General features: G+C 37.3%; 101 protein-coding genes, 2 tRNA genes, 1 pseudogene and 1 riboswitch (1 of these 105 only partly in view). Of the genes and pseudogenes, 30 read left to right on the forward strand and 74 right to left on the reverse strand.

The window, feature by feature from the left end; genetic code table 11:
• Positions 1 to 4633, forward strand: partial view of an SLAP domain-containing protein gene (locus H3T47_RS03695; RefSeq protein ID WP_199282594.1) — the end only. 6269 nt of this gene lie to the left of the window's left edge; only the last 4633 of its 10902 coding nucleotides appear in the window; the start codon falls outside the window, past its left edge; it ends in the stop codon at positions 4631 to 4633.
• A gap of 159 nt (positions 4634 to 4792) precedes the next feature.
• Here the strand turns inward: H3T47_RS03695 and glmU are convergent, their stop codons facing one another.
• The 11 genes from glmU to trpS form a co-directional block, all read right to left on the reverse strand.
• The gene (gene glmU, locus H3T47_RS03700) at positions 4793 to 6178 is read right to left on the reverse strand and encodes a bifunctional UDP-N-acetylglucosamine diphosphorylase/glucosamine-1-phosphate N-acetyltransferase GlmU (RefSeq protein WP_199282595.1); all 1386 of its coding nucleotides are present in this window, start codon (positions 6176 to 6178) and stop codon (positions 4793 to 4795) included.
• 61 nt (positions 6179 to 6239) lie between these two features.
• Entirely contained in the window at positions 6240 to 7070 is an 831-nt protein-coding gene (gene purR / locus H3T47_RS03705) for a pur operon repressor (RefSeq protein ID WP_038524010.1), read from the reverse strand.
• Positions 7071 to 7200: 130 nt separating this feature from the next.
• A complete protein-coding gene (locus H3T47_RS03710; protein ID WP_038524013.1) occupies positions 7201 to 7434 on the reverse strand; it encodes a Veg family protein in 234 nt (77 codons plus the stop codon).
• An 84-nt stretch (positions 7435 to 7518) separates the two neighbouring features.
• Positions 7519 to 8412 (reverse strand): 16S rRNA (adenine(1518)-N(6)/adenine(1519)-N(6))-dimethyltransferase RsmA, encoded by an 894-nt coding sequence (gene rsmA / locus H3T47_RS03715; protein WP_199282596.1) that lies wholly within the window; start codon positions 8410 to 8412, stop codon positions 7519 to 7521.
• Entirely contained in the window at positions 8402 to 8971 is a 570-nt protein-coding gene (gene rnmV / locus H3T47_RS03720) for a ribonuclease M5 (RefSeq protein ID WP_046327566.1), read from the reverse strand. Before rnmV ends, rsmA begins: the two co-directional genes overlap by 11 nt.
• Entirely contained in the window at positions 8958 to 9725 is a 768-nt protein-coding gene (locus H3T47_RS03725) for a TatD family hydrolase (RefSeq protein WP_199282597.1), read from the reverse strand. The genes rnmV and H3T47_RS03725 overlap by 14 nt, the downstream gene beginning before the upstream one ends.
• On the reverse strand, positions 9725 to 11701 hold the full coding sequence (gene metG / locus H3T47_RS03730; RefSeq protein ID WP_199282598.1) for a methionine--tRNA ligase: 1977 nt from the start codon (positions 11699 to 11701) through the stop codon (positions 9725 to 9727). Before metG ends, H3T47_RS03725 begins: the two co-directional genes overlap by 1 nt.
• A gap of 116 nt (positions 11702 to 11817) precedes the next feature.
• Complete coding sequence (gene mgtA / locus H3T47_RS03735; RefSeq protein WP_199282599.1) at positions 11818 to 14508, reverse strand: magnesium-translocating P-type ATPase; 2691 nt, start codon at positions 14506 to 14508, stop codon at positions 11818 to 11820.
• Positions 14509 to 14600: 92 nt separating this feature from the next.
• Positions 14601 to 14766: riboswitch (M-box (ykoK) riboswitch) on the reverse strand.
• A 58-nt stretch (positions 14767 to 14824) separates the two neighbouring features.
• A complete protein-coding gene (locus tag H3T47_RS03740; protein ID WP_046327571.1) occupies positions 14825 to 15424 on the reverse strand; it encodes a hypothetical protein in 600 nt (199 codons plus the stop codon).
• Positions 15411 to 15890 (reverse strand): deaminase, encoded by a 480-nt coding sequence (locus H3T47_RS03745; protein WP_038524032.1) that lies wholly within the window; start codon positions 15888 to 15890, stop codon positions 15411 to 15413. The genes H3T47_RS03740 and H3T47_RS03745 overlap by 14 nt, the downstream gene beginning before the upstream one ends.
• A gap of 5 nt (positions 15891 to 15895) precedes the next feature.
• The gene (trpS, locus tag H3T47_RS03750) at positions 15896 to 16915 is read right to left on the reverse strand and encodes a tryptophan--tRNA ligase (RefSeq protein WP_038525044.1); all 1020 of its coding nucleotides are present in this window, start codon (positions 16913 to 16915) and stop codon (positions 15896 to 15898) included.
• A gap of 96 nt (positions 16916 to 17011) precedes the next feature.
• On the opposite strand from trpS, the gene H3T47_RS03755 reads away from it, so the two are divergent.
• The gene (locus tag H3T47_RS03755; RefSeq protein WP_199282600.1) at positions 17012 to 17617 is read left to right on the forward strand and encodes an SOS response-associated peptidase family protein; all 606 of its coding nucleotides are present in this window, start codon (positions 17012 to 17014) and stop codon (positions 17615 to 17617) included.
• Positions 17618 to 17804: 187 nt separating this feature from the next.
• Positions 17805 to 17875, forward strand: a tRNA-Gly gene (locus H3T47_RS03760).
• A gap of 316 nt (positions 17876 to 18191) precedes the next feature.
• On the opposite strand, the gene H3T47_RS03765 is transcribed toward H3T47_RS03760, so the two are convergent.
• The 4 genes from H3T47_RS03765 to greA form a co-directional block, all read right to left on the reverse strand.
• Entirely contained in the window at positions 18192 to 18854 is a 663-nt protein-coding gene (locus H3T47_RS03765; RefSeq protein ID WP_109918744.1) for a CPBP family intramembrane glutamic endopeptidase, read from the reverse strand.
• An 87-nt stretch (positions 18855 to 18941) separates the two neighbouring features.
• Positions 18942 to 19298, reverse strand: a complete 357-nt coding sequence (locus H3T47_RS03770) for a hypothetical protein (protein ID WP_046327574.1) — start codon at positions 19296 to 19298, stop codon at positions 18942 to 18944.
• Positions 19291 to 20604, reverse strand: a complete 1314-nt coding sequence (locus H3T47_RS03775; RefSeq protein WP_199282601.1) for a Y-family DNA polymerase — start codon at positions 20602 to 20604, stop codon at positions 19291 to 19293. Before H3T47_RS03775 ends, H3T47_RS03770 begins: the two co-directional genes overlap by 8 nt.
• Before the next feature lie 78 nt (positions 20605 to 20682).
• The gene (greA, locus tag H3T47_RS03780; protein WP_199282602.1) at positions 20683 to 21144 is read right to left on the reverse strand and encodes a transcription elongation factor GreA; all 462 of its coding nucleotides are present in this window, start codon (positions 21142 to 21144) and stop codon (positions 20683 to 20685) included.
• Positions 21145 to 21353: 209 nt separating this feature from the next.
• On the opposite strand from greA, the gene H3T47_RS03785 reads away from it, so the two are divergent.
• From H3T47_RS03785 to H3T47_RS03795, 3 genes and pseudogenes are all read left to right on the forward strand, one after another.
• Positions 21354 to 21776: an Hsp20/alpha crystallin family protein gene (locus tag H3T47_RS03785; RefSeq protein WP_034978036.1), complete on the forward strand. Its 423-nt coding sequence runs from the start codon at positions 21354 to 21356 to the stop codon at positions 21774 to 21776.
• Between the two features lie 447 nt (positions 21777 to 22223).
• Positions 22224 to 22325, forward strand: a pseudogene (locus H3T47_RS09410) (SHOCT domain-containing protein); the annotation flags it as partial.
• Positions 22326 to 22417: 92 nt separating this feature from the next.
• A complete protein-coding gene (locus tag H3T47_RS03795) occupies positions 22418 to 23734 on the forward strand; it encodes a C1 family peptidase (protein ID WP_046327577.1) in 1317 nt (438 codons plus the stop codon).
• 68 nt (positions 23735 to 23802) lie between these two features.
• Here H3T47_RS03795 and H3T47_RS03800 read toward each other — a convergent pair whose 3' ends face one another.
• The 7 genes from H3T47_RS03800 to H3T47_RS03830 all read right to left on the reverse strand — a co-directional run bounded on the left by H3T47_RS03800 (position 23803) and on the right by H3T47_RS03830 (position 31613).
• Positions 23803 to 24741 (reverse strand): nucleoside hydrolase, encoded by a 939-nt coding sequence (locus tag H3T47_RS03800; RefSeq protein WP_109918750.1) that lies wholly within the window; start codon positions 24739 to 24741, stop codon positions 23803 to 23805.
• Positions 24742 to 24749: 8 nt separating this feature from the next.
• Complete coding sequence (locus tag H3T47_RS03805) at positions 24750 to 25706, reverse strand: ABC transporter permease (protein WP_199282604.1); 957 nt, start codon at positions 25704 to 25706, stop codon at positions 24750 to 24752.
• Complete coding sequence (locus H3T47_RS03810) at positions 25706 to 26851, reverse strand: ABC transporter permease (RefSeq protein WP_052059678.1); 1146 nt, start codon at positions 26849 to 26851, stop codon at positions 25706 to 25708. The genes H3T47_RS03805 and H3T47_RS03810 overlap by 1 nt, the downstream gene beginning before the upstream one ends.
• Entirely contained in the window at positions 26844 to 28379 is a 1536-nt protein-coding gene (locus tag H3T47_RS03815) for an ABC transporter ATP-binding protein (RefSeq protein WP_305067076.1), read from the reverse strand. The genes H3T47_RS03810 and H3T47_RS03815 overlap by 8 nt, the downstream gene beginning before the upstream one ends.
• Positions 28380 to 28453: 74 nt before the next feature.
• Positions 28454 to 29524, reverse strand: coding sequence for a BMP family protein (locus H3T47_RS03820; RefSeq protein WP_038524069.1), 1071 nt, complete (start codon positions 29522 to 29524; stop codon positions 28454 to 28456).
• Positions 29525 to 29642: 118 nt separating this feature from the next.
• Positions 29643 to 30734, reverse strand: a complete 1092-nt coding sequence (locus tag H3T47_RS03825) for a BMP family protein (protein ID WP_199282605.1) — start codon at positions 30732 to 30734, stop codon at positions 29643 to 29645.
• A 198-nt stretch (positions 30735 to 30932) separates the two neighbouring features.
• Positions 30933 to 31613, reverse strand: a complete 681-nt coding sequence (locus H3T47_RS03830; protein ID WP_199282606.1) for a TIR domain-containing protein — start codon at positions 31611 to 31613, stop codon at positions 30933 to 30935.
• A 184-nt stretch (positions 31614 to 31797) separates the two neighbouring features.
• Between H3T47_RS03830 and H3T47_RS03835 the strand changes: the two genes are divergently transcribed.
• Positions 31798 to 32331 (forward strand): methylated-DNA--[protein]-cysteine S-methyltransferase, encoded by a 534-nt coding sequence (locus tag H3T47_RS03835; protein ID WP_199282607.1) that lies wholly within the window; start codon positions 31798 to 31800, stop codon positions 32329 to 32331.
• A 34-nt stretch (positions 32332 to 32365) separates the two neighbouring features.
• On the opposite strand, the gene H3T47_RS03840 is transcribed toward H3T47_RS03835, so the two are convergent.
• The 13 genes from H3T47_RS03840 to H3T47_RS03900 all read right to left on the reverse strand — a co-directional run bounded on the left by H3T47_RS03840 (position 32366) and on the right by H3T47_RS03900 (position 45309).
• A complete protein-coding gene (locus H3T47_RS03840) occupies positions 32366 to 33019 on the reverse strand; it encodes an HD domain-containing protein (protein WP_109918756.1) in 654 nt (217 codons plus the stop codon).
• Between the two features lie 325 nt (positions 33020 to 33344).
• On the reverse strand, positions 33345 to 33935 hold the full coding sequence (locus H3T47_RS03845) for an RNase H family protein (protein WP_199282608.1): 591 nt from the start codon (positions 33933 to 33935) through the stop codon (positions 33345 to 33347).
• 43 nt (positions 33936 to 33978) lie between these two features.
• Positions 33979 to 34824, reverse strand: coding sequence for a hypothetical protein (locus tag H3T47_RS03850; RefSeq protein ID WP_199282609.1), 846 nt, complete (start codon positions 34822 to 34824; stop codon positions 33979 to 33981).
• Between the two features lie 303 nt (positions 34825 to 35127).
• Positions 35128 to 35200, reverse strand: a tRNA-Thr gene (locus tag H3T47_RS03855).
• A 63-nt stretch (positions 35201 to 35263) separates the two neighbouring features.
• Positions 35264 to 35602: a heavy metal-binding domain-containing protein gene (locus H3T47_RS03860; protein ID WP_038524086.1), complete on the reverse strand. Its 339-nt coding sequence runs from the start codon at positions 35600 to 35602 to the stop codon at positions 35264 to 35266.
• A gap of 72 nt (positions 35603 to 35674) precedes the next feature.
• Positions 35675 to 36064: an NUDIX domain-containing protein gene (locus H3T47_RS03865; RefSeq protein WP_199282610.1), complete on the reverse strand. Its 390-nt coding sequence runs from the start codon at positions 36062 to 36064 to the stop codon at positions 35675 to 35677.
• Positions 36065 to 36164: 100 nt separating this feature from the next.
• The gene (gene tyrS, locus H3T47_RS03870) at positions 36165 to 37430 is read right to left on the reverse strand and encodes a tyrosine--tRNA ligase (protein WP_199282611.1); all 1266 of its coding nucleotides are present in this window, start codon (positions 37428 to 37430) and stop codon (positions 36165 to 36167) included.
• Between the two features lie 267 nt (positions 37431 to 37697).
• A complete protein-coding gene (locus tag H3T47_RS03875) occupies positions 37698 to 40670 on the reverse strand; it encodes an LTA synthase family protein (protein ID WP_199282612.1) in 2973 nt (990 codons plus the stop codon).
• Between the two features lie 35 nt (positions 40671 to 40705).
• Positions 40706 to 41326: a glycerol-3-phosphate acyltransferase gene (locus H3T47_RS03880; RefSeq protein WP_109918763.1), complete on the reverse strand. Its 621-nt coding sequence runs from the start codon at positions 41324 to 41326 to the stop codon at positions 40706 to 40708.
• The gene (locus H3T47_RS03885; RefSeq protein WP_199282613.1) at positions 41326 to 42447 is read right to left on the reverse strand and encodes an LCP family protein; all 1122 of its coding nucleotides are present in this window, start codon (positions 42445 to 42447) and stop codon (positions 41326 to 41328) included. The genes H3T47_RS03880 and H3T47_RS03885 overlap by 1 nt, the downstream gene beginning before the upstream one ends.
• A 101-nt stretch (positions 42448 to 42548) precedes the next feature.
• Positions 42549 to 43115, reverse strand: a complete 567-nt coding sequence (locus H3T47_RS03890) for an aldose epimerase (protein ID WP_199282614.1) — start codon at positions 43113 to 43115, stop codon at positions 42549 to 42551.
• Positions 43116 to 43450: 335 nt separating this feature from the next.
• On the reverse strand, positions 43451 to 43738 hold the full coding sequence (locus H3T47_RS03895; protein WP_046327593.1) for a type II toxin-antitoxin system HicB family antitoxin: 288 nt from the start codon (positions 43736 to 43738) through the stop codon (positions 43451 to 43453).
• A gap of 134 nt (positions 43739 to 43872) precedes the next feature.
• Positions 43873 to 45309 carry an MFS transporter gene (locus H3T47_RS03900; protein WP_199282615.1) on the reverse strand — a complete coding sequence of 479 codons (1437 nt, stop codon included), beginning with the start codon at positions 45307 to 45309 and terminating at the stop codon, positions 43873 to 43875.
• Between the two features lie 467 nt (positions 45310 to 45776).
• Between H3T47_RS03900 and H3T47_RS03905 the strand changes: the two genes are divergently transcribed.
• The 4 genes from H3T47_RS03905 (at position 45777) to hflX (ending at position 51335) form a co-directional block, all read left to right on the forward strand.
• Entirely contained in the window at positions 45777 to 47126 is a 1350-nt protein-coding gene (locus H3T47_RS03905) for a cytosine permease (protein ID WP_109918767.1), read from the forward strand.
• A 3-nt stretch (positions 47127 to 47129) separates the two neighbouring features.
• Entirely contained in the window at positions 47130 to 48230 is a 1101-nt protein-coding gene (locus H3T47_RS03910) for a DUF917 domain-containing protein (RefSeq protein WP_199282616.1), read from the forward strand.
• A 15-nt stretch (positions 48231 to 48245) separates the two neighbouring features.
• Complete coding sequence (locus tag H3T47_RS03915) at positions 48246 to 49814, forward strand: hydantoinase/oxoprolinase family protein (protein ID WP_046327596.1); 1569 nt, start codon at positions 48246 to 48248, stop codon at positions 49812 to 49814.
• A 240-nt stretch (positions 49815 to 50054) separates the two neighbouring features.
• Positions 50055 to 51335, forward strand: coding sequence for a GTPase HflX (gene hflX / locus H3T47_RS03920; protein ID WP_199282617.1), 1281 nt, complete (start codon positions 50055 to 50057; stop codon positions 51333 to 51335).
• A gap of 90 nt (positions 51336 to 51425) precedes the next feature.
• On the opposite strand, the gene H3T47_RS03925 is transcribed toward hflX, so the two are convergent.
• From H3T47_RS03925 to H3T47_RS03940, 4 genes are all read right to left on the reverse strand, one after another.
• The gene (locus H3T47_RS03925) at positions 51426 to 52346 is read right to left on the reverse strand and encodes a C40 family peptidase (RefSeq protein ID WP_199282618.1); all 921 of its coding nucleotides are present in this window, start codon (positions 52344 to 52346) and stop codon (positions 51426 to 51428) included.
• Positions 52347 to 52499: 153 nt separating this feature from the next.
• Entirely contained in the window at positions 52500 to 53222 is a 723-nt protein-coding gene (locus tag H3T47_RS03930; protein ID WP_046327599.1) for a C40 family peptidase, read from the reverse strand.
• A 231-nt stretch (positions 53223 to 53453) separates the two neighbouring features.
• A complete protein-coding gene (locus H3T47_RS03935; protein ID WP_046327600.1) occupies positions 53454 to 53945 on the reverse strand; it encodes a C40 family peptidase in 492 nt (163 codons plus the stop codon).
• Between the two features lie 192 nt (positions 53946 to 54137).
• Positions 54138 to 54683, reverse strand: coding sequence for a guanylate kinase (locus tag H3T47_RS03940; RefSeq protein WP_109918772.1), 546 nt, complete (start codon positions 54681 to 54683; stop codon positions 54138 to 54140).
• Between the two features lie 94 nt (positions 54684 to 54777).
• On the opposite strand from H3T47_RS03940, the gene H3T47_RS03945 reads away from it, so the two are divergent.
• Together H3T47_RS03945 and H3T47_RS03950 are read left to right on the forward strand one after the other, a co-directional pair.
• On the forward strand, positions 54778 to 55092 hold the full coding sequence (locus H3T47_RS03945) for a DUF2187 domain-containing protein (RefSeq protein ID WP_199282619.1): 315 nt from the start codon (positions 54778 to 54780) through the stop codon (positions 55090 to 55092).
• 107 nt (positions 55093 to 55199) lie between these two features.
• Positions 55200 to 56705 (forward strand): O-antigen ligase family protein, encoded by a 1506-nt coding sequence (locus tag H3T47_RS03950; protein WP_199282620.1) that lies wholly within the window; start codon positions 55200 to 55202, stop codon positions 56703 to 56705.
• A gap of 99 nt (positions 56706 to 56804) precedes the next feature.
• Here the strand turns inward: H3T47_RS03950 and H3T47_RS03955 are convergent, their stop codons facing one another.
• Both H3T47_RS03955 and H3T47_RS03960 read right to left on the reverse strand, forming a co-directional pair.
• On the reverse strand, positions 56805 to 57425 hold the full coding sequence (locus H3T47_RS03955) for an LVIS_2131 family protein (RefSeq protein WP_038524142.1): 621 nt from the start codon (positions 57423 to 57425) through the stop codon (positions 56805 to 56807).
• Between the two features lie 130 nt (positions 57426 to 57555).
• Complete coding sequence (locus H3T47_RS03960) at positions 57556 to 58122, reverse strand: hypothetical protein (RefSeq protein ID WP_199282621.1); 567 nt, start codon at positions 58120 to 58122, stop codon at positions 57556 to 57558.
• 360 nt (positions 58123 to 58482) lie between these two features.
• Between H3T47_RS03960 and H3T47_RS03965 the strand changes: the two genes are divergently transcribed.
• The gene (locus H3T47_RS03965) at positions 58483 to 60060 is read left to right on the forward strand and encodes a multicopper oxidase family protein (protein WP_046327606.1); all 1578 of its coding nucleotides are present in this window, start codon (positions 58483 to 58485) and stop codon (positions 60058 to 60060) included.
• Positions 60061 to 60160: 100 nt separating this feature from the next.
• Positions 60161 to 60871: a C39 family peptidase gene (locus tag H3T47_RS03970; protein ID WP_046327607.1), complete on the forward strand. Its 711-nt coding sequence runs from the start codon at positions 60161 to 60163 to the stop codon at positions 60869 to 60871.
• Between the two features lie 174 nt (positions 60872 to 61045).
• On the opposite strand, the gene H3T47_RS03975 is transcribed toward H3T47_RS03970, so the two are convergent.
• From H3T47_RS03975 to H3T47_RS03995, 5 genes are all read right to left on the reverse strand, one after another.
• Entirely contained in the window at positions 61046 to 61522 is a 477-nt protein-coding gene (locus tag H3T47_RS03975) for a threonine/serine exporter family protein (RefSeq protein WP_199282622.1), read from the reverse strand.
• A 2-nt stretch (positions 61523 to 61524) separates the two neighbouring features.
• A complete protein-coding gene (locus H3T47_RS03980; RefSeq protein ID WP_046327609.1) occupies positions 61525 to 62304 on the reverse strand; it encodes a threonine/serine exporter family protein in 780 nt (259 codons plus the stop codon).
• A 9-nt stretch (positions 62305 to 62313) separates the two neighbouring features.
• Complete coding sequence (locus tag H3T47_RS03985; protein WP_199282623.1) at positions 62314 to 63861, reverse strand: ABC-F family ATP-binding cassette domain-containing protein; 1548 nt, start codon at positions 63859 to 63861, stop codon at positions 62314 to 62316.
• A 106-nt stretch (positions 63862 to 63967) separates the two neighbouring features.
• Positions 63968 to 64327 (reverse strand): hypothetical protein, encoded by a 360-nt coding sequence (locus tag H3T47_RS03990; RefSeq protein WP_199282624.1) that lies wholly within the window; start codon positions 64325 to 64327, stop codon positions 63968 to 63970.
• Positions 64328 to 64356: 29 nt separating this feature from the next.
• Positions 64357 to 65538, reverse strand: coding sequence for an LCP family protein (locus H3T47_RS03995; protein WP_109918778.1), 1182 nt, complete (start codon positions 65536 to 65538; stop codon positions 64357 to 64359).
• Positions 65539 to 65687: 149 nt separating this feature from the next.
• Here H3T47_RS03995 and pepF point away from each other — a divergent pair, with 149 nt between their 5' ends.
• Positions 65688 to 67493 carry an oligoendopeptidase F gene (gene pepF, locus H3T47_RS04000; RefSeq protein ID WP_199282625.1) on the forward strand — a complete coding sequence of 602 codons (1806 nt, stop codon included), beginning with the start codon at positions 65688 to 65690 and terminating at the stop codon, positions 67491 to 67493.
• A gap of 108 nt (positions 67494 to 67601) precedes the next feature.
• Here the strand turns inward: pepF and H3T47_RS04005 are convergent, their stop codons facing one another.
• The 17 genes from H3T47_RS04005 to H3T47_RS04085 all read right to left on the reverse strand — a co-directional run bounded on the left by H3T47_RS04005 (position 67602) and on the right by H3T47_RS04085 (position 86174).
• Positions 67602 to 68744 (reverse strand): ArgE/DapE family deacylase, encoded by a 1143-nt coding sequence (locus H3T47_RS04005; RefSeq protein ID WP_199282626.1) that lies wholly within the window; start codon positions 68742 to 68744, stop codon positions 67602 to 67604.
• Between the two features lie 13 nt (positions 68745 to 68757).
• Positions 68758 to 69507 (reverse strand): amino acid ABC transporter ATP-binding protein, encoded by a 750-nt coding sequence (locus tag H3T47_RS04010; RefSeq protein WP_199282627.1) that lies wholly within the window; start codon positions 69505 to 69507, stop codon positions 68758 to 68760.
• Positions 69500 to 70990 carry an ABC transporter substrate-binding protein/permease gene (locus H3T47_RS04015; protein WP_199282628.1) on the reverse strand — a complete coding sequence of 497 codons (1491 nt, stop codon included), beginning with the start codon at positions 70988 to 70990 and terminating at the stop codon, positions 69500 to 69502. Before H3T47_RS04015 ends, H3T47_RS04010 begins: the two co-directional genes overlap by 8 nt.
• Positions 70991 to 71150: 160 nt before the next feature.
• Entirely contained in the window at positions 71151 to 72380 is a 1230-nt protein-coding gene (locus H3T47_RS04020) for a lactate oxidase (protein ID WP_046327617.1), read from the reverse strand.
• Between the two features lie 168 nt (positions 72381 to 72548).
• On the reverse strand, positions 72549 to 73346 hold the full coding sequence (locus H3T47_RS04025) for a metal ABC transporter permease (protein WP_109918782.1): 798 nt from the start codon (positions 73344 to 73346) through the stop codon (positions 72549 to 72551).
• Complete coding sequence (locus tag H3T47_RS04030; RefSeq protein ID WP_199282660.1) at positions 73346 to 73966, reverse strand: metal ABC transporter ATP-binding protein; 621 nt, start codon at positions 73964 to 73966, stop codon at positions 73346 to 73348. Before H3T47_RS04030 ends, H3T47_RS04025 begins: the two co-directional genes overlap by 1 nt.
• A 50-nt stretch (positions 73967 to 74016) precedes the next feature.
• A complete protein-coding gene (locus tag H3T47_RS04035) occupies positions 74017 to 75159 on the reverse strand; it encodes an SLAP domain-containing protein (protein WP_199282629.1) in 1143 nt (380 codons plus the stop codon).
• 20 nt (positions 75160 to 75179) lie between these two features.
• Positions 75180 to 76067: a metal ABC transporter solute-binding protein, Zn/Mn family gene (locus H3T47_RS04040; RefSeq protein ID WP_199282630.1), complete on the reverse strand. Its 888-nt coding sequence runs from the start codon at positions 76065 to 76067 to the stop codon at positions 75180 to 75182.
• A gap of 297 nt (positions 76068 to 76364) precedes the next feature.
• The gene (locus H3T47_RS04045) at positions 76365 to 77090 is read right to left on the reverse strand and encodes an LrgB family protein (protein WP_038524191.1); all 726 of its coding nucleotides are present in this window, start codon (positions 77088 to 77090) and stop codon (positions 76365 to 76367) included.
• A complete protein-coding gene (locus H3T47_RS04050) occupies positions 77090 to 77524 on the reverse strand; it encodes a CidA/LrgA family protein (RefSeq protein WP_038525050.1) in 435 nt (144 codons plus the stop codon). The genes H3T47_RS04045 and H3T47_RS04050 overlap by 1 nt, the downstream gene beginning before the upstream one ends.
• Before the next feature lie 149 nt (positions 77525 to 77673).
• Positions 77674 to 78411 carry a LytTR family transcriptional regulator DNA-binding domain-containing protein gene (locus tag H3T47_RS04055; RefSeq protein ID WP_199282631.1) on the reverse strand — a complete coding sequence of 246 codons (738 nt, stop codon included), beginning with the start codon at positions 78409 to 78411 and terminating at the stop codon, positions 77674 to 77676.
• Between the two features lie 11 nt (positions 78412 to 78422).
• Positions 78423 to 80123, reverse strand: coding sequence for a LytS/YhcK type 5TM receptor domain-containing protein (locus tag H3T47_RS04060; protein WP_233335839.1), 1701 nt, complete (start codon positions 80121 to 80123; stop codon positions 78423 to 78425).
• Positions 80124 to 80404: 281 nt separating this feature from the next.
• Complete coding sequence (locus H3T47_RS04065; RefSeq protein ID WP_199282633.1) at positions 80405 to 82375, reverse strand: fructose-specific PTS transporter subunit EIIC; 1971 nt, start codon at positions 82373 to 82375, stop codon at positions 80405 to 80407.
• 17 nt (positions 82376 to 82392) lie between these two features.
• Positions 82393 to 83307: a 1-phosphofructokinase gene (pfkB, locus tag H3T47_RS04070; RefSeq protein WP_199282634.1), complete on the reverse strand. Its 915-nt coding sequence runs from the start codon at positions 83305 to 83307 to the stop codon at positions 82393 to 82395.
• Positions 83307 to 84062 (reverse strand): DeoR/GlpR family DNA-binding transcription regulator, encoded by a 756-nt coding sequence (locus H3T47_RS04075; protein ID WP_199282635.1) that lies wholly within the window; start codon positions 84060 to 84062, stop codon positions 83307 to 83309. Before H3T47_RS04075 ends, pfkB begins: the two co-directional genes overlap by 1 nt.
• A gap of 220 nt (positions 84063 to 84282) precedes the next feature.
• A complete protein-coding gene (locus tag H3T47_RS04080) occupies positions 84283 to 85677 on the reverse strand; it encodes an MDR family MFS transporter (RefSeq protein ID WP_199282636.1) in 1395 nt (464 codons plus the stop codon).
• 47 nt (positions 85678 to 85724) lie between these two features.
• Positions 85725 to 86174 carry a MarR family winged helix-turn-helix transcriptional regulator gene (locus tag H3T47_RS04085; protein ID WP_199282637.1) on the reverse strand — a complete coding sequence of 150 codons (450 nt, stop codon included), beginning with the start codon at positions 86172 to 86174 and terminating at the stop codon, positions 85725 to 85727.
• Positions 86175 to 86340: 166 nt separating this feature from the next.
• Here H3T47_RS04085 and H3T47_RS04090 point away from each other — a divergent pair, with 166 nt between their 5' ends.
• Entirely contained in the window at positions 86341 to 87696 is a 1356-nt protein-coding gene (locus tag H3T47_RS04090; protein WP_199282638.1) for a threonine/serine exporter ThrE family protein, read from the forward strand.
• 188 nt (positions 87697 to 87884) lie between these two features.
• Positions 87885 to 88904 carry an adenosine deaminase gene (gene add, locus H3T47_RS04095; RefSeq protein ID WP_199282639.1) on the forward strand — a complete coding sequence of 340 codons (1020 nt, stop codon included), beginning with the start codon at positions 87885 to 87887 and terminating at the stop codon, positions 88902 to 88904.
• Positions 88905 to 88997: 93 nt separating this feature from the next.
• Here the strand turns inward: add and H3T47_RS04100 are convergent, their stop codons facing one another.
• From H3T47_RS04100 to H3T47_RS04125, 6 genes are all read right to left on the reverse strand, one after another.
• Positions 88998 to 90443: an FAD-dependent oxidoreductase gene (locus H3T47_RS04100; RefSeq protein ID WP_199282640.1), complete on the reverse strand. Its 1446-nt coding sequence runs from the start codon at positions 90441 to 90443 to the stop codon at positions 88998 to 89000.
• A gap of 63 nt (positions 90444 to 90506) precedes the next feature.
• Positions 90507 to 92372 (reverse strand): FAD-dependent oxidoreductase, encoded by a 1866-nt coding sequence (locus H3T47_RS04105; protein ID WP_199282641.1) that lies wholly within the window; start codon positions 92370 to 92372, stop codon positions 90507 to 90509.
• A gap of 19 nt (positions 92373 to 92391) precedes the next feature.
• Positions 92392 to 93609, reverse strand: a complete 1218-nt coding sequence (locus tag H3T47_RS04110; RefSeq protein ID WP_046327634.1) for a nitrate/nitrite transporter — start codon at positions 93607 to 93609, stop codon at positions 92392 to 92394.
• Positions 93610 to 93638: 29 nt separating this feature from the next.
• Entirely contained in the window at positions 93639 to 95123 is a 1485-nt protein-coding gene (locus H3T47_RS04115) for an FAD-dependent oxidoreductase (protein WP_199282642.1), read from the reverse strand.
• 212 nt (positions 95124 to 95335) lie between these two features.
• Positions 95336 to 96241 (reverse strand): LysR family transcriptional regulator, encoded by a 906-nt coding sequence (locus H3T47_RS04120; RefSeq protein ID WP_199282643.1) that lies wholly within the window; start codon positions 96239 to 96241, stop codon positions 95336 to 95338.
• Between the two features lie 150 nt (positions 96242 to 96391).
• Complete coding sequence (locus H3T47_RS04125) at positions 96392 to 98197, reverse strand: FAD-binding protein (RefSeq protein WP_199282644.1); 1806 nt, start codon at positions 98195 to 98197, stop codon at positions 96392 to 96394.
• Positions 98198 to 98400: 203 nt separating this feature from the next.
• On the opposite strand from H3T47_RS04125, the gene H3T47_RS04130 reads away from it, so the two are divergent.
• From H3T47_RS04130 to lepA, 5 genes are all read left to right on the forward strand, one after another.
• Positions 98401 to 98814 (forward strand): cupin domain-containing protein, encoded by a 414-nt coding sequence (locus tag H3T47_RS04130; protein WP_199282645.1) that lies wholly within the window; start codon positions 98401 to 98403, stop codon positions 98812 to 98814.
• Between the two features lie 2 nt (positions 98815 to 98816).
• Entirely contained in the window at positions 98817 to 99134 is a 318-nt protein-coding gene (locus H3T47_RS04135) for a carboxymuconolactone decarboxylase family protein (RefSeq protein WP_199282646.1), read from the forward strand.
• A gap of 140 nt (positions 99135 to 99274) precedes the next feature.
• Positions 99275 to 100243 (forward strand): asparaginase, encoded by a 969-nt coding sequence (locus H3T47_RS04140; protein ID WP_199282647.1) that lies wholly within the window; start codon positions 99275 to 99277, stop codon positions 100241 to 100243.
• A 109-nt stretch (positions 100244 to 100352) separates the two neighbouring features.
• On the forward strand, positions 100353 to 101015 hold the full coding sequence (locus tag H3T47_RS04145) for a TetR/AcrR family transcriptional regulator (protein ID WP_233335832.1): 663 nt from the start codon (positions 100353 to 100355) through the stop codon (positions 101013 to 101015).
• 1 nt (position 101016) lies between these two features.
• A complete protein-coding gene (gene lepA / locus H3T47_RS04150; RefSeq protein ID WP_199282648.1) occupies positions 101017 to 102831 on the forward strand; it encodes a translation elongation factor 4 in 1815 nt (604 codons plus the stop codon).
• 67 nt (positions 102832 to 102898) lie between these two features.
• Here lepA and H3T47_RS04155 read toward each other — a convergent pair whose 3' ends face one another.
• From H3T47_RS04155 to H3T47_RS04170, 4 genes are all read right to left on the reverse strand, one after another.
• Positions 102899 to 104095, reverse strand: coding sequence for a nitrate/nitrite transporter (locus H3T47_RS04155; protein WP_199282649.1), 1197 nt, complete (start codon positions 104093 to 104095; stop codon positions 102899 to 102901).
• A gap of 26 nt (positions 104096 to 104121) precedes the next feature.
• On the reverse strand, positions 104122 to 105609 hold the full coding sequence (locus H3T47_RS04160; RefSeq protein ID WP_199282650.1) for an FAD-binding protein: 1488 nt from the start codon (positions 105607 to 105609) through the stop codon (positions 104122 to 104124).
• 201 nt (positions 105610 to 105810) lie between these two features.
• Positions 105811 to 106698, reverse strand: coding sequence for a LysR family transcriptional regulator (locus tag H3T47_RS04165; RefSeq protein ID WP_199282651.1), 888 nt, complete (start codon positions 106696 to 106698; stop codon positions 105811 to 105813).
• A 376-nt stretch (positions 106699 to 107074) separates the two neighbouring features.
• Positions 107075 to 107767, reverse strand: coding sequence for a 2,3-diphosphoglycerate-dependent phosphoglycerate mutase (locus tag H3T47_RS04170; protein ID WP_046327646.1), 693 nt, complete (start codon positions 107765 to 107767; stop codon positions 107075 to 107077).
• 158 nt (positions 107768 to 107925) lie between these two features.
• Here H3T47_RS04170 and H3T47_RS04175 point away from each other — a divergent pair, with 158 nt between their 5' ends.
• Positions 107926 to 108723: a hypothetical protein gene (locus tag H3T47_RS04175; protein ID WP_199282652.1), complete on the forward strand. Its 798-nt coding sequence runs from the start codon at positions 107926 to 107928 to the stop codon at positions 108721 to 108723.
• 241 nt (positions 108724 to 108964) lie between these two features.
• On the opposite strand, the gene H3T47_RS04180 is transcribed toward H3T47_RS04175, so the two are convergent.
• Entirely contained in the window at positions 108965 to 109711 is a 747-nt protein-coding gene (locus tag H3T47_RS04180; protein ID WP_046327648.1) for a MurR/RpiR family transcriptional regulator, read from the reverse strand.
• Positions 109712 to 109951: 240 nt separating this feature from the next.
• Between H3T47_RS04180 and H3T47_RS04185 the strand changes: the two genes are divergently transcribed.
• Genes H3T47_RS04185 through H3T47_RS04210 form a run of 6 tightly spaced genes read left to right on the forward strand, consistent with a single transcriptional unit; the run spans position 109952 to position 115173 of the window.
• Positions 109952 to 110800 (forward strand): class II fructose-bisphosphate aldolase, encoded by an 849-nt coding sequence (locus H3T47_RS04185; protein WP_046327649.1) that lies wholly within the window; start codon positions 109952 to 109954, stop codon positions 110798 to 110800.
• An 11-nt stretch (positions 110801 to 110811) separates the two neighbouring features.
• Positions 110812 to 111816, forward strand: a complete 1005-nt coding sequence (locus H3T47_RS04190) for a zinc-dependent alcohol dehydrogenase family protein (protein WP_199282662.1) — start codon at positions 110812 to 110814, stop codon at positions 111814 to 111816.
• Between the two features lie 12 nt (positions 111817 to 111828).
• Positions 111829 to 113490, forward strand: coding sequence for a PTS system mannose/fructose/sorbose family transporter subunit IID (locus H3T47_RS04195; RefSeq protein WP_199282653.1), 1662 nt, complete (start codon positions 111829 to 111831; stop codon positions 113488 to 113490).
• 19 nt (positions 113491 to 113509) lie between these two features.
• A complete protein-coding gene (locus H3T47_RS04200; protein WP_199282654.1) occupies positions 113510 to 113953 on the forward strand; it encodes a PTS sugar transporter subunit IIA in 444 nt (147 codons plus the stop codon).
• Positions 113922 to 114392 carry a PTS sugar transporter subunit IIB gene (locus H3T47_RS04205; RefSeq protein ID WP_046327653.1) on the forward strand — a complete coding sequence of 157 codons (471 nt, stop codon included), beginning with the start codon at positions 113922 to 113924 and terminating at the stop codon, positions 114390 to 114392. The genes H3T47_RS04200 and H3T47_RS04205 overlap by 32 nt, the downstream gene beginning before the upstream one ends.
• A 19-nt stretch (positions 114393 to 114411) precedes the next feature.
• Entirely contained in the window at positions 114412 to 115173 is a 762-nt protein-coding gene (locus tag H3T47_RS04210) for an SDR family NAD(P)-dependent oxidoreductase (protein ID WP_046327654.1), read from the forward strand.
• Positions 115174 to 115343 lie beyond the last annotated feature (170 nt).

A 115343-nucleotide genomic window follows, 5' to 3' on the forward strand; every position in this document is an offset into this window, starting at 1 on the left:
TATTACTGTCATTAATAAAGCTGAAGCCAGCGGCAACTTGGCAATTACTAAAGCGCAAGCTAGAAAAACTATTAAAGATGCTGCTAACGAAATCAAGAATAGCCTGAAAGATAAGGCAGATCAAGATAGCGTTGATTCAATCATTGATACTGCTAATTCAGCCATTGATGCGGCCGAAGAAAGCAATTCAGTCTTGGACATTAAAGATACTGCTATTAAGCAGATAAAAGCTATTAAGTCTACTGCAGATGATAAATATGCTCAGGAAATTAAACAGGCTAAAGCCGGTGCTATTAAAAAGCTTACTGAAGAACTCAACGGCCAAACTAATAATCCTGCTGTCCTGGGAATCTTATCTCAAATTGACCAAATTGCGGGTTTAAGCGACCAAGAAAAGGACAAATATAAGAGTCAGGCAGCGGATGCTAAAAATTTAGCTGTTAACCAAGTTAATGGTCAACAAACTGAAACCGATATAGATTCTGCTAAGAATACTGGAATTATTAACATTGACAAAGCTTTGAGTGCTGCCCAATTACAAGCTGCTAAGAATAATGCCAATAAATATTTAGAAGATATTGCCGAAACAGCTAAGAATGCTATCAATAGCATTGACCAGTCAGCCTTAAGTGACGAAGAAAAAGCCAAATTGATTGAACAAATCAATTCAAATAAAGAAACGGCTATCCAAAATATTAATCAAGCACAAACTTCAACTGAAGTTGAAAAAGCTAAAGCAGCAGGCGAAGGTGCAATTAATGGTATGGTGCAAAATGCCAAGAATAATGCTGCTTTACTGGAAGAACAAAATGTCGCATACAATAAACTTGTCGAACAAGCGCAGAAATTAAGCGAACGCTTAAAGAATGACCTGTTGCAAAATAAACTTGATCAAAGTCAGGTTGACGAATTAAGCAATGCTATTAGCGCAGCTTTAAGCACTGCTAAAACCAAGATTTCTGCTGCAACTGCTCAAGATAAAATCAATGATGCCAGAAGTAAAAGTGAGACTGCTCTTAACAACATTGGCAGTGATATTGATAAAGAAGAAGCTCTAGCTCAAGCTCTAAACGATCTACAAACTGCTGCCAATAGCGCTAAAGCTAAAGCTGCTAAAACTGAAGACAGCGCTGTCGCTGACAAAATGAAAGCCCAAATAGACCAAGAGCAAAAGAAAGCTGCTGCTAATATTATTGCCGCTAGAAATAATAAGCAAAACACTATTACGCAAATTCAAACAGCTGCAAGTGAAGGCATTACCACAATTAGCAAATTAGGTGATGACTTTGATAATAAAAATCAAATAGTTAAAGGCCTGAAAGAATATGCTGCAAGTGCCAAAACTGATATTGATGGTTTAGACTTAGCCGGTAATGATGTCGCTAGCGGATATAATGATATTGAACGAGTTTTAAATAACTTTATTAGTTTAATTTATGCCGGTACAAGTGATAAGCTGTCACAGTTAGAACAAGATGCCAAAACAAATATTGATCAGGCCAAGTTGCCAAGTCAACTGACTGCGGAAAAAAATAATCTGATTAACAAGTTTAAGGAATACCTTAAAAATAAAGGGGAAATTGCCAGTGCGGCAACTAATCTAGAGCAAGACCAAATTGAAGAACTGCAAAAGCAACTTGATGAAGCCGTCAATAGAACCATAGATAAGATTGCGGGAGTTAAACTTGAGAATACTTACGAAAATGCACTAGCACAAGCTCAAAATGCCCAACAAGGTAAAGCTCAACAGGATGAAATTCCTAATTTCGGTAAAAAAGAAATCGACCGTATTTTCCAAGTTGCGCAAGAAAAAGCCGAAATAGTCAAAGCTAAACAAGAGGCAATCTCTCAAGTCGAACAAGCTCAAAAAGAAGCAAATGCTGCTATAGAAAAATCAGGTTTGTCGCCAGCAGACCAGCAAAAGCAGAAGGAACAAATTCAAAAACTTGTGGAAAAAGCGAAAACTGACATTAATTCTGTTCAACAATCTGAAACAGAGCCTAAAGACCAAATAAATGGCAAACGAGATCAAGCAGTTGACAAGTTCAGTGCCATTAAAGATCAAGCCGCCCTAGCTGGTCAAAAGACAAAAGCTGAAGGTATTCTAAAGGATAAACAAACTAAGGCCCATAATATAATTGATCAGTCTCAATTAACTGCCAAGCAGAAGAAGGCAGCTAAAGCTGCAATTGATGATGCTTATCAACAGAGTTTCCAGAATATAGAAAAGGCTACAGCAATTAGCGACATAGATGAAACAAACATTGGTCAAAACATTGATCGTCTGTTAACTAAACCTGAAACCGGCACTGAACCAGAATGGTTTAATGATGAGCAAAAAAATGCTTTTGCAGGTGCTGATGGCGTGACTGGCATCAAAAACGCCTACAAGACATTAAAAGACAGATTAAAAGATAAACTGGCTCAAGAAGTGCAAGATCGTATTGATGAACAAATAAAAGCTATTGATGAAGCTCAAAATATCCAGACTGTCAGTGCTGCTTATGATGAGACTATGACTATTATCAATAAGGAAAATGCTAAAGCTGACATTGACGAAGAAGCTGATAAGGTTACTAAAGAAATTGACGGTAATGATAAATTATCTACTGAATCAAAAGACAGGCTGAAAGAGCAAATTAAAGCTGATAGCCAAAAGGCCAAGGATAAAATTGATGCAGTTAATGCTCCTATAGGCGATACAACTGACAAAAAGAACCAAATTGATAAAATCACAGAAACTGCCAAAGCTGATATTAACAGCGCCGGTAATGCTGCCAAAAATGAATCCATTAGTTTACTTAAAGCAGAGGCAAATAACGATTTGGCTGATAAACACCAAAAAGCAGTTGCTGAACTAAAAGACAAGTTTGGTGAAAATGCCGATACCACCAGCGTTGATCAAGCCTACCAGGATCATTCACGTGTCAATGGTGATTCACCTGCAGATATTGCAGCTGATAAGATTGCAGCTGAAAAAGAAATAGCTAAAGGTTCGGTAATTGACACTGCTACTAACGCTAAAAACCATGTTGATAAATTAAAACATCAGGATGGTAACGATTATACTGATACTGAAAAACAGGCAATAAAAGACCGCATTGACCAAGAAGCAGCTAAAGCCAACTCGGATCAAACGGGCACTATTGCTCAAGCTCAAGATTCTACTGGAATAGAAACTGCCAGAAAGGATGCAGTTGACAAGATAAGCAGTATTATTGTAAGTGATAGTAAAGAACTTGAAGATGTTTTAAACAACAATAGCAAAGTACAAGAAGAAAGACTGAAAGCCGCCTATGATTCCGCTGTTAAGGCTCTTACAGACAGGTTTAAGGATAAAGCCAACACCACTAGTGTTGATCAAGCTTACGAAAATGCTAAAGATGCGCTCAATGATCCTGTCAACGCGGATAAACTCGCTGCAACAGAATTAGCTGGTGAAAAGGCAATTGCTGCTGGGGCTCTAGCGGAGGTACAAAAAGCAGCTACAAGTGAAATTCAGTCCACTGGCAAATACACTGAGCAAGAAAAGAAAGCTATTATTAACCAAATTAATACTGATCTGAATACTGCAAATAATGCGCTTAATCAGCCTGAGGTTAATGACAGTCAGACAATTACTAAACTGCGTGATGATGCTATTAACCAAATTTATCTTGATGCTACAGATTCTACTACTATTGACCATATTCTTCATGATAATAGTCAGCACGAAAATAATCATAGCTCTACCACTCAATCTGTCCCTGCCCCAGTTGACAATAAACCTGTTGATAATACTGGCGAGGAAGAAAAAGAAGAACCAGAACTTGATTTAAGCCATGGCGAAGAATTGGCTTTAATGCACAATGCCTACCTATATGACAAAAATGGTGAGCGTGCTAATAAGGTTGTCCTTGGTGCCGGTTCAGTCATTACTTCATATGGCACCAAAGAAATTAACGGGAAACACTATTACATTCTGGTTGATCGAGGCAATAAGAACCAAGTCTACTATGTTGCTATTGGCAATGTAGTTTCAACCAGTCGAAAATTAAAACATAATGCTTATGTTTACAATAAACATGGCAAACGAATTAAGAAAGCGGGTGTGTTAAGAAAAGGCAATAATATTAATACGTACGGTAGTGCAGTAACCATTCGGGGCAAGAAGTACTTCATTATTGCTAAAAACCGTTATGTTAAGGCTACAAATATTGCAATTCAAAAAACTGCAGTTACAGCTGTTACAGCAATCCCGGTCAACGAACCTGTGACTGAAAAGCAGCAACCGGTGGTCGAAAAGACTATTATGCATAGTTCATATCTGTATGATCAAAACGGCAAACGTGCTAATAAACTGATTATTCTTGCAGGATCAACTGTTAATACGGTTAATTTCCAAATGATTAATAATAAAGGCTACTACATGTTAGACGATGGCTTATTCATTGCCGCTGCAAATATTGACGCTAAGAAACTTAAGCTGAAACATAATGCTTACGTTTACAGTCAACACGGTATTCGGATAAGTAAAAAAGTTTTGCATAAACATAAAGTTGTCAAAACATACGGCAGCGCAGTCAGAATCAACAATAAGAAATATTATATTATTGCTAAAAACAAATATGTTGAGCAAGCTAACTTTAAATAGTTAACTTAGTTTAAATAAAATAGCCCTTGAGTTATTGAAACTCTAGGGCTATTTATTTTCTTAACAAAATTAAAAAGAGTTGGCAGATTTCATTAGCGTGATTAATTTTTCAGATTAACACATTTATTCCAACTCTTTTTATTTTAAATTATAGCTAACCTATTTCCATTCAGGATCATTTGCAAGTGGCAATTTATGCCAATAATCTGGCTTATTCACTTGCCGGCCACGCGCAATCGCCATATCATATTTAGCTACATCTTTAGTAATTGTTGAGTCTGCTGCTACAAAAGCATGATCAGCAATATTAACCGGTGCCACTAAGGTAGCACCTGAACCAATAAACGCATGATCTCCAACGTTAGTGTGTTCTTTTTTAACGCCATCATAATTAGCAAAAATAGTGCCGCAACCAACATTAACGTCACGACCTAAAGTTGCATCCCCAACATAAGTTAAATGACCAACTTTAGAATTCTCACCAATTTCAGCATTTTTAATTTCTACAAAATTGCCGATATGTGCGCCCTTGCGAATAATAGCTTTAGGACGCAAATGTGAATTTGGACCAATATCGGAAAAATCAGCCATTTCTGCTTCTTCAATAGTAGATGAGGTGACAGTAACATGATTGCCTATTTTCGAATCAACTATGCGTGAGCCTGAAGCGATTATAGATCCTGACCCAATCTCTGTATTGCCTTTAATAACCACATTTCCTTCAATTTGAGTATCACAACCAATTTTAACATCTGCATCAATATAAGCTGTGGCAGGATCAATAAAGGTAACTCCATTTGCCATGTGCTTTTCGTTAATTCGTTTTTGCATCAGCTGATTAGCTTGAGCTAAAGCGGAGCGATCATTGACACCAATGCTTTCGGTAAAGTCACGCATTTTGTAAGCACCAATTCTTTGTCCTTGACGGCGTAAAATTTCCAAAACATCTGTTAAATAATATTCACCTTGGGCATTATGGTTATTGACCTGTTTCAGGGCTTTGAAAAGCTGTTTATTGTCAAAGCAAAAAACACCAGTATTAATTTCGTTTACTTTTAATTCATCAGGTGTCCCGTCTTTTTGCTCTACAATTCTTAAGACATTATCCTGTTCATCACGGATAATACGGCCATAGCCATAAGGATTAGGAGCCTGAGCAGTTAATACTGTAGCTGCATTGTCCTTACTTTGGTGATAGTCAAATAATTTTTGAAAAGTTTGACTTGTAAATAATGGCGTATCACCAGTTATTACTAAGGTCGCACCATCTTGATCTGCCAGTTTATCTGCAGCAGTTAAGACAGCATCTCCTGTACCTAATTGTTTTTTTTGCAAAGCAAATTCAGACTTGCCAGCAAGAACTTTTTTTACTTCTTCCGCACCATTACCAACAATCGTAACTATCTTATCTGGTTTAATTGCCTTAGCTGCATCCACCACATATTCGACCATAGCCTTGCCGCACACTTGGTGTAAAACCTTATATAGTTTTGACTTCATGCGGGTTCCCTTGCCAGCCGCCAGAACAACTACGAATTTTTTCATTAACTTCAGCCTCTTTTATATTCTTGAATAATAATTATCATTTAGTATATCATTTCTTAAACTAAAAGCGGTCAAAATCCGTGTGTGCAACTAATGAACCAGGTTCTGCCATAATGACTTTTTTCTTATCATCTACTCGTTTAATTTTAACTAAAGAAAGGTGCCCTTCAATTAATTTAACATCATCAAAATCTGCTTCGCATAATACACAAACTCCAGCAATGTTGCTATTAAATTCTTTGACTAATTGTTGCATACCAGTCAAGGTACCACCTGCCATCATAAAATCATCTACTAGCAGAACATTGGAATTTTCTTTTAATACCCTAGTCGGTAATTCCATTTTGGAAACACGATCAAGCGAAGAAGAAATATAATTTACAGATACAGTTGCCCCCTCAGTCACCTTTGAACGCTTGCGCGCAATTATAAAAGGAACATTTAAGTAACGAGCAACTGCTTGAGCTAGTGCAATTCCTTTAGTTTCGATAGTCATCACAATATCAATATTTGAATAAGCATAACGTGTTGCAATTAATTTGCCAATCTTATCCAAGTCTTCCGGATTACCTAAAATATCTGAAAGGTAAACGAACCCTCCAGCCAAAATACGATCTGGATCTTCAATCCGTGTTGCCAACTCATTTAAATAATTCTGAGCGTGCTTTTTGCCCCAAAAGGGAATGTAACGCACACCTCCTGCTGCTCCTGCTACAGTTTCCAATATGCCGTCTTGATTATTTGCTAATGTATGTTTTAAAATTGCAAGATCCTCTGAAATTGATGATTTTGCTGCACCATACCTTTTTGCAAAAAATGGCAGCGGAATTAAGTCATGTGGTCGTTCCATTAAATATTTAGTCATATCTACTAATCTCTCTGAACGTTTCATAGAATCTCCTTTCTATTGTTTGTCTTTTGCCAGTTACTACTATACACTCAACCGCAAAAAAAGGCACTAACATTTTACCAAATGTTAATGCCAAAAGATATAAATTTTAGACGGTCAGCTTTTAAGCTGATTAATCGAACTTTAAAGTAATGTTTTTGGTTAACAAATCCGTGTAACTGTATGAAACATGTTTAAAATTATTTGAATCTTGATCTAGGTCAACCACAAAAACTGCGGGAAAGGTCTCCTTTAAAACTCCTCGTCTTTTGGTAACCTTCTTACGTCCTGCTCTTGCAACTACAGTTAACGAATCACCTAAATGTGAATCCAGCTTACTCTTAATGGTCATAATAGATGTTGGCAATGAAAACAACTCCTTTGAGTTGTATTTTACCACTTTATTATTATTTTTTCAATTCTTTTTAAAAACAACCCCAGAATATTTTCGTCATTTTTTAACCGGCACATTGCGGGCAATTTCCACAAACTGCTTCAGTGTCAACTGTTCTGGTCGAACCCGCTCATCAACTCCTAAGGAGCTAATTAGGCGCAACCGTTTTGTACTGTCAGGCAGAAGTGTTTTTAAATTATTATTTAATGTTTTGCGTCTTTGTGCAAAACACATTTTAACCACCCAGTTAAAATGTGCGGGATTATCAATTTTTATTTTACTTTCTTCCGGCAGCGGCTTTAATACCACTACGCTTGAATCAACCTTGGGTCTAGGAATAAAAGAGCTGCTTTTAACCGTCAAAAATGACTTTACGCTCATTTCCGCTTGAACCGCAATTGTCAACGGACCATAGTTTTTTGTTCCAGCATGTGCGCTTAAGCGCTCTGCTACTTCTTTTTGCATCATTAAAGTTAAGTTTGTAAACTGCAACGAAGAATTACTAAGGAAGAAAATAATAGGTGTCGTAATGTAATACGGTAAATTTGCGACTACTTTAATTGGTTTAGCCAGGTCAAAAAATCCTGCTAAATCTTCTGTAAAGTCAGCTTTTAAAATGTCTTTCATTTTTAATTTAAAAAGCTGGTCAAGAGGCTGCCCGTTTACTTTAGCCGGTAATTCGTTATACAAAATCTCTTTTAGATTCTCATCCACTTCATAGGCAAAAACTTTGGCCCCTGCAATTAGTAGTTGCTCAGTTAAAGAACCAATTCCTGGTCCTATTTCAATTACCTGATCATCAGGTTGAATTGCTGCTGCTTCGACTATGCCTTGCAGTGCAGCCAAATCTACTAAAAAATTTTGACCCAAATTCTTTTTAGCACGCATGAAATAGCGGTTAATAATTGCCTGCGTTCTAATTGGAGAGCCAATAGGAATTTCATTGCTCATTTTTAGCCTCCTCAACTGCTTGTTCTAATGTAGAAAGCGAAATACCGAACGTTTGTAATCGTTGGTAAAACTGCTTAGCATTGCCGTAACCAATTCGCAGTTTAATCCCCACTTGCTCACGCAATTTACGAGAATTAGCTCCACTAGTTAAACCAAGTTTTTGATATTTTTCTTTTGTCAAATCACTACTCGGCTGCTTGTTTTCGTGCAAATCCGATAAGGCTTTGGCAAGAGCTTCTTTAGAGGCATGTTCAACGCCTAAAGAGTTGCCCTTCTTCTGAGGCTCCCCTTCTTTGCGAGAAATAAACGCTTGTTTAGCAGTCGGCACTGCAGCAGTCACCAATCGTCTTATCCGTTCACCATTTAAATCAGGATCAGTCAAAACAATTATTTCTCTTTTGGTTGCTAATTCCCGTAATTGCGTTAGTACTGTTTCTGGCACATCCGACCCGTTTGTCTCAATTGTTTCAATTCCCGGAAAAAATTGCTTAAGACGAATGGTATCATCTTTCCCTTCAACTACAACCACGGCGTTAAAATGTTTTTTAGTTAAGACCATAGACCCTCATCGTATTTTCGTATGTTGCCTGCGCAACTTCATTTAGTGAAATTCCCTTTAATTCTGCTATTGCTTTTGCCACGTAATAGACATTTCCCGGTTCATTTTGTTTGCCGCGATAGGGCTTTGGTGTTAAATATGGCGCATCAGTTTCAACCAGCAAACGATCTAAAGGAGTTTTACGCGCTGCTTCATGAACTTCTACCGCCTTAGTAAAGGATACGACACCAGAATATGAAAAGTAGACATTTAGAGCTAAAAATTTATTCAACCAGGAAACGTCCCCATTGAAACTGTGTAAAATGGCACCGTATTCTAAGTTGCTATTTTTTAAAATAGCATAACAGTCTCCAAAAGCATCTCTGGTATGAATATCTACCGGCTTTTTTAGTTCATGAGCCACTTCAACCTGTCGGGCAAAAACTTCTTTTTGGAAAGCGCGAGGTGACTCGTCCCAATAGTAATCTAAACCTACTTCGCCCAGAGCCACTACACCGGGCATTTGCAGCTGCTCAATTAAAAGATCTTCTGCTTTTTGATCATAATTTTTAGCCACATCAGGGCAGTAGCCAACCATAGCATAGACTTGGTCAAAGCGCTGACTTAAATCAATTGCTCTGTGATTAAAATCTGGATCTTGTCCTGCACAAATTACCTTGGTCACACCAAGCTTTTGAGCACGATCTAAATAAAATTCTTCTTTGCCACGAAACGGTTCATCTTGTAAATGAGTATGGTTATCAATTAATTCCATTAACTTAGTTGGGCCCCAATTTCATGTTCGTCACCGACCAAAGCCAGTTTTACTTCACCATGTTTTTCACTGGAAAGCAGCATGCCTTGGCTCAGATGACCTAACATTTTACGCGGCTTAAGATTAGTGACAGCCAGAACCTTTCTGCTCAGCAGCTCACTGGCATTCGGATAATATTGTCTGATACCACTTAAAATCTGTCTTTCATCGCCGTTGCCAAAATCAAGCTGGAACTGCAGCAACTTTTTAGAGCCTTGAACTGGTTCAACAGATAAGATCTTACCAACTTGGATCTTAACTTTATCAAAATCAGAAATGCTGATTTCTTTATCCTCACCTTGTTCACTGCGGCTTTGTTTCTTAGGCTTTGCCTTAGCCATTTCATCCTTAATGTATTTAATTTCTTCTTCCGGTTTTACTCGTGGGAAGATTGGCTTGGGATCAGCAACCACTTTTGTGTTCCATGTGCAAGCGCCAAACTCAAGTTGTTTCAGTTCGTCATTGTGCCAATCAAGTCCTAACTGACGGTACATTTCAACCGGTGTTCTCGTCATTATTGGAGCAATTAATAGGGCAATAATGCGCAGACTTTCTGCCAAGTTTGACATTACCCGCGCTAATTCGGTAGTCTTGCCTTCTTTATTTAGTATCCACGGTGTTGTTTCATCAATATATTTATTTGCACGGTTAATAAACTTCCAGATATCTTCAATCGCCTGGGTAAAGTGCAGGGTATCCATTTCTTTCTTGTAATTAGCAATCACTTTTTGGGCAGTCTGCATCAAGTCTTTACCAAAATCATCCTGATCTTGTGCTACTGGTTTTACTAAGCCATCTTGATATTGATTAATCATTGAAGCGGTTCTATTAAGTAAATTACCCAAGTCATTAGCCAAGTCATAATTTACCCGTTCTACAAAATCTTCTGGTGTAAAGACACCATCGGAGCCAAATGGTAAGGCACGCATTAAGTAATAGCGCAAAGCGTCAACACCATAGCGGCTGATTATTGATTCAGGGTAGACCGCGTTACCCTTGGACTTAGACATTTTACCGTCTTTCATTAATACCCAGCCGTGACCAATAACATGCTTAGGTAATGGTAGTCCCAAAGCCATCAACATAATAGGCCAATAAATAGTGTGGAAACGAACAATTTCCTTACCGACTAAATGAATATCAGCAGGCCAATACTTTTTAAATAAAGAGTCGTCATCTGACCCATAACCAAGCGCTGTAATATAGTTAGATAACGCGTCTATCCAAACATAAACAACGTGTTTAGGATCACTAGGAACTGGAATACCCCAAGAAACTGTTGTTCTAGTAACAGACAAGTCTTCCAAACCAGGCTTAATAAAATTATTAACCATTTCTTTCTCACGGGTGTGGGGCAAGATAAAGTCAGGGTGTTCTTGATAATATTGGTAAAGCCGGTCAGCGTACTTACTCATTTTGAAAAAGTATGATGGTTCTTTAACTAGTTGGACGTCGTGACCTGAGGGCGCCTTACCGCCAATCACATTACCATCATCATCTTTATAAACTTCAGCCAGCTGGGATTCGGTAAAGTATTCCTCATCTTCTACTGAATACCACCCAGTATATTCGCCAAGATAGATATCGCCCTGCTTTAAAAGTTGTTCAAATATTTTTTGTACGCCTTTAACGTGTTCTTGATCAGTGGTACGAATAAATTTGTCATAAGAAATATCAAGGCTTTTCCACAACTTTTTATAAGTAACAACCATCTTATCTACAAATTCTTGCGGTTTAATCCCCTGCTTTTCCGCTTTTTGCTCAATTTTTAATCCGTGCTCATCAGTACCAGTTAAAAAGAAGGTATCGTAGCCTTGGCTGCGTTTATAGCGTGCCATCACATCAGCTGCGATTGTGGTATACGCATTACCGATAGTTAATCGGCCGGATGGATAGTAGATTGGTGTTGTGATATAAAAAGTTTTTTTATCAGCCATATTCATTTTCTCCTTAATTCTCGCTTAATTATACTATATTATACTACATCACTAAAAAAGGGAATTCCTCTCGGAGTCCTCTTTTTTGTAGTTATTTAGCAATCAAATTCAATTTTCTAAATTAAAAATCTTTCGCCCTTGAGGTAGAAATGCTTAACCAGCGTTGTCAATAAAATATACATTACGAGTATAGCAAAAACTACCCACATAAATGAGATTGGCATTTTGCCAAAGCCCAACTTTTGTGCCAAAAATGAAAATGGGATTAAGCTACCAATAACACCTGCGCCAAATGTTGCCAGCGTGACTCCCGGTGCAGCGTGTTGCTTAATAAACGGCAGACGTGGACCACGTAAAGCATGAATGACCATTTCTTGTGTCCACAGTGATTCAATAAACCAACCTGTGTGAAATAGAGCTACGAAAGCAACCTTTTGTGTTTCACTGATTGCACTGTAATTTCCACCTACAAGTTGTGGACAAATTACAAAGAAAAGCAAAGCAAAGGTTAAGATATCAAATACCGATGATGTCGGACCAAAATAAAACATAAATTTAGGTAATTTTTTAGTAGACCATGTTCTTGGCTCTTTCAAAAACCTATCAGACATATCGTCAAACGGTAGTGCCAAGCAACTGGTTCCGTAAAGTAGGTCTAAGACTAAGAGCTGCAAAGGCAGCATCGGTAAAAACGGCAAGAAGGACGAAGCCACCATGATTGATAGGATATTACCAAAATTAGATGACAGGGTAATTTTAATATACTTCATGGTATTACCAAATACCTTACGGCCAATTCTTACGCCTTCTTCTAAGACGTTTAAATCTTTATGAAGCAGAATAATATCAGCAGATTCTTTGGCAATATCGACAGCCGTGTCAACAGAAATTGAAACATCGGCTGCTTTCATCGCCGGAGCATCATTAATGCCATCACCCATATAGCCTACAGTATGACCATTTTGCTTTAGTAAGTTAATAATTTTAGTTTTATCTTCTGGCGATAATTTAACAAAAATATTGCATTCTTCAACCATTTTTGCTAGTTCTTCAGGCTTTTTACCTTCAAGATCTGCGCCTGAATAGACTGTGTCAACATTTAGTCCGACTTGTAAGCCAACAGTTCTAGTAACAGCTTCATTGTCTCCAGTTAAAATTTTAACGTTGATGCCATCATATTTAAGCCGTGCCAAAGCATCCTTCGCACTCTCTTTTGGTGGATCAAGAAAAGCCAGATAACCGCATAAGATCAGATCATTTTCATCTTTGACTGAAAATTCACCAACTGGAGCAGGATTGCGCTTGTATCCCAACATAATAACGCGCAAGCCGTCATCGTTCATATCGTTGACTTTAGCCATTACCCTCTGTTTACGCTCAGGAGTCAGCGGTAAAATTTGTCCGTCAACTTCCAGTTTAGTAGCAACGGCCATCATTTCTTCTGAAGCACCCTTAGTTACTAACAAGTGTTTTCCGTGCTGTTCATCGGAATTTTCTACCACTACGCTCATTCGTCTTCTGGAAAAATCGAAGGGAATCTCGTCAATCTTATTGTAATCACGTTGGATCTCGCTGATGTCCAGTTCATCCCCCGCAGCCTCAATAATAGCTTTATCTATCAAGTTCTTCATCCCTGTTTGATAGTAAGAGTTAAGGTAGCCTAATTCCAAAATGCGCGGGTTTTCTTGTAAATTCAAATCATAATGACGCTCTAGAACTACTTTGTCTTGTGTTAACGTACCAGTTTTATCAGTACACAAGATATCGGCAGACCCAAAATTTTGAATGGAATTCATCTTTTTAACAATGGTGCCTTTTTTCGACATCTCAATCGAACCCTTAACCAGATTGGTTGTTACAATCACAGGCAACATTTCCGGCGTAAGTCCCACAGCAGTAGCAATTGAGAATATTAGCGCATTAATCCAATCGCCTTTAGTTATCCCGTTAATAATAAAAACTAAGGGAGCAATAATCGCGGTCATGATGATCAATAATTTCGAAACATTTTTGATACCAATGTCGAATGTTGTATTTTTCACATCATTATGTGAAATATCATGGGCCAATTTGCCAAACATTGTTCTTTCGCCGGTGGCAAAAACAATTCCGAGCCCAGAACCTGAAACGATAGTCGTGCCTTCGTATAAAATGTTGGGATAATCTAAATAATCTCTATCAGACCCTAACTTGGGTTTTCTGGTAGCAATTTTTTCTACCGGATTAGACTCACCATTTAAGGAACTTGACGAGCAGAAAAGGTCCTTGCTCGTCAAAAGCCGCATGTCAGCCGGCACCATATCACCAGCGGCTAGGCGAATCACATCACCTACAACTACTTTACTGGTGTCAATTTCTTGATCTTTGCCATCACGAATAATATCCGTAGTTACAGAAACCATCTTAAGTAAAGAATCTACTGCATTTGACGATCTGATGTTTTGGACAAAACTGGTAATACCCGAAATAAGCACCATTGTCACCATAATAGCAACAGTAGTTAAATCCTTTTCTCCCGCTGGTACAAAAATATAATCAGTAAACAAAGAAAGAGTAGCTAAAACAAGTAACACTAAAGTGAAAGGAGTAATAAAAGCCTCCGCTAAAAAGCGTAACTTAGAATTATGTTTACTGGTGGCGATAGTATTTGAGCCATATTCTGCCCTATTTTTTTCAGCCTGTTCGCTAGACAAGCCGTTACTGCTTGCATGCAACCGCGCTAAAGTTTCCGACCTGCTTTCTTTGGCAATTGCCTTGACCAGGGCCAGATCTTTGTTAGCAGCTGTACCATTTGGTTTTCTCAGCATTTCCCCCACTCCTTTTCCTCACAAAACAAAATCAAACAAACTAAAAAAGGACCGCCCATGCTAACCGCTTGGCGACCCTTTTTCAACAGGTATTATTATACTCATCGTTCAGTTTTAACACTACGTGACGTAAGCCTTGCTGCTAGCCATCTGGTTTTCGCCTTATATCGACGATAACTATTTGACCCGTTGGCATCTCTGGATGTTTCCGGGCGATAGCATTTGTTCACGTAGGAGTCTCACCTAACAGTTTATTTTGTTTTTATTCAATTTGCATTGTGAGTTTAATACATTAATCAGTAAAAAGTCAACTATTTTACCTTTTTCGGTAAAGATTATTTTTAAAGAAATAAATTAAACCTCCAACTACTAGGCCTAGAGCTAATGCAATCGGCAATGCCACCTTGTGCGGATGAGTAAGCTGGGCTCTTTCATTGCTGGACAAATCATACTTGTCTAATGAATACTGGTAACGCTGGTCAATTGTAGTTGCACAAGCCCTAAAAACGAAACGCAAACCTTCATTAAATTCTTTTTTATTAGTACTGCGCAACTTGTCGGATTGAGAACGAATTATATTTCCTCTAACATCAGCACTAAAAGCGCTGTGTAAGTCTTTACTGGAATAAATCTGCACATTGCGTTTTTTATTTTTGGTTCCTACTACAATAAAAACAGTGCGTTTATACTTATTCAATTTAGCAGGCGTTAGGTGATCGACGCGATTTACCGTTTTAACAATTATTTGTGGCTGTTCACTGGTCTGAAAATAACGATCATTTTTTGCTAAAATTAACTTGCTGGTTTCACGTTCAAGCAAATTGCTATTATCTTTAATGTTGGGACTAGTAAAACCAGTCGTTGTTAGAAAAACACCAATTAATGCTGTAAAAAAAACTAGTTTAGTTTTCAGCATCTTCCAGCTTATGTGCCAATTGCTCCACATATTCGCGATCGATGTTAATTTGTTCATAAGGAACCCCACAGTCTTTAAAAAGTTTGATTGCCAGCGGATTGTCATTATAATCAAAATAATAATTGATTTTTTTAATTCCAGCTTGCACTAATGCCTTAGCACAATTATAACAGGGAAAGTGTGTGACATAAATTTCTGTGTCATCTGTTGAAACACCATTGCGCGCACATTGAATAAGTGAGTTCATTTCAGAATGAATGGTGCGCACACAATGCCCGTCAACTAATTGATGACCCACATCATCACAATGCGGCTGACCAGTAACAGAACCATTATAACCGGTTCCGATTATACGATTCTTTTTCACTAAAACACTGCCGACTAAAGCCCGATCACAAGTTGACCTTTGGGCAATGACCAAAGCCTGCATCATAAAGTACTGTTTCCAAGGAATTCGCTTACGCATTTTAGTTACCTCTTAAAATAATTCAAACCGATGGCGTCCCGCACCTCTTGTAAGGTTTGGTTGGCCACCTCGTTTGCCTTTTTAGAGCCCTCAATCAACATATCATAGACAACAGATGTATCCTGTTCATATTGAGCACGACGCTCACGTATCGGTGCCAATTCTTTCTCCAACACCGTATTTAAGTAACGCTTAATTTTGACGTCACCCAAACCGCCTTTTTGGTAATCTTCCTTTAATTGCGCTACCTTATCCTTGTCAGGATCAAAAATATCAAGGTAGGTAAAGACAGTATTGCCTTCCACTTTGCCTGGATCTTCAACATGAATGTGCTGCGGATCAGTATACATTGACATTACTTTTTGTTCAACGGTCTTGGCATCGTCAGACAGATAAATAGCATTATTTAAGGATTTGGACATTTTGGCGTTACCATCTAAGCCGGGTAAGCGTCCTTCGCCCTTTTCAGGGAAATAGCCTTTAGGTTCAACTAAAACATTGCGGTTATAAACACGGTTAAAAGTCCGCACAATTTCACGTGCTTGTTCTAGCATTGGCTCCTGATCGTCTCCAACTGGTACCAAAGTTGCTTTAAAGGCTGTGATATCGGCTGCTTGCGACACTGGATAATTTAAAAACCCAACGGGAATAGAATCATTAAAACCTTTCTGCTTGATCTCAGCCTTGACAGTCGGATTACGCTCCAAACGGCTCACCGTAACTAAGTCCATATAATAGGCTGTCAGTTCAAACAAAGCTGGTATTTGTGATTGAATGAAAACTGTAGAAATTTCAGGATCTATACCTACTGCCAAGTAGTCCAGTGCTACTTGGATTAAACTTTTGCGAATTTTTTCAGGATTACGCGCATTATCAGTTAAAGCTTGCGTGTCGGCAATCATGATAAATGGGTGATATTCACCTGAGTTTTGCAATTTAACCCTGTTTTTTAACGAGCCAATATAGTGTCCCACGTGCAATTTTCCTGTTGGTCGGTCACCTGTAAGGATAACTTTCTTTTTCATCATAATTTACCTTCCTTAAATAATTAAAATCTTTTTAATGTAATAATTATATTAATTCTACCAAAAATCATGCAATGATTAAATACGGAGGAAAAAATGTGCAATCAATTTCAACTGCCAAGTTTAGCAGAAATTAAAAAATACTTAGTAAATGACTTAAATTTGCCTTTAGTAGAACCGGCAAGCAATTTGCCTCAAAACCAGAACATTTTTCCTAAAGGTTTTGCTCCCGTTTTGGTTTATGCTGATAACCAGTTGCAGCTACTGCCCAAATCATGGGGTTATCCTAGTCCGTATGATCAAAACAAAGTCATATTTAATGCACGAATTGAACGCTTTTTTGCAGAAAAACGGTCAATGTGGGATTCTTCTTTTGCCAAATCTCGTTGTATTATTGTTGCCAGCCAATTTTTTGAATCAGGACATAATACTTATTCTGCCGCAAATGGTCATACATACCATGAGCGCTTCAGTTTCAAAAATACAAACAGTGCATTAACACTAATTGCTGGAATTTATCAAAAGGATCATTTTTCAATGGTTACTACTCAGCCAAATAAGACTTACGCTGAAATTCATAACCGGATGCCTTTAGTTCTCGAGGCTGCTGAACTGCGCCAGTGGCTATTTCAGAACTTTTCATCTTTAGTTGATCGCAGCCAGTTAAGTCTTGATTCTGTTATGTTACCACCTAAAAAGTAATAACAATAGCTCCAAATTAATTCAAACAGCTTCTCGCTCCTATTTATTATTACGCAAATTGAGACTAGAGCTCTTAAAAAAATGATATTACTTTAGGAAATTTTTCTTCTCTTAGCTGCTTACTTGCAAAATTTTAAAAAACAAAACTTGGTTTCGAAAACGAAACATGGTAAACTGTTTGAGTAATGCGGGTATAGTTTAATGGTAAAATGTTAGCTTCCCAAGCTGAAGATGCGGGTTCGATTCACGCTATCCGCTTAATTAAAAAGCAATGACCATCAAAGTCATTGCTTTTTAGCTGCCGAATTATTAGTTACCAGCAATAAATTTAACTTTTAATTATAAGTTATTACAGCTATCTTTTTAAAAGGTAGTTGCACCTTTTCTTGTTAACTGGGTATAAAATGTGCAAGTAAATAGTCAAGATCTACGCTGCAGTCATTAGGATGCAATAACAGTTAACTTGTATTGCAAAAAACAATTTGTAGAACCTAACAGTGTGATAACAACTTTTGAATCGAAATTAGAAAAAGCCAGGAAACATTATTTCCTGACTTTTTCTAATTTCGATTACTTAAGTCATAATCATTAGGAGAACGCCATTTAATACTGCTAAATAAATTGGCATCCATAAAGTTTGCGTATAAAGGTATGACCAAGCAAAAAGGGCTCCAAAAATCACATTAATAAGTAGTAAAGGTAATGAATGCTGCCAATTAAGAAGACTGAATAAGATACCTGAAGTTAGTATCCCTAAAATTGCAGTTGAAACAGTGTTGCTTCTAAAAGCATAGTTAAATAAAAAACCAGTGATTAAAAATTGCTGCAATATCGGCAAAACTACACCAATGGCCACTACTAAAAACCAGTAAGTCGCTACTCCTTCATGGTGTAAATAGACAATTTGAAAATTATATAGTTTAAGCCTGCCATATGATTGGAGCCATGAAACACTAATTCGCAATGCAGTTACCACAACAGTCAGGCTAATAATTAAGCCAAAGTTGCTAAGCCAAGAACCCGCAAAGCTACGGTCAAAAAAACGTTGTTCCCTATTAAAGCGATAAATAAAAAACAATGAAACCATTAATGAGATAGTTGCAAATAAGATTAGATCCCAAATATGAATTGGTGAATTAGCAGTAACTAGCTTAATCACTCCGGCAACCATTAAATAGCTAATAAAATAAATAAGATAGCGTATTAAGTTGCCTTGCCTTGATGCTGGTGTATTCACAAAAATTACCTCTATAATATTATTTACTCTACAAGTTCCATATTATAGCAAAAAAAGTAGCCTAGATAAAATATCAAGGCAGATTTATTAATCTACACTAATATTATTTATATCCTCCAAAGCAATTTTTTGACCAGCAACAATAATGCCGTCTTCACTATAACCACTGACAAAGCCAACAATATCTGCCGGCAACTGATTGTCGTCATTCATAACCTTAAGCTGCAGGTGGACCATGCGGTGATTACCGTACGCCTTGAGTAGCTGCAAACTTATATCTTCTATACTCATAGTATCTTTAGCAGGATGCTTTACGCTGCGCTCTTGCTTATCTTTATTAATTGCCATAGTATGATCACTTAAAAAGAAGCCTTGCCACTTTTTCATTTTACGATCTTGGTAGTTTTTAAAAAAATCTTGGACAATTTTATCAAAATCATTCATAAGCATTTCCACCATTATGTCCGCCAACAAGACTGCTGCGTCTTATCGCCGTTGCCCCTTTAGACAGACTTGAGGCTTTGACTAAACTGGTAAAACCGTATTTTTTCCTGATTTTGTCAACAGTTATATTTATTGTGTGCTTTTTAATTTGCTGCGTCGCGGGAACAAAAAAGGTTAATTGCTGACAATTATCTGGTGCCAAGCGGCTACAATTAACCCCTAAAGCACGTACTGTTTCACCACGCCAGTTTTTACGAAAAAGTGCCAGTATTTCTTCAACCAACAAATCATTATCGTTAGTGGGACAAATTTTTTGCTGCACGTTAAAGCCCTTGCGACTACCATCTTGTTCATACTTAGAAAAGCCAACAAATAAGCTAAGACAGCCAGCTTGTAAACGATGAGCACGTATTCTGGCACCAACCTGTTCGCCAATTTCACGCAAAACTATTTCAATTTCTCGTTGATTTGTGTAATCACGGTTTAAAATCTGCGAATTGCCGTAATTCTTCATTATGGGATAATATTTTTCGCTAATAATGCTGCGATCAACTCCCCAGCTAATCGCAAATAGCTGTTCACCAATTACGCCAAACTCTTTTTTCAAAATTGCCGGATTAGTATGTGCCAGTTCATACATATTATTAATATGTAGGTGATGCAAGCGCCGAGCTATTCTTTTGCCAATCCCCCAAACTTCTTCCAAATCTTTAATTTGCCAAATAGTATCCGGCACATCAATATAATGCCAATAATCAATCATTGAACAGCGGTGCTTGGCTGATATGTCCATTGCCAGTTTAGCTAGCAGGGGATTCTCTCCAATGCCGCAAGTAGTATAAAGGCCTATCTTGTTTTTAATTTCTACTTGCATTTTACGCGCAACCAGATAAGGGTCATCTCCAAACAAACGCCAGGATTTAGTCATATCAATCATGCTTTCATCAATTGAGTAAACATGGATATCTTCATCAGCAGCATACTTTTGAAAAATTGCCAATACCTGCATGCTGCGCTTGATGTATAAATTCATATGTGGCTCTACCAAAATTAAATCTGGTGCTTCTTTTTTCGTAGGTAGATCCCGGACTCTCATGACGTTAGTCAACCCATACTTTTTCTTCGCTAAAGGTGAGGCCGCCATAATTAGACCTGAGCCATAATTTGTATGCGGCTGATGCGAAACAACCGCTAATACAGCTTTCATCGGATTTAATCCTAATTGCAGGGCCTCACAGCTAGCAAAGAATGACTTGTTATCAATCATGAAAATCAAACGGTGCGGCTCATAACGATAATCATACATTGCTTTCACTTCCTATTGCAAACCTGTGTTCGCTAAAATAAATTATACAAACACAAGTTCGAATAATCAAGCGGAAAATTAGTCAATTTTTTCAATAGTAACTTGATATTCACCAGCCGGTGCAGCAACACTGACGGTTTTACCAACTTCTTTTTTCATGATTGCCTGCCCTAACGGCGAATCAAACGCAACTTTTCCAGCAGCAATATCAGCTTCCATACGACCGACAATTTGATATGTTTCAGTTTCTGGGTCATCAGCAAATTTTAGTGTGACTGTCTTGCCCAAATCTACTTTGCCATCAGCCTTTTTTTCAATGATTTCGGCATATTTCAATTGCTTTTCCAAATAACGCAGGCGACTTTGAAGGTGACCTAAATCACGTTTTGCTTCCGTATACTCAGTATTTTCCGATAAGTCACCTAGTGAGCGTGCTTCCTGCAAAATTTTAATTCTTCGCGGTCGGTCCTTTTTCAAATCAGCAATTTCATCTTTAATTTTTTGATAGCCCTGTGGTGTCATTTTTTGATAATAAGCCAAAATATTTTTCTCCTATATTTTTGCTGCTAAAATTATCCACATGCTTAAAGCACTGTAATATTAGCTTTCTTATTTAATTTTTAGCACTCATAAAATAAGAGTGCTAATTATTTCCATTTTAAAAATCTGCATACTATAATAATAAGTGTCAGGAAGAAATGAAAGTCTTCTGATACAAATATATAAATTTTGAAAGGAAGTTTTTTACTATGGCAAATGATATGATGAATCGGCACAATGATTTATTCGATGCGATGAACGATTGGTTTGATCTTCCAAGAAAATTTTTTGACGATAACGAAGTAGCAAAATTAATGCAATCAGATGTTGTTGAAAACGACAAAGAATATGTAATTAAAGTTGATATGCCGGGAATGGATAAAGACAAGATCCACCTTAATTATAATAATGGTATTTTGAGTGTATCAGGCTCAAGAAAGTCTTTCAAAGATATGTCTAAGGACAATAGCATAATTCACCGTGAGAGAAGTGAAGGTCACATTTCACGCAGCTTCAGATTGCCAAATGTGGTTGCAAGTGACATTCACGCCAAATACGATAACGGTGTATTGACTATTACCCTGCCAAAGCAACAAGCTGGTGCAAGTGATAACTCAATTCAAATTGACTAATTGCTTTCAGTCATCAAAATATATTAACTCATTGATATAAGAGAAAGTCTATTTAAATTTATCTGAACTGTTTTTAAAATAAAACTTTTCAGAAACAATAAAATAAGCCAACCAGATTAAGTTCCGGTTGGCTTATTTTGTTTTTACCTGCTTTAAATAGTTTTAATCTAAGAATATCAATAATAATTTAACATAGTTATTCTTGCAGTTCGATTATTACTAATACGCAGTCCACTAGAGCAGAGACCACCTCACCTTTTAATCTTTTTCATTCTCAAGATTATTAACTGCTAAATTCAAATAGCCAATGGCGCAACAAATATTTTTCTTAACGATTTAGATAAAACTGCCGCACCAATTTTAGCAGATGCTATTAAAAGCATGTCGCAGAATTACCAACAAAGTATTCAAAACGATCCAGTACAAAATGCACCAGAAAATACTCAAGATATGATTGCAGCGTTAAAGCAATTAAAAGAGTTAGTTGATGAAGGAATATTAACTGAAGAAGAATTTTCGGCTAAGAAGAAACAAGTTTTAGGATTATAAAGTCAAAGTGGGTTCAGCTATTGAACTCGCTTTTCTTTTAGCTTAAAATATAAAGTAATTTAAAAATAGATTAAAAAAGGAGAATATATTTTATGGCTCATAAACTAACTGTCCAAGAACTGGAAAAGTTTGCGGAAAACTTTAATAAAAATCCGCAAAATCAAGTTGTTGCTCGAGCTGCTCAAAAAAGTGGTGTTTTAACAGCTGCTTACAATGATCGCGTTCAAAGTGAATTGACCCGTGTATTTTCAACCGAACTTGACACAGAAAATGTTACTAATCAACGCCAATCAGGTCGTTGCTGGGAATTTGCTACTTTAAACATTTTACGCCACAATTTTGGCAAAAAATATCACTGTAAGAACTTTACTTTCTCACAAAGCTACAACTTTTTCTGGGATAAAATCGAGCGCGCAAATATTTTTTATGACAATATTTTGGCTACTGCCGATGAGCCGCTTGATTCACGCACCGTTAAAGCTCATTTAGATGGTGCCGGTGAAGATGGTGGTCAATTCCACATGGGAGCTGCTTTGATTGAAAAATATGGCGTTGTGCCTTCTTATGCTATGCCTGAAAGCTTTAACGCCAATAATACTATGGGCTTTGCCAAGGCTTTGGGTGATAAGCTCAAAAAAGATGCGCTAGTCCTACGTAAATTAAAGCAAGACGGTAAAGACGATGAAGTCGAGAAAGCCCGTAAACAATTCCTAAGTGAAGTTTACCAAATGACGGCAATTGCAGTCGGTGAACCACCTAAGAAATTTGATTTGGAATACCGTGATGATGACAAGAAATATCATTTGGACAAAGATTTAACCCCACTAGAATTTTTGCATAAATACATGGGCGATGTTGACTTCAATGATTACGTTGTATTGTCTAATGCACCAGATCATGAATATGATAAGTTATATGGTCTGCCATTTGAAGATAACGTTGAAGGTTCTTATCGCATTAAATTCTTGAATGTGCCGATGGAATACTTGGAAACTGCAGCTGTTAACCAATTAAAAGATGGTGAGGCTGTTTGGTTTGGTAATGATGTTGGTGAACAAAGCGATCGTAAGAAGGGTTATCTTGACAGTGACCTCTATCAATTAAGCGATCTCTTTGGCGTAGACCTTAAGATGTCTAAGGCTGACCGCTTAAGAACTGGTGCTGGTGCCTCAACTCATGCTATGACTTTAGTCGGCGTGGATGAGGACGGCGGTCATGTTCGCCAATGGAAAGTTGAAAACTCTTGGGGTGAAAAGAACGGTGACAAAGGTTTCTTCGTCATGAACAACGACTGGTTTAAAGATTATGTTTACGAAGTTGTTGTTCACAAGAAGTACCTGACTCCAGAACAAGTAGCTATTGCCGAAGGTCCTATTACAGACTTACCAGCTTGGGACTCACTTGCTTAAGCTAAGCTATAACTAATAAAAAGACGAAATTCAAACACGAATTTCGTCTTTTTTGTTACAAATATTAATTACTTACTTCGTAGTAATAATTCATCAAATTTCTTAAAGAATAGCTTTTTATCAGCTTTAGTAACTAAAGTGATTTCCCGACCATTAGGATCATCTTCCATACGGCCAGCAGCTAATCCTTCCGTAATTACTTTTATTTGGTGCTTTTTACTTTCTAAAATCACTTCAGGATAAAGGACACTAATTATAGTTAAAACGTCCCAGAAGTATAACTGGACACTCTTAGTTGGAGGATTAACTAAAAGGCAATAGCCTTGCGCAACTAAATCAGCAGCTGGATATTCACGTAAGCTGGCCCAATGCATTCTTATCTCATCTGTTAGTGGCAGTTCTTCACTGCTTTCAAGACCTACAATTTGTATTGGAATATTAGATTGCAATACTCTTTCAAGTGCAAATGGATCCCAAAAGGTATTCCAGTCTTGTGTACCATCAGCGTTAACTTGAATAACATTACCATGTCCATCAAGCGCTCCACCCATCCAATACAGTTTTTCAATGTTATCTGCAATTTTAGGATTAGTTTCTAAAGCGCGCGCCAAATCTGTTAACGGCCCAGTCATAACTAAAGTTACAGGTTGACTTGCCGCCATAATTTTTTCGACCATATCTAAATGGGCAGGCTTTTCTGCCATTTTAGTAATCATTTTGCCAGATTGATTTAATAATGGTAAAAAATCAAATGAATAAGCAGCTTTACGCCATTCTTCTGGAAATTGGTTTACAGCCCGTGAATTTGACTTGGCAATTTCTATTTGGTCACCGCGTAAGTTAAATCTGTCCGTCATTTTACGGCATACTTCAACAGCAGGATCAACATAACCGTCAGCATCAATTGCACTGACCCCAATTAATTTAATGTCTGGAGCCAATAAAAGTAACAAATATGACACTAAATCATCAATATTACCGTCATGATTAAAATATATTTCTTTCATTTTTCTACCTATTTCGACTTAATATAATTTTGACCATCCGCTGCTGGAGCAACAGATTTTCCAAAGAACAGGACTAAAACTAAAATGGTAATTACGTATGGGGCAATTTGCATATAAACAGCAGGAATGTGGCTAAAGAATGGTAATTGATTGCCAATAATGCTGATACTTTGAGCAAAACCAAAGAATAGTGACGCTAGCATTGCACCTAATGGATTCCACTTACCAAAAATCATAGCGGCTAGCGCCATAAAACCTTGCCCTACGATAGTAGAAACTGAAAAGTTGCCTGAAATTGCTTCTGCAAATACTGCACCGCCTATTCCACCTAAAAAGCCGGATATTAACACGCCGGCATAGCGCATTCCATAAACATTAATTCCTAAAGTATCTGCGGCTTGCGGATTTTCACCACAAGAGCGCAGGCGTAACCCAAAGCGGGTTTTATATAAAATCCACCATAACAAAATTGACACAATTATTGCCAACCACGCAGGCGCTGAAGTATTTTGAAAGAAGATTGGACCAATGACAGGGATATTAGCCAAGCCAGGAAAGCTAAAGTAACCGAAACTTTGAGTAATATTTTCAGTTTGCCCCTTATCATAAATTGCTTTGATTAAAAACACTCCTAGTGGTGGTGCCATGAGGTTAAGCACGGTTCCGCTGATAATGTGATCAGCATGAAAATTAATGGTAGCAACCGCGTGCAGCAATGAAAAGAGCAAACCTACAATACCGCCGACCAAAAGACCAAGCCAAGGAGTTGCCTTACCAAAAGTAGAAGCAAAAGTCAGGTTAAACACAATAGCAGAAAAAGCACCCATTGTCATTATTCCTTCAAGACCAATGTTGGTAATCCCCGAGTTTTCGCTATAAACTCCACCTAAAGCTGTAAAGATCAGTGGTGCTGAATACACAAAAGTTGATGACACAATTAGCGCTAAAATTGAAACTAAATTCATTAATTTTGTCCTCCTTGAGCCTTAGTGGAACTCACCACCACATTTTCCGACTTTTTTTCTGTGCCCTCAGTTTGTTCTTGAATTGCCTTAGCCTTTTTGGTTTTAAATAAAAGACCAATGACATACTGAATTGCAACGAAGAAAATAATAGCAGCAATTACTATTGAAACAATCTCATAAGGAATACCGGCAATGGTCTGCATCCCTAAGCCACCAATTTTTAAAATAGAAAATAGTAATGATGCTAGAAGAATACCAATAGCCGTGCCCCCGCCAAGAAGAGCTACAGACAAACCGTCCCAACCAATATCCAGACTAGTTGTTTGGGTAAAGTAGTTTTGATAAGTACCAAGACCTTGCACAACACCACCTAGACCGGCAAAGCCGCCAGATAGTAACATAGACAGCATAATATTCTTTTTAGCAGACATACCAGCATAGCGACTGGCTGCAGCGTTCGTACCAACCGAACGGATTTCAAAACCAGTAGTAGTTTTTCTCATTAAATACCAGTATAAAAAGACGGCAACCAGAGCAATAAAAATTCCCGCATTAATCCGCGAATCACCAAACATTGAACTGAGCCAATCAATTTTTAAGCTGCCATTAGCAGCAATTGTTTTTGTAGTATCAGTGTCAACCCTTAATTGACCCGGCATAACTTGTTGCATTAAGTACTGGCAAGAATACAGCACAATATAATTGATCATTATTGTTGTAATCACTTCGTTGGTACCAAACTGAGCGCGCAACCAGCCGGCTACACCGGCAACAAGCGCACCGGCAAGAATACCAGTAAGCACAGCTAGCGGAAGCAAAATTACTTTAGGCATGTGCGGGTTGGCAAGAACTACCCAAATGGATGATAGCCAACCAGCTTGAGCCTGACCGGGTAAACCAATATTGAAAAAACCGGCAGTTGAAGCAATAGCAAAGCCGATAGCGGTAAAAATCAGTGGCGTAGCTTCACGAATGGTTTCACCGATACCGTTCATGTTACCTAATGCACTAGAAAACATTGAAGCATAAGCTTGAAACGGATTATAGCTCCAAATCAGCATGATGACAGCACCAACAATAAAGCCTGCCAAAATGGAAACAATTGGGACTAGGATTTTCTTAGTTTTTAGTGTTACTTTAAGCAAGTGCGCTGCCTTCTTTCTTAACGCCAGTCATTAATAAACCTAACTCCTCATCACTGGTGTTTTCTGGTCTGACTTCGCCAGAAATACTGCCATTGTGAAGTACAATAATGCGATCAGACAACTGCATAATCTCATCAAGTTCATACGATATTAGCAAAATTGCTTTACCCTGAGCTCGTTCATTTAGAAGTTGATTATGAATGTATTCAATAGCACCAACATCAAGTCCGCGTGTCGGTTGAAAAGCAATAATTAAATTGCTGTTGCGGCTTAGTTCACGGGCAATAATCACTTTTTGCTGATTACCACCGGATAAATCACTGACGGGCACTCTTTCACTTGTCGTTCTAATATCAAATTGCTTAATTAACTTTTGAGCATGTTCATGAATGACATCATAATGCATGACATTGTGGCGTGAAAATGGTTCTTGATAGTAAGTTTGTAAAGCTAAATTATCAGAAACAGAAAAAGGTAAAATTAAGCCATATTTTTGCCTGTCAGCAGGAATATATGACACGCCCTTTTCAGTAATTTGACGCACTTTACGGTTGGTCATATCTTCACCGTCGATGATAATTTTGCCAGAATGAAAATGCTGCAAGCCCGTTAACACTCTAGCTAGTTCATCTTGACCATTGCCATCAATACCGGCAACTCCCAAAATCTCACCAGCATGTAATTCAAAGGACATCCCTTTAATTACAGCAACGTTTTGTTTGTTTTTAACTTGTAAATTTTCAACTTGCAACATTGTCTTACCAACTTTTTCAGTTGGTTTATTAAGCTCCATGTTAACGTGGCGACCAACCATCAATTCTGCCAACCGGTTATTATCAACGTTAGCGACATCAAAAGTCCCTACGCTGCGACCAGCCCGAATAACAGTCACACGGTCAGCTGAACGTTCAATTTCTTCTAATTTATGAGTAATTAAAATAATCGATTTACCTTCTTTAGCTAGCTCATGCAAAATTTGAATAAATTCAGTAATTTCTTGTGGAGTTAAAACCGCAGTGGGTTCATCAAAAATCATAATATCGGCACCGCGATACAGAACCTTAAGTATTTCCACTCTCTGTTGCTGTGCCACAGTAATCTCACTTATTTTTTTCTGAGGATCAACATTTAAGTTATAGCGTTCAGATAAAGCTTTAATCTGCTGCTGTGCCTTTTTTAAATCTAATTTTGGGCCCTTAGTTGTTTCGTGACCCAAAATAATATTTTCTAATACGGTAAAAGATTCCATCAACATAAAATGTTGGTGAACCATGCCTATACCCAAATCTTTTGCGACAGTTGGATTTTTAATGTTAACTTTTTGTCCGCGAACCAAAATGGAACCGGAAGTTGGGGTCATTAAGCCAGATAAAATACTCATTAAAGTTGACTTACCTGCGCCATTTTCCCCTAATAAAGCCAAAATCTCGCCCTTTTTCAAAGACAGGTTAATATCGTTATTAGCTTTAAAACCATTAAAATCCTTAACAATATGGCGCATTTCTATTACGTTCGTCATATTTTCCATTTTATGTTAATTTCCTTTTTTGTAAAAAACTCTTTGCATAAGAATACACAAAGAGTTTTAATCAATAATTTACTTTATTTCTGCGCTACTTTTATTTTCCCTGAAACTACTTGCTGCTTGGCTTTTTCTACTGCAAGCCAAGCTTTTGATGTAAGATTACCCTTCATAATCGAAACACCGTTGTCCTTTAATGAATAGACAAGATGTTTCCCTCCGGGGAATTTGCCATCAGCTGCATCATCAGCTAAAGATTTGGTCACTACGTTTAAACCCTTTAGAACAGAAGTTAAAGTAAAGTTAGCCTTTTTACCATCCTTGGATTTATAGTTGCCTAAGTTTGTCTGGTCTACGTCAGCTCCAATTACCCAAACTTTCTTACTTTCCGGTTTAGTTTGATTAAGTGCTTTAGCTTCTTGGAAAACACCGTTACCCGCATTTCCGGCAGCTTGGAATATTACATCACATTTGTCGGCATACATTGATTGGGCAATCGACTTTGCCTTATCAGTTGAAGTAAAGTTACCGATATATTGGATGCTGACAGTTATTTTTTTATGTTGAGCTTTAGCAGCATCTTTTACGCCTTGTTTGAAACCTGCTTCAAAAGTATCAATGACAGCTGATTTTGCTCCACCAATGAAACCAACTTTATTAGTTTTGGTTGAATAAGCAGCAGCTACACCACCTAGATAAGATGATTCATTGCTCTTGAAAGTAACAGATGCTACATTTTTTTGACCAGGTACTACATCGTCAACGATTACAAAATTTTTCTTAGGATTTTTCTTAGCAGCAGCCTTAACTGAATCTTTTAACATATAACCGATACCAAAAATAGTTTGGTAACCAGATTTGGCAGCCTGATTAAAGTTAGGTGTGTAGTCAGCTGCACTGCTTGATTGAAAATACTGATAGCCTTTGCCTTGCTTAAGGTTATGTTCCTTACCGTAATCCTTGAATCCAGCCCAAGCATTTTGGTTAAAAGATTGATCGTTAATACCATTACTATCTGTAATTAAAGCGATGCTATCCTTCTTATTTTGATTGCCTGTTCCCTGTTTTTTTCCCGAACAAGCATTCAAAAGCAAAGTGAACGAAGCCACCATTATTCCTAATGACAAAAATTTCGTAAATTTCTTACCCATGATATTACCCTCCACAAAATACGAACTTTTCAATACCAATATTATAATAAAATACGTATTAATTCAAGATATATTTTTTTGTGGTTGTTTATAGGTAAAAATGTTGGCATATTGCGAACTATTTACTTGGATGAAGCGGGACTTTGATATTACCCTTAATAATTTCAGCGCGTGCCTGACGCGAATATTGCCATGCTTTTTCACTAATTTGTCCGCGTTTGATGGAAACACCATTAGTTTTCAAACCGTAAACTAACTGTTGACCACCAGGGAATTTTCCGTTATATGCACGATTAGAAATGTCCCGTGTTGCTACATTTACACCAGTGATGACTGAAGTCAAAACAAAGTTATCTTTTTTACCATCTTTACTCTTGTAGTTGCCTAAATGAGATTGATCAGAATCAACCCCAATAGCCCAAACCTTTTTGGCAGCTGTTCTTGTCTGATTAATTGACTTAGCCTCTTGGAACAGACCATTACCAGCTAAACCAGAAGCATGGAAGATAATATCCGCTTTTTTGGCATACATCGACTGTGCAATTGCCTTCTCTTTATCAGCACTCTTGAAATCACCTACATATTGATTTAACAGCGTAATCTTTTTATGCAATTTTTTAGCTTGGTCATGAACGCCTTTAGTAAAACCGGCATCAAACAAGTCAATAATATTGCCGTGAGCGCCGCCAATGAAACCAATGACATTAGTCTTTGTTTCCGTTGCTGCAACTACACCTGCCAAATAAGAAGCTTGCTCACTCTTGAAATTAGCTGAGGCCACATTCTTTTGCCCCTTAATTACTTCATCAACAATGACATAGTTCTTTTTCGGATTCTTTTTAGCCGCTGCTTTAACAGCATCTTTTAAACTATAGCCAATGCCAAATATTGTCTGGTAACCGGCTTTACTTGCCTGATCAAAATTGGGCTCAAAATCTGCTGCGCTACCAGATTGAAAGTACTGGTAACCATTACGCCCGCGATTAAGATGATGATCTTTGCCATATTCCTTAAAGCCTTCCCAAGCAGACTGATTAAAAGAATTATCGTTAACACCCGCGGTATCAGTAATTAAAGCAATTGAGTGCTTGGCACTATTACTTGAATTATTGCTGCCACCTTGTTTTTTTCCTGCACATGCTGTCAGTGCCAGACCAGCTGCAACTGCCGCTAGACTAATGGAAAAGATTTTTTTGATTTTTGACTTCATATTTTGACCTCCTGTAAATATCAACAGTAATAACATACCATATTTAGTGGTTATGTCAAAGATAGGCTACAATATGGAGTATTGATCTATCAACGTTCTCATTTTTCATGAAAATGAATGTAAACTACATGTTATTCTTTTTTGTATACAACAAAGAAAAAATCCAAAATTTTCGTATAGAAATGTTTTAATCCATTGTTAATCTAATTTTTCTGAGAGATTATAATCTGCAATGCTATTTCTGATAGTGATTGCTTTTTTAAAATAATAATCCATATTTTTAATAAATTTATTCCACTCGACCACAGTTATATAGCTACTATTTCCGTGATAGACTTTTTTACCGGATACAAAGTCGACCATTGGTTCTTTGAGATTAAACATATTCCGAGCAATGATTTTGAAAGTCTGATTAAGTGATATGTTGCGTACCAGGTGTTGCTGGTTATTTTGGTCAATATATTTCCAATAGTTAACAAAGTAATTATATTTACCGGAAAAATTAGGTAGTACAACTGCGATAATGGCGTTAGGCAGAGTCCTTTTAGCTATTTTTGTCCGCGTTTTTAGTGACTGAGCAATCTCCCACGGTATCCACTGGTTTTTTTCTGCCTGCATGAGATCAACCATATTGGGAGAAATCAAAACCAACGTAATTGACGAATCCCAAATCTTTTTTGCTAAACATTTTTTGATAGCTTCATCTGTGAGTCCACTATAATCTTCATTGGCAATTTCTGCTTTATTTACGTCATCCCCGCTGAAACTAATTTTTTGCAAATAATCAACATAATCTCTGGGGGTCTGATTTTTACCGCCTTCTAGTTTGGCAACATCATGATCCTGATATTTATAAGATACAAAAATTTTATAACCCAATTTTTATTTTTCCTTTTAAATTAATCATACAGACAATAATCGTTTAAACCTAAAATTATTATATAGTAATTGAGCGCAACTATCAGTACAATATGATATAGCTAATTTACGCAAATCGACTTTTGGTATATAACCATATTTAACAAGCGATCTCTTATATACTTAACAAAATAAAGGATTAAGAATGACATTATATAAAAGTCTTTATCAATCTCAATTAGGCAGCATTACGCTATTAAGCAACCAGCATTATTTATTAGGACTATGGTTTAACGATCAAAAATATTTTGGCGCTGACTACCACTTAACCAGCGTTAAAAGTTCTGTTAATAAACCAATTAAACTGGCTTTAAATTGGCTTTCTGCATATTTTGCCGGTCAAAATCCTGACCCACAGACTGTTCCTATTAAACCCAATGTGTCAGTGTTTTCCCAGCAAGTACTTAAAGAATTACAAAAAGTGCCTTACGGTGAACTGGTTACTTATAAAGAATTATCCGAGCACGTGCAAAAAGGACAAAAAGATAAAGTAAATAAAGCACGAGCTATCGGTGCTGCGATCAAACATAACCCCATTAGTTTAATTATCCCCTGTCATCGGGTAATCGGCAGCAATGGCTCTTTAACCGGTTACGCTGGCGGTTTAGACCGTAAAAGAGCGCTGCTAAAAATGGAAAATCCTGAAATTAAATTTTCTCAGCAATTGGCTTTTTTATAAAAACGCAAAAAAGCTGCATGAGGCTACACGCAGTTTAAACATTCCATTCAGCCATAAATTCTGTCACATAATTACGCATAAATTCTGTTCTTTTTTGTGCTTCTTTTTTTCCACTAGCAGTATTCATTAAGTCAGCCAAATGAAATAATTTTTCGTAGAAATGGTTAATTGTTGTTTCTGTGTGTTCACGGTACTGATCGTGACTTACAAGCTTCTGTGGTTTAATTTTCGGATCATAGATCACATTGCCATGAGCGCCGCCGTAAGTAAAAGCACGAGCAATACCAATTGCACCCAAACTCTCAATGCGGTCAGCATCTTGCACGTATTCTCCAGATACTGGTAACTGATAGTGGTGCTCGATATTAGCGGAAAAAGACATATGTTGCATAGTAAATAAAATATCTTTAGTTTCTAACGAGGTAAAACCTGCTTGGGGAAGCAATTCTTTAATATCAGCTAAGACTTGGTCAGGGTTCGCACAAATTTTTTCGTCAATAGTGTCATGCAAATATCCTGCAGCTTGAATAATAGCGACCATGCGGCTATCTGTATGTGCGTCAGGATTATCCTGCAAATACATCTTGCTGGCCAAATGTGCTACCCGTTGACCATGATAAAAATCATGACCGGTTTTTTCATCTTGCAGCTGCTTTTTGACAAATTCAGTAACTTTAGTTAAATCCAAATTAATTTCCTTCCCAATCAGTAAATTATTTTTATTAAAACTAGCAATAAAGAAGTTTATATTACAATTTTCTTATGCCGATTGCTTTAAAAAATATCTCACTAGTTTGAACTTTTTAGAATGCCACCATATTAATTCCTGCTTTAGAGTTGATTTTAAGCCACTATTTTTGTTTTTTTGACTACAAAAAAGATAGACCTAAAGTATAGTAATCAATAGTACTTGCTTAATAGTCTATCCCTTTTTGTTAATTTGACCAAACTTTCTTTCATATTGGTCAAAATGCACTAACAAATCTTGGTATAAATAATAGTAGAATGTTACATTAATGTGATGTTTTATATCCAGTTTGGCTATTCACAAACTCTGTTACCTGATTCATACCTTCACTGAATTCAGGAGTTGATTTGGAATAAAACAAAACTTTACTCCCTGAGAAATAATCTTCAACTGCATGAAAAATAATTAACCACTCGTCTAGATCTATGATTTTTTTATTTTTTGATCTTGTCCATCTATTTTCCTGCCAACTTTTACCCCATTCTGTAATACCACCAAACAGATCATTGTAATCAGTAACAAAAAGTAATTTATGTCTATCTATTTGTAAATTAATTAATCCAGTCATTGCCTGAATAATAGCTTCTAAAGTCATTCTATTTTGTGAAAATCCTTTTAACTCGGTATTGGAATGGTCTTCATATTGCTTATCAGGTGTTTTAATATAATACATCCAAGCAGATTTATCATCACTTTTAGCTTCACTATTTCCATTACTGCAGCCACCCTTAACATATATGATTGCCGCAAAATCTTCATTTTCACTGCTGAAACCTTCATATGGCTGTAACAAAAAATTTTTTAAACCAATTGATTTTTCGTCTAAGTCCTTTTTTATCACTATTTTCTCGTTCATAGCTTTTTCCTTCTGTTCTTGATAAAGTTCTTACTAAAATTAACTACATATCTAACTTTTTATGAGCCGGTTTAAATTTATGGCTCTTAGTAATTGTGCCAATGTGATCATATTTAACTGTTGCCCGTTTAAATTGACTCAAATCTTCGGTCTTAATATAACTCACAACTAATTCACCATTTGGCACGTAGTTGTATAGCGGATAATAATTTTCGTAGGTATCAGTACCGTCAACTCTAAATTTTATTGGCGTAAGCCCAATCCAGAAGCCCTTATACTTACCACGTGTCTGCCCATCTTCCTTGAGGGTAACAGTAAAGGTGGCATCTTCTTTATTACTATAAATGACATTTTCTTCGGTAAATGCGCGACCATATTCATTATCTAATTCTGTATAACCATTCCAGGCGTTTGCCAAAGAACCAAGATAATCATGGACTGTAGCATGACCTTTTTTAAACTTGTAGCCATAAGGCACATGACAATACTCTGCTGGAATCATGTACTTTGTTTTTCCATCTCTGTTTTCAATATTGCTAATGAAATAACGTTTACCAGCAATTGTTCCGGCACCTACAAAAATATCCCAGTCATCAACTCCTGGGTCAGACTTAGTTCCTGTCCTTTTATGTGATTTAAGATAGCGATATGCTTCAACATTATCGCCAGGAACAAAGCTGGCATACCACTTTCTTGCTTTAATATAATGAGCACCAGGTTTTTTAGATAGCTTCTGTAACTTGTTAAAATCCTTGGTCGTTGCAACTGGTAAAGGCGGTAGCGGCTTGGCAGCAACTGGATGAGAATTCAAGCCAACTAGCGCAGCAGAGCCTACGGACAGCATCACTCCCACAATTAACAGTTTCTTGATTGATTTGATCTTCTTCATAGCAGATAAACTTCCTTACTTTAAGATATAACTTAATTTTTCCTATATTAGATTACATACCTAACACTATTAGTTATATAATTAACTAGCAATTTAAGCAATATAAAAAAGCAATTAATCACATTTATTTGTACTTTGCCTAACGCATTGTTCATCAAAAGCATTGCTGGCTTTAATTCTACTAAAATTTTTTACAACTTAGTGAAGGACCTAAATAGTTTTGGATAAAGCAATTATTATTAATAAAAAATAACCTTCACTTATCTAAATCATAATTTGATAAATTAAGGTTATTAAAAATTAAGCCACTTCCCAGATTTGAACTGAGGACCTCCTCCTTACCACGGCGGTGCTCTACCTCCTGAGCTAAAGTGGCAAAATCAAACTCAACAAAAAAGTATTCACTCTCGTGAAGCGAATACTTCAAATAATACTATATCTAGTCATTATCTGCAATAAATCTCACAGCTGTACCATAAGCAACAACGGATTGCATGTCGCCGCCAATCGAGCCTGAGTCAAAACGCATCATTACGATTGCGTCTGCACCTACATCTGCAGCACTTTGCCGTAACCTTTCCAATGCCTGACTGCGTGAATCTTCAAGCATTTTGGTATAACTCCGAATTTCACCACCAACCATTGACTTGAGACCTGCGCCAAAGTCTTTAATTAAATTTTTAGACTGCGTAGTTAAACCAAATACCTCACCAATAATTTCATATTTTTTACCTGGTATATTTTCGGTGGTTGTTACTAAAATATCACTTCGAGCCATTTTTTACTCTCCTATCAAGATAATTTAAAGTGCTTTAATATCAGAAAAGCATGTAATTTTAGCACTTTTTTGTCAAATTGCAGTTATTATTTTAGCGGCAATTTCAGGTGGCATTAAATTAATTTGAGTTAAATCAGCACCTGCCACCCATTCCGGCTGATAAATATTAGACTTACTTGAGCGTTCTTTTTCTTCGCCGCTGATTGCAGGTGCGACTATGTACGGTATTTCAGTGTAAAAGAATTCTTCTTTTGCTTCACTTGTAAAAAAATGCCTTAGAGCAGCTGGCTTTAATTGAAGATCCAATTCCTCTCCTATTTCCCTGATTGCAGTAGCCACTGGAGTTTCATTTTCTTCTGCGCCACCACCTGGAACCACCCAGTAATCACGCCCATTTTTAAACCTGTGGATCAATAAAAATGCTTTATGTTCTGGATTATAAAGTATTACCCGTGCACGCATTTTTCCCTCCTAAATTAAAAAATGATGTGTTTCTTATTATACTCCCTTAATTGGAATCAAAAAAGAGGCAGTTGCGAAAATAGCAACTGCCTCTTTTAGACTAATCTTTAATTGTAACTAAAGTGTATTTTCTTTTACCTTTGCGAATAATGACATATTTACCATCAAATGCTCTAGAAGGATCAACTTCAAAATCTACCGACTGCTCACGGTCTCCGTTCACATAAATTGCTCCATTTGTCACATCTTCACGAGCTTGACGCTTGGAAGATTCGATTTGGGTATCAACTAAGAAGTCCACAATATTTTGGCTCTGAGACGATGTCTCAGCCGTTGGCGCGCTCTTTAGCCCTTCCTCAATTTGCTTGACCGACAAATTCTTAATATCACCGGAAAACAGTGCGTCGGTAATCATTTCTGCTTCTTTTAAGCCTTCTTCACCGTGAACAAATTTTGTTACTTCTCTGGCGAGTGTCTTTTGCGCTGTTCGCTTCCACGGCTCTGATTTGACTTGCTCTGCCAGATCGTCTATTTCTTCATGGCTAAGGAAAGTAAAGTATTTCAAATATTTAACTACATCCCGATCATCTTGATTGATCCAGAATTGATAAAATTCATAAGGGCTGGTTTTTTCAGGATCAAGCCAAACAGCTCCACCAGCAGATTTACCAAACTTGGTACCGTCAGCTTTCAACATTAATGGGATCGTTAAACCAAATGCCTGTCTGTCTGAACCCATCAACTTGTGAATTAGGTCAATTCCTGCTGTAATATTGCCCCATTGGTCACTACCACCAATTTGCATTTGGACACCATAGTTTTTATTCAATTGGTAAAAATCAATAGCCTGTAAAATTTGGTAAGAAAATTCGGTAAAGGAAATACCATTTTCCAAGCGGCTGGCAACTACATCCTTATTAATCATGTTGTTCACTTGGAAGTGTTTACCATATTCACGTAAAAATTCGATTAGACTTAATTTATCAAGCCATTCTGCATTATTAACGATTTCAAAGTTTTCAGTACCAAACAATTTTTCCATTTGCTTGGTAAGAGCTACTTCGTTTTCATGCAATTTTTCAGCACTAAGAAGTACCCGCTCGGATTTGCGTCCTGAAGGATCACCAATTGTTCCTGTACCACCACCAATAACAATCACAGGGTGATAGCCCGCAAGTTGGAACCTTTTCAAAATCATGAAGGGAATAAGGTGACCAATATGAAGGGAATCACCTGTAGGATCGGTACCACAATATAGTGCCAAGTTATCATGTTCTTGCAAATATTTAGTCAGTCCAGCTTCATCAGTCTGCTGGTTAATAGCTCCACGCCAATTTAAATCTTCTAAAATATCAAAGTTTGCCATCTTTTTCCTCCAACAAAAAAGTCCCTAGATTCAATTGATGAATCTAGGGACGACTAGTTATTTTTAGCCGTGGTACCACCCACATTTACACTATTACTAAGTGCCTTAATTGTGGTCTATACGGGAACCACCCTACTCGTATTTCGCCATGCACGACCTGTCTAGCTCCCACCAACCGCTAGTTCTCTGAACTCTGAATCGTGATACTACTTAAATTTGTTATAAACGATAATACTCATTTTTTCTTAATAAGTCAATATCAATTTGTTACTTGTAAAAGCCTTTAATCTTTAAACCATAAGCTTTACCAGCCGTCATATCGTATTGAACAGCCTCATAATCAGCTAAAATTTCTTGCTGCTTTTTAGTCAGATATTTTGGTTCAATTACCTGACCTTTACGACCAATTAATTCGAAGCCTTTATCGCCTTTAAAGTTAATGGTAATTGCTGGCAGTCTCTTATGTACCTCAGTCAAAAGTGCTTGGTAAGGTGTCACTTTAGAATCAGTCTGTTCAAGCATCATAGCGATAAAGTCGCTGGAACTGACAAAATTATTTGCTTTACGCGGCAGTCTTTTTTTAGCACCATGTTGACGAGCATATTTGTTGGAATAGATAAAGTAGCGCGTTGAGTGCATTTGTACCGGATATTTAGCAGTATAACTTTGAGAAAGGATACTTGGATAGTGGTCACCGTAAAAGACTAAAGTAATTGGTTTCTTAATTTGATCAATTTGCTGGATAAACTGCTTAACTGCCTTGTCAGTGTATTGCGTTCCCTTAACGTAAGTAGCCATTTGATCACGAACTGCTGGCGATTTGAATAACTCTCCCGAAATCTTGCCCATGTATTCGTTATTTGGATACCAATTGTTATATGGCATGTGATTTTGAATTGAAATCAGGTTAATAAACTGTCCGCCATCGCGGGAATTGATTTCTTTTAGACCGTTAGCATAGGTAGTAAAGTCAGAGTTATAACCACTCTTACCCAATTTCTTTTGGTCAATAACCTTATATTTTGAACCAACATAGATAAACTTATCAAATTTAAACCTATGATAATCTTCTTGTCTTGAGTAATACGTACCAATAAATGGGTGGACAGCAGATTTATAATCGAAATTCATCCCTATTGTTGGGTAGAAATCATAGTTCGGCACAATTTGAACATAAGGGGTCAAAGTAGACTTGAACATCCCCATATTCAAACCGGTTAGAGTTTCCCATTCCATGTTGGCAGTACCACCACCATAACCGGCACTCAGCATATTGCCGTAAGTGGAACGTGACTTCATCGACTCAATAAACTTAACTGGATTTGGTACATCACGGTCAAACCTGATTGTTGGGAAAGTATTTGGATCAACAAAACTTTCACTCAAGTTAAAGACAATGGTTTGGTCCTTAAGATCGTTTTTACGTCTCTTATTAATCTTAGCCGCTACTTTCTCGTATTTGGTGTTGAGCTGTTTAATACTTTTTTCCGAATAACCCTCAGGTTGATCCATAATTTGCAAGTCAATATAATTCAAGAAATTAAGAACAGGCCCATTTACTTGAATATCTCGTTCAGGGTTACGGAATCTTTGTTTATTATCAAAACCACGGTTGATGTGATAAATAACTCCGCCATCATGATTGAAGCGTAATGGCGTTACAAACAGTAGTAAACTGAGCAATGCCCAAATTCCACGTCTCTTCCAAGAGCCGCGCTTTTTAATAGGAACCTTGCATTCCAAGAAAATATCAAGGGCAATTACAACAACTATAGCTACTAAAATCACAATGACAGTAGTCTTGCCAATCATTGGAATTAAGGTTTTCCAGTTAACAATTTCACTGATTTCAGTCGGGTAAATAGGTTCTCCCCGAAGTAGCAGCTTAATTTTATTTGCGACAGCCCAGCCAATGGCAATCAAACTTACTAGAATGTTTGAAGTCCAGTACCGCGTTGTTACAAAGTAAAATACGGAAAACAACGCATCAAGAAAAATAGTTGTCAAAATCATGGCAAAGAATTTAGTGCCGAGAAGGTAAACTATCGCATTAATTGTTGAAGCTGTACTTATTTGAATTCGTAAATTATCTGATTCAATTAGAAAAGAGCCGAAACTTAAAATATAGAACCAAGCCCAAGTAAGTAAGTTGACCCGATTGGTAATAACAAACTTGGTAAAAATTGACCAGATTTTTTCACAAATTTTGGCTAAATTAGGTTCATTATCTAAATAATTAATGATCTTAGCAAATGGCGTAATTTGGAATAAATAGCGTTTTAGCACCATATACCAGAGGACAACGATTACCAACATAACCACTATCATGATCAATTTATTGATAGTAGACGAGTCAGTAAAGCGGAATGCGTTCATAAATCTCGGAGAAATTGGCGCATCCATAATCATAATTACTGGAATAAAGTAGCGGGCTTGCGTTTTAGTAAAAGTTAAAATTACCTTTTTAAGTAATAAAAATGCCGCTACAACTAGCAAGAACATAAACGGCGAAGAAGGATTGTTGAGAAATTCCCGGTTCCAGTCGCCACCGCCATTACCTGAAATAATCTGCGACCAATAAACCGCATCAAAGCCTGAAACGCCAATCACCACAATGAAGAAGGAGAGAAAGCCACTGATTAAAGATAGCGTTAATATCTTCTTACTAATGTGGATATGAGCTAAAAACATGCCCCAGGCAAAGAACAAAACAAGATATAGGCCGTAAAGCGAGTACTGGAAAGATAGATTACCAGCACTTAGGGCAAAGCCTAATAATGTCAATAAACTTAGTACCAGCAGGTTTTGTTTAATATTTAATTTATGCAGTAAATCAAAAAGATACGGTTGGATTAACAAACAAAAAAACAAACCGGAAAATAAAACTGAGGTACTGGTAATGATCGGGAATAACATGCCCCAAACGCGCCACATATTGAAGCGTGTAGGAACTATAAAGAAGAAAAAGATGTAATAAACAATCAAAGTTGCACTGGCTAACAGCCAATATTTGAAACTTTCACTAACACTTTCTTTTTTCTTGCTGTAAATAGCCCCAAAGACCATGGGTACCAACATTAACGTCGCATTATGCAACATATTAGGCATAAAACGGACAAATGAATAGTGTGCCCTAGCAGCAATACCTTTCAAACTGAACATTTGCACGAGCATGAATAGAGTTGCCACTAATATGCAAATTATCTGAATAGCTTTTAAAGATTTTTTGTTTTTACTCATATTTCTAGTTATATTCCTCACTAAAAATGTTGCTATTAATTATCGCGTTTAATACCCAATTTCTTTTTAATTGTGTATAAGACATCAACTTTTTTGCCGTTGCCAGTAAAAAAGTCACGTAGATCAGATCTGAATTTGAAAATCATAATCGACGTCATCAGCAATAATACTAATCCGGCTTCTTTGATCTTTATTAGTTCATATAAACTGAACAATATTATAAAAATTATCGGAGGAACCGTCAAATTTTGTAATGTTATTAAAAGAAACAGGGCAACTAATAATGTAATTGCAGCTGTTCTTGTGTCATAAACGGCAGCTACTAAAACAGCTACTGTTACGCCCTTGCCGCCTTTAAAATGCTCCCAAAAAGGAAAGCAATGGCCCAGCATTAAGCCTAAGCCAGCATATACCAGAGCAATTTTGCTTGAAAAAATATGATGCACAATTAAAAGACAAATAAGTGTTTTTAGAATATCACCTAAACAAGTGATTATGCCCCATTTTTTTCCAAACACGGCTCCCACATTTGCCGTTCCAGGATTGCCAGAACCTACTTGGGTAGGATCTTGGTTCAAAGCAAAACGACAAACTAGTACCGCAGCCAATAAGCAGCCAAACGCATAACCAATTATGATCGACCACAAACGCATTATTAATAGTCACCTTCTCCCTGAGAATTTTGGTTTTGATAATCATCATAAATCTGGTAATCTTGACTATCAGGATTTTTAAAATCAAAGCCCGCAATTTTATTACGCTTATTTTGATAAGTTTCATTATTGTTAACGGTGGTCAAAGGTAACCCTAATTCAGCACGTAAATAGTCGGAAACGCGTTGCAGTTCTCTAGTAGATTGCACTTGGTAAGAAGCACCATTTATCGTAGCATTGTGACCATGAAGGTAATCATTTTTGACGTTCTTAGTTGCATCTTGGTAATTAAAAACAATCTGTCGTAGTGCATCAAACGGTAAGTTGGTTTTAACGCTGCCAGAGATTGATTCTAGGACTGAATCTAGTTTAGTAAGGGTGTTCAGCGACACTGCTTTTTTAATAATAGTTGTAATTACCTGTCGTTGACGTTTTTGGCGCCCATAATCGCCTGCCGGATCGTCATAGCGCATGCGCGCATAAGCTAAAGCACCACCACCACCCATATGAGTCAACTGGTTTTTCTTAAAAATATAGCCACCGTATTCAAAGCTAAGAGTTGGCCTGATATTGATACCACCAACATAACGGATCAGGCGCATAATACCTTTCATATTAACTAGAGCATAATATTTAATAGGTACATTTACCAACTTTGAAACACTTGCCATTGACATCGCAGCTCCGCCTATAGGATAGGCTGCATTTATTTTTTTTACTTGAAATTCATCTGCGCCCACCATTTCTGCCATTGTATCACGCGGTACAGACATCAATGTATAGCGCTTTTTTTGCGGATTAACTACTGCAATAATAATTGTGTCAGTGTTACCATTTCTTTCTTCGCGGTCAAGAGCGCCTGTATCAGTGCCCATCAGCAATACCGCAAATTTTTTCTTTCCGTCAAACTCACCATTTTTAACTTGAACACGATTACTGCTGTCATAGGCATCATCGACAGCATTTTTTGTTCGAAAATAAATATACGCTGAATATACACCAATCGCCGTAATTAAAAGAGCTGTGATACTTAACACCCAGGCTAGAATACGTCTCTTTTTATGGTAATCTCTCTCATGTAATTCAACCCGACTTTGACTCGGATGATTATCGTTGTGATCCATAACTTTTTATTACCCAAAATTTAATTACAATGAGTACATTATAGCAAAAAAAACAAGCCGCTGTCGGTTTGTTACACATCTTATTAAAAATATTACAATGTTTAACTCAAGGTTAAGGTTAACACTAAATTCTCATCGCTATCACTAGTGAGAATTGAATTGCTGCGTACTGCAGTCACTTCGTTATTTTCTTTAGTAATAATAAAATCCGTTGAAGACAAGGCTAATTTAGACTTATTTTTAACCACTTCAACCTCATTTGCATTAGCTTTGACAGACCAATCATCAAAAAGAGATACTGTAAATTTTACTGAAAATGGCATATCCTTATGTGAATTGTTTTTCAAATAAAATTTAATATCTACCTTGTTCCCATCAATAGCATAAGTTAAAATCACTTCAAAATGAAAGGGAAACTTTTTATAACTGGCAACATCATCTATTAAGGCTAAGCTTACACGTGAATCTCCCTTATCAACAATAGTCCACGGCAATAATTCAGCCCAATTTTCTTTTTGGTCCGCTCCTTCAAAGCTGACGTTCAAAGCTTTTTGTTCTTCAGCATCTTTAAAAAAATCTTTTTGATCGTTCTGCGGAATCAGGCTAACTAGCTTTGCACCCTTCTCAGAAACGGCAATCCTCAAAACTGAACTCTCAATTATTTGCATATTTTACTCCCAAACTTTTTCTTCTTCAAAAATAGCACTCAAATAATGCTGCTGTCAATTTGAGTTAAAATCTAAGGCGGTATAATTATGATAAATAAATATTTTATGAAAAAATATTATACTGCCGCTGGCTTAATAGTGGTATAAAAAAGGCTCTTTTTATGTACTTTTCATTTTGAGCTTATTTGAAAGCACTTTTTAATAAAAGAAGCTAAAATTATTAGCAAAATCAATTTAGATATATTATAATTAACTTGTTCCCGAAAATTATAAAAGTTTTTGGAACAAGTTAATAAAAAGAGCATCCCAAGGAATTGGGATGCTTTTTTTGTCTATTATATTTCGTAATTAATACGATCACGCGAGGCTTCAGTTAAGTCTGCAGAAACTGGTGCAACAAAAGAACCATCATCTGGTAATTCAATATCACTAATCTTGCTGACTTTAGGCAAAATCTGTTTGTTGTACAAACGGCTGGCAAGGGTGTCAGCAGCCATCTTCATTGATTCACGTAAACCCTGTCCTTCTGTTATTCCTCCTTTAACATCAGGAAATTTAATCACATATATATCATTTTCCAGTGGCTTAAAAATAGCCGGATACGTCACAACTTTATGGTTCATCCTAAACCTCCTCATTTGCGCTTTCTTCTATCATAATATACCCAAAATAGCCAAAAGAAGAAATAATTATGAAAAAATTATTCTTTTGCACAAAAAAACGCTGAAAAAATGTTCTTTTCAACGTTTTTTACATTTTATTTATTATTCTTTTTAAATAGTCTCCAACCACTTAGAATGACCGTAATAAAGCAAATAATCATTGAAATATTAAAGACTACGTGCATACCATAAATGAAAATCTCCGGCTGCTTAGGCAAGTAAGTCGTGACCCGACTGCCTTTTGCCATACTCATTGCCGCAAATAATACCGTAGTAGCACTAGATATTCCGATAACCATACCTAAATTACGTGACAAGGAATTGATACTGCCGGCAACACCTAAATCTTTCTGCTCAACTGACCCCATTACCAACGAGTTATTGGGTGAACTGAATATTCCACTACCTAGTCCCATAATTGCAATACTTATTATAAAGAGCCAGATGGAAGATTTTAAGTTGCACAGCATGTAACCAATTTGACTGATTAACAGCAAAGCTAATCCGATAAAGGTAATTAATTTGGGCCCGATTTTATCAGAAAGAGAACCTGCCACTGGAGCCGCAAACAATTGTACTACAGGTAAAATCATTAAAATATAGCCGGTTTGACTTGGAGACAAATGCCGGGCACTTTCTAAGTAAAAAGGTGTAACCACATTAAAGAAAAAGTTCGTAATAAAAATTAACAACGCACAAAGCAGGCTAACAGAAAAATCTGGATTTTTAAACAACTTAAATTGTAATAAAGGGTTAGCTGCATGATTTTCGACATACACAAACCAGACAAAACTAACTAGTCCCACTAGCAGCATTATAACTACGGGCAATGCACCAAAACCCAGTTGCTGTCCTAAAAAGATGCCGCCAAACAGTGTAATCATGCCTAAAGCAAAACTGAAAGAACCGGTTTTATCCAGCGCGGTTTTGGTAAATGTAATGTCTTGGGGTAAAAAGATTGCACCAATAACTGCGGCAACCAATCCTACCGGAACATTTAGCCAGAAAATATAAGACCAAGACAGGCGACTCAATATCAATCCTCCTAGACCAGGACCTGCAATTGAACCCAGGGCTACAAAGGAGCCAATAGTTCCCAAAGCCTTGCCTCTTTCAGTACTTGGAAAAATTTCAGTAATAATGCCGTTGTTGGTTGCCATAGTCATGGCAGCTCCAAATGCTTGAATAGCTCTTGCTAGCAGCAAAAAAGGCAAATTGATTCTGAAGCCAGATAATAACGAGCCAGCAATGAAGAAAATTGCGCCTAGACGAAAAATCTTAATCTTACCGTATATATCACCTAATTTCCCAAAAAAAAGGATAAAACTGCAAACGACAATTAAATATAAGGAAACAACCCATTCTGACTGACTCATAGGGATGTGCAGGTCACTACTAATTACGGGTAAAGCAATATTCACAATTGTGCCGTCTAAAGTTGACATAAATGTAAAAAGCCCAACTGCAACTAGTATCCACCACCGATTTTTTTGTACCTTGATATCTGTTTGATAACTAATTTTTTGTGTCATTTATTTATCTCCATTTCAATTTAGTTAGGTACCTTAATAGTTTGAATTATACTCTTTTTTTCTCAGCTGCCAAGTAAAAAACAACTGCATATATTATGCAGTTGTTTTTGCAACATGAAGAATGTCTCGACTTACAGTCAAAATAAAGTTTGGACTAGATTTTGTAATATCTTATTTGGCTAAATAAATAGCCCAAATAAATTAATATTAGTTGAATTTTGTTCAAACACAGTCTCAAATTTTATTAATAGATTTTTAAAAATGATTATTTGTGCAATTATTATTTTTTACTACAAATTAGCACTAAAAACAATTGAAAACTAAGCAAAAATTAGCATTGACTTTAATTAACTACTAATCTATACTCAAAAACATTAGATATTAATTAGCAAATAATAATTATTCTAATAATACGGTGACTATATTGTTCATCATAAACTTATTGTTATTTTAGAAAGAGGAAGTCTATGGCGGAAAAAAATAATAATTCCACAATTGAAGATACATACGATGACTACTCTACACAACGTTTCCCTAAAGACAAACGTGATCCGATGTGGAAAGTGTTAATGGTACAAATCGGAGGATTTGTCGCCTTAAGTCAATTTATGCTTGGCGCAGAGCTAGGATACGGAATGACTTTTCATGATGCTGTACTATCCACTATTTTGGGTAGTGTCATCTTACAATTCATTTCATTTGGTTTAGGTTTAGCCGGTCAAAGAGAGGGCTTGCCTACCAGTCTTTTGTCAAAATGGGCTGGATTTGGCACAGTTGGCTCAGCTATCGTTGGTTTAACTTTTGCAATTAGTTTAATTGGCTGGTTTGGCATTCAGAACTCTGTATTTGCCCAAGGCGTCGTGCAGATAATGAACACAATTACTCACAGTAATATTAATTACCAACTGGTTGCTACTATTACCGGGTTGCTAGTTACCTTTTCTGTTATTTTCGGCTTCAAGGGGCTAAGTTGGACTACCAATATTTCAATTCCAGCTTTTATCATTGTAATGGGCTTTGCCACTTACAATATGCTTAAAGGCAACAGCCTCAGTCATTTAGTAACGATGGCTGCTCCCGGTGCCGCAATGGGCATGGGTGCTGGGATCACAATGGTTACAGGTAATTTTATCGTTGGCGCCATCATCATGCCTGATATAACCAGACGTACTAAAAACGGTCGCGATGTTTTTTGGGTTTGTGTAATCGGTACGATTGTGGGTGAATTAGGCGTCAATGTCATTGGCGTGTTGATGGCTCACGCGATTGGCTCAAAAGAAATTATGCCTATTATTTACCAATTAACAGGAGCTTTGGGAATTGCTTTAATTGTGTTGTCATCAGTTAAAGTTAATGACATGAATCTTTATTCTGCCAGCTTAAATGTCGTTAACTTTTTTAGGCAAGTTTTTAAAGTGAGTTTGAACAGATCTGTCATGACTGTCATTACCGGTATATTAGGAACAATTCTTTCAGTTATTGGCTTAATTGATAAATTTCAAGGGTTTTTGACTGTGCTAGGCGTTGTTTTCCCACCAATAGCAGCCATTATGTTTGTTGACTACTGGCTTTTAAAAACCGACCGCAAAAATTTAGACGAAAGTCGGGCTAAAGGAGAGTTGCCCCAAACTTCTGCTAAGTTACCTGTAATGACGGTTATCGCTTGGATTATAGGAATTTTAGTCGGTCAATTCGTTACATGGGGGGTGCAGTCTTTAAATGTTCTTATTAGTTCAGGGCTGGTCTACTACTTAGGTAGTCTTTTAGTTAGAAAAGTTGATCAGCGAATAGTTAAAAATAAAGGGATAGAGGAATAAATTTTGAGTAAAGAAATAGGAATTAAGGATGTAAAACAAATTGCTATTGGAGCTTCTTTACTGGGCTCAGGTGGTGGAGGCAATCCGTTTATTGGCGAATTGATGGCAATTTCAGCCATTAAAAAACATGGTCCAGTGACTTTGCTTACACCAGACGAATTTCCGGATAACGAATTATTTGTTTCAGCCTCAAATATTGGGGCTCCAGCAGTTTCAATGGAAAAATTTCCTAATGGAAATGAGTTCGTGAATGCTTTTAAAATTTTTGAGCAATATTATGGCAAAAAAATTTACGGTACCTTTCCGATTGAAGCAGGTGGTATTAATTCGATGATGCCAATCGTTGCAGCCGCCAATATGGACTTGCCGATTGCAGATGCTGACGGAATGGGACGGGCTTTCCCAGAATTACAAATGTCAACTTTTGTTTTAGCAGGACATTCAGTAACTCCTATGGTTTTGTCAGATGAGCGGGGGAATACATCACTAATTAATACTCCTGATGCTTTCTGGGCTGAGCGTATCGGTCGTAACTTCACGGTGCAAGTGGGTGCTACTTCTTCAAGCGCCAGTGATTCATTAACTGGTAAACAGATACGTGAAGCTGGAGTTTTGAATATCGTTGATTTGAGTCAAAAAATTGGGCAGTTAATTCAACATGCCAATGATTACGACTCCGTTGACAGTGCCTTAAGTGAATTATTGCATTTAACTCATGGTTATAAACTGATGACAGCCAAAATCACGGATATTTCACATGTCACTAAGGGTGGATTTAACTTTGGTGAAATTACTTTGGGTGGTCTTAATGAAAATGAGGGGCAAACTGGTAAGATTTCTTTCCAGAACGAAAATATTATTATGCAGCTTGACGGCAAAATTTTGGCAACCGTTCCCGATTTAATCACTATGGTTGATATTGACACTTTGCTTCCTATTACAAATGAAGAAGTCCGTTATGGTAAACGGATTATGGTTCTGGGCTTGCCAGCCAATGAAAAATGGCGCACCGAGGCCGGCATAAAACTCGTAGGACCGCGGTATTTCAAATACGATGTTGATTATGTTCCAATTGAAAAACGTTACGCAGAATACAATAATTAATAGGAGGAAAATTAGGTGTATAAATTAGGAATTGATGTCGGTGGTACAAATACTGATGCTGTAATATTGGATGATAAATTAAATGTACTTGTTTCAGCTAAGACCCATACTACCAAAGATATTGAAACTGGTATTAAAAACGCTATTCATAAAGTTGTCAACGGCAAAAATATTGATGTTCAGCAAATAAAGCAGGCAATGCTGGGGACAACTCAAGCCACTAATGCAATTGTTGAACGTAAAAATCTCGGTAAAGTAGGTATTCTGCGAATTGGCTATCCCGCAACCGCGTCCGTTTTGCCTTATACAGAATGGCCTGAAGATATTACGCAAATTCTGTCAAACAAATATGCTTTAATACATGGCGGTTATGAGTTTAACGGCGATCCAATTGTACCCTTTTCAGAAGAAGAAGTGCGTACTAAGCTTAATGAATGGCAAGGCCAAATAGATGGATTAGCCGTAGTTGGAGTTTTCTCATCAATTAACGATGATCAGGAAAAACGTGTCAGTGCAATAGCTCACGAAATCTTAGGCTCTGACTTTCCCGTTTCTATCTCATCTTCAATTGGCTCCATCGGCCTGATCGGACGAGAAAATGCTACTATTTTAAATGCTGCTTTAAACAAAGTTATCAAAAACGTTACCCATGGTTTTTCACACGCATTGGCAGATGAAAAAATTACTAATGCTACTGTTTACTTATGTCAAAATGATGGTACGTTGATGTCATTAGAATATGCTGCTAAGTATCCTATTTTAACAATCGGTAGCGGCCCAACCAACAGTATTCGCGGTGCAGCTTATTTGTCTAAAATTAAAAATGCTTTAACAGTTGATATTGGCGGGACGACTTCTGATATTGGCGTGTTAACAAACGGCTTCCCCCGTGAATCTTCAAAGGCTGTAACTGTAGGTGGCGTTCGTACTAACTTTAGAATGCCTGACGTATTATCTGTTGGACTTGGCGGTGGTACAATTGTGCGGGTCAGTGATGATGGTTCAGTTACTGTCGGTCCTGATAGCGTAGGTTATGCTATTACCGAAAAGGCCCTCGTTTTTGGCGGAGATACGTTAACAACAACTGATATTGCTGTTCGTCTTGGACTATGTCAAATTGGTGATCCTAAGTTAGTAGAGTCAATTGATGAAGATACTGCACAAAAAGCTATGAGAAAGATCGCTGCTATCTTAGAAGATGGTATTGATCAGATGAAAACAAGTGCCGAAGATGTGGAAGTAGTTTTAGTTGGCGGAGGGTCAATTATTGCACCTGAAACTCTCAAAGGAGTTAAACACATTACAAAAAGTGATTTTGGCGGTGTTGCGAACGCTATTGGTGCTACAATTGCCAGCATTGGTGGTGAATATGAGAAAGTTTACCAGTATGCTCATGTTAAACGCTCGGATGCATTATCTGATGTAGAAAAACAGGCAGGGCAGCAAGCAATAATGGCTGGTGCAAAAGCCGATACTATTAAAGTAGTTGAAGTGACCGAGGTGCCACTTGCCTATGCTCCAGGAGAAACAACTAGGGTTAAAGCTAAAGTCATCGGTGAAATTGATAATGCAAAAGAAGCCTAGACTTTATTATTAAAAATTTTTTTATTTTAAGCTGAATGGTTTTTAAAAACCACTCAGCTTTCTTTTTAACCTATTTTTGTTATTTGCCTATCTTCAATCCCCACTAGAAAGTTTGGTTAAGCAGCTATTTTGTATTAAAATTAAACTAATAAATGAGCGAAAGAAGAATGAACTATGTGGATTTTTGAATTTTAAAATAAATTTTCCCGTAACTATCTATTAATATAGAAAGAGAATTAAATGATTGAAAACACTCCACGTAAAACTAAAGCATTTATTGCCGGGGTTAACTTAAACGATTCTAATTTTGATTATTATATGACTGAACTTGCCAATTTGACTGAAGCTGCCAATATGGAAGTAGTAGGACAAGCACGGCAAAATGCAGAGCATATAGTAGCTGGAACATATTTTGGTCTGGGTAAAATTAATGAAATAAAAGATATGGCACGCGGCTTAAAGGCAAAAGTACTTATCCTTAATGATGAATTGACGCCAGTTCAAATTCGCAATTTAGAAAAATTGACCAAACTACGTGTAATTGACCGCACCGAACTAATTTTAGAAATATTTTCAAAGCGAGCTCGCACTAAACAAGCAAAATTACAAGTGCAGCTGGCACGGTTGCAATATGAACTGCCTCGATTGCATCCGTCTGAAAATAATTTAGACCAGCAAAGAGGAAACGGCGGTTCCACTGGCGGTGGTTTTGCCAACCGGGGTGCGGGTGAATCAAAACTAGAGTTAAACCGAAGAACTATCGGTAAACAAATTGCCATCATCAAGAATGAATTAAAAGAAATCTCCCAGCAGGAAGAAATAAAAGCCAAAAGACGTAATCAAAATAATATTCCCAAAGTCGCTTTGGTTGGTTATACGAATGCTGGTAAATCAACCACGATGAATGGGCTTTTACAAGAGTTTTCTAAACATAGCGACAAGCAGGTTTTTGTTAAAAATATGCTATTTGCTACGTTAGATACTAATGTCAGGCGCATAGAGTTAGATAACAATTTTAGCTTTATTCTCTCTGATACAGTAGGGTTTATTTCAAAGCTGCCTCATAACTTAGTTGAGTCTTTTAAGGCTACTTTGCAAGAAGTAAGAGATGCCGATTTACTAATAAATGTTGTAGATGCATCTGATCCAAATATGATTCAAATGATCCGCACTACACAAAATGTTCTGAATGAAATTGGCATCAAAAACACCCCTATGATTACTGCTTACAATAAAGCTGATAAGTCAGAAAGAAATTATCCGCAAATTGAGGGCAGTAATATTCTATATTCCGCAACTGATCCTAAGTCGATTACTACTTTAGCCAATCTAATTACTAAAAGAATATTCGTTAATTACAAAAGAACCAGATTGCTATTGCCACTGTCAGATGGTAAAACACTATCTTATCTACATGAAAATGCACAAGTAATCAGTGAGAATTTTCAAAACGACGGCATTCATGTGACTGTTCGTTTAGCTCCAGAACAACAGAATAGATTTTCAAATTATATTGTCTAAACAAAAAACTTCTTACACACTGTATACTGTAAGAAGTTTTTTTGTTTTAACGACACATACTGCTAAAGCTATGGTAACTTATCTTCTCTTCTAAGCAATTACCCTTTTAGCAACACAAGGATAAAAGTAAGAGCTTATTGTTTGCAAAACCACACCCTGCTCTGGTGTCGCAGCACAGACATATTGATTATTGCCGACATAAATACCGACATGGTAAGGCGCGTCAGCCGACCCCCAATATAGCAAATCACCAGGCTGCAATTGATCCATAGTCACCGTTACGCCTACTTTGACCTGATCAGTTGTCACCCGCGGTAATTTAACGCCTCCGACTTGGTTATAAACATACTGCACTAAACCAGAACAATCAAAATTGTCCGGCCCATTGCCGCCCCAAACATAGCCTTTGCCGACTTGGCTTTCTGCCAAGTTGACTACCGCTTGCGCCCTTTTAGAAACATTGGGAGAAACAGTTTTATCGCTCACATGAGTAATGGTTGGAGCTGCAGTAGTTTTGTTACTTTTCTTTTTTACAACATTACTAAGCTGAGGTACTACTACTTTTTGTTTTTGTACTTTTTGCTTTGGTACCTTCTTCACTACCTTCTTAGCTTTAACCTTAAGCTTAGATTTTTTAATTTTCTTTTTGGTAGCAGTTTTTCTTACTTGTTCTTGAGCAGTTTTCGTATTAGATTGTTCTTCTAAGTCTTTGGTATAGCGCGCTTCAATCCACTCACTATCACCAATCATGTACCATAATTTGCCTTTACGATCCACTGCGGTTTTAGCAACATTCCACTTACTTTTATTTTTAGCGCGAAAGTTAATTAACTGTCCACCCTCATAATTAGTCCAAATTTTGACGCTCTTACTTGGTAAGCAATTTATTTCTATTCTTTTAACTGGAGTTTTTAGCGTAGCAGCATCCACAATTTTCTGTGGTGAAGCCACACCAATTCCGGTGAGTGTCAATGCTGCTGCAAGACCCATTTTCCAAAAATTACGCTTCATCAAATTAATTCTCTTTCAGGTAGTATAATGTGATCAAAAATTAGTATTCAATTTTATTTTAACCGCTTCAGATATTTAATCAAGTTACACTAATCAAACTGCAATAAAAAAACACTTAGAAATTTTCTAAGTGTTTTTTCTCAAATCGTATTCTTAGTCAAGAACACGCTTAGCAACTGATGGATAGAAGTATGAACTCAAATTTTCTTTAACAACTCCTTGAGTTGGTGTTGCTGCATGAACATATTGGTTATTACCAACATAAATTCCCACGTGATAAGGGGCGGTTGATGAACCCCAGAATAAGAGGTCTCCCGGCTTCAAGTTCTGCAATGAAACTTTTTTACCTTCCTTAACTTGAGAATAAGTAGTGCGACTCAAATTCATGCCAGCAGCTTTACTATAAACATATTGAGCTAGTCCTGAGCAATCGAATCCTTGAGGGCCATTGCCACCCCAAGCGTAAGCTTTACCCACTTCAGCGTTAGCCAAGTCAACAACTTTTTCAGCTTGTTTGACGGATTTTTTCTGAGGAGAAACTGCCTTGATTTTGGTACCAGGCTTAACTGTGTAGCGAGCTTGGATCCATTGATTTTCGCCAATTTGATACCAAGTATTGCCTTTTTGGTCAATAGCGCTGCTCAAAACGGCAACAGTTTTTCCGTGTTTAATCCGCTCGCCAGTAAAGTTAGGATTTTCATAATTATCCCATATATTAATGCCATAACCAGGGACATAATTGATTTTTACTTTTTTCGTAGCCGCTTTAACAGTCGCAGCTGTAGCATTAGAATTAGCTAAGTTGGCAACTCCAAACCCAGTAACTGCTAGAGCTGCTGCAGTAGTAAATTTTACCCAATTACTTTTTACTTTCAAAATCAATATCCTCCCGTCATCACATTAAATGTTTTAGACAATTCAATTCTACTTCTATGTTACAAAATCAATTTTACTCGTAGATTATTACAAGAAGGTTACAATAATAATACTAGTAAGTAAAAAAGCCCTTCCATCGAATTTATATGATAAAGGACCTGATTTAAAATGTTCTTGTTATTTATAGAAGTAAATATGAATTATTGGTCGAACGGGAAAATTATTAAATTTCTACTCTAGAATTCTTTTAGCAGCCGATGGATAAAAGTACGCACTTAGTGATTGTTTCAAAACACCTTGACTTGGTGTTGCCGCATGAACAAATTGATTATCGCCAACATAAATTCCAACATGATACGGAGAAACAGAAGAACCCCAGAAAAGTAAATCGCCCTTCTTTAACTTTTTAAGTGAAACTTTTTTGCCTTGAGTTACTTGTGAATAAGTGGTTCTTGGTAAAACTTTATTACCAGCCTTTTTGTAAACATATTGCACCAGACCAGAGCAGTCAAATGAATACGGGCCAGTAGCACCATACACATAACCTTTGCCAACTTGCTTTTTGGCAAGTGTGGCCACAGCTGTCCTTTTTTTAGTTACCGCACTGGCACTGACATCTTTAGCTGTAGTAGCAGTCACTACAGTAGCGCCAGCAGCACTTGTAAAAAATAAAACTATAACAGTTATAAGCTTGATTAAGCTCTTTTGGTGTCCGTGTTTCAAAATTAGGCTCTTTTCTAGACAAATTTCTCCGTACTGAGCAAGTCGTATATAAAATTACTCACTCTTTTTATTCGACATTTTCTATCTTAAACATTTAATGTTACACATTCGTGTCAAACGAGCTACAAAATGTTAAGAATTATATTTTGAAACACAAATATTTTTTACAAAGTGTAATTAAATTCTCCTCAGCTATTTTTTTAAGCTATGAACTATTGTTGCAAGTTCGTTTTTGGTTTCATTCCAATCATCATTAACCAGTATGTGCGCGCTTCCTTTTAAAGAATCAGGTAAGGTATTTAGTTCACTGCCACTTAAACGTTCTTTAATTTTATTCGGATCGTCACCCCGTTTAAGCAAACGCTCTGCCAATATTCTTTGGGAACTGGTTGTAATGTATAAAAAGAAAACTTGTTCTCTAATTGCGGCTAAATATGACGCTGCTCCTTTAATATCAACTATAAGCGACACTATATCGTGATGTTCCCAGGCATTGGTCAATGCTTCTTGACTTGAGCCATATTGATAAGAACCATATTGGACATGTTCAAAAAAATGTAACTGACTAAAACTCTCCTCGCTTTCAAAATGATATGACTTATTGGGAATTTCACCCGGTCTAATTGGCCTAGTAGTATGTGTCAGTACACGCGGAATAGCAAACTTTTGCGCTAAATATTCTGAAACAGTCGTTTTACCAGCGCCACTAGGACCGGCAATTAAAATTAATTTTTGCAAAACCCGAGCTTCCTTTACTTGAAAACAATTCACTTTTATAATAATATCTTTCTATTATAATGAAACATGGTTGAGAGAGGAAGTAAATAATATTATGAAAAAAGCAGACGTAAAAGCAGATGACATTCTCAGCGCCAAGTCTGAAGAAGAACTAACAAAGCCTTTTTTAGGTAAAGTCGAAAAAATTTACGAAAATTCTGCTCTCCTATCAATTATTGATTTTGATCCTACTGACAAAACTGCAGTTAGCGACCTTAATCATAAAATAGTAGTCAACTTCAAGAATTTAAAGAGTGTTCCTAAAAAGAAAATCAAGGAAATCCAAGCTTTAGCTAAAAGTGATGTTAAGGTAGAAAAAATTGCAAAATCTGAGCAAGATGCTGCAAATGATGCCACTAAAAAGGATTAGCAACAAATTTTAATTAAGAAACAGTGAATATGGTTCACTGCTCTTTTTTTTTGTCTTATTTTTGCCTAAAATTAAATCATGAAAATATTTATGATATGGAGACAAAAGTGAAAGAAAAAGCAAGAACCGTTTTATTCTGGTTTATTCTAATCCAGCCATTTTTAGACTTATATTGGTTTTACCATGGAACTTTAGCCAAAATTTTACCCTTTACTCTACCAACAATTATTCGTATCCTAGCCGTTTTTACATTAGTTTGTCTTTACTTTAGTGCTAAAAATTCTTGGCAAAGATTATCACGCCAAAAATGGTTGCTGATTTATATAGTGCTATTAATTCTATACTCGGCTTTGCATTTAGTACATGTGCAACACTTTAACAGTGTTAGTCCCAATGGTTATGGTTACACACCAACTGGTGAAATCTTTTACCTCATCAGAATGGTGCTGCCATTAACAGTTCTTTATTTAACTAATGAATTAGGCTTTAAAGAAAAGCAGCTGCAACATGTTATCGAAGGCATTTCTGGACTTTTTTCCGGGACTATCGTCTTATCTAATTTATTCATAATTTCGCTTAAATCATATGAAACTGGCACCATTAGCGCCAATATTTTTGAATGGTTTTTTAATCCCAATATTGGTTATTCCCATATGGCGTCTAAGGGCTTCTTTAATTTTACCAATATGATTTCAGCAGTACTATTTATGTTGCTGCCGCTGATGCTTTATTACCTTTTTACTTCATTTAATTGGCTTACCGTCCTACTCAATATTGTACAGGCATTAGCAATGATTGAGATTGGTACCAAAGTAGCAGCGATTGGTTTAATTGGCGGAATAATCGTCAGCGTAATTGTTTTTGCCATCCATAAGTTTTTAATCAAGGACGTTAAAAACGGGGGCAAGGCTTTTCTAGTTGCCGTTATAATTGAAGCAGGCTCTTTAGTTATTTTGCCTTTTGGACCTGCAATTCAAAGATATAACTATGAAATTTATTTAGCCCAGCAATCTGATCATGACCTGACAGATGAAAAGCAGGAATTAGCTGCTGGATTAAAAAAATATCCCACAGGAGAAAAAAGAGCGAAATTTCTACGCTGCTTTATTAAGCAAAATTATCAAGAATATGCACTAAATCCAAAATTTGTTTTAAAAAGCTATCCTTATCAATATGACCCTGAATTTTGGCTAAAAATCATTCGTGAACCCGGTCAATCCCGCATGGAAAACCGTCACATTGAAAAAGCCATGCTTAATCAGGTTGTGAAGACAAACAATAATCCTTTAGACAAGTTTTTCGGTATTTCCTATATAAGAGAAAACAATATTTTTAATTTAGAACGTGATTTTGCCGCACAAATATATTCATTAGGCTGGTTGGGTATGCTGCTATTTGTCGGTCCTTACCTTGCGGTATTGCTTTATAGTGCATGTAGGTGGCTCAAATATAAAACTGCACGCACATACCTGGTAAGTTCTTTAATAGTCTCCAGCGGTTTTATCTTATTAGCTGCATTTTCATCTGGCAACGTAGTCGACTTTTTAACTGCCAGCTTTATTTTGGCATTTATCGAAGGCAATTTATTAGTACAAGTCAATAAAAAAGAATAACAAAAAAGCGTAAATGAAACTGGATTGCTGCACAATGGTTTGCTTAAGCCAATAGTTGTGCAAGCTTTTCCGAAATTTTCAGCTGTTTCATTTACGTTTTTATTTTTCCTTAATAAAAGAAGCATCAGGTATCCTGATCAAGTAGTACCGTGTGGCATTATGACCGGCATGCATCCCTATTCCATTTTGCCAAACTTTTTTATAAGTAGCCGTATAAATCGCAACATAAGCGCGCTGATATTTACGATCCATTTTAGTTAATTGCTTTTTGTCATAAGGAATTCTGGCAGCATTTAAATCTAGTGGGCTTTTGCCGTAAGCCACAGTGGCAAAGTCACTAGACACTTTGATTTTCTTGCCAGGTCGATAATATGTAAAAGTCTGTGTGCTAATTTTTTTCTTTTTAGAATTGATTGTTACATAACTTGAATTACCTTCACCAGTATTCATGACGATGGGCTGGTATGTGATATTCGAGGTAATCTTACTGGTATCATCAAGATCGGGGTTATCTAGCATGGTTTTACCGAACAGCCAAACAATACCTACTAATAGAATTGCCACCTCTATTAAATCTATTAAAAAATTAGGCCAGCTAAACTGTCTGTGCTTTTTGATAATCATGGTAATACGGCGCTTGCGAATATTTTGCACAACAAAAACCAGGTACAAAATAATAACTACCCATAACAAAACTCCAAGTAGATTCCAGCTAATCATGACGGACCCCCTACACTTTTCTCCATTATATTGTAAAAAGCATCTTTTGAATAGTTGAGTTCTTATATAGTTTAACAAATTAAAGATATTGTAACCATCACAGCTACACTAACTAGAGCAAATTATCCTTTTAGTTAGTGTCTTTAGTTTTAGCTGCCAATTTGGTTTTATTTGAACTCGTTTTAGTCGTTGCTCTTTTTTTAGTTACTGTTTTCTTTTTAGCGGCTGGTACCGGCTTTTGGTATTCACGAACCTGTTTAATTTTTTCCTGCATAGCTTCTGTCAATTCAGCAATTACAGTATCTTCTTTTTGCTTAATATCAGTTTCTGTTGCGACTTGATCAATTCTAAAACCCGACGCATTTAAATACTCCGATTGAGTTTCAAAATAGACGTTAACAGGGTACTCTTTCTGCTCTTCAAAAAAGTTGGCAATCTTTTTATAGTTGGCATAGGGCAAATTAATAATATTGCTTTCTAATGCAAAAGTAAGCGGTCTTTGCCCCGTTACTTCAACAGCTACATGACTTAAAGAATTATGTTTAAGAGCGGCCGCAGTTTCTTTAACTAATTTTGCTGCCAATTCATGCACTTTAGCTTTAGACTTACTAATATCAGCATATTTTACAGTTTCTAAGTCCTCAATATAATCTTTTTGTTCTATTTTTGTAGTTAAATCTGTTAAGTTAATTTTCAAAGTAAAAACCCTTATCTAAATTTATTAATTTTTATCAGTCTTATATACGATACTCAAATTTGCGATTAAAAACAATTTATTTTATTTCTTTTAAAAATATTTTTTAAAAAACATTTATACTAGTGAAATTTGCTTTAAAATACTAAAAACTTGTTTTTAATACTAAAATCCTACTTCTTGCGCGCTATTCTTACTATTATTAAATAACATTTTGCTCTTCACAAACTTAAAAAAGCTCTTTTTTATATTAATACTTTAAAAACATGGCTTTATCTACTTTACAAGCGTTTTCACATAGAGTAAATTTAACATGTAACTAAAAATTTTTCACTAAATTTTTTAACTGAAAGGTAGACGAATATGTCAGATAAAGTTTACACAGATTATTTCTATAATTCCGAAGATTTTGATAAAAATCACGAAATGGGATACAAGGATCTTCACATTCCTGAAGGTGTTGAAGCTCAACCTTTAATTGTTCCACCAGTATTAGAGCCTGATAAACAAGAAAACAATGATGTTTGGTTCACAATTGATTCCCAGGAAGGTGACTTCCAATTTTTGCCAGGTAAAAAAACTCATACTTGGGGCTACAACTTCCCAGTTCTTGGTAAAACTATGGTTTTGACCAGAGGGCAACACGTTCACGTAACTTTGAAGAACAGCTTGCCAGAATTAACTACATACCACTGGCATGGTATGGAACTTCAAGGTCCTGGTAATGATGGTGCTTGCCACTCACCAGTTTATCCAGGTGAAGAAAAGCATATTGACTTTACTGTTAAGCAACCGGCAGCCTTAACATGGCTTCACGCTCACCCATGTCCATCAACTGCTATGCAAGTTTGGATGGGACTAGCAATGGGTGTCGTCATTACTGACGCCAACGAAGCTAAGTTGCCAATTCCTAAGACTTACGGTAAGGACGAGTTCCCAATTATTTTGCAAGACCGTATTTTCCACGAAGATAACCAATTTGACTACAAGGCAGACTACAACGCAATGGGTATCTTTGGTGACACTCCAATTATCAATGGTGTTGTCCGTCCATACGTTGATGTCACTACTCAAAAAGTACGTTTGCTCTTCTTAGGTGGTTCTAACCGTCGTGAATGGCGTCTGCACTTTAGCGATGACTTGGTAATGACCCAAATCGCCGGTGATGACTCATTCTTGGAGCACCCAGTTAAATTAACTAAAGTCTTAATCGGACCAGGTGAACGTCAACAAGTAGTTGTTGATTTCAGTAATTACAAAGAAGGCGATGTTGTCAACCTTTACACTGACGACTTCAAGTTGGTTGAGTTTAGAATTCACAGCTATGAAAAAGATGACAGCGTAATTCCTGACACATTGTTCAAACCATACGATCCAGTTGTTAACCCTAACTCACCAGTTCCTCATGTTACTATGGATAACCACAACATGATCAACGGTAAGTTGTTCTCAATGGAAAGAATTGATATGAAGCAGGAATTGATGAATGCTGAATACTGGGACGTAACTAACACTAACGATAAAGTTAACGGCATGTTGCACCCATTCCACACTCATGGTGCCCACTTCCTGGTTGTATCACGTAACGGTAAAGAACCATATCCAAACGAAAGAGGCGTTTACAAGGACACTATCGAAGTAGCACCTCAAGAAACGGTTCGCATAAAGGTTTACTTCCAAAACACTGGTGTCTTCATGTACCACTGCCACATTATCGAGCACGAAGATGCCGGTATGATGGCGCAAATTCAAATTGTTGATCCAAAAGAACCAGACAAGAAATATCATTTGATGGACATGGAAACTTTGACTAAGGCATTTGCTGAAGAAAGAGGAGTACCTGAAGACGAAGTCTTCTGCCCAGGAATGGACGTTGAAGGTATGGCAGTTAAAGGTGAAGATCATAGTCTTGATGCTTTATCAAGCGCAACTCATCATTAATCCCTACTTTTACTCAACAAAAAAATAAAATTTAGCAAAGTCGCTCATTAATTTGAGCGATTTTTTGCTTTTATCAATCAACCTATGTTTAAATAGCTTTATGAAAAAGAACAGATTTTCCTTTAAAGCTATTTTGATTTTATTCTTTGGGGTCTTCTTACTCGGATTAGTTTTTGCTTTCTGTAACTCGTCTGGTTTTAAAGACCGCTATGATTGGTTAACACTGAAGTCTACTCAAAAATTAGACGTACCGTTAGAGAATCAATATCCTGACCTACCTAATGGCTGTGAAGTTACCTCTTTATCGATGCTTTTGCGTTACTATGGTATTAAAGTTAATAAACTTGACCTCTCAGAAAACATTAAACACGTGTCTTCATACACTGATAATGGCAAGTACCGCGGTAATCCTCATGTGGGTTTTGTTGGTTATATGAGTCAGGCAAATGCAGGCTGGTGTGTTTATAATGAACCTTTAGAACAAGTTGGACTTAAATATACAAATCGCATTAGAAATTTCACTAACCACGACTTTATCCAAGTAATAAAATTGGTTTCTGATGGTCATCCAGTTTTAATCATTACAACGACCAATTTTAACCATGTAGGCGACATGCAAACTTGGCAAACAGCTCAAGGAGAAGTACACGTCACCCCTTCTTCACATGCTTGTGTCATCACGGGCTTTGATAAAAAAGCACGTATTGTTTACGTAAACGATCCTTTTGGTCATAAAAATAAAGCAATTCCGTGGAAAAACTTGGAAAGAAGTTTTAATCAACAAGGAAAGCAAGCCTTATATTTAGAATAAAAAAGAGCAGATTCAATTAAGAATCTGCTCTTTTTAAATCGAGGCCCATTAATAAAATAATAGGTGACTACTTCTGTTCACATCAGGTTGGTCAACCACCAGCACTTCCCGTGCCTGCCACTTAAGACGGGTGTCCTCATACAAATACGCATCTCGCGTTTTTGTCGACTCGCATTAATTATTATACTTATTTAATTTGTTTTTGTAAAATTTTTTTATCCTAAAAAAGATTTCGACACACATACTGGACAAAAGCATGCCCAAAGCTATTGAGCCGGTTACAATTATTACACGCAAAACCGCATCATTAGCGCCCCTAAGATTGCCTGAAGTCAATTCACGTACTGCTTGATAAGCCGGAACTCCCGGTACAAGAGGAACAATCGCGGGAATGTAAAAAACTGTGGCCGGGCATTTTTTCATTCGCGCAAAAATTATGCCCAAAATGCCAATAGCAAATGAGCCTAGCAGATTTGACAAAAGACGACCCATCGAAGCACGCATCGCCAGCCAGTAGATTATCCAACTAGTGACACCACTGATACCGGCAAGATTAATTACGCGCCGGGGTACATTGATTGTCAAAGCAAATCCCGCGGAAGCCAAATAGGCAAATGCAATATTAATTAATAATTCAATTCCAAATGACATTTTTATGCTCCCAAAAATTTCAAAACAATACCGACGCCGCCTCCTAATGCAAATGCAGTTAAAAGGGCTTCACAAATTTTGACCATACCCGAAAGAATATCACCTTTAAATAAATCCCGTAGTGCATTCGTTAAGGCTAAGCCAGGAACTAGCGGCATTAGCGCTCCCGTTAAAATATGGTCGATGATCATTTGCGGAAAGATATGGACTAACCCTGCCGCTAGCACTGTCATAATTACCGCTGCCACCAATTCAGACAAGAATTTAACATTCGTAAATCGTTTAAAATAATAAAAAGAAATAAAACCGGTTGCACCAACTATTGCGGCCGCCGGAAAGTCAATCCAGTCATAATTATTCATAAACATAACCATGAGAGTAGCACTCAAAATTGCTGCCCCAATAGTTTGCAACCAGACAGGAAAAGTAGGAAAACCACCACTGGCTATATTATTAACTTCGCGTTTAACTTCCTGCAAGGTGATTTTTTGTTCAGCAAATGCCCGTGATAAAGAATTAATCCGATCAACCAGCTCAAGATTGATATTGCGTTCATGAACTAGTAGCGTTTGACAATAATTGCCGTGATCTAAGCTCATAAAAACACCGGTAGGTACGACAAACACACGTGGGTCAGGCTCACCCGCACTCTTAGCAATTCGCATCATTGTATCTTCGACCCGGTACATTTCACTGCCGCCCTCAATCATTAATTCTCCAGCGGTTAGGCATGTATCAAGCAAATCCTGATAAAAGGTCTCACCTCGTTTAGTAGCATCCATCTTGTTACCTCAAATTTTATTCATAGTTTCAATATCAATAGTTTTATCAATCCAATTACCCTGGAAAAAGTCGCGTTCATGGCTAACGATAATAACTCCTCCTGGGAATTTGACAATCGCTTGTCGCAAGGCATCTTTAGAATCACGGTCCAAATGATTGGTGGGCTCATCTAAAAATAATAAATTAGCAGGTTCAAACTGCATTTTAGCTAATTTTACCTTTTCCTGCTCTCCTCCAGATAATTTTTTTAAGGGACTCATAGCTTGCTGGGCGCTAACTCCCAACCTTGCTAAAGCACCTCTTAATTCCTTAGGCTTGATGCGGTTAAAATTTTCCTGTAAATATTGCAGCGGCGTCATATTATTATTAGGCCAGGTCAAATCCTGCTTAAAATAAGCAATTTTGGCGGTTTCAGATAATTTAAATGTACCAAAAATCGGGTCAATTTGATCAAGTAAAGTTTTTAACAAAGTTGTCTTACCGATACCGTTAAAACCAGTAATAGCAACTTTTTCATTACCGCCCACTGAAAAGTTAAACGCCTCTTTGACAAGAGCATGATCATAACCGATTACTAGATCCTGCGTCTGCAAAAGTAAATTAGTAGCTGTCGCAACATAAGGAAATGTAAAGTGAGGCTTATGGTTTCCTTTAGGCGGGGTTAACACTTCCATTTTAGCAAGCTGTCTTGCACGCGATTTTGCACTTTTAGAACGGGTACCTGCCTTATTTTTACGGATATATGCCTCGGTTTTAGCAATTTTGCGCTGCTGGTTGCTATAGGCTTTCATGTATGTCTCACGGTTAGCCTCTTTTTGGCGCATTGCTTGCTTAAGCGAGCCAGTATAACGAGTGATTGTCCCCAGATCGATATCAATAATACAATTCGCAATCCTACCCAAAAAATCATAATCATGACTCACAACAATAAAAGCACCAGTGAAGTCATTGAGATAATCAACTAGCCAATCTATATGAGAAACATCTAGGTAATTAGTAGGTTCGTCTAAAAGTAAAACTTCCGGCTTTTGTAATAATAACTTAGCCAGAATGATTTTCGACCTTTGGCCACCAGAAAGCTCACTGACATCATGGTCATATCCTAGTTCTGCTAACCCCAATCCAGAAGCAACACGCTCTATTTCAGTGTCTATGCCGTAAAAATCATTTTCTTCCAAGAAAGTCTGTACTTTGCCTGCCTTTTCAAGCAAAGAATCATCACCAGTAACCGCATATTTTTCATATAAAGCATTAAGCTCTTTCTCTTTATGATAAAGTTGTGCAAAAGCTGTGCGTAAAAATTGGCGGATAGTTACACCCTGCTTTAATTTAGCATATTGATCAAGATAGCCAACCGTTACCTTATTTTGCCATTTTACCTGTCCTTCGTCAGGAAGTATTTCGCCAGTTAAAATTTTAATCAAGGTAGATTTACCAACACCGTTTTGACCAGTAACTCCCATGTGATCTTCTTTATTGAGAACAAAACTGCTGTTTTCGTATAATGTCTTGTCTTCAAAGCCCTGTCCCAAATTTTTAACTGTGAGTAAACTCATCCTACATCTCCCTTGATTTATTTAAAATATCTCACTTGTATTATAGCTAACCTACCATTGCCCTATATGCGCGCAAATTAAAAAAGATGGGCGATTTACCCATCTTTTACTTTCTTTCTTGTTCATATTTCTGCAGAGCATCCAATATTTTAGGCCAATAACGCTTAGGCAAAATTAATTGCAGTTTATTATTGTAAATTGGAAAGTCGCTTGCTTTCATTCCAGTAATATTAGCTAAATCTTCATTAGTTAAATGAAATTCACGTGTAATCCGTTTGATTTCAGCAGAAGCATGTCCCCGAAACCATGAAAGAATAAAGAAAAATAAGGCAAATACGCTTGCAACCAAAATAGAGATTGACAGATTCCAGTGCAACGTGCGTAAGCAAATGAATATTACGGCAATAAACGCAATAAGTGCTGATATTGTCCCATAAGCAATTAAAAACGCTGATTGCTTACGCATGTTTATTTTCCTCCTTCTTTAAGAAATAACTATTGACCAGTAGTATTATTGCCACCAGTATTTCCCGTAGAATTGTTATTTGTTTCATCAGTTACTACTGAATGATAAATTTGATAATTCGTAAACGGATTAGGGTCCTTCCATTTAATATGGTTATTTTGCTCGTTTAGCTTGTTGAGCTTCGTTTCATCATTATCCAATACTTTCTTTTCTAAGTCAAGATTGGCACGTATCTTGTCAGATGCCTTTTGTAATTGCTGAGTAGAGGCAACTTGAATGGAAGAACCATTGATCCAGGCATCGTGACCTTGAATATAACCGCTAGCAATGTTTTCAGAGCAGCCACGGTAAGTGAGCGCTAGAGCCAACATGTCATTGAAAGTCAGGTTTGTTTTGACATACTTAGAAAAAATATTAACTAGTTTACGGTAATTAGCAATTGAGTCAACAGAAATTGCCTTATGAACGACCGCTGTAATGACTTGCCTCTGGCGCATTTGTCTACCATAATCACCTCGAGGATCATCATGACGCATTCTGACATAAGCAACTGCGTGACGCCCGTTTAAATGTTGTTTTCCTTTATGAAAATCGCACCAATCATAAGAAAAACTAAATGGTACTTTAACGTCGACTCCACCAACCGCATTAACCAAGCTCTTTAACGCCTTCATATTAACTTCAACATAATAATGAATTGGTACGCCAATTAAAGCAGAAACTGTTCTCATAGAAGCAGAACTGCCGCCAACGCCATAAGCTGAATTAACCCGAAACATGTTGTACTTATTTCCCGGATCACCTAAAATGTTAGCAAGGGTATCACGAGGAATAGAAGTCATTGTCGCTTTATTCTTACTAGGATTGGCAGTAGCTAAAATAATAGTGTCCGAATTGCCTTTATCGTGGCGCCCCTCTAGTCCCTGATCGACACCAAGAATCAAAACGGAAATCGGCTGCTTGTTGGCAATTCTAGCAGAAGTGGCATAGTTGCCACCATTACCATCTATTGCGCTATGTAAAGCAAAATACATATGAGCTACCCAAGCTAAACCAAAGCTGACACATAGAACCAATAAAATACCAACTATTCGGGCACAAACACTACCTTTAAAAACCTTAGACGGTGCTGCTAAAGCAAGATTACGATGAAGATTCAGAGAAGAACGCTTTTTATGATAGTCCTCTCTGCGTTTTGAGTTTGAATTCATTACTCTATTTAATCCCTTTCGTAGTTTTCCATGTTATATTTTTATCACTTTCAAACTTGAATTAAAATAATATCACTTATAATTAATAATATCTTATTTTTTATTCTTTAGTATAATTTACTTAAATAGATCAAAAAAGGAGAATTTATATGACAATTCCTAAAAGAAAAGACGTCCCTGAAAATCTTAAATGGGACTTAACCAGAATATTCAAATCTGATGAAGACTGGGAAGATGAATATACACGTGTTAAAAAAGAAATACCAGCTTTAAGCACTATCAAAGATAATTTTACTACTTCGGGAACCTCTTTATATGACGGGATTACGCAAATATTTGCAGTTACTCGCCACTTGGAAAAAGTTTATACTTATGCCAGTTTGTCCAGTGATGTCGATACCAAAGATGCCCACTATTTAGGTTTAGTTTCTCAAGTACAAGGACTAGGTAATCAATTTGATGCCGCTACCGCTTTTATGGCTCCTGCAATTTTAAGCCTTTCCCCTGAGAAATTAGCCGCCTTTAAACGCGAAGAACCAAGACTAGCTGATTACAATCATTTATTGGATCAGATTACCAGAATGCGACCATATACTTTATCTGCTCAAGAAGAAAAATTAGTTGCCGATGCTGGAGATGCAATGTCTGCTTCTGAAAACACCTATAATGTGCTGACTAATTCGGATATGGAATTTGGTTACACGCAAAATGATGACGGCGAAATGGTGCAATTATCGGAAGGATTATATTCCCTACTAATCCAATCGCAAAACAGAAATATCCGCAAGGAAGCTTTTGACGCCATGTATGCCACATACGGTCAATACCAAAACTCATTGGCGGCCACTCTTTCTGGAGTAGTCAAAAAGCATAACTATTATGCGCGCGTTCATCATTATAAATCAGCCCGCGATTGCGCGATTAACGAAAACAATGTACCGGCAGCTGTTTACGATACCTTAATTGCAGAGGTAAACAAGCATATAGACTTACTACATGAATATGTGGCTCTGCGTAAACAAATTTTAGGTTTAAAAGACCTGCAAATGTGGGACATCTATGTGCCCCTGACAGGCAAACCATCTTTAAGCTATACATTTGACGCAGCCAAAGCGGAAGCGCAAAAAGCGTTGCAACCACTTGGAGCAGATTATTTAAAACAGGTAGACTATATTTTCAATAATCGGGTAATTGATGTGGTTGAATCAAAAAATAAAGTTACAGGTGCTTATTCCGGTGGCTGCTATGATACGGACGCTTATGAACTCCTTAACTGGGAGGATAATATTGATTCTCTGTATACTTTAGTACACGAAACGGGACATTCAGTTCACAGTATGTATACGAGACAAAATCAGCCTTACGTTTATGGTAATTATCCTATATTTGTTGCCGAAATTGCCTCAACTACTAACGAAAACATCCTGACCGAATACTTTTTAGCCCATGTAAAAGATCCTAAAACACGTGCATTTGTTCTTAATTACTACTTAGATTCATTTAAAGGGACTTTATTCAGACAAGCTCAATTCGCCGAATTTGAACAAAAAATTCACGAAATGGATGCTCAGGGTGAGCCTTTAACTGCTGACCGGCTAAATAAATGCTATGGTGAACTTAACCAGCGCTACTATGGCGATTGCGTTGAACCGGGCGGAGAAATTGCCAAAGAGTGGACCAGAATTCCCCACTTTTACTACAATTTCTATGTCTATCAGTACGCTACAGGTTTTGCTGCAGCTACAGCTTTAGCTAATAACGTTGTTCATGGCACCGAAGAACAAACGAAAGCTTACATTAACTTTTTAAAATCTGGTTCAAGTGACTATCCGGTTGAAATTATGAAAAAAGCAGGCGTTGACATGACTCAACCTGAATATTTGGAAGAAGCATTTGCCACTTTTGCCAAACGCTTAGCTGAATTTAAGGAAATTGTTCAAAATAATTTCAGTTAATACTTGCAACTTTTAACAACAAATAATATAACAAGTATGTAAAATTATAATTTCTTACATCAAAAAACCCACTTCTGACTCATTCAAGAAGCGGGTTTTATTTTTTATTTATATATTTGAATTCCAAAATTCCCATGCCAATTCTTGATAAAGACGGCACCCATCTATATATGCTGCTATTTCAACAAATTCATTTGGTTCATGGTCCGTTGTTCCTGCTGCAGGTCCTAGAATAATAATAGGAAAATCTCCTGCTTGAATATATTCCGAAGCATCTGTCGCACCGGTTCCAGCTGTAAATTGGCTCGGCCGCCCGATTTTCTGCTCCACCACTTGCCGTGCCAGTTTAGCTAATTTACTTCCGGATTGGTCAGGAAGTGGCACTTCAGGAAAGCTGTAGCGGATATTGAGCTGCGCTCCTTGTTCATTGAGATCAGCAACAATACGTTCAAGTTCAGCGTAAATTTGCTGGTTAGGATATAAAGGTGTCGTTCTAATATTGCCTGATAACCACGCTCTGTCAGGCACTGAATTAATTTGACTGCCACCATGAATTTGACTAATTACGTGTGTTAAAGATCCTAAAACGGGATCTTGCTTTTGGTGACTAGACATTAATTGCTGAGCCTCTTGAGCAAAAGAAATAAGAGGCATAATGGCATTTTTACCCTTTTCAGGAGTTGAAGAATGAACGCACTCTCCTTGAGAGTAGACATAATAATCAATTACTCCCTTATGTGTAACGCGAACATCAAAGTTCGAGGGCTCGCCAATTACCAGTCCGTCTAAATCAGAGGCGTAACTCTCTTTAACCAGTTGGGCTGCACCGTATTCTCCGGTTTCTTCTCCCACAGAAGCTAACAGTCTAATACGTCCCGGCAAATCCTTACCACTTTCAAGTAAGTCCAGCATTGCCACTACCATCGCTGCCAGACCAGATTTCATATCACTTGCGCCCCGACCATAAATTTTGTCATCTTTAATAGTGGGTGTAAACGGCGGTGTTTGCCAGTTAGACAATTCTCCTGCAGAAACCACATCTTCATGTCCAGAAAAGCCCAGAAGCGGACCATGATCACCAATCGTAATAACCAGATTATCTCTACCAGCAGAATAAGACACTCTAACAATCTGAACAGAATACTGTTCAAACAATGAAGTCAGATAGTCAGCAACCACACTCTCATGGTCATTAGCTGAATTTATCGCCATTAAGTCCGTCAGAATTTTAAGTGCACGCGCTTTTTCCATATTTATCTCCTTTTTATGCTTCTAGCACTCTTGCTAAAAAGTCCTGAGCGCGCTGAGTCTGTGGCTGAGTAAAAAATTGTTGGGGAGCAGCTTTTTCTTGAATATACCCATCTGCCATAAACCATACTTCATCTGCCACATTTTTAGCAAAGCCCATTTCGTGAGTTACCACTACCATAGTCATCCCTTTTTGCGCCAAATCCTGCATGACTTTAAGTACTTCTCCTACCATTTCCGGATCAAGAGCAGATGTCGGCTCATCAAAAAGCATCACTTCTGGATCCATTGCTAGGGCACGTGCTATAGCAACACGCTGCTGCTGACCTCCTGACAGACTAGCTGGAAAAGCGTCGGCTTTATCTTCCAAGCCTACTTGCTGCAAAAGCTCAAGTCCCTTAGCTTCAGCATCTTTACTGGACATACCTTTTACTTTCATTGGCGCTAGCTTGATATTTTCAATAATACTCATATGTGGGAACAAGTTAAACTGCTGAAACACCATTCCCATTTTTTCACGTAATTGATCAAGTTGGTCTTCACTCAGTGCGGTCAATTCCTTATTTTCAAAAATGACTTTGCCGGATGACGGTTGATCTAACAAGTTCAAGCAACGCAAAAAAGTACTTTTCCCTGCACCAGATGGACCAATTAAGCAAATAACCTGCCCCTCGTTGACCTCTGCATTAATATCTTTGAGAACTTTATTATTGCCAAAGTTTTTTTGCAAATGTTCAACTTTTATTACCGGTGATTTATCAGTCATGATTCATTTTCCTTTCAAATACTTTCATTAAGCTGGACAGGCCAAAAGTAATGATGAAATATAAAATCATTGTAATTACCAATGGCATAACCCCGCGGTATGTATCGGCTTGAACTATCCGTGATTGATAAATTAAATCTTTAACACCAATTACAGAAACAATGGAACTTTCCTTAATCAGCGACACAAACTCATTCCCCAGAGCCGGCCAAATATTTTTCATTGCCTGGGGCATTATGACATAACGCATAGTGGCAGTGCGAGAAAGCCCGAGAGAGCGGGAAGCTTCTGTCTGACCAACAGCAATGGAGCTAATTCCCGAGCGAATAACTTCTGCCACATAGGCAGCTGAATTAAGGGACACCGCAATAATACCAGATAGTAAAGCTGGAATATTGATGATTAAACCGAGCCCAAAATAAATAAATAGTAGTTGTACCATTAAAGGCGTCCCGCGGACAAATTCAACGTATGCAGTAGCAACAGACCGGACTATTTGATTGCGCCCTAGGCGCATAAATGCCAATATTGCCCCTAGTAAAAAGCCGAAAAATACTGAAATAGCAGAAATAAACAAGGTATACCCTACACCAGCAATAAAGAAGTCTTTATATGCCCACATGGAGTTAGAAGCCTTGTTTTCTTTTTTGCTTTTGCCTCCAGCTAAATACTTACCTGTCTTAGGTAAATATTTTTGGTTAATTAAATCTTTTTGCTTAATTTCAGCAATTGATTTATTAGCTTGTTTAACTAAACTCTTAGCTCCTTTATGAAAAGCAATTGAGGAGCCGGCAGAATCCACCCTAAAGCCAGACGGAATGACCATAATCCCCGAAGTATTTTTGGCAAAAGCTTCTGCCGTAGCCTTATCCACGGCTACGGCGTCAAACTTGTGCGTTTTTAAGCCAAGGACCAAATCATTATCTTTATCCATGGTTTTCAACTTGGATTTCTTAGCTTGCTGCTTAATTAAAGTAGCTTGCATACTGCCAGTTTGGGCACCTATCGCCTTACCAGCAAAAGATTTATAATCGTGATATTTATCCTTATCTTCAGTCCTGATCAACAGGTTTTGACCACTTTTATAATATGCACGGCTAAAATCTACACTTTGTGCTCTTTTGGGTGTTGCGTCCATTCCTGAAATAACCATGTCTACTTTTCCAGTTTCAAGAGCTACTAATAGAGAGTCAAAATCCATTGTCCGCACAACAAGTTTCACGCCCATATCGCGGGCAACTTTTTTGCCGACTTCAATATCCATGCCCACAACTTTAGATTTGCCATTAACGTTTTTGACAAATTCGTAAGGAGGAAAATCGGGACTAGTTCCCATCACCAATTCACCCTTGCGCTTGACATTTCGCAGATAATTATCAGTTCTTGCTTCCTGCTTGTCAGCTGCACTTGTTTTTTGAGGCACTAAAGTTAACATTAAAACTGTCACAAGCAGTGCTTCAATCAATCTCCACGCTTTCTTCATATTTTTCCTCCACATTTGTTTTTATGATAGCAATTATAAAGATATAAAAATAAAATTACAAATATTACTTAATGGCTATACTTTTTTAAGCAATAAAAAACCACTCCTTATTTAGTTTAAAAAGCTAAAATATGTGGAGTGGTTTTATTATTTATTTTAATTAAGCTTGTGAAGCACCAGTGACAGCGTCTGAATCATTTTCTTTTAATTGATTTTCAGCAGTTACTGGGTAAGGCTTAACTCTTGAAGGATCAGTATTTGACTTCAAGTTGTCAGCAGTGTAATTGATATGAGTAATCTTAGCGTGCTTGACATCTTCAATTGTCTTGCAGCCGGTTAATTGCATATCAATTAATAATTCTTGATTGAGTTGTTCAATAACTGATTGAACACCTTTAGCACCACCTAATGCTAAACCATAGAGATATGGACGACCAATACCGACCATATCGGCACCAAGAGCTAATGCCTTAAAGACATGAGAACCACGACGAACACCGGAATCAAAGACAATTGGTACACGGTGGTTAACAGCTTTAGCAATTTCAGGCAACATATCAATTGTTGCAGGACCACAGTCAACTTCACGGCCACCATGGTTAGTTACATAAATACCATCAGCACCGGCACCCATAGCCAAGTAGGCATCTTCAGCACAAACAACACCTTTAACAAATACTGGCAAACCAGACATTTCCTTAATGCGTTTAATGTCCTCTGGACCGATCTTTTGTGCAGAAGAAGCATACATTTGAGCAACAGTTTGACCCTCACCCTTTGCTCCTTGATAACGAGTAAAGAAGTCTAGTGGAACAGGATAAGCAAACTTAGTTCTAAGGTTAGCTTCACGAAAGCCTGATACTAAAGCGTCTACAGTAAGGAAAATTCCCTTGTAGCCGGCTTTTTTAACTGCATCAAAAACCATCTTGTTAAAGCCCCAGTCTTTACTAAGGTAAAGCTGGAAGAAACGCGGAGCATCTGGTGCAGCAGCTGCTATATCCTCAACGCTCTTGTTAGCGTATGTACTTGATGAGAATAATGCACCTGCTGCAGCAGCACCCTTCTGAGTGGCAATCTCCGCATCCTTGTGAGCGATGCCGTGACAAGCGATTGGTGAAATCATCACTGGTGTTTTTAACTTCATACCCATAAACTCAGTATCAAGTTGTGGGTGATCCATATTAGTCAAAGCACGTGGGACAATTTGAAAATGATTAAAGGCAGAGATGTTATTACGCCATGTCCATTCATTTTCAGAACCAGAAGCAATGTAATAATATGCCCCTTCCGGCATGACCTTCTTTGCACGTTCCTCGAGTTCATCGAGATTAATCATATCGATTGCTTCATCACGATCGCTTTGGGGAAAACCGTTATAATATGATGTCATTTTAAAAACTCCTTTTTCTATAATATTTCTACTTCCTATTATACATGTAAATGCTTACAAAAGTTAGTGAAATTTAAAAAGAAATGTTCAAATAACGGCGTTATAACTGTATAATTTTTTCACAAGATAGTGAAAAGCAAACTTTTAAATGAAAATTACTTAGATGCCCTATAGTTTATGCTTGATAATATGTGTGAAATAGGTAACAAGATACACTGCAACTTCGAAAACCGCTATAAAAAATGTAACGGGTAAATTAGTAATATAGCCTAAATATAGTCCCAGCCATACGCCAATCAACGCAAAAAAGACGGACCAAGCGATCATTGCTGGAATGGTTTTGCCAAGATAATTGGCAGTTGCCGGCGGCAGAGTTAACAAAATAAAAACTAACAGTGAGCCAACAATTTGGGCACCAATTGAAACAGACATTGCCAAAGCAATTAAAAAAATCACACTGATGAAATTAGTTTTTACTCCGTGCGCAAGAGCACCAATATGGTCAAAAGAATCAAAGTTTAATTGCCGCTGAATGCTAAAAATTAAGAGCAGCACAATAATTGATAAAATTACCAATTGCATTACACCCTGATGATCTACTCCAATGATGCTGCCAAACAAAATATTGGTGGCGTAATTGCTATTTGCGCCAGAAATTGCTAGAAAAAGCACGCCTAAACCAGTAAATAATGCTGAAATTGCACTAATTGATGATTCTTTTTGCTCACTGTGAAGGGACAGCTCGCCAACACCAATTGAACCAAGCAAGGTAAATAAAAGCATGCCCCATAAAGGTCCGATTCCCAGCCAAACGGCAAATGCTGCTCCGGCAAAACCAATTTCTGACAGCGTATGTGCCAGAAAACTAAAATTACGTGCAACAACATAGACACCGACAGTACCACAAGTTATTGCAATAAACGTACTTGCCAAAAAGGCATTTCTCATAAATCCGTATGCAAACATTATTCGTATGCCTCCTTAAATTGAGACATTTCACCTTGCTCAATTTGACCGTGATTTAAATACAAATAATTTTGCATATACTTACGTGCTAATGAAACATCATGAGTGACAAACAAAACAGTAATTTTATGTTTGCCATTTAAATGCTTGATTAACTTCATTAACTCATCCTTAGCCATAGGATCAAGACTTGCGGTGGCTTCATCCAAAATAATAACATTAGGATTATCAAGTAGGGCCTGTGCTAGATATGCACGCTGCTTTTGCCCGCCAGATGCTTCACCCATACGGGTATTCCTAATTTGATATAAATTAGTTTCCTCTAACTGCTTTTTAATCGCCTGTTTTGTAGCACTATTTTTGACAACCGGAGCATTCAAACCGATAAAAGCTTCAATTGATAACGGATATTCTGCGTCAATATTGCGAAATTGCGGCACATATCCTAAACGAACCGCATCAGCAAATTTAAATGTACCCGCACTTGGTGTGAGCATATTCATCAGAATATTGATTAAAGTTGTTTTTCCTGTTCCGTTAGGCCCTAAAAGCGCAGTCATTGAACCCTTTTTTAACTTAAAATTCAAGTCTTTAAAAACAGTATACTTGTCAAATCTCATAGTGAGATTTGTTACTTCTAAAACATCTGACAATTTATATTCCTTACTTTTTACTTAAAATTGCCCACTTTGATAAATTGATTAACATCAATTGGGTAATACTTACGACCCTTAATTTTTACTCGTCCACCATAGGTGCGGACATAATTGCCACGATATAATTTACCCGTGCCAATTCGTTGACCAGTACCATCATAAATAAACGCATTGTGACTCAAGCGCTGCAATTTGCCTTCTACGTTGCTGGCAACTACATATTGGTTAATGCCGATTTGCAGATATTTTCTCTTTTTAATGGTCTGATTGCCGTAAATAGTTAATTTGGTGCCTGCTTTTTTAGTTGGTAGTTTAGTTGCCACGCCATTTTCATCATATACCAATGCATTATGGATCAGAATTTTTGTACCAACCGGCTTTGGTAGAATATTTGAAACTGGCTTCTTAGCAGGCTTACTGGTTTCAACAGGCTTAGTAACCACTGGATCAGAAGCAGCAATACCAGTATTAGTAGTTGAAGACCCTTGATCATAATAGTATTTAACCAGATCGAAGAAATCATCCATCGAATAACCCCATTTAGCAAAATAGCCATCAGGGTCGGTATGATCTGTTCCTCCTAAGAATGTAGACACAGCATGGTGCGACCATATTGTTCCTTGACCATCATGAACAGCATTATCAGGGACTAAATTGTACCGGTGTAAAATTTGCGCAACATAAATGGCATCATTATTGACGCCTTTAGCAAAATCTGCGAGATTGTTTTCCTCACATAATTCGACTTGAACAAAGCGGTTGTTTGCTACAGGACCAGCACCCCAAACACCATAGTCTGGACTAGTCATTTGAATAACGCCTGTTTTATCTACAAAGGCATGGACATAAGCATAAATATTCATCCATTCTCTATTAAAGTAGATAGCTTCGTTATGCGCTGTAGCATTAGGTGTAGCAGTTTCATGAATAACTACGCCCTCAGGCTTGCCATTACGATAATTAATAGGGTTAGCGGAGGAAAAATCATTATATTGCACGCCTTCTTGAGCCAGCATTTGGTCCAAATATGTCACGCCACCATAGGAATTTTGTTTTGCAGTATCATTGATTGTACTTGCCTGGACCACCAATGACTCTGGAGCTGCTACAGTTGCGATGCTTGCACCCAATGCCAAAGCAGCAATTAACTTTTTCATTTTGCTTCCCCCTTATAACTTTATATTTGAGCGACCTTAATTAAATCTTGGTAACTATCTTTCATCCAATCGAGATAATTAGTATTATCTGGGATAGTTTCTCTTACCTTTAAAATACGAATACTATTCTTTTCTGCTAACTTAATAAAATTATCAACCGTAGAACTTGAGGTCTGTTCATTAACTACAAAAAATGCAATTTGTTGTTTTTTAAGACCCTCAGACATTTTCTGAACGGCTGCTGGACTAGGATCAGTGTTATTTTGAATTGCCTTTTCGAAATCTTTATTTGCGACTTTAATATTGACGGAAGCCAAAGCATAATCAAACACGGGCTCACTAACGTAAACAGGCTTTTTAACGTGATGGTTTAATTTAGCAGAAGACCTTTGCACGCGGGCTATCTCAGCTAAATACTTCTTACCATTCCTACGATAATAACGTGCATGTTTAGGATCCTTTTGACTGAGCCTCTTAACTAAGTAATTAACATACTTTGTAGGCATAGTCAAATCAAACCAAATATGAGGATTAGCGCCCTTTTCAAGGCCCATCAAATCTTCGCCCACTCTAATTGGCTTTTTGTCAACTGAGGAAGCAAGTTTATCCATCCAGCCGTCATAGCCTAAACCATTTTCTACAACGATATCTGCATTAGATAATCTTTTGGCATCATTAGTTGTAGGCTCAAAATCATGTGGGTCAGCTGCTGACTTCTTGATAATAGCCTCTGCTTTACCATATTTACCGACTATGTTTTGCGCAATATCAGAATAAACATTCGTCGTAGTCATAATTGAGATTTTGTTGCTTTTATGTGGCTTTGGTGAACATGCACTTAACGTTAAAAGAACTAAGCCTAATAAGGTTGTTACAGCAAATAATTTTTTCAATTTAACAAATTTCATTATTGTTGTCATTCCTTTTCATTTTAAAGTGTAGTTTCTTTGTCTGACAGCACCCTCATCAATTGAGGTACAGCCGAAAGTTACTTACAATTAATAACCATTATACACTAAAAACAGATTGCTTTGAAAGCGACACCTTAAATACTTATATTACAGTTTTATTAATGAAATAAATAAAAAGACTATTTTGTTACTATGATTAATTCAAATTAAGTCGAGATAATCTAAAAAGCGTGCGATCAATTCGCACGCTTTAGAGTAAGTAAACAGAATATCATAAAACTATTAATTATTAACTTATAACCCAATTACATGGGCAAAAACAGGAACTAACAAATTATCAACTAAAGCCGTTGCCACAACTGCTACAGCAGCAGTTGCTCCTTGAATGGAACCCATTTCCAAGGCAAAAGCTGAACCAATAGTGTGTCCAGCAGCACCAAGTCCCAGACCAGTTCCCAGTGGATCACTATTTAAATTAAACCACTTAACCAGCTGTTTACCTAAAGCGTAGATAACTACGGCATTAAGTATACATGCCATGGCAGTAACCGATGCGTTGCCACCAATAGCTTTTGTCAGAGGCATTGCAACTGCAGTAGTAGCTGACTGGCTAAGCATTGATTTGATACCCACGGCGTCTAGACCAACTGCTTTAGCAACAAGTGTTATCAAGACCATTGAGAAAAGTGTACCGAAAACCAAACCTAGAAGAATAACCAACCAATTCTTCTTTACAACATCGTTACGCTTATACAATGGCACTGCGAAAGCAATTGTAGCTGGCGTGATAAACCAGAAAATGATGTCACCACCGGGTTTATAGGCTTTAGCATAAACAGTAGCCGTTGTTACGTCAAAGCACTTAGCTAAGATAATTAGAATTGCTATTCCTAAGACCATAGCCACAAATAATGGTTGAAAAAGGAAAAAACCTTTAGATTTTTTAAATAGCCATTGACCAATTAAAAATACAATCAGCGATAAAAATACGCCAAATAATGGATTAGTAATATATTGCATTACTTAACATCTCCTACTTTTTTATGATCGACTACATGCAATTGGCTATTAGTAACTTTGCTAATAACCCAACTAAAGAATCTTGTAGTGTAGGCAGTAACAACTAATAAAATGATTGTAGATGCAATTACTACTATGATTAGTTGTAATCCCTGCGTTTGCATAATCTTCAAATTTGCAGCTAATGAAATTCCAGATGGAACAAACATAAAACCAATCAGTGAGATTAATGCACTACCAAAAGAATCAACCCATTCAACTTTAATAACATGAAAGGTTAATAAAACATATAGCAAAACTAACCCAATTACTGGAGTTGGGACGGGAAAAGACTTTGGCATTAAGTCAGAAATTATTTGTGCTACAAACAAAATTGCAGCATAGATAAACATCTGAACTAAAATTGGAGCTGATTTTGTTTTTTCTTTCTTCATAAAATCAATTTCCTTTCTCATTTAAGCTTTCTTGCTTTCACATAATACGATACTGGTAAAAACGATTTTTGTAAGCGATTTACTGGCGAATTGCAAAAAATGGCTGGTGAACTGCATTTAGACAATTTCACCAGCCATTTTAAATATTTTTACATTCCTAAGCGTTCGTTTAACTCTTTGCGGTATGACCGTCCCACTTGTATTTTGGCATCATTAACCATGATTAGCAACAAAGTATGATTAAACCAAGGCTGTATTTCCTTAATATCTTCAATATTGACGATCGCATTCCTATGAACTTGCATAAAACATGAATTTGTTAAACGCTCTTTTAGCCAAGCCAAAGTTTTTCGTGTTTCATATTTTTGCGTATTTGTTTCAATGGTCAAAATGCCATTGTTAACTGTTGCTGCTATTATTTCCAGCTTTTTAACAATCACATTACGATCTTCAAGTTCGATACTTAAAACATCGCTTTTCTTTTGTTCACGCTGCTTTAAGTTATTGTCTTTAGTATTTAAAATCTTTGCCGCCTTGGTTAACGCTTGATCAATCCGCTCTTGTTCAAAAGGTTTTAACACATAATCAAGCGCGCCAACATCAAACGCTTTAACAGCATAATCATCGTATGCCGTGGCAAAAACAATCATCGGAGAATAACTCAGTTGTTTCAGCTCATCTGCTAATTCAAAACCATTTTCTTCATTAAGTGAGATATCTAAAAACAATAAATCAACCTTATATTTAAGTAAAATTCCCTGTGCTTCTTTGACATCTTCTGCTTGATAGAGTTTTATCTTCTGCTTTTTTAAAACAGGACTTTTTTTAATTAGATATGACAATTCAGTCCGCGCTAATGGTTCATCGTCAACCACTAAAATTTTCATTTACGTTTCCCCTAACTTTCAAAATTACTTTTTTCCGCTTGGTTTAATGGAATTTCAGTTATAAAAGTTGTTCCTCTGTCACTGGTTTGAATATGCAACTGGCTATTTGTACCATATAAACCTATCAGTCGTTTATTCAAATTATACAATGCCGTTCCGCTACCAGTTGTTTCACTAATCGGCTTTTGACCGAGTCTTTTTAAAATAGCTGGCTTAATGCCCACACCGTTATCACTGACTAAAATCTGTAAATAGTCCTCTTTTTTACTTAACTTAATATTGATCTTATTACCGGTTTTCCGACCCTTAAAAGCATGCTTGATGGCATTTTCCACAAAAATTTGCAAGCAAAAAGAAGGCAGCAGGGTATCATCTGGAACATCAATTTCGTAGTTTATCGTAAATTTATGCGGAAAGCGCAATTCCTCAATTTCAGTATACGCACTAACGTAGCGCTTTTCTTGTTCGACAGTAATCTCTTTTGCCTGACCATTTTTCAAACTCAATCTAAAAAATGTACTCAATTCCATCAAGGCTCTATGGGCCTCATCGACATTTACCCTCATCAACGCACCAATCGTATTAATGGCATTAAAGAAGAAGTGGGGATTAATTTGAACTTGTAGTGCCCGAATTTCAGCCTCGTTGACTAAACTTGTTTGCTGCTCCGCAATACCAATTGCGAGTTGACCTGAAAAAATCATGGCTAACCCACGAACCAAGTTTTCTTCAACAACAGTCATTTCCTGTTCAGCACAAAAATATAATTTTAAAGCGCCAATTGTTTTTTCATTCACCTGCAAAGGGCAAACAATTGCAGATGACAGCGGGCAACCTTCATGAGGGCAGCCAATTTCTTTTTTAGAACGTGCCAATTTTTCCTTACCGGTAGCGATCACAGTTTTAGATAAATCAGTTATGACTGGTTCCCCTGCAATATGGTGGTCCTGCCCTGCACCCACATGAGCCAAGACGTTAACACGATCAGTTAAACCTACTGCGTCGAAATTAGTATACTTTTTGATAATTTTACAAACATGTTCAGCAGAATCGTTATCAAGACCGTGACGAAAATAGGGTAATGTTTTATTAGCCAGCTCCAAGACATCTTTAGTTTGCACGGCCCGCAATTGCCGTTCATTAGATAAATAAGTCTTCAAGATTTCTATAAATAAGCAAGACCCAACTGTATTTAATAAAATCATGGGAATAAAAATTAATTTAATTAAGCCGAAACCATGAAACGCAAAAATAAATGCCATTTGAATTAGTTCTGCTAAAAAAGATAAAACTGCTACCCAAAAAGTTGACGGGTATAAATTATTTTTCTTAACTTTATCACCTAAAACACCGATTAAATAGCCAATTAATACTGAACTGACGATATAAAAATAATCTGAAAAGCCACCGAAAATTACCCGGTGCAGACCACCTACCAAACCAACTAATAACCCCACATACGGTCCTGCGGTCAAACTGGCAGTTGTAATGACCAGCATACGTGTATTCGCAATTGAATCCGATTGTGGTAATCCAGTGATAATTAAAGGTGTAAAAATTTCTTTTGAGCTTGAAATTTCTACCCCAGTCAAGTTTGCGATCACTACAAATAGTGAAAAAATAATAAACAGCCATATTTGTGATTTAAGAGTCCGCTTTTCAATTAAATCTCTAAAAAAGCGCATGTTAACAAGGAGAAACGCTAGAACCATTATGATTCCTAAACGCTCTGATAGTAAGACAAATAAATTAAACACGTTATTCTCCAATTCTAAACTAAGTTGGAATGCACCATTTATACCATATAAGTATCGCAAATTTTTCAACATAAGCAATAGAAATCGTATTCAACTGCGCAAAATAATATTTTAAATGGTAAAAATAGGCTGCTAAATTCACGAATAAAAAATTTAAGCAAGCCCAGAAAATACTAAACAAAAAAGCACTAAGCTAGCGAGCAGCTTAGTGCAATTTTTAAAAATAATTGAATTGATTATTTATTCTCTTGTTGATCGATCGGTTTTTTCCACAGACCTAAAATTACGCCTGCAACAATGGAGCCAATAATTGTAGCAACAAAGTAAAGTAAAATGTGGTTAGCAAGTGGAGAAACCCATAATCCACCGTGAGGTGCTGGAACGCCAATGTGCCACAAGCCCACTAAGGCACCACCAACAGCAGAGCCAATGATGCATGAAGGCAGTACGTGTCCAGGATCAGCTGCAGCAAACGGAATAGCACCTTCAGTAATGAAAGAAAAGCCTAAAATCCAGTTAGTTAAACCAGCACGGCGCTCATCCATAGTGTACTTATTCTTAAAGAAAGTTGTGCCAATCGCGGTCGCAAATGGCGGTACCATACCACCCACCATTACGGCAGCCATCATCACAGCGGCAACAGTTGAGTGCGGGTCGTTGGCAAAGGCGCCTGAAGCAAAGACATAAGCAGCCTTGTTGAAAGGTCCACCCATGTCAATTGACATCATGGCAGCTAAAATAGTTGTCAAAACTACTAAATTGCCTGTACCCATTTGGTTCAAGAAATTAGTAATGGCAAAGTTAATAGCACTAAAGATTGGGTTAACAATGTAATACATGATCAGGGCAATGAAGAACAGGCTCAAGATTGGATAAATGAGCATTGGCTTCATCCCTTCAAGTGATTTTGGCAACTTGGCAAATAATTTCTTTAAGCCGACCACTAGATAACCAGCAATAAATCCAGAAGCCAGACCACCTAAGAAGCCCGCAGGTGATTTTGCGTTTGTTACCACATTGGCAACATAAGCACCACCGTAAGCGCCACTATAAACTGTCGCCATAAATCCGCCGACAAAACCAGGCATTAAAGCCGGTAAGTCACCGATTGATTCAGCGATGTAACCTGATAGAATTGGCACCATGAACGCAAAAGCCATGTTACCGGCATTGTTCAAGAAAATAAAAGCAGGAGATTTTGGTCCACCAGCATAGTTTTCCACAATAAAGGAAATTGCCATTAAGATACCGCCGCCGATAACAAAAGGCAACATGTGAGAAACGCCGTTCATAAGGTTCTTATAAATTGAACCCCAAACGCCCTCTTTAGAGTTGTCACTATCGTCACTACTCTTTTCACCGTTTGAATGGTAAACGCTGGCTTTTGATTCTAAAATGTTGTCAATCAATTCATCAGGCTTGTTGATACCGTCAACAACTGGGCGAGAAATTAGTGGCTTGCCATCAAAACGAGGCATGTCAACTTTCTTATCCGATGCAATAACAACTCCCTGGGCACGGCTAATCTCATCGGCGGTCAATTTATCCTTGACACCTTCTGAACCATTGGTTTCAATGCGCACATCAACGCCACGCTTTTTACCAGCTTTAATCAAAGCCTCTTGAGCCATATAAGTGTGGGCAATGCCGTTAATACATGCAGTAACGCCGACAATTAAAGGTTTTTCTTCCTTCTTACTGTCACTGGTACTTGCAGCTTGTTCTTTCTCAGCTTGTTTAGCGGCATCTTTTTGTTTTTCAGCGTCTTCAAAAAGCTGGATTACTTCTTCAGGGGTTTGCGCCTTTTTAAGAGCGCTAACCAGATCAGGATCAATTAATAACCCGGACAATTTAGCTAAGGCTTCAAGGTGAGTATTATCAGCACCGTCTGGCGCGGTAATCATAAAGAATAAATGAACCGGTTGACCATCAAGTGAATTGTAGTCAATTCCCTTTTCGCTTTTAGCAAAAAGTACACGCGCCTTATTGATTGTTTTATTGCGGGCATGTGGCATTGCAATACCTTCGCCAATCCCGGTAGTAGATTCATTTTCGCGCGCCCAAATTGACTTAATGAATTCATCTTCGTCATTGACGATGCCTGTTTTGACTTCCAAGTCTGCCATTTCCTTAACAGCATCTTCCTTATTAGTCGCTTTAAGCGCCATAATCATGGATTCAGGAGCCAAAATATCTTTAATTTTCATTTTAAATTCTCCTCAAATTACGAAATTTCTTCAACATTAATTTGCGGCAAAACCGCATCAATCTGACTTTTAACTGCAATATCCTTAGTAAAGGCTGTGGCAGCACCGCAGGCCATACCAATACGGAAGCTTTGAGCTGGATCCTTTGTCTTTACATAAGTACCAACAAAGCCAGCTATCATTGAGTCACCAGCTCCAACCGAATTAACTGCAGTTCCAACAGCTGCTTTGGCATGATAAAAATGTTTTGGCGTAATCAGATAGCCACCTTTACCAGCCATGGAGACCATAACATTTTGCGCACCCATGTCAAGCAATTTGCGTGCGCACTCAAGCATCTCTTTATCTGAAGCAAAAGTGGTATTAAACAAGTCAGCCAGCTCATGATGATTGGGTTTAATTACCAGCGGCTTATAGCTCAAAGTATCAAGCAAAGCTTGACCAGTGGTATCAATTACGAATTCTGCTCCAGCTTCCTTAATAGTAGGCAAAAGTTCTTTATAAAAATCAACTGGCAAACTAGGAGCTAATGAACCACTTAAAACTACAATATCGCCTTTTTGTAAATCGCTTAGACGAGCTTTAAAAGCAGTTATTTCTTGAGCAGTAATATTCGGCCCAGCGGCATTAATTTCAGATTCTTCTTCAGCGTGAACTTTCACATTAACACGGGTCACATCAGAAATAGTCACAAAATCATTAACAATGTGCCGCTGATTAAGTTGACGTACCAATTCTTTACCGGTAAAACCACCGACAAAGCCCCAAGCTGTATTGTCAATATCCAGCTGATTGAGAATTTGGGAAACGTTAATTCCTTTACCACCAGCTAGAAACGAGCAGTTATCTGCGCGATTAACTTCACCACGGTTAACCTGCTTTAATTGAATTACGTAATCCAAAGCCGGATTAACTGTAACTGTATAAATCATTAGCAAATCTCCTTCAAATTAATTTTGGCTGGCAGTAGTTCTTTGTCTTTTGTGCTCAATGCAGTAGTAACGATGGTAACATCACCAGCTTGGGCAAAAGTCGCGAAACTGCGCTCACCAATTTTAGAAGTATCGGTCAAAATGTATGCCTGATCAGCCCGTGCAATTTCAATTTTTTTAATAGCTGCTTCTTCAGTATCGGGCGTGGTCAAATTGCCGTTAGAGTCAAGTCCGTTAGTCCCAACAAAACTGGCGGAAAAATTCATTTCCTGCAGTTGCTTTAGGGCTGTTTGACCAACAACAGCGTGCGTATTTTCCTTAATGCGGCCACCTAAAAGAATAGCCTCAATCCCATGATTAAGAGCGCATAGTGCTGTTTCTAAACCATTAGTAACAATCGTTACTCCCGGAATTAGAGCAACAAAAGGAACCATTTCATAAGTTGTCGTACCTGCATCAATAAAAATGTAATCATCTTTATGAACAAAGTTTTTAGCAGCATACTGAGCGATTAGCTTTTTATCACTATGATTCATAGAAAAACGAATGTGTTGTGATACATCATGGGTAAAGCTTTTAACTGATTGCGCGCCACCATGCACTCTTTTGACCAAACCTTTTTGTGCCATTTGATTAAGGTCCCTTCTGATTGTTGACTCCGAAGTCGAAGTCATTGAGCAGAGATCACTAACTCGGCACAGTCCATGCTGGTTAACGTAGTCTTCAATTACTTTTTGTCTTTCTGGCGTTAGCATACATTTCACCTCCAGACAGTATTTTATGCGGTTTAATAATTAAAAGCAATCATTTTCAATCATAACTTTTCATTTTCTGGCAAAATCATGCAAATGCAAGCAAAAAAACTGAAAAGATCAAGTCATACATAACTTACTTTTCAGCTATTTTGTTTTAAATTAGATCAGGAAAACTATACTTTTTTAAATTACAATTAGCTTCTCAAATTTCGATTTAAATTCAATTAAGTCCTTTTTCTTTTTTAGGTAAAAACATTGAGCAACAAAATCCAATTATTGCAAAAGTCAGCATTAGGATAAAACCCCAGCGATATCCAACTGTCAAATTTGCCGTCTTAGCATTTGAAGCACCATTTGCACATAAACTAATTACTAACATTGATAATGCCGTTCCGAGTGAGCCACCGATTTGTCTAACTGTAGAGGAACCTGCATTAGCATGTGCAGTCATTTGAGGTTCTACCACATTGATGCCTGCAGTAAACGTGGTCATCATGGTGAAAGATATACCTACCATACGTAAGGCATAACACAGACTAATTAAAACTAAACTGGTTTTACTATTAAAAAAAGTCATTGGGAAAGTACCCAATAAAAGTATAGAAAATCCGAAAAGTGCTAATTTTTTAATGCCAAATTTATCAAATAAAGAACCTGAAACTGGATTGCAAACGATCATTAACAATGCTCCTGGCATCATTACTAAACCAGAAGTTAATGCGCTTTCTGCTCTGGTGGTTTGTAAATATAAAGGTAAAACTAATTCAATTCCAACCATTGAGATATTGCTGATAGTGCTCAATAAAGTATACAAGTCAAATTTTAGATTATGAAAAACACGAATATTAAGCAAAGGATTTTTCATACGCAACTGACGACGACAAAATAACAAAATAATTAGTGTACCAATTGTAAAGAACGCAGCTATTGCAATTGTAATTTTGCCAGTGTTCCCAATATCAGACAAGGAATACAAGATTAAACCAAAGCCAAAAATAGACTCAACAAATGATACTAGGTCTGTGGTGCTTTTACGAGGTTCAGTGATGTTTTGAATACTAAAAACTGCACAAATGGCAACTATACCACTGGCAATACTTAAAATGATAAAAAGCATTTGCCAGTCTGCATACCTTAAGATTAATCCTGAAATTGTGGGGCCAACAGCTGGTCCAAAACCAATTACTAAGCCAGTGATTCCCATCGCCATACCTCTTTTTTCAGGAGGAAACATAAGCAAAATGACATTTTGAATAAAAGGCATTAAACTACCAGCCGCAACTGCTTCAATAATTCTGCCTAACAGCAATACTGGAAAATTAGGCGCAAAAATACAAATAACTGATCCTGTTAAAAAAATAAGCATCATTGTTAAAAAATTTTGTTTTAAACTAAATGATTCAAAGACCCATGCTGACATGGGTATCATTAATCCCACGACCAGTAAATAAGAAGTAGTAAGCCATTGAGCAGTAGCCTGATTAATTTTAAAAGTAGCCATTATCGTTGGCAGAGCATTATTGAGAAAAGTTTCGGCCAATAGCGAAACAAAAGCTCCAAATAGTAAAACAGCCATCATTAAATTTCTTTTTTTATTAGAAATATTTTTTTCCATTTTTACCCTTTCATTTATATAGCATGCTATACTTTTGCTAATAATAATTAAAAGTTAGCCGAAATCTTGCTCAGAACTTGTTCCAGTTCTGAAATTTCACGATCTGATAAACCTTTAGTAATGCGAGTATTAACATTGGTCATAATCGAACGAATCTTGACAATATTTTTGTCAATTAAATTAAAACCTTTATCCGAAAGCTTCAAAACAATTTGCCTTTGATCATTTTCTAAACGCGAAGTAGCAATTAACTTATTTGCTTCTAAGCGCTTAACTATTCCTCTGATTGTAGGATGACTCAGCACAAAAGCATCTGCCACTTCTTTTTGGGTAATTTGTTGCGCTTTTGATTCATATAAATAAATCATCAAAGAAATTTGGGCACCTGTTAAAGAATAATCTCTAAAAATTTCTGCAAACTGCTTGTTTAATTCCTTTTCAATCAAAGTATTTGCAATTTTAATTTTGGGACCAATTCGATTTAAAAAAGCTGTCATACTATTTCCTTTTGTCACAAACCGTAATACTATTGTTTTATCATACTGTAGTATACTACACTTTTTGATGATTAACATGATTTTAAAAACGAATCCTACAAAATTGTTTCAACCATGTGTATGGTAAAATTAAAATATTATAAAAAGAAAGGTGATAAATTCAATTATGAAAAACAGCCAATCTCCAGCATCATATCCGAAGATTTCTAACAAACACCACATGAGAATTCACTGGAAACAATTTTTCAAAAGTCCAGATGATACTTTAGTCAAAGATATCACCTTAGTAGAAAAAGGATCTTTAGTCGGCAGAATTGGCATAATGCTACTTCAATGTGGTACTGGGGCTTGGCGCGTACGTGATTCTATGAATACCATTGCACGTGCACTTAAAATCACTTGTTCAGCAGACATTGGTCTAGTAAATATTAGTTATACCTGTTTCGACGTTGACAACAAGTCTTACTCACAAACCCTTTCCTTACCTGCTACGGAAGTAAATATGAACAAGCTTAATGAAATGGAAGAATTTGTCAGAAAATTTGAAACTGAAAATGATTATTGGACAATTGGTGCAGTTCACCACCAGTTGAATCAAATTGAGCGCCATACTCAAAATTATCCTCTAATCATTTCTGCTTTGAGTGCCGGCTTAGCCTGCGCCAGTTTTATTTTTCTCCTTGGTGGTGGAATACCGGAAATGTTATGTACATTTTTTGGAGCGGTCATTGGCAATTATTTACAGCAATTATTGGGACAGAAAAAAATTACTTTAGTTGCCAAAATAACTGTTGGTGTGGCTATTTCCTGCGCGGTCTACTTCATCTGCTTTAAAGTAGGGACAATACTTTGTGGTTGGGGAAATAATCATGCATATGGCTACATTGGATCGATGCTTTATGTCATTCCCGGATTTCCCTTTATTACTTCTGGTCTTGATATGTCAAAACTTGATATGCGATCAGGGCTGGAAAGACTAGCCTACGCAATACTAGTTGTCATGATTGCATCAATGGTTGGTTGGGGTATGGCCACTATGCTCAACTTATCTCCGGGTACAATGCCCCAAATTGCTCTTAGTCCGGTGCTATTGACAATTTTAAGAATGATCGCCAGTTTCTGTGGTGTTTTTGGCTTTTCAATCTTGTTTAATGCTAAAGTATCAATGGCGACTGTAGCAGCAGTTATTGGAGCGTTGGCAAATACATTACGCCTTAGTTTAGTTGAATTTAATCACGTTCCAGCTGCATTAGCAGCATTCATCGGAGCATTGTTAGCAGGACTAATTGCCAGTTTTGTCCGTGATAAAGTTGGTTTCCCTCGTATTGCAATCACCGTACCTGCAATCGTAATAATGGTTCCCGGTTTATACATGTATCGTGCTGTCTTTAATTTTGGTATTACTAACATTAATGTTGGTGCTTATTGGATTATGGATGCTTTAATGATTATTACTGCCCTGCCAATCGGTTTACTAACCGCTCGGATTTTAACAGATGCAAAGTGGCGGCATGCAGATTAAGTTTATTCAAGGATGATTCTTTTTACCTAGCTATATTTTTAGTTAGGTATTTTATTTGCACTCAGTTATTCTAGGAACGTATATTTTAATTTTCTTGAATTTGTTCGTATTTTACTCTATTTTTATGATAAAAATTATGCTAAACTAGAATAATAGTTTAAAAAAAGAACATTATTAAGGAGGATTATATGAGTTCAGTCGTTACACCAGAATTTACCCGTGGCCTGCCTAAAGCCGAATTGCACTTGCATATTGAAGGCACTTTAGAGCCAGAACTGAAGCTAAAATTAGCTAAACGCAATCATGTCGATATAGGTCAAACGACCATTGCCGATGTCCAAAAAACATATAACTATCATGACTTAGCATCATTTTTAGCTGTGTATTATCCAGCAATGAATGTTTTACAAACTGAAGAAGACTTTTACGACTTAGCTTGGGACTACTTAACTAAGGCAGCTGCCAATAATGTACGGCATGTTGAACTCTTTTTTGATCCCCAAGCCCATACTAGCCGTGGCATCCCCTTTGAAGTCGTTCTAAATGGACTTTATCAAGCTACAGTTGATGCCCGTGCTTTAAATGTCGATGCTCATCTAATCATGTGCTTTTTACGTGATTTTTCAAAGGAATCAGCTAGAAAAACACTGCAGGAAGGTCTGAAATATCAGGATAAAATTATTGGCATTGGACTTGATTCTGATGAACATAATAATCCACCGCTAAAATTTGCCCGTCAATTTGAAGAAGCAGCTTCTGCTGGATTTCATATCACCACTCACTGTGATATTGATCAAAAAGATTCAATCGAACATATCCGTCAAGCTCTAGAAATTATGGAAGTTGAACGTCTTGATCACGGTACCAACATCGTGGAAGATCCAGATTTGGTAGAATTAGCAGCCAAAAGAAAGATCGGCTTAACGTCTTGCCCACTGTCTAATAGCTTTGTATCACCAGAGATGAAAGGTCAAGAGGTTATTGAGCTATTAAATGCCGGTGTCAAAGTATCTATTAACTCGGATGACCCTGCCTATTTTAAGGGCTATATTAGTGACAATTATTATGCTTTAGCGCAAAAATATCATCTTGCCCAAGATCAAGTAGTACAACTTGCTAAAAATTCTTTTGAAACTTCTTGGATAAGTCAACGTCAAAAGCAATTATATTTAGATGAAATTGATCGTTTTGTAAAAGCAAACGCATAATTTAAAATTCACACAAAAAGGCCAGCTCATATTAAATGAGTTGGCTTTTTCGTTGGTATAATGTTTTATTTTGAAATTATTTTTTTGACTATTTTATTTATTAGCTGCAATTGCTTTAATTGCGTTACGTCCTGAAAAGATGCAATATCCTGCATGCGTGCCAGGAATATTAACGCCATAGGTATCACCATATAAAACGGCTGAACCATCGCCACCAATAGCATACAAGCCCTTAATTGGTCTACCTTTAGTATCCAATACTTCATTATTAGTGTTAACCCGCAAACCGTCACCGGTAGTATAGGCACCAACGCCTAATTCAATTGCGTAAAATGGACCCTTGCCATCAACTGGCAACATGTATTTAGCCGGCTTATGGAAATCGGTATCTTCGCCGTTGGCAGCCATTTCATTATAGTGTTTGACATACGCAACTAAGTTAGGAGTTTCAATTTCTTGAGCCAATTCTTCCAGCGTTGCAGCTTTATGCAGGTATTCGCGACCATCTTTTTCAGCTTTGGCAATATCATCACGCAAAGTTGGGTATCTGTCTTCTGGAACAAAAGGTTTCATCGATCTTGGATATGACTTATCAGTAAAGTCATCCAAAATCTTTTGGCTAAAGATGCAGAAGACCCGGTCTTGACGGTTCATTGAGTTGCCTTCGTTTGCCCAGTTCACTACAGCTGCGCTTTCATCGACAAAACGCTCACCGAGTTCATTGACCCACATTTGTGGTTGATCACAAACTGAACTCCAGATAGCTGTGCCCCAGAGCTTGAATGAAGGGACAGTCTTATCTTTCAATTGTCCGCCAAACATCATGGCCATTCCCGTAAAGTACTTTTTAGCACCTAACTTCCAGGCTAATCTCAAACCATCTCCAGTATTTTTACCAGAGTTAACTGGAATAATGTTATCAGGATTTTGGTGTGGCGTACTTTCTAATAATTTTTGATCATTTAAGTATCCACCTGTTGCCAAAACAACGTTTTTGGCATTAACCACTTTCGTCACTTTTTCAATGACGTCAGTTAAAGTAACATCATAAGTGCCGTCTGCATTTTTCTTTAAGTCAGTCACTCTCGTTAATGTGGCAATGGTTATGCCCTTCTTTTTAGCATACGGTTCTAGGCCATTATGAATGGCATCATGACCCCTGCCTTTGAACAAATGCCAAGTTCTAGCACCTGAACCTAAATTGGCAACCATTCCAATTTCAGCGCCATGGTCCTCAAGCCAAGAAACATTTTTACCAGCATTTGCAATATACTTTTGCCACATTTTGCCGTCAGCCTTGTAATGTGAATAAGTTAATTCCTCTTTAAGCAAGTCTTCCTTATTAAGTGTGGCATTATCCTTTTTTTGCAATTCAGAGTCGGCGGCAAAAACACCTTCTACATAATTGCCAGTTCCGCCAGTCGTTTTACCTTTTTCAACCAGCAAAGTCTTTAGGTTATTGTCAACAGCTTCATCTGCAGCGGCAAAGCCGGCAAGACCTGCTCCCACAATGACTACATCATATTTTTCTTGTGTCATAATCTATTCCTCAAATTAAAACTATGCTGTTATTTTTCTTACATAGTCTTGAACATAACTATTCTATTTTCCAGCTTTGGCAGTTTCAGCCGCATCAATTCCGGCCAGTCTACCCGAAATATAAGCAAAGCCTAAAGTACCACCTTCAAAATCGACATATGCTTTGCCATACATGCCAGAAGCATCTGCACCTGCTACGTATAGGTTAGGTACAGGTTCACCATTTGGTGCTAATGCGTGCATTTTTTCATCAATTGTTGCTCCGCCAAGGGTACCGAGGTTGCGGGCAATAAACTTAACGGCATAAAATGGACCCTGCTCTACCGGTATCATTCTCTTGGTATCTGAGAAGAAGAGATCATCCTCACCTTTCTTCTTAGCATCATTGTACTGCTCAACTGATTTTTGCAGATTAGATTTGTCTACACCCATTTTTTCAGCTAATTCAGCAATTGTATCTGCAATAAATACCACATTGGTTGATGCAAGCTTATTCAAAAGTGCAGTAAAATCTGTCTTTTCGTGTTCATGCTTGATGTTTTCAGCAGTATCAGTTGGGAAATTAAATTCCATATAAAATTCACGGTGGTTCTTCCACTTGCCATAGTGATCTTCGATTGCGACAGTTCCGCCTTCTTTGATCTTATCCAGCATTGCCTGATCTAAGATGACAAATTCTGTTTGTTGCGGTTGTTCTGATAATTCAGCACCGTGTACGGCAAAGTCTAAAGCGTGTGTTTCACTAGCATAACGTTGACCGCGATTATTTACGCGCAAGTTAGGGAAGTTTGACAAAGCGTTAACAGGCATCCAGTTTGGACCAACAAGTTTTGCCATGTCACCAACGTCTTTATTACTGAAAGTTTGCCAGAAGTAGTGCGTTGAGCCGTTAATATGGTGAGCAGTACCAGCGTCCCAAGCCATGTTCAAGCCGTCACCAGTGTTTTGTAAAACCTGTCCTTGTGTGTTGACATCGCCCAAATATTTTTTACGCATTTCAGGATTGCCGCCAAAGCCACCAGTAGCAATGACAACTTTTTTAGCATTAACATGTAGTGATTTGTCATCACCTTCGGCAATTAAGCCAGTAACTTTGCCTGCGTCATCTTGCAGTAATTTTTTACCAGCAAAACCGAAGTACATCTTGCCACCGATTGACTTGAATTTTTCAATCAATTTAGTTACTGCCTTAGTGCCACCTTCTTGATAACCATGAAGGGTAGCCGGCATGCCAATGTGATCGTAACTGCCGCCAGTACCAGCGTCAACTAATTTCATAATAGCGCCGTTTTCATTTAACCAGTCGACAGTCTTTCCTGATTCGTCAATAATGCGGCGAACCAAAATTGAATTCATATAGCCTTGAGAAGCATCCATGTATTCGTCATAAAGCCACTTCTTGGAAACCACTGCATCTTGGTCTTTTTGTTGTTGACTATCTCCGGCAAACATACCACCGGCAAAAGTACTTGCACCGAGTGGTGAAATGGTCTTTTCAAATAAAGCAACGCTAGCGCCATGTTGACGAGCAGCTAAAGCAGCTGCCACGCCGGCACCACCGGCACCGACTACAGCAACATCAACATTGATTGTTTCTTCTTTCTTGCCAGCGGTTTGTCCACCATTTTCTTTCAGAGCGTTGAAATCAACTCCTGCTTTATTCAGAGCCTCTTTGACTCCTTCAATGATACCGCGTGAAGTTTCAGATGCACCAGAAACCACATCAACATCAACTGATTGTTGGTCAACAATCTTTTGCGCCATTTTCTTAAATGCGTTATCAGCTAAGCTGTCGGGCGCATATTTATCTAGTGGTTTAACGTTAACGATTTTATCCGTGTCAACCTCAACTTCAAGGTTAATCCGGCTCTCTTTACCTTGACCTGAGCCGGTATATTTACCTGGATTTGTAGTTATCTTTTTTGCCATATCTAATAATTCCTTTCATTTATTTGCGTGGGCGACCACCGTTTGCGTCTGGTAAGATTCCAATGATAATAGCGGTGATTGCGAAGAACATGCCTTGAATAATAAAGGTCATTTCATAGTTTCTACCTGCAATTAAACCAATTACAGTTGGAAGACATGACGAAAGAAGCAGTGAAACTGTACTTACAAGTCCTCCGGCACTACCGGCATATTTAGGACCAACTTCAGGGAACTGAATTGGCATTGAGTTCATAATTGGGCCGGTCATAGCACCGAACAAACCACCAAGAATTAAAGCAATAGTTAGCGGCAATCCCAAAGGTATATACCAGGTAAGTGCCATTAAGCCACCACCAATCAAAGTAAAGACAATCATCACTGGCTTAGCTTTTTTAGCCTTATTGATAAGACCTGGTCCAAATAAAGAACCACATAAGCTACCAATAGTAGCAATAGCAGCTATCATACTACCTGCAGCAGGTGTCATACCACGAGCGGCAAATGCTTGAGGCAAAATGCCTGAAAAACTTTCACTAGCAGCAACACCTAAACCACCAGCAAGACCAACTAACCAAGTTTTCCCACTACGAGCTACAACTTTAAAGTATTTCATTGCTGATTCAGGTTTAGCTTGTTGAGCCTGTGCAGGCGGAATTTCTTCACCTTCAGGCTTTTCTTTAACAAACAAAATCCAGCAAACAGTTAAGATTAATAACAATGTAGATGAGAAAATGTAAGCTGCTTTAACACTAGGGAACATGTGAGAAGTTAATTGTGTTAGCATGATACCAATACTTGCTGATGCGAAAAATACACCCATGGCTAGTTTAGTATCCTGCTTAAACCAAGACCCAAAAATTTTCAGTGCGTTGGCGTTCAAAAGAGCCATGTAAACACCGAAAAGTAATAACATAATCATCATCGTAGCAAAATTAGTAGCGAATAAACGACCATAAGCACCTATTATTGAAACAAAGCAACCAACACTGACAATTTTCTTAGCACCATATTTGTCTCCAAGTGATCCAGCAGGAATACTCAGGAAAACAGCAATAAACATTGGCGCCATTAGCAGACTCTGAAATTGCGCCGGTGCAATATGTAAAGCCGGCATGACTTGGGTTGCCAAAGCAGAAATCTGATATTGGATATAACTGCTAGTGGCATCCATCAAAGAGATGATGGCTAAAATTACCCACCTATAACTTGAAAGTTTAGGTAACTGTTTTTGATCCATAATTTTATAAAGCTCCTTTTAAATAAAAACTAATTTTCAGCAGCGTTTTGTCCCGCTAAACGACCAAATGTTTGCGCGTGACTGCAAGTGAGACCTGGAACACGATCTGGGTAACTACCCCAGAAGAATCCGCCACTGGCGTTACCAGCCGCATACAAATGAGGAATTGGCTGACCCTTCTTGTCAATGACTTCCATCTTAGGATTAATGCGTAACCCATCAAGCGTTGCCAGAAGTCGTCCGCCCATAATGACACCGTAATATGGCGGCTTATCAACTGGGAACAATCTGAACTTTTCTTTACCGAAATCAGTATCAACACCTGTGGCACACATTTCGTTATAACGTTTAACACTGTTAACTAAATTATCTTTTGGCAAATTCAGTTTTTCAGCTAATTCTTCAATGGTATCTGCTTTTTGCACCATGCCATCATCAATTCTGCGTTGAATTTCAGCCTTGTTTTGTTCAGTATTGTAAATACCAGGCCAGCCCAAACGAGAGCAACCTTGAGTCCTAAATTGTGCCAAGTGATCCATAGTATCTTCTGACCAAATTTGTGCTTCCAAATAGCCAGGCTGTTTAGCCATAGCGTTAATATCAAATTGATAAGGTACACTCTCGTTACCAAAACGTTCACCATTTAAGTTAACTTTAAGCATTGGGTAGGCACCCATCCAGAAATAGCCGGGACCCTTAAAGTCAATTTGATAATGTTCTTCAGCATTGGTGCCAACCGGAACAGCACCACGGTCAAAAATGATTTCAGCTGGTTCTTCGTCACGGGCAGCCCCCACTTTAAGTCCTGCCAGAATACCGGAACCATCATCACGCGGACCATCTGAATAAACATTCTTCTTGTAGCCGAGCGGATCCCATTTCTTCATTAGCTCAACGTTGCCACCGTAGCCACCAGTGCAAATAATGACACCCTTGTTAGCTTTATATTCTGTTTTTTCACCACTAGAGCGATCACTGGTAATCACACCGGTCACTGCACCACTATCATCTGTGACCAGTTCTTCAAGTTTAGTGTTGTATTTCAGGGTAACCCCTAGTTCTTTAACCTTATCAATTACCCAGTCACCATAATGAGCCCAGCCATTATCAGGTGTAGCAATTGCAAGTTCAGTATTAAAAGCGGTATTAACAACCGTTTCATAGTGAGCATCCTTTTGTGGTTTTAAGACACCACCATTTGGTTTCAAGATATTGTCTTCCAGCCAGTTAGCTGTTTCATCTGCGTGGTTTGCCCAAGTCCAAAGCAGACGCTCATCGACATTATCTTGGAAAAATAAGGTCAAGAAGTTCATTAATTTAGCTTTATCAACCTTTATTCCAGCCCTTCTTTGCGCATTACTATCAAGAGCCGCAAAGAAAGACCGGTACAGAAATTGTGAACTACCCTGTTTATCAATTAACAGGACTTTAGCTCCCTTTTCTGCCGCTGCACATGCTGCCATACCACCGGAGTTGCTGGCACCAGCGATAATTACATCATACGTATTTTCCATTTTTATCCCTCACTTTTAAATAAAACCTTTAACCGCTTTCATAATACTATGAAACGGGCAAATCTCTGCACGCATTTAAGAATTGAGGATAACCAAATGGAATACATAACAATATCTTCAATATAAATATGCAGCAAAAAAATACTTGCAATATTAGCAAAGTCGCCTTTACTGCAAGTATTTTTAAATAACAATAATTTTAATTGATAAAATTAATTTTTATCTGGAGCAAACTCTTTGATTGTTTCTCTTAAAATGCTAACAACCTTTTTTAACACTGATTCATTGGTAAATGACTCCATATAAGCAATGCCATAAGGTGAAATATCATGATAGTCAATTGGAACGTATTTAACGTCTTTAGCACTGCCATCGACTATGAAATTAGGTAATACGCCGTAACCCCAACCTGCTTTAACATAAATATCCATTGCTAAAAAATCTTGCACAAATTTAATGTGATCCATTCCCATATTATTAATCAGAATGTCCTGATACCTCATCTGGACATTTAAGGAGCTATTGGGGTCCAATAAAAAGATATTGGTATCTTTGAGATCTTTTAAAGATATTAACCTTTTTTCAGCTAGCGGCGAACCTTTAGGGCAAGCTAGCACAAACTGCCCTTTAATCAGCGGTTTAAACTTTACGTCAGCTACTACATTAACATCGTCCCGGGCAATAGCGCACAAGTCTACATGATGATTAAGCAGTTCTCCGATAGAATTGTTAAGTACAAAAATAAACTGCACATTAAGGTTACTACCAGACTCTCTCAATTTTCTTAAAAAGATTGGCAAAATTTTTTGTTCCAAAGGTGTATCACAAACACCTATCCGTAAAAGAGTCTCAGGATCATTTTTCTGGCTCTGCAAATAAGCAACCGTATAATCCATATCATCCACAACATTGCGTGCAACATGATAGAAGTGTTTACCGGCACTGGTTAACGAAATACGATGATGCGCACGGTTAATTAAAGTGACACCGATAGTATTCTCAAGGTCCTTAATATTTTTAGAAACTGCAGACTGGGAAAAATTTAAGCGCTCAGCTGCAATAGTAAAACTGGAATTATCTATTGCCTTGATAAAACAGCGTAATTGAGTAAAATTCATTTTATTACCTCACCAAAAGTAGTAATTGTTACTATGTATATTATACTAAAAAACAGGTAATATAAAAATAGCATTTTAAATCTATATATTTTGTTTTGGCGTATACAAAAGAGCCATTTAATTAAAATGACCCTTTTTATTAACAATAATCTACTTAGCAATTTTACTTAAGGCATCTCTAACAGCGTCTTTGAGACCACGAGACGAGCTTGAAGCACCACTGACTGCATCAACATCAACGGTATTTGCCTGTACCATTTTTGCAGGCAAAGCCTTGATAGCTTTCAACCCATAGTCGTCTGATTCAGCTTGTTTCAAAACTTCAATATTCTTTAAATTCTTTTGCTCATCAACGGTTACCCGCACAACTATTTCATCACCCATACCTTTAGTAGATTTACCAATGTACTGGTTTTTCCCTGCTTCATAGGTTTCATGCTTAAGGTCGGAGGTTAAATGCTTTTCAGGCATAGTCGCACCACTTGCTGCATCAGTTATTTCATCAACTTTGGGTTTAGCCGCATTTTCTCCGGCAATCTTGCCCCAAATCAAACATTCTGCCAAGTTATTGCCGCCTTGATATTGGTTAGCACAGATACCGCCAAGTTCACCAGCAGAATAAAGGTTAGGGATGGCTTTTCCTCTGGTATCCAAAATTTCGGCATTCTTATTTCTTCTAGGTCCCCCTTGCGTATTGAGCATAGTTTGTTCTAGTCTGACAGCATAAATTGTGTTACCAGTAAATGCACGTAAAGTTGCTGGATCCCTTCTAAATTCGGGATCATCTTGCTTTTGACATGCTTGATTGAAACGATTGAGGGTGTCAGACAATACTGCCGGTTCAACACCAATTTTATCGGCTAATTCGGCAGCAGTGTCAGCTTTGATAACATTTTCTGTGTATGGTTTGTAATCGCCAATAATTTTATCGCTATCTAATTCATGCTTTTTAGTTTCATCAAAAATCAAGTATGGGTGCTCTTGATTTAGCGGCACTTTCCACTGACCATGATTCTTGATATGGCCGTGGCGGTTTTCTTCTGCTTCATTAAAGTATCTGGTACCGTCATCACCTACAACAAAGGCACTACCGCTAGAAACAGCTTCATTTTGTGCTCCCAGCATTAGACGACCACGCTGTCCTTTCGGTACTGCAAAAGCCATACCATGAAGTAGCCCCAAAGACTCAAAGTTGTGCAAATGCCAAAAGTCGGCGCCAACTTCCTGGGCCATTCTCAGACCATCACCTTTGTTATAAAGGGTACCTAAAGGTGCCAGTCTTTTGGCGCCAATAAAATCTTCAATCATTCTTTGGTTATTTTCAAAACCACCTGTAGTCATGACAACACCATTTTTAGCCTGAACTTTGAGCAGCTTACCGTCACGCTTAATCACTACGCCGTAAATCTTTTTAGTTTCCGGATCTTGAATTAGTTCTTGAGCAGGTGTGCCATATAAAACATCAATTTGGTCTTGCCGCTTAACTACCTGCTCTTTCAAAATTTGCCATAAAGAAGCGTCAAACCAATTCTTAGTGACAGTGGTGAAATCATAGGATTCCGAACCCTCAAATTCGGGAAATTCCCTAAAAGCATAACTTTTATCTGGTGCATATTCCTTAGCACTATTTGGTTTGACACCTAAGTACTGGGAAACATATTGCGGAGTATTAACCATCCCTTGAACATAGGTATCAATCATATCTTCATCAAGTTCCATTGGGGCGGTTAGTTTCTGATAATACTTTTTCAATTCATTAAAGTCACTTCCAGTACCAATTAATTGAGCGGAATAACGAGTATTACCACCTTCATGTCCTTCTGGAGCAGAATCTACCAGCAAGACCTTAGCGTTATTATCTGCTGCAAACCGGGCAGCAGTGGCACCAGCACCACCAAATCCTAATACAACAACATCATAAGTAGCATCCCATGCAAAATTTTTATGATAAATCATGATAGTCTCCTTAATATAAATCGCTTTCATTTAATAAGTTAATTTTATCACATTGTTTTCCTATAAAATACGGCAGTCAAAAAACAATTCCTAATTATTAATAAAATTCATATATTGCTATTTTTAAACGGTAAAGCACTTGACTTAAACTGCACATTAAGGATTAAAGTAACAATAATAAATCATAAAAAGGAGTGTAAAAAATGAACGACCATCAAAGTGATGTGCAAAATGGCATTTTTAACTTGGGTGACAAAAATACCGCTTATCAAAAATATTTTATTGGTCAGAGTTATCTGCAAAGCCTTGTCAGCGAGCCCTCTATTAACGTGAGTGTCTCAAATGTCAGTTTTGAACCCGGTTGTCGCAACAATTGGCACCAGCATATTGGCGGCTTTCAGATTTTGTTAGCAACAGCTGGTACGGGCTGGTATCAAGAAGAAGGCAAAGCACCACATAAATTGCGCCCTGGTGATGTAGTGGTAGTTCATGACAGTGTTAAACATTGGCATGGCGCAACCAAAGACAGCTGGTTTGCACATATTGCCATTACTGCTGGAACTCCCAAGTGGCTTGAACCAGTAACAGATGAAGAATATCAGAAATTGGAGGATTAAAAATGAAGAAACAAACTGCCGGCAGAGATAATTTATGTGATTTTGCTCCTAAATTTGCGGAATTAAATGACGATGTTTTATTTGGTGAAGTTTGGTCAAGAGAAGACAAACTATCTGCACGTGACCGTAGTTTAATTACTTGTGCTGCCTTAATGGCACAAGGGGCTTTTCCCCAGCTCAAGTCACATATGATTATCGGCAAGAAAAACGGCATTACTAAAGATGAAATGGTTGAATTAATTACCCACCTTGCTTTTTATTGCGGTTGGCCCAAAGCATGGTCTGCGTTTGGTTTAGCACAAGAAGTCTTTACGGATTAAAGTTTTTAAGTTAAGACAGCTGGTCTTTTTAACCAGCTGTTTTTTTGTTCCAAAACCGAAAGCCTTTAAGGGTATCTGCACCCTGCAAATTATGCTAACCTTTAGAAGAACAATCAAATAAAAAACAGGAGTAAACTAATATGAGTAAAAAGATTTTAATTTTACACACAGGTGGCACCATCTCAATGTCAGAGGACGAAACAGGGAAAATTAAGCCTAACAGCCAAAACCCTCTGACTGATCTATCTTTAAACATTAACGATGATGTCCAATTAGTTACTGAGGAAATTTTTAACCTACCTTCACCACATATCACTCCGGAGCGTATGTTGCAGATTTCTTTACGGATACGCCAAGCTGAAGCAGAAGGCTTTTTCGGTGCTGTTGTTACCCACGGCACCGATACTTTAGAAGAAACAGCATTATTTTTAGATTTAACCATCTCCAGCAAAATGCCTGTGGTAGTTACGGGAGCGATGCGTTCTTCAAACGAAATCGGTAGTGACGGCCTGTATAATTTCAAAACTGCAATAATGGTTGCCAGTTCAGATGCTTCTATTGGTAAAGGGGTGGTGGTCGTCATGAACGATGAGATTCATCCTGCCCGCTATGTGACCAAGACCCATACTACCAATGTCGCTACCTTTAGGACAGCTACATTTGGTCCGATCGGAATTGTTTCGGAAGGACACGTTAATTATGTCCAAACTATTAATCCACAGCAGCATTTGCCAATTGACCATGTAGTTTCAAATGTCTATTTGGTTAAAGCGTACGCCGGCATGGGACCAGAAATTTTTCAAGCTTTAAATAAACCATCTACTAATGGAATTGTGATTGAAGCTTTAGGAGCCGGCAACATGCCCCCGCAAACACTGCCGGAATTGCAAAAACTGCTTGATAGCAATATTCCCCTAGTCCTAGTTTCACGCTGTTTTAATGGTATCGCAGAACCAGTTTATGATTATCAAGGCGGCGGCGTCAGTTTAGCTAAAATGGGCATCATTTTCTGCCGCGGACTAAATGGGCAAAAGGCTAGAATTAAGCTTTTAGTAGGTTTAAGTGCTGGCTTTAAAGGACAACAATTAAAGAAATATATTAATAATTAAATTATATGTAAAACCACCTTCTCTTGAGGTGGTTTTTTCTTGCAAAAATTTTTAATTATTTGTAAAATGACCGTTGGTCATTGTTGAATAAAAGGAGTATAAAATAATTATGTATGTCTTATCTCCCCAAGAAAAAGAAGCTAAAAAACAACTGATTGCGGCGGCTGCCAGCAAATTATTTCAAAAAAATGATTTTAACAAAATATCTATGGCCCGCATTGCCCGCGAATCCGGCGTAGCCAAAGGAACGCTGTTTAATTATTTCAAAACTAAAGAAAGCATCTTCATGTACCTGCTGCTTTCTGGGTACCAAGACTATCTAAAAGACGTTCTGCTTCGTTTTCAAGCAGCCGAAAATATTACTACTTGGTCAGCATTTTCTTCTTTTTTACTAGAGCAAAATCATTTGTTAATTAGTAAAAGACCTGATCTCTTACGTCTTAACGCTTTGCGAGGTCCAATTTTAGAAACAGCCGCTGACAAAGAACAAACTTTACTCGGTCGCCAAAAATTATATCAGGTAAATCATCAATTGGGGCAAGCCATTGCTAAGCGCATTAATATTTTAGACGATAAGCAGGCCAGTCACCTTTTCATTATTCAAAGTGCCATCATTAGCGGCTTAATGAATATGATGAACTTGGATGAATTTCACCACGATCAATTGCCCGTCGACTTTAAAGGTTTTCAAATCGACCTTGAACAAGAAGCCAATCAATTAATGCTATTTTATTTACAAGGATTAGCACAAAAACTGGGAGGAGCTAAATAGAATGAAACTTGCTAATATTAGAAATTTTGCCATAATTGCCCATATTGATCACGGTAAATCAACGTTAGCCGACAGAATTATGGAACAAACTGATACTGTCAGCAAAAGACAATTAAGCGACCAGCTGCTCGACAGCATGGAAGTAGAACAAGCGCACGGAGTAACCGTTAAATCAAGATCTGTCCGCAATTTTTATCAAGCAGACAATGGTCAGGAATACGAATACAATTTAATCGATACTCCGGGACACGTTGATTTTTCTTACGAAGTTTCTAAAAGTCTGGCTGCCAGCGACGGTGCTATTTTATTAGTTGATGCAACCCAGGGCGTACAAGCACAAACGGTAGCTAATTTACGTTTAGCTTTAAAGCATAATCTGACTATCATTCCGGTTATTAATAAGATTGATAACGCAGCTGCTGACGTAGCGGCAACAGAAGCTCAAATACGTGCACTGCGCCCCGAATTTGCTGATGTGGCTATTTTAAAAATTTCTGCTAAAACCGGCGAAAACGTTCACCAAGTCTTAGAAGCAATTTACCAAAAAATTCCGGCTCCTCAAGGAAACCCAGATGAACCTCTTAAGGCGTTAATTTTTGACTCGCAGTATGATTCTTATCAGGGAATTATTGCGGATGTCAGACTAATTGACGGTCAGCTGCAAAACCAGCAAAAGCTACAGTTAATGCAAGGCGGCAGTATATTTAACGCACAAGCAATAGGAATTTTCACACCAAACATGCAGTCAGTGAAAGCCCTGAATGCTGGAGAAGTTGGTTACGTGGTGACAGGAATTAAAGATGTCGCCAGCGTCCAGGTGGGCGATACCCTAACTGCTGCAGACAATCCGACTAAAAATGCGATTCCACACTTCAAGCCCGCGCAATCAATGGTCTATGCTGGTCTTTATCCTAAAGGAAAAACCAGCTATGAGGCGTTAAAGCAGGCTATCAGTAAGTTGGCACTTAACGATTCAGCTTTTCATTACACGCCAGAACAATCCGAAGCCCTCGATGCCGGCTTTCGTTGTGGTTTCTTAGGCATTTTTCACTTGCAAATTATCCAAGAACGTTTGCGTGATGAATATCACGTGGAAGTGTTGACAACTGCTCCCAACGCCACCTACCATGTTTATCTCAAGCAGCCTGAGCCAAAGCAAGAATACGTCACAATTACCAATCCGGCTAAATTCCCTGATTTTTCCGAAATTGACTACGTCACAGAATCTTACGTTAAAGCGGTAATTACTACGCCCAATGACTATTTGGGTGCAGTCATGAAATTGTGTGACCAGCATTTTGGGGAAATGGTTAATTTAGATAATCAACAAGATTTAGTCACATTAACATATAAACTGCCGGTTTCCGAAATTGCCTATGACTTTTTCAATAGTTTAAAATCAATTACTCATGGTTTTGCGACTCTTGATACTGAATTTCTGGATTATGAACTTGTGGATGTAGTCAAAATTCAAATTCAAATTAACTACGCCGCTGTTGATGCTCTAGATATTATTGTGCCCCGCCAAAAAGCAGATTTGATTGCTCACAAATTAGTTAAAAAACTGAAATACACTGTACCGCGGCGCCTATATCCGATGCCTGTGCAAGCAATGGTGGAAAATAAGTCAATCGCAAGAGTCGACGTGCCGCCTTTGCGCAAGAATGCGGCAGTTAATGGCGAAAAAAGAAGTATTTCAAAGAAACAACAACTTTTGCGGAGACAAAGTCTAAACAAAAGACAAGCTGTAAAAAGTGATATTAAGCTGCCCCAAAGCGTCTTCGATGCTATTTTAAATATTAACGAACCAGATTAAAAACTAAAGCAAACTAAAAGCGTGAAAAACGAGGTTTTTCACGCTTTAGTTTATTTAATTTACTTATTTATTTTCTTTTTGCACGGTTAGCATCTGGCAATGCTAAAACAAAAAATGCTATTGTGAAGGACAAAGCAGCTTGAATCATAAATGTTAAGGCATAATTTTGTCCGGCAATTGAAGAAATCACAACTGGTAAAATATATGATAGTAAAGTAGATGTCATACCAACAATACCACCAGCGCTACCAGCATATTTAGGTCCTATTTCGGGAAATGAAATAATCATTGACTGCAAAATTGGGCCAGCTGAAGCACCAAACAATCCACCAAGTACTAAGTCTATAACTAAAAGACCACTACCAGATAAGTATGCGACCATGAACATCGCTAATGCCGAAATGGTCACAAAGACCACCATTATTGGCTTAGCTTTTTTCATCTTACCAATAATTGCAGGCCCTAACATTGCCCCAATCAGACTACCAATTTCCGCAGCAGATGCAATTGCATTAGCTCCGGCTGGTGTCATTGCTTTGCCATTAATTAAAGCTTGTGGCAAAATCCCTGTAAATGACATTGAAGCAGCTTGACCAATACCACCGGCAATCGCAACTAACCAAGTCTTTTTACTTTTAACAGCAATATTGATATATTTTGTCACTGGTTCTGAAGGAGGAACTTTTTCTCCTTTAGGGGCGTCTTTAATAAACAGCACCCAACAAATTGACAAAACAAGTAGCAGTGTTGAGGAGAACATATAAGCTGCCTTAACACTAGAGAATAACGGTCCCGTCAGTTGTGAAAGAATAATTCCAATGCTGGCTGAAGCAAAGAACATGCCCATTGCTAAATTAGTATCTTGTTTAAACCAAATACCAAAAATTTTAATTGTATTGGTACTTAAAATTGACATATAAACGCCAAACAACAACAGCATAACCATCATCATAGCAAAATTAGTTGCTATTAAACGACCATAGGCACCAATAATTGAAATAATGCATCCTACAGTTACAACTTTTTTAGCACCAAATCTATCTGCCAAAGATCCTGCTGGTAAACTTAAAACTACAGCCACCAACATGGGAGCCATTAGCAAACTTGAAAATTGAGCAGTTGAAATGTGTAAAGCAGGCATAATTTGGGTTGCTAGTACAGAAACCTGAAATTGAATATAGTTACTAGCCACGTCCATTAAGCATACTATTGCTAGAATAACCCAACGGTAACTTGAAAGACGAGGCATTTGTTTTTCTTCCATATTTACTTTCTCCTTCTAAAAGCAAATTAATTATCAGCAGCGTTTTTACCGGCTAAACGCCCAAAAGTTTGAGCCCTGCTGCATGCAAGACCTGGGACACGATCAGGATAACTACCCCAGAAAAAGCCACCACTGGCATTACCTGCCGCATATAAATGAGGAATTGCATTACCCTTTTTATCAATAACTTGCATGTTAGTGTTAATCCGTAATCCATCAAGAGTAGCTAACAAGCGACCGCCCAAAATTATGCCATAGTATGGACCCTTTTCAATTGGAAACATTCGATACGGTTCTTTACCAAAATCGCTATCTTCTTTGTTTTGGCATAGCTGATTGTAGCGTTCAACACTTCTGACTAAGTTCTTTTCCGGTAATTGCAGTTTAGCGGCCAATTTTTCAATACTATCTGCTTTTTGTGCTGTCCCATCATCAAGTCGCCTCTGAACTTCAGCTTTAGCACCCTCTGTATCATATATTCCTGGCCAATTTAGTCTTGAACAGCCTAATGTATGAAACTGATCCAAATGATTCATTATTTCTTCATTCCAAATAACAGCTTCTAAATATCCAGGTTGTTTTGCTGCACTATTGATGTCAAACTGATATGGTTCACTTTCATTTCCGAATCTTTCCCCTTGTAAGTTAACCTTTAAAAACGGGTATGATCCGAGCCAAAAGTAGCCAAACCCGCGATAATCCACTACATAGTGATCTTCTGCATTTGTACCTACTTTGACACCGCCCCGATCGAAAATGGTTTCTGCTGGTTCTTCATCACGAGCTGCTCCAACTCTAAGACCAGCCAGAATACCTGACCCATCATCACGCGGGCCATCAGAATAAACATTCTTTTTTAGACCAAATGGATTCCATTTCGCCATCAGACTCTTGTTTCCGCCATATCCGCCAGTACAGATAATAACGCCTTTATTTGCATAATATTTCGTTTTTTGTCCGCTTTGACGATCACTGGCAACAATGCCTATAACTTTGCCTTCATCATCAGTAATCAAATCTTCCAACTTGGTATTATATTGTAAAGTCACTCCTAATTCTTGAGCTTTATTAATTACCCAAGAACCATAGTGAGCCCAATCAGTATCATCCGCATTTGCAATCACATTTTCGACTGGAAAAGCAGTATTGATAAGAGTTTCATAACCTGCATCCGGTTGAGCCATAATGTGACCACCATTAGGTTTTAAAATATTATCTTCAAGCCAATTTACAGTTTCAGCACTATTATTAACCCATTTCCATAAAAGGCGCTGATCAACATTAGACTGAGCAAATAAAGTTAAAAAATTAATCAATTTTGCCTTGTCTATTTTTATACCTGCCTTTTTTTGTGCATTACTGTCTACTGCCGCAATTGATGAGCGATACAAATATTTTGAATCACCCATTTTATCAATTAACAAAACTTTTGCACCCTTTTCAGCCGCAGCACAAGCAGCCATTCCACCAGAATTGCTTGCTCCCGCTATAATTACGTCATAATTGCTTTCCATTTTTACCAACTCTTTCTTTAGTTATATTTTGTGCACACTCTTAAAGTAGCATGTTAATTTGGTATTTAGGCAAGCACATTAAAATGTAAAATAACAAACTGGAATGCTTGAAATATTTTGTATTTTAGCAGCAAAAAAGCTTGTCAATCTCTTGCAAACAGATTAACGAGCTCCTTTTAATTCTTAAAACTATTTATGAAATTAAGCAGTCCTTTTTATCGCACTTTTAAAAACCTGAATTACTTTGTCAATATCAATATCTCTGACAGCGGACTTCATATAAGCAATGCCATAAGGCGGTATTTTGCGACACTCAAGTGGTAAATATTTAACTTCTTTTGCATTATAATCTGCAATAAAATTGGGTAAGATACCATATCCCCAATTAGCTTTAACATATATGCCCATTTTAAAGAAATCACTGACAAACCTTATATGCTTCACATTCATATTTGCAATTAATTCATTTTGAGTTTGAAAGCTTAACGAATTTGTCGGATTAAATAAGAATATAGTTTGTTGTTGTAAATCTTTTAAAGTAACTTTTTCTTTTTTACTTAGTATAGAATTTGAAGGACACATCACAACAAAATGTCCCTCAATTAAGGGCTCAAAACTAATATTCTTAATTGCCTCTACACTATCACGCGAAACAAGACAAATGTCGACATGATGATTTAAAATTTCAGAAATTGAATAATTTAATACATCACTAAAGCGTATATCCAGGCTTTTGTCAATTTTATGCAATTCATGCAAAACAATTGGCATTAATTCTTCTTCTAACGGAATATTACAAACTCCTATTCTTAAAGAGTTTCCAATTTTACTTTTATTGCTTCTAAGATAATCCTTGGCATAATCCATGTCACTCACCACATTACGGGCTACTTTATAAAAATATCTGCCCGCATCTGTCAGCGAAATTCGATGATGCTCACGAACAATTAATGTCACCTCAAGCTCGTTTTCTAGATCCTTAATATTTTTTGAAACAGCTGGCTGAGTGAAATTCAGAGCCTCTGCAGCAATAGTAAAACTTGAGTTATCCACCGCTTCAACAAAACAATGTAATTGTGTAAAATTCATTTTATAATCCTGCTCATAACTATATTTGAACTAATTATATAACTATTGCAAGGCTTTTCAAAAAGAATCTTGTGTTTATAAAACGAGTTATTAATTCGGCTGATATATTGATGAATTTTTATTTTTACCTAATTTGCGATTCTTTAATTAACATCACTTTCATGTTTCAAAAATATGTGAAAGCTAGACTGATATAAATCAAGTAAAACATGGAAGCATACATGCCATCAGACTGATAAAAATGATTTAAAATTACGAGAATATACTGAACAAGATGGGCGGCAACTTGACGATTTAATCACAAGTGACAAATAAGTCGCAGATACTAAAAAATTCCTAACCAACACGGTTAGGAATTTTATTTTTAGGTTCTAAATTAGTCGTCTAACTTTTCTTTGTTAGTGACATTCAACTTTTCATCAAAGGTGTAAACTACTGGTTCACCAGTCTTCATTTCCAAGTTCATAATATCAGCGTCAGAAATGTTTTCGATGTATTTAGTCAAGGCACGAAGTGAGTTACCATGAGCGGCAATAATGACATTCTTACCAGCTAATAAGTCTGGAGCAATGTGGTCTTCCCAAAATGGCATAACTCTTTCCAAACAAACTTTTAAGTTCTCAGTCCGTGGAATAATGTGTGGGTCAAGATCGGCGTAACGACGATCATGAACTTGGCTGTATTTTGAGTCATCCTCAATCTTTGGTGGCAAAACATCGTATGAACGACGCCAAATGTGAACTTGTTCATCACCGTACTTATCGGCAGTAGCCTTCTTATTTAAACCTTGTAAACCACCGTAATGACGTTCGTTTAATCTCCAGCTCTTAGTTTCGGGAACCCAAAGTTGGTCGCTTTCTGCCAAAGCATAGTGTAAAGTCTTAATAGCACGAGTCAAAACTGAAGTATAGGCTTGGTCAAATTTAAGACCGTGTTCTTTAATTAACTTACCTGCATTCTTTGCTTCTTCAACGCCTTTTTCTGATAAATCTACATCAATCCAACCAGTAAATTTATTTTCAAGGTTCCATTCACTTTGTCCGTGACGGATCAAAACTAATTTTGACATGAAATATCTCCTTTGCAAATTAAATGTTTCACTTATTATTTTACACATTTACATTTTGTTTTCATAGGGTTTAGGACTAAAAATCATTTTTTAAATTTATATTTTACGATACAATAGTTATAATAATGATTATAAGAAAAGAGATAATCTAACTCACTATGAAATTTAAAAAACTAATTTTAGGCTTGAGTATTGCTGCAGCGCTAGTTGTGAGTGGTTGTTCCAAGCCGAAAAAACAAAGCGAACCAATTCTAACTAAAAGCCAAGTAATCAAATGTTCACAGAAATCATTTAAGAGCGGACAAGCTAAGCAAACAGTGACTTTAGGCACGGATACATCTAAGCAGGTGGTTGCTACTACCGCTCTTTTCGGTGGCAACCCAACTGTTTTTCAGCTTAATTACGAAACACAATCTAAGGGTAAAACCCAGTCCTCACAAGAATGGGTGGATAGTGCCAATCACGTTTATATTAACGGGCAGAGTAAGTGGTACAAAGCCGATTTTAACAAACTGACAGGTCATTCTTATGCTGATCTACTCGACTCATTCACTAATAACGCGATGTTGATGGATCCACCTGCCGTTCTTACTAAAGCTTATAAAATGACCCGCAAAGGTCATACTTATACCTTAAATGCCAAAATCAAGGATCAGCACACAATGAAAGATGCGCTTGATCCAATTTTTACTACTAATACACAAAGTCCCAAGCAAAAAACAATTTACAATAAATTAGTTAAAATGGGTAAAATTCAAGGCATGACTGCAAAATTAGTAGTCAAAAACAAGAAACTATACTCTTTTCAATACTTAGTAAAAATCAAAGTTAACAAACTAATGCGCTTTAGTGCAGGACAAAGTTATGGCAATATGGGTAAGCAAGACTTCTTAAAGATCCCTAACAATGCACTTAATGCCCACCCACTACCTAAAGCTGACAAGAAGAAAAAATAGTTAATATTATTTTTCAATATAAAAACTCTCTAGATAGATTTCACTCTAATCTAGAGAGTTTATTTCAACCTTTTTTATAGCTATTTTTAAGACTTACACGTCTAATAATCGTGATGCTTGTTTGTATCAAGTGTAATATAAATTATAAATAATACCAAAAGTGTACCAAAGACTAGTAAATATTTTTACCACATTCTTTCCACAACAAGTGAAAAGAATGTGGTTTTTTTCTTATATCATTTTATAAGCCAATATATTCTATTATTGTGCGAGTAATAATTAATAAAGGAATTCTAGAATAAACTGTCAATCCACTGACTTCCATAATTTGTTCAGAGTGTCCAATAATTGTAATATCAGAATACTTCTCTAAGTTAGTCTTACTTTTACAGCAAATCGTCACAACTTTAGCACCAACTTTTTTAGCACTTTGAGCTGATATTGCTAATTCTGGCGTTGAATTACGAATAGAAAGAATAATGATAATATCGTCAGAAGTGACTATCTGTTCAGTATTCTTCATCCACATACTATCCTTCACTATTATCGCATTGTAACCTAACAATTGAAGGTACATCTGAAATTCATCTGCAATTAATGCAGTAAATCCTCTTGCGTAAATAAAAATTCGTTTAGCAGATTTTATATATTCAATTATTTGATAGATTGCAGTTGAATCTATGTCATCAATTGTCTGTGTACACTCTCTAAAAGATTTCGCCAAAATATTATTGACAACATATGGAGCATCAAAGGTACTTTTTTCTTGTTTTTGTTGTGATATTTTATATCGAAGTTCATTAATTCCAGAAAACCCGCATTTCTGAATTGTTCGAGACACTGTCGCAGAAGAAACATAAGTTTTCTCTGCGATTTTTGTTATAGATAACTCAGGAATCAGACGTTCATTCTTATTTAAAAAGTCTATAACTGCGCGTTCAGACGCAGACAAACTTTCATAGCTCTCCTTTTTAATATCAATAATCATAGCATCCTCCAAATACCTTTTATTTTATTCTATCATGAATGAATTTACATAATTCTATAAAATATCGTAAAAGCTGTAAGGGTTTTCATTTTAGAAGTATATCATTTGCCTTTTAGATATTATATGATGAAATCGAATCGAACGTACGTATATTCTAACATTTTTATATTTGAAAAAAATATAGAAAAAGGATGGCCATCTTTTGTTAGAGATTCAGATAATGTTTAGGAGGAATTTTTAATGTATGTAACTTTAAAAGAAGTTTTAAAAGATGCAGATCAGTTGAATATGGCTATCGGGGCGTTCAATACTCACAACCTTGAAATGTTGCCTGCAATTATTAAGGCGGCAGAGAAGCAAAAAACACCAGTGATTGTTCAAACGAGTTGCGGAACCGCAAATTATGTTGGGCATCGTAACTTTGTCGCTATTTGTAAATCAATGGCTGAAGAATACGGAGTGGATGTGGTTTTACATTTAGACCATGCAAAAGACTTCGGTGAAATTCGTAAAGCCATTAGAGCAGGATACAGCTCAGTTATGTTTGATGGCTCGTCACTCCCATTTAAAGAAAATATTCTTGAGACCAAGCAAGTGGTTAACTTTGCCAAAAAATATGGTGTCAGTGTTGAAGCAGAATTAGGAACTGTTGGCGGCACAGAAGATGGGATAGTAGTTAGTCAAGACAAAGTATATTACACAGATCCGAAAAATGCTGTTAAATTTGTTGCTGAAACAGGAATTGATGCTTTGGCGGTAGCAATTGGAACAAATCATGGCCAATACAAGTCGAAAACGAATATCAGCTTTGATCAATTGAAACAAATTAAAGAAGCTGTTGACATTCCTTTAGTCATTCATGGCGGTACCGGTGTCAAAGATGATGATGTTAAAAAAGTAATTGATTTAGGTATTCGAAAATTTAATGTAGGGACAGAATTGCTAGTTGGCTGGAACCGTAAATCAAAGGAATGTTACGATGCCAATAAAGAAAATATCTCTAATCGCAACAATGTTATTCCTTGTTTGGATAAAATCGAAGAGATTGTTTCACGTAAAATCAACTTATTCAAAAACTTGAGTGAGTGAGAGGGATAAATATGAAAGCAGGATATTATGTTGGGGACTATACCTATGAGGTACGTGATATCCCCGAACGATCTGCAATTGATGATGAAGTCAAAATCCGTGTAGCGTGGTGCGGACTTTGCGGGACTGATATCCATAAGTTTCAAGGAAAAAACGGCGCTAGTGTCGTGGTTCCGCCAATTATTTTAGGCCATGAATGTTCTGGTATCGTGATAGAAGTTGGGCCTGAATGCAAGTATTTTAAACCTGGTGATCGCGTAGCTTGCGATCCTAGCTACGGCTGTGGAAAATGTACGTGGTGCCAGCAAGGTTTCCCAAATTTCTGTCTAGAACGCCATGGTGTGGTTAAAGGATTTTCCGAGTATGTATATCCGCCAGAACGGAATGTTTATCACATAGCTGATTCGTTAGATTTAGAAGCTGCAGCTTTTACTGAGCCATTATCTTGTTCTATTCATGGACTTGATCTTATTCAAATTAAAAGCGGTAAAACAGTAGTGATATATGGCATGGGATCTATTGGCTCATTGATGCTGCAATTAATCAAATACAGCGGAGCTAGTGAAATCATTGTGATTGAGCAAGAAGCAGAAAAGAGAGCACTAGCCTTAGAACTTGGTGCCACTTTAGCTGTGACAGATCAAGAAATCGAAACCATAGCTCAAGAAATAAATATTGATTATGTCGTGGAATGTATTGGACTGAAAGAAACAATGGAACAGGCTATCAGGATCGCTGGTAAAAATGGTAAGGTTCTGCTGTTTGGTTTAGGTGATCCAGAAAAACCGATTTCATTTAATCAGTTTGCAGCTTATACGAAAGAGTTGAGTATTTTTACTTCATATTTAAATCCACAAACTTCTGAAAGAGCCGTCAAGCTTTTAGAAAGTGGTCTAATTAATACTGAGAAAATTATTAGTGCGGAACTAAGTCTAGAAGAAATTGGTGATGAATTAAGTACGTTGAAGTATGCACGTAAAGGAAAAGTGATGGTTTATTTAAGCAAAGACCATTAGGGAGGAAATAAAATGGTAGTATCAGCAATTTTGGTTGCAATCTTAGCAACGATGGGCCAATGGTGGTTCTTTGGTCCTGTAACAAAATGTTTAGTTTACCCATTAACCACTGGAACTTTAGTAGGTTTATTTATGGGTAATCCAATGTTAGGAATGCTGGCTGGTGCCAATATTCAGTTGATTTATCTAGGATGGATTTCAGCTGGAGGTACAATGCCTAGTAATACGATCGTTGCAGGCATATTCGGTACAGCGATGACAATTTTATCTGGTGCAGATCCAAAGATGGCAGTAACTTTTGCCATACCATTCAGTATGCTTGGTCTGCTTTTGAACCAAGTCTACATGACAGTCAATGCTGCTTGGATTCACCGCGCGGATAAATTACTCGATCGGGGCAACCTGCGAGGCGTGCGTTTAATGAACTTTGTTCCATCCGCTTGTATGTCCTTTATTTTATATGGTATTCCAGCCTTCTTATTAGTTTATTCTGGCAGTAGTTGGGCACAACAATTAATTAATATGGTGCCGAAGCATCTGATTAACGCACTAGAAGTCGTTGGTGGGATCATGCCAGCTCTAGGAATCGCAATGTTATTGAATTATCTAGGTAAGAAAAAGCTGATTCCTTGGTTCTTTGGTGGTTTCTTCTTAACTGTTTATTCAGGTCTTGGGATAACCGCAATTTCAATTTTCTCAGCAATTATTGCTTTAGTAGTGTATTTGGGCAGTAATAATAAAGAAGAAAAAATCAAGAAGAAAAAAGTCAAACGTTTATCTGTGAATAAGAAAATTGAAGCAGTTGAAGTAGCCCCTGTTGATGACAGAGGAAATACTACCACTGTAGCACCAGAATATACGAAAAGGCTTTCAAAGAGCACATTAGTTAAAACTTGGTTATGGTCAACAAGTACAGAAGCTTGTTACAACTATGAGCGTTTACAGGCTTTAGGTGCTACCAACTTAATGATCACACCCATTCGTGAATTATATGATACAAATAAAAGGCGTGCAGAAGAATTAAAAAAATACATGGTTTTCTACAACTCAGAAGTCTTTACAATTGGCCCAATCATCAATGGAATTGCATGTTCAATGGAAGAAGCACGAGCAAATGGTGAAGATATCAAAGCGAAAGATATCAATGCGGTACGTACTGGATTGATGGGACCAGTGGCTGGTATTGGTGATACGGTGATGCAAGGAATCCTGTTCCCGATTCTATTCGGTATTGGTTGTTCACTGGCTTTAGAAGGAAATTACTTAGGACCGATTTTGTCATTCGTAGTATTTGAATCATTAATTTTTGGTTGCGGTTACTTTATGTTTATGACTGGATATAAACAAGGTAAAACATCATTACTAAAAATTTTGAAAAATGGGACTATTGACAAAATTATCAACGCATTTAGCATTGTTGGATTAATGGTGGTAGGTGCAATGGCAGCAACACGTGTGACCGTGAATACACCATTAGCGATTACCGTCGGCAAAGGAACTACTAAGATTCAAGATGTACTAAATTCATTGGCACCAGGATTAATTCCATTGGGCTTAACACTATTAGTTTGGTGGATGTTAAAGAAAAAAGTTAATACTGTCTACATCATTATCGCAATTTTTGTAGTTGGAATTTTGTCTTACTACCTAGGAATCTTAGGATTTGCTGGATAGAAATGAATGAGGTGAATAGATGGTTAATATAGTTATCATAAGTCATGGAGAATTTTGTGAAGGTTTATTGAGTAGCTTAAAGATGATATCTGGTGATACTTATGGAATAAAAGCAGTTCCATTAGTTCCGGGAGAGTCACCGGACAGCTACCGAGAAAAATTGGCTGAGGTATTATCAGGATATAGTGATCAAGAAAGTGGCTTTTTAATTCTTTCTGATATTGCAGGAGGAACGCCATTTCAAAGTGCCGCTTATCTATCAAAAGACTTCAAAATTGCTTTGATATCAGGAATGAATATGCCAATGCTGTTATCCTTATCGCTTGGGAAAACTGAAGAAGATACATTAGATTCATTGGTTATAAAAGCAATATCAAAAGATTGTGTTGGAATTCAAAGTAAAGTATTCGGGAAAGGAGAGAAAAAACACCGTGAAAAACTTAGTGTTAACAAGAATAGATGATCGCTTGATTCATGGACAAGTAATGACGTCTTGGATAAAGAACAAGGGTGCCAATCAAGTAGTAATTGTGGATGATGGCACAGCGAATGATCAATACATGATCGAAGTTCTAGAAATGGCAATCCCAGAAGAAATTGCAATTGGTATTTTTACTAAAGAAGAAGGAGTTGCCTTTTTCAGCCAAGAATTGGATGAACCTACAATTCTCTTAGTAAAAGGACCAGATGTACTGAATTACTTAGTGGATAATGGTATTGCGATTGAAGAAGTCGATGTAGGTGGTATGGGCACTCGTAAGGATAGAAGTGTACTATATAAAAACATTTCGACTAGTGCAGAAGAAAATAAACAATTCAAGTCATTGCTTGATAAAAAAGTAAATGTTTTTATTCAGGTGATGCCGCAAGATAAGCCAATTGGGATAGATAAATACTTATAATAGGAGTGTGCAAAATAAAATGAACGGTAAGGTAATTGTAATTACAGGTGGAAGTAGCGGTATGGGAGCCGCAATGGCCAAAGATTTTGTTGCTAAAGGTGCCAAGGTTGCGATTTTTGATTTAGATGAAGCTAAAGGTCAAAAATTAGTTGAAGAAGTTGGGGGCAACTTAGCATATTATAAGGTAAATGTCACATTAAAAGATGAGATAAGAGAAGCTGTAGCAGATGTTGAACACAAATTTGGTCCGCTGACGACTTTAGTGAATTCTGCTGGTGTTTCTAAAATGGTTCCCTTTTTAAAAAGCAGTGAAGAATTATGGGACTTAACTTTGGATGTTAACTTAAAAGGAACTTTTCTCACTTGCCAGGTTGCCATTGAACGCATGCTTGAACATGGAGGTGGAGAAATTGTAAATATGTCTTCTCTTTCAGGAAAAAAACCAAGTTCATGGCAGACTGTATACTGTGCAAGTAAATTTGGTGTACAAGGACTAACAAAGTCAATTGCAAAAGAATTTGCAGATCAGAATATTCGGGTGAATTCGATTTGTCCGGGAATAGTCTACACTGAAATGTGGGAAAAGCTTAAATATGAATATGCAAAGAAACGTAATATTGATCCAGAAAAAGTAATGGATCATTTCAAAGAAACGATTCCAATGCACCGTTTAGTTGATATGAAAGACGTTTTGAATGCCGCGGAGTTCTTGATAAGTGACAAATCTAGTTATTTGACTGGTCAATCTATCAACCTTGTTGGCGGAGAGTGGATGGATTAAAACAGGAAGAATTCATTATGGGAGCGATAATCCATACTACTTTGAAATCAATCATTTTGAGAAAGAGTATCTTCCATAAACGCTGAATAGAAACTTTTCGGAAGATTCATTACGAGTTTTTTTGGATAAAACCTATAATATTCAGTAGTCCTATGCTTATCAAGAGAGTT

This window comes from Lactobacillus sp. W8093 (genome assembly GCF_016100925.1).
Taxonomy (GTDB): domain Bacteria; phylum Bacillota; class Bacilli; order Lactobacillales; family Lactobacillaceae; genus Lactobacillus; species Lactobacillus helsingborgensis.

What these genes read in the sequence shown, in the direction of transcription:
- glmU (WP_199282595.1), bottom strand. Translation starts at nt 6,178, where the DNA reads ATGAAAAAATTCGTAGTTGTTCTGGCGGCTGGCAAGGGAACCCGCATG.
- purR (WP_038524010.1), bottom strand. Translation starts at nt 7,070, where the DNA reads ATGAAACGTTCAGAGAGATTAGTAGATATGACTAAATATTTAATGGAA.
- rsmA (WP_199282596.1), bottom strand. Translation starts at nt 8,412, where the DNA reads ATGAGCAATGAAATTCCTATTGGCTCTCCAATTAGAACGCAGGCAATT.
- rnmV (WP_046327566.1), bottom strand. Translation starts at nt 8,971, where the DNA reads ATGGTCTTAACTAAAAAACATTTTAACGCCGTGGTTGTAGTTGAAGGG.
- H3T47_RS03725 (WP_199282597.1), bottom strand. Translation starts at nt 9,725, where the DNA reads ATGGAATTAATTGATAACCATACTCATTTACAAGATGAACCGTTTCGT.
- metG (WP_199282598.1), bottom strand. Translation starts at nt 11,701, where the DNA reads ATGGCTGATAAAAAAACTTTTTATATCACAACACCAATCTACTATCCA.
- mgtA (WP_199282599.1), bottom strand. Translation starts at nt 14,508, where the DNA reads ATGCTGAGAAAACCAAATGGTACAGCTGCTAACAAAGATCTGGCCCTG.
- H3T47_RS03740 (WP_046327571.1), bottom strand. Translation starts at nt 15,424, where the DNA reads ATGCTGAAAACTAAACTAGTTTTTTTTACAGCATTAATTGGTGTTTTT.
- H3T47_RS03745 (WP_038524032.1), bottom strand. Translation starts at nt 15,890, where the DNA reads ATGCGTAAGCGAATTCCTTGGAAACAGTACTTTATGATGCAGGCTTTG.
- trpS (WP_038525044.1), bottom strand. Translation starts at nt 16,915, where the DNA reads ATGAAAAAGAAAGTTATCCTTACAGGTGACCGACCAACAGGAAAATTG.
- H3T47_RS03755 (WP_199282600.1), top strand. Translation starts at nt 17,012, where the DNA reads ATGTGCAATCAATTTCAACTGCCAAGTTTAGCAGAAATTAAAAAATAC.
- H3T47_RS03770 (WP_046327574.1), bottom strand. Translation starts at nt 19,298, where the DNA reads ATGAATGATTTTGATAAAATTGTCCAAGATTTTTTTAAAAACTACCAA.
- H3T47_RS03775 (WP_199282601.1), bottom strand. Translation starts at nt 20,604, where the DNA reads ATGTATGATTATCGTTATGAGCCGCACCGTTTGATTTTCATGATTGAT.
- H3T47_RS03785 (WP_034978036.1), top strand. Translation starts at nt 21,354, where the DNA reads ATGGCAAATGATATGATGAATCGGCACAATGATTTATTCGATGCGATG.
- H3T47_RS03795 (WP_046327577.1), top strand. Translation starts at nt 22,418, where the DNA reads ATGGCTCATAAACTAACTGTCCAAGAACTGGAAAAGTTTGCGGAAAAC.
- H3T47_RS03800 (WP_109918750.1), bottom strand. Translation starts at nt 24,741, where the DNA reads ATGAAAGAAATATATTTTAATCATGACGGTAATATTGATGATTTAGTG.
- H3T47_RS03805 (WP_199282604.1), bottom strand. Translation starts at nt 25,706, where the DNA reads ATGAATTTAGTTTCAATTTTAGCGCTAATTGTGTCATCAACTTTTGTG.
- H3T47_RS03815 (WP_305067076.1), bottom strand. Translation starts at nt 28,379, where the DNA reads ATGGAAAATATGACGAACGTAATAGAAATGCGCCATATTGTTAAGGAT.
- H3T47_RS03820 (WP_038524069.1), bottom strand. Translation starts at nt 29,524, where the DNA reads ATGGGTAAGAAATTTACGAAATTTTTGTCATTAGGAATAATGGTGGCT.
- H3T47_RS03825 (WP_199282605.1), bottom strand. Translation starts at nt 30,734, where the DNA reads ATGAAGTCAAAAATCAAAAAAATCTTTTCCATTAGTCTAGCGGCAGTT.
- H3T47_RS03835 (WP_199282607.1), top strand. Translation starts at nt 31,798, where the DNA reads ATGACATTATATAAAAGTCTTTATCAATCTCAATTAGGCAGCATTACG.
- H3T47_RS03845 (WP_199282608.1), bottom strand. Translation starts at nt 33,935, where the DNA reads ATGAACGAGAAAATAGTGATAAAAAAGGACTTAGACGAAAAATCAATT.
- H3T47_RS03850 (WP_199282609.1), bottom strand. Translation starts at nt 34,824, where the DNA reads ATGAAGAAGATCAAATCAATCAAGAAACTGTTAATTGTGGGAGTGATG.
- H3T47_RS03860 (WP_038524086.1), bottom strand. Translation starts at nt 35,602, where the DNA reads ATGGCTCGAAGTGATATTTTAGTAACAACCACCGAAAATATACCAGGT.
- H3T47_RS03865 (WP_199282610.1), bottom strand. Translation starts at nt 36,064, where the DNA reads ATGCGTGCACGGGTAATACTTTATAATCCAGAACATAAAGCATTTTTA.
- tyrS (WP_199282611.1), bottom strand. Translation starts at nt 37,430, where the DNA reads ATGGCAAACTTTGATATTTTAGAAGATTTAAATTGGCGTGGAGCTATT.
- H3T47_RS03875 (WP_199282612.1), bottom strand. Translation starts at nt 40,670, where the DNA reads ATGAGTAAAAACAAAAAATCTTTAAAAGCTATTCAGATAATTTGCATA.
- H3T47_RS03885 (WP_199282613.1), bottom strand. Translation starts at nt 42,447, where the DNA reads ATGGATCACAACGATAATCATCCGAGTCAAAGTCGGGTTGAATTACAT.
- H3T47_RS03890 (WP_199282614.1), bottom strand. Translation starts at nt 43,115, where the DNA reads ATGCAAATAATTGAGAGTTCAGTTTTGAGGATTGCCGTTTCTGAGAAG.
- H3T47_RS03895 (WP_046327593.1), bottom strand. Translation starts at nt 43,738, where the DNA reads ATGAACCATAAAGTTGTGACGTATCCGGCTATTTTTAAGCCACTGGAA.
- H3T47_RS03900 (WP_199282615.1), bottom strand. Translation starts at nt 45,309, where the DNA reads ATGACACAAAAAATTAGTTATCAAACAGATATCAAGGTACAAAAAAAT.
- H3T47_RS03905 (WP_109918767.1), top strand. Translation starts at nt 45,777, where the DNA reads ATGGCGGAAAAAAATAATAATTCCACAATTGAAGATACATACGATGAC.
- hflX (WP_199282617.1), top strand. Translation starts at nt 50,055, where the DNA reads ATGATTGAAAACACTCCACGTAAAACTAAAGCATTTATTGCCGGGGTT.
- H3T47_RS03925 (WP_199282618.1), bottom strand. Translation starts at nt 52,346, where the DNA reads ATGAAGCGTAATTTTTGGAAAATGGGTCTTGCAGCAGCATTGACACTC.
- H3T47_RS03945 (WP_199282619.1), top strand. Translation starts at nt 54,778, where the DNA reads ATGAAAAAAGCAGACGTAAAAGCAGATGACATTCTCAGCGCCAAGTCT.
- H3T47_RS03955 (WP_038524142.1), bottom strand. Translation starts at nt 57,425, where the DNA reads ATGATTAGCTGGAATCTACTTGGAGTTTTGTTATGGGTAGTTATTATT.
- H3T47_RS03965 (WP_046327606.1), top strand. Translation starts at nt 58,483, where the DNA reads ATGTCAGATAAAGTTTACACAGATTATTTCTATAATTCCGAAGATTTT.
- H3T47_RS03970 (WP_046327607.1), top strand. Translation starts at nt 60,161, where the DNA reads ATGAAAAAGAACAGATTTTCCTTTAAAGCTATTTTGATTTTATTCTTT.
- H3T47_RS03975 (WP_199282622.1), bottom strand. Translation starts at nt 61,522, where the DNA reads ATGTCATTTGGAATTGAATTATTAATTAATATTGCATTTGCCTATTTG.
- H3T47_RS03980 (WP_046327609.1), bottom strand. Translation starts at nt 62,304, where the DNA reads ATGGATGCTACTAAACGAGGTGAGACCTTTTATCAGGATTTGCTTGAT.
- H3T47_RS03985 (WP_199282623.1), bottom strand. Translation starts at nt 63,861, where the DNA reads ATGAGTTTACTCACAGTTAAAAATTTGGGACAGGGCTTTGAAGACAAG.
- H3T47_RS03990 (WP_199282624.1), bottom strand. Translation starts at nt 64,327, where the DNA reads ATGCGTAAGCAATCAGCGTTTTTAATTGCTTATGGGACAATATCAGCA.
- H3T47_RS03995 (WP_109918778.1), bottom strand. Translation starts at nt 65,538, where the DNA reads ATGAATTCAAACTCAAAACGCAGAGAGGACTATCATAAAAAGCGTTCT.
- pepF (WP_199282625.1), top strand. Translation starts at nt 65,688, where the DNA reads ATGACAATTCCTAAAAGAAAAGACGTCCCTGAAAATCTTAAATGGGAC.
- H3T47_RS04005 (WP_199282626.1), bottom strand. Translation starts at nt 68,744, where the DNA reads ATGGAAAAAGCGCGTGCACTTAAAATTCTGACGGACTTAATGGCGATA.
- H3T47_RS04010 (WP_199282627.1), bottom strand. Translation starts at nt 69,507, where the DNA reads ATGACTGATAAATCACCGGTAATAAAAGTTGAACATTTGCAAAAAAAC.
- H3T47_RS04015 (WP_199282628.1), bottom strand. Translation starts at nt 70,990, where the DNA reads ATGAAGAAAGCGTGGAGATTGATTGAAGCACTGCTTGTGACAGTTTTA.
- H3T47_RS04020 (WP_046327617.1), bottom strand. Translation starts at nt 72,380, where the DNA reads ATGACATCATATTATAACGGTTTTCCCCAAAGCGATCGTGATGAAGCA.
- H3T47_RS04025 (WP_109918782.1), bottom strand. Translation starts at nt 73,346, where the DNA reads ATGTTTGCATACGGATTTATGAGAAATGCCTTTTTGGCAAGTACGTTT.
- H3T47_RS04030 (WP_199282660.1), bottom strand. Translation starts at nt 73,966, where the DNA reads ATGAGATTTGACAAGTATACTGTTTTTAAAGACTTGAATTTTAAGTTA.
- H3T47_RS04035 (WP_199282629.1), bottom strand. Translation starts at nt 75,159, where the DNA reads ATGAAAAAGTTAATTGCTGCTTTGGCATTGGGTGCAAGCATCGCAACT.
- H3T47_RS04040 (WP_199282630.1), bottom strand. Translation starts at nt 76,067, where the DNA reads ATGAAATTTGTTAAATTGAAAAAATTATTTGCTGTAACAACCTTATTA.
- H3T47_RS04045 (WP_038524191.1), bottom strand. Translation starts at nt 77,090, where the DNA reads ATGCAATATATTACTAATCCATTATTTGGCGTATTTTTATCGCTGATT.
- H3T47_RS04050 (WP_038525050.1), bottom strand. Translation starts at nt 77,524, where the DNA reads ATGAAGAAAGAAAAAACAAAATCAGCTCCAATTTTAGTTCAGATGTTT.
- H3T47_RS04055 (WP_199282631.1), bottom strand. Translation starts at nt 78,411, where the DNA reads ATGAAAATTTTAGTGGTTGACGATGAACCATTAGCGCGGACTGAATTG.
- H3T47_RS04060 (WP_233335839.1), bottom strand. Translation starts at nt 80,123, where the DNA reads ATGGTTCTAGCGTTTCTCCTTGTTAACATGCGCTTTTTTAGAGATTTA.
- H3T47_RS04065 (WP_199282633.1), bottom strand. Translation starts at nt 82,375, where the DNA reads ATGAAAATTAAAGATATTTTGGCTCCTGAATCCATGATTATGGCGCTT.
- pfkB (WP_199282634.1), bottom strand. Translation starts at nt 83,307, where the DNA reads ATGATTTATACAGTTACAGTTAATCCGGCTTTGGATTACGTAATTCAA.
- H3T47_RS04075 (WP_199282635.1), bottom strand. Translation starts at nt 84,062, where the DNA reads ATGCTAACGCCAGAAAGACAAAAAGTAATTGAAGACTACGTTAACCAG.
- H3T47_RS04080 (WP_199282636.1), bottom strand. Translation starts at nt 85,677, where the DNA reads ATGGAAAAAAATATTTCTAATAAAAAAAGAAATTTAATGATGGCTGTT.
- H3T47_RS04085 (WP_199282637.1), bottom strand. Translation starts at nt 86,174, where the DNA reads ATGACAGCTTTTTTAAATCGAATTGGTCCCAAAATTAAAATTGCAAAT.
- H3T47_RS04090 (WP_199282638.1), top strand. Translation starts at nt 86,341, where the DNA reads ATGAAAAACAGCCAATCTCCAGCATCATATCCGAAGATTTCTAACAAA.
- add (WP_199282639.1), top strand. Translation starts at nt 87,885, where the DNA reads ATGAGTTCAGTCGTTACACCAGAATTTACCCGTGGCCTGCCTAAAGCC.
- H3T47_RS04100 (WP_199282640.1), bottom strand. Translation starts at nt 90,443, where the DNA reads ATGACACAAGAAAAATATGATGTAGTCATTGTGGGAGCAGGTCTTGCC.
- H3T47_RS04105 (WP_199282641.1), bottom strand. Translation starts at nt 92,372, where the DNA reads ATGGCAAAAAAGATAACTACAAATCCAGGTAAATATACCGGCTCAGGT.
- H3T47_RS04110 (WP_046327634.1), bottom strand. Translation starts at nt 93,609, where the DNA reads ATGGATCAAAAACAGTTACCTAAACTTTCAAGTTATAGGTGGGTAATT.
- H3T47_RS04115 (WP_199282642.1), bottom strand. Translation starts at nt 95,123, where the DNA reads ATGGAAAATACGTATGATGTAATTATCGCTGGTGCCAGCAACTCCGGT.
- H3T47_RS04120 (WP_199282643.1), bottom strand. Translation starts at nt 96,241, where the DNA reads ATGAATTTTACTCAATTACGCTGTTTTATCAAGGCAATAGATAATTCC.
- H3T47_RS04125 (WP_199282644.1), bottom strand. Translation starts at nt 98,197, where the DNA reads ATGATTTATCATAAAAATTTTGCATGGGATGCTACTTATGATGTTGTT.
- H3T47_RS04130 (WP_199282645.1), top strand. Translation starts at nt 98,401, where the DNA reads ATGAACGACCATCAAAGTGATGTGCAAAATGGCATTTTTAACTTGGGT.
- H3T47_RS04135 (WP_199282646.1), top strand. Translation starts at nt 98,817, where the DNA reads ATGAAGAAACAAACTGCCGGCAGAGATAATTTATGTGATTTTGCTCCT.
- H3T47_RS04140 (WP_199282647.1), top strand. Translation starts at nt 99,275, where the DNA reads ATGAGTAAAAAGATTTTAATTTTACACACAGGTGGCACCATCTCAATG.
- H3T47_RS04145 (WP_233335832.1), top strand. Translation starts at nt 100,353, where the DNA reads ATGTATGTCTTATCTCCCCAAGAAAAAGAAGCTAAAAAACAACTGATT.
- lepA (WP_199282648.1), top strand. Translation starts at nt 101,017, where the DNA reads ATGAAACTTGCTAATATTAGAAATTTTGCCATAATTGCCCATATTGAT.
- H3T47_RS04155 (WP_199282649.1), bottom strand. Translation starts at nt 104,095, where the DNA reads ATGGAAGAAAAACAAATGCCTCGTCTTTCAAGTTACCGTTGGGTTATT.
- H3T47_RS04160 (WP_199282650.1), bottom strand. Translation starts at nt 105,609, where the DNA reads ATGGAAAGCAATTATGACGTAATTATAGCGGGAGCAAGCAATTCTGGT.
- H3T47_RS04165 (WP_199282651.1), bottom strand. Translation starts at nt 106,698, where the DNA reads ATGAATTTTACACAATTACATTGTTTTGTTGAAGCGGTGGATAACTCA.
- H3T47_RS04170 (WP_046327646.1), bottom strand. Translation starts at nt 107,767, where the DNA reads ATGTCAAAATTAGTTTTGATCCGTCACGGACAAAGTGAATGGAACCTT.
- H3T47_RS04175 (WP_199282652.1), top strand. Translation starts at nt 107,926, where the DNA reads ATGAAATTTAAAAAACTAATTTTAGGCTTGAGTATTGCTGCAGCGCTA.
- H3T47_RS04180 (WP_046327648.1), bottom strand. Translation starts at nt 109,711, where the DNA reads ATGATTATTGATATTAAAAAGGAGAGCTATGAAAGTTTGTCTGCGTCT.
- H3T47_RS04185 (WP_046327649.1), top strand. Translation starts at nt 109,952, where the DNA reads ATGTATGTAACTTTAAAAGAAGTTTTAAAAGATGCAGATCAGTTGAAT.
- H3T47_RS04190 (WP_199282662.1), top strand. Translation starts at nt 110,812, where the DNA reads ATGAAAGCAGGATATTATGTTGGGGACTATACCTATGAGGTACGTGAT.
- H3T47_RS04195 (WP_199282653.1), top strand. Translation starts at nt 111,829, where the DNA reads ATGGTAGTATCAGCAATTTTGGTTGCAATCTTAGCAACGATGGGCCAA.
- H3T47_RS04200 (WP_199282654.1), top strand. Translation starts at nt 113,510, where the DNA reads ATGGTTAATATAGTTATCATAAGTCATGGAGAATTTTGTGAAGGTTTA.
- H3T47_RS04210 (WP_046327654.1), top strand. Translation starts at nt 114,412, where the DNA reads ATGAACGGTAAGGTAATTGTAATTACAGGTGGAAGTAGCGGTATGGGA.